A 111,200-nucleotide genomic window follows, 5' to 3' on the forward strand; every position below is an offset into this window, starting at 1 on the left:
CGGGCGCATCGGTAACTTCATCAACGCCGAGCTGTGGGGCAAGCCCACCGACGTGCCGTGGGCCATGGTGTTCCCGCCGTTCAGCGACCCGGCGCAACTGCCGCGCCATCCGTCGCAGCTGTACCAATTCGCCCTGGAAGGTGTGGCATTGTTCCTCATCCTCTACCTCTTTTCGCGTAAACCTCGCCCAACCATGGCGGTGTCCGGGATGTTCGCGCTGTTCTACGGGATCTTCCGCTTCATCGTCGAGTTCGTGCGGGTCCCGGATGCGCAGTTGGGCTACCTGGCGTGGGGCTGGCTGACCATGGGCCAGGTCCTCAGTATTCCGATGATCCTGGCGGGCCTGGGCCTGTTGTGGTGGGCGTACAACCGTCCGCAACCGCTGAAGAACGCCGCGCTTTAAATTCGAATGCCAGGACCAGGAGGTCCTGGCTTCAACGATACGGGTAATTACATGAAGCAATACCTCGAACTCCTGCACGACGTCGTGACCAATGGCCTGACCAAGGGCGATCGTACCGGCACCGGCACCCGGGCCGTGTTCGCCCGCCAGTATCGGCACAACCTGGCCGACGGCTTCCCGCTGCTGACCACCAAGAAACTGCACTTCAAAAGCATCGCCAACGAGCTGATCTGGATGTTGAGCGGCAACACCAATATCAAGTGGCTTAACGAAAACGGCGTGCGCATCTGGGATGAATGGGCCACCGAAGACGGCGACCTGGGCCCGGTGTACGGCGAGCAGTGGACCGCCTGGCCCACCAAGGACGGCGGCACGATCAACCAGATCGACTACATGGTTCACACGCTCAAGACCAACCCCAACAGCCGCCGCATCCTGTTCCATGGCTGGAACGTCGAATACCTGCCGGACGAAACCAAGAGCCCCCAGGAAAACGCGCGCAACGGCAAGCAAGCGCTGCCACCGTGTCACCTGCTGTACCAGGCGTTCGTGCACGACGGCCATCTGTCGATGCAGTTGTACATCCGCAGCTCCGATGTGTTTCTTGGCCTGCCCTACAACACCGCCGCGCTGGCGTTGCTCACCCATATGCTGGCGCAGCAGTGCGACCTGATCCCCCACGAGATCATCGTCACCACTGGCGATACCCACGCCTACAGCAACCACATGGAACAGATCCGGACCCAGCTGGCGCGCACGCCGAAAAAGCTGCCGGAACTGGTGATCAAGCGTAAGCCTGAGTCGATTTACGACTACCGGTTCGAAGACTTTGAAATCGTCGGCTATGACGCCGACCCGAGCATCAAGGCTGAAGTCGCGATCTGAAGCCTGTCTCGGTCAAAAATGTGGGAGGGGGCTTGCCCCCCCGATTACGGTGTGTCAGTACCCAATATTCTGACTGACACACTGCTATCGGGGGCAAGCCCCCTCCCACATTTGATTTGTGTTCACTCTAATGGCCGTGGCTTCTGCCCACGTGCGAGGGCTCGGCCTCGCTGGCGGCAATCGCGCCGCTGACTTCCAACTGCTGCAGGATTCCACACGGCTCCCCACCCCCGCAGCGCTGGCGCAAGTCCAGCAATTGCTCCTGCAACGCCAGCAGCCCATCGATCCGCGCTTTCACATGGTGGATGTGCTCATCAATCAACGCATTCACGCTTTCACATTGGTCCTGAGGGCTGTCGCGCAGGCTGAGCAGGCTGCGGATTTCTTCCAGTGTCATGTCCAGGCTGCGGCAGTTGCGGATAAAGATCAGCCGCTCGGTATGCGCCTGGGTGTACACGCGGTAGTTGCCGTCCGTGCGCGCGGGGGGTGGCAGCAGGCCTTCCTTCTCGTAATAACGGATGGTTTCCACCGGGCAGTCGGTCAGTTTGGCCAGTTCACCGATCTTCATCGCAGCAATCTCCAAATGGGTGCTTGACCCTATAGTGGCTACAGGGTCTTTACTTGGCAACAGGCACCTTTCCGGACGCGACACCATGAGCGATTCCCTCCACACCCCGCACAAGCACGACCACGATCACGATCACGGCGAGCACACGCTCAAGCCGGTGCATGACCACGGCGGCGCCTGCTGTTCCGGCGCTCCGGCGCCTGCGCGGGTGCAACTGAGCGACGCCCCCACCGCCGGCTCGCGCCTGAGTACCTTTCGCATCGAAGCGATGGACTGCCCTACCGAACAGACGCTGATCCAGAACAAACTGGGCAAGCTTGCCGGCGTGCAGCAGTTGGAATTCAACCTGATCAACCGCATCCTCGGCGTCACCCACGATCTGCCGAGCACTGCGCCGATCATCGACGCCATCAAATCCATCGGCATGCAGGCCGACCCGATTGAAGAAGGCACGCCTGCCGCCGCCCCGCCTGCCAAGAAACACTGGTGGCCGCTGGCTGTGTCGGGCATGGGCGCGTTGGGCGCCGAGGTCCTGCATTTCAGCGGCATTGCACCGACCTGGGTGATCGCCCTGGTGGCGCTGGTATCGATCCTCAGCGGCGGCCTCACCACCTACAAAAAGGGCTGGATTGCCCTGAAAAACCTCAACCTGAACATCAACGCACTGATGAGTATCGCCGTGACCGGTGCGGTGCTGATTGGCCAGTGGCCGGAAGCGGCGATGGTGATGTTCCTGTTTACGGTGGCCGAGTTGATCGAAGCCAAGTCCCTGGACCGTGCGCGCAATGCCATCAGCGGCTTGATGCAGATGACCCCGCAACAGGCCACCGTGCGGCAGGCTGATGGTTCCTGGATGGAACAGGACGTCAAAAGCATCGATCTTGGCGCCATTGTGCGGGTTAAGCCTGGCGAGCGCATTGGCCTCGACGGTGAGGTGAGCGCTGGTCAATCCACCATCGACCAGGCTCCGATCACCGGTGAAAGCCTGCCGATTGAAAAGACCGTGGGCGATAAAGTCTTCGCCGGTACCATCAACCAGGCCGGTTCCCTGGAGTACAAAGTGACCGCGGCGGCCAACAACTCCACCCTGGCACGAATCATCCACGCGGTGGAGCAGGCCCAGGGCGCGCGCGCACCGACCCAGCGTTTTGTCGACAGCTTCTCGAAAATCTACACCCCGGCGGTGTTCCTGTTTGCCCTGGGCGTGGCCGTCATCCCGCCGCTGTTCATGGCAGGCGTCTGGTTCGACTGGATCTACCGCGCCCTGGTGTTGCTGGTGGTCGCGTGCCCGTGCGCCCTGGTGATTTCCACCCCGGTGACCATCGTCAGCGGCCTTGCGGCGGCGGCGCGCAAAGGCATCCTGATCAAGGGCGGCGTGTACCTGGAGGGCGGTTACAAGCTCGACTACCTGGCCCTGGACAAGACCGGCACCCTCACCCACGGCAAGCCGGTGCAAACCGACTATGTGCCGCTGTTCGACAGCGTGCAGGACAGCGCGCCGGCCCTGGCCGCGAGTCTGGCAGGACGCTCCGACCACCCGGTGTCCCTGGCCATCGCCAACGCGGCGGTGGATAAAAATCTGCCGTCCCACGTTGTGGATAACTTCGAGGCATTGCCCGGCCGTGGTGTGCGCGGTGACATAAACGGCGAAACCTACCATCTGGGCAACCACCGTCTGGTGGAAGATCTCGGGCTGTGCTCGCCGGCGCTGGAGGAGAAACTCTTCGCCCTGGAAAAACAGGGCAAATCCGTGGTGTTGCTGCTCGACAAGTCCGGCCCGCTGGCATTGTTCGCGGTGGCCGACACCGTCAAGGACAGCAGCCGCGAAGCCATCCGGCAACTGCACGACCTGGGCGTCAAGACGTTGATGCTGACCGGTGATAACACCCACACCGCCCAGGCGATTGCGGCTCAGGTCGGTATCGATCAGGCCCGGGGCGACTTGTTGCCCACCGATAAACTGCAGGCGATTGAAACGCTCTACGGCCAGGGCTACCGCGTCGGCATGGTCGGCGACGGCATCAACGACGCTCCGGCCCTGGCCCGTGCCGAAATCGGCTTTGCCATGGCCGCGGCGGGCACCGACACCGCTATCGAGACCGCCGACGTGGCATTGATGGACGATGACCTGCGCAAGATTCCCGCATTCATCCGGCTCTCCAGGCAAACGTCGAGTATCCTCAAGCAGAACATCGCCCTGGCGCTGGTGATCAAGGCGATTTTCCTGGCGGTCACGTTCCTGGGCATGGCGACCATGTGGATGGCGGTGTTCGCCGACATGGGCGTCAGCCTGCTGGTGGTGTTCAATGGCCTGCGCCTGTTGCGCAAATAGACGATGAGAGGGCGGTGTGCTGAGTGCTGAGCTGAAGGCGTTTTACAAGGTCGCCCGCCTGGGCAGCATCACCCAGGCGGCGAAAAAACTCGGCCTGAGCCAGCCCACGGTCACCACCCAGATTCGCAACCTGGAAAGCCAATACGGCGTTGAACTGTTCTACCGTGGCGGTCGCCGTCTGACGGTGAGCGATGAAGGCGCGCGGCTGTTGCCGATGGTCAAGGCGCTGTTGCAACAGGAAGCGGATATCGAGTTTTTCCTGCGTAACAACGGCCAGGTTCAAGGTGCCTTGCGCATTGCTGCGACGGCGCCGTACTACATTCTCGATCTGGTCAAAGCCTTTCGCGAACGCCTGCCGCAAGTGGAAGTGTCGGTGGAAATCGGCAACTCCCAGCAGGTGCTCGAAGCGCTGGACGACTACCGCGTTGACGTTGCCGCCTCGTCGCAATTGCTGGAAGACTCCCGTCTGGTGCGCCGCGTGCTGGGCACTGATCCTCTGGTATTGGCGGTGCATCGCAACCATCCGTTGGCCAGGCTTGATCATGTGCCGTTGACTGCGCTGGCCGGGCATACGCTGCTGATGCGTGAAGCGGGGTCCACCACCCGCAGGCTGACGGAAGACATGCTCCAGGGGGCTGGCGTCAGCTACGGGCCGCTGCTGGAAATCGGCAGTCGTGAATCGATCCGCGAGGCGGTGCTGCGCAATATCGGCATCAGCATCATTGCGCGACAGGAAGTGCCGCATGATCCACAGCTGAAGGTGCTGACCCTTGAGAATGCGCCGCAGATTCCGGAGTATCTGTACTGCCTCAAGGAGCGCAAAGGTGCGCGACTGCCGGCGGCTTTCCTTGGCCTGGCTCAGGAAATGTCGCCATTTCAGGTGTTGTGACTGGCTTGAGGGCCAATCGGGGGCAAGCCCCCTCCCACAGTTGACCGAGTTCCAACATGAGAATGTGGTCAAAATGTGGGAGGGGGCTTGCCCCCGATAGCGATAGATCAGGCACAACCCAAATCCACCAATACCCCTATCACGCCCTTTTGCCCTTCTGCCACATCAGCGAAGTATTCCGCCCCTAGCATGGCCTTCATCCGATCGATGAGGCGCCACCATGCACACAGCCCTGACCCACCCCGGCGCACCGATGAAGGTGCGCGGCATCCAGAAACGCTTCGGCGCCTTTACCGCGCTGGACAACGTGTCGCTGGATGTCGCCGCCGGCGAGCTGGTGTGCCTGCTGGGCCCGTCCGGCTGCGGCAAGACCACCATGCTGCGCTGCATCGCCGGCCTTGAGCGCCAGGACGGCGGCGAAATTTACCTGGGTGACCGCGATGTTTCCCGGCTGCCGCCCCAGGCGCGGGACTACGGCATCTTGTTCCAGTCCTACGCGCTGTTTCCCAATCTGACCGTAGAAGCGAACATCGGCTACGGCCTTACCGGCAGTGGTCGCGATGAGGTGCGCAAGCGTGTCGGGCAGATGCTTGAACTGGTCGGCCTGCTCGGCAGCGAAAAGAAATACCCCGGCCAATTGTCCGGCGGGCAACAGCAGCGAGTAGCCCTGGCGCGTGCCCTGGCACCGGCACCTTCGTTATTGCTGCTGGATGAACCGATGTCCGCCCTCGATGCCCAGGTTCGCGAGCATCTGTGCACCGAACTGCGCCAACTGCAACGACGCCTGGGCATCACCACGCTGATGGTCACCCACAATCAGGACGAAGCCATGCTGATGGCTGACCGTATCGCCGTGATGAACAACGGCAAGGTCGAGCAATACGCGACGCCTCAGGACATCTACGACCGCCCGGCCACGCCGTTCGTGGCGGAGTTTGTCGGCCAGGGCAATTGGTTGCCGTTCAGCCGCAACAGCGCCAGCCACGCCCAGGTCGGTGGGCTGAATATGCGTCTGGCCGACGACGCCGGCATGGCCACATCCGGGCGCCTGTTCTGCCGACCGGAAGCCATCAGCGTGAATCCGCCGGTGCATGAAGAAAACCTGTTTGCGGCCAAGGTCCGCGAGATCACTTTTCTGGGCAACCGCTGCCGCATGAGCTTCGAACTGGCGCAGCTACCGGGCCACGCATTGCTGGCCGAACTTGCGCCACACGACATGCCGCGCCTGGGCAGCCAGGATATCTGGGTGGCGTTGCCGCCGCGCAGCCTGCAGGTGTTTGCCTGAGATGGCTGCGGTCATGAGCGTGCCGCTGCCGCGTCAGATGGCCCGCGCCGAGTGGGGCGACCGCCTCTTCGTGGTCGGCGGCAAATGGCTCTGGCTGGGCCTGTTGGTGGTGGCGGTGCTGCTGCCGCTGCTGGCGATCTTCTGGCGTGGCTTGAGCAGTGAAGCCGGGCAGGGCGGTGGCCTGATCGCCGCACGGGCATTGCTGACCAGCGCCAATTTCCACTGGTTGCTGGGCAATAGCCTGAAAGTCTCCTTGAGCGTAGCGGCCATCGTCGTACCGCTGGCCTATCTGTTTGCCTACGCGCTGCAGCGCACCTTGATTCCCGGCAAAGTCATCTGGCGCGGCGTGTCGCTGCTGCCATTGATGGCGCCCTCGATGTTACCGGGCATCGCGTTGGTGTATCTGTTCGGCAACCAGGGGCTGTTGCGCGGGTTGCTCTCGGACAATATCTACGGCTTCTGGGGCATTGTTCTGGGCGAAGTGATTTACACCTTCCCACACGCCCTGATGATTCTGCTGTCCGCCTTGTCGCTGGCGGATGCGCGCTTGTTCGACGCCGCCTCCAGCATGGGCGCCAGCCCCGCCCGGGCGTTTCGCAGCATCACCTGGCCGGCCACGCGCCAGGCGGTGTTCGCGGCGTTCTGCCTGGTGTTCACCCTGACCATCACCGACTTCGGCGTGCCGGTGGTGGTAGGTGGGGACTACCAGGTGCTGGCGCTGGAAGCCTACAAGGCCGTGGTCGGTCAGCAACAATTCGGGCGTGGCGCGTTGATCGGCATGGTGCTGCTGTTGCCGGCGCTGTTCAGCTTTGGCGTGGATGCGTGGTTGCGCCGCCGTCACGGTGATGCCATGAGCGGCCGTGCCCAGGTCTTTCAACCGCTGCCGTCGCGTCCAAGGGATGGCTGCTACCTGGCAATCGTGCTGCTGATCTGCGCGGCGCTGCTGCTGGTGTTCGGCATGGCGGTGTATTCCTCGCTGGTCAAATTCTGGCCCTATAACCTGTCGCTGTCGCTCAACCACTATCAGTTCGAAGACACCGCCGGCGGTGGTTGGCTGGCCTATCGCAACAGCCTGACCATGGCGCTGTGCACGGCGCTGATCGGCAGTGTGCTGATCTTCACCGGCGCCTATTTGATGGAAAAGACCAAGGGCCAAACGGGCCTGAATCTGGCCCTGCGCCTGCTCAGCTTTGTGCCGATGGCCGTGCCGGGCCTGGTGCTCGGCCTGGGCTACGTGTTCTTTTTCAACCTCGGCGGCAACCCGCTGCATGTGTTCTACGGCAGCATGGCGCTGCTGGTGGTGTGCACCATTGCTCACTACCTGACCACTGCACAAATGACCGCCACCACCGCACTGCGCCAGCTGGACGCCGAGTTCGAAGCCGCCGCGTTGTCCCTCAAGGCGCCGCTCTACCGCCATTACCTGAAAGTGACGGTGCCGATCTGCCTGCCCGCGTTGCTGGATATTCTGCGTTACCTGTTCGTGTCGGCAATGACTACCGTCTCCGCTGCGATCTTTCTCTACAGCCCCGACACCCTCCTCGCCGCCGTCGCCGTATTGAACATGGACGACGCCGGCAATGTGGGCGGCGCGGCGGCCATGTCGACCCTGATTCTGTTCACCTCTGGCGGTGTCTCGCTGCTGCTGGCGTGGGCTTCACGTGGCGCCTTGCGCCGCTCCCAGGCCTGGCGCCAGACCGCGCCCGGGCAATGATCCTTCAAAGGAGGTATTCCATGTTCAAACCCCTGGCGCTGGTCGCTGCCGTACTCACTGCATTGAGCCTGAATGCCTTTGCCAAGACTGAGCTGACCGTGTACACGGCGCTCGAAGCCGAACAGTTGAAGACCTACAAAAAGGCCTTCGAACAGGCCAACCCCGACGTCGAGATCAAGTGGGTGCGCGACTCCACCGGCATCATCACCGCCAAGCTGCTGGCCGAGAAAGACCGCCCACAGGCTGACGTGGTCTGGGGCCTGGCCGCCTCCAGCCTGGCGATACTCGACCAGCAAGGCCTGCTGGACAACTACGCGCCCAAGGATTTGGACAAGATCGGCAAAAACTACCGCGACACCGCCAACCCGCCGGCCTGGGTCGGTATGGATGTATGGGCTGCGACCATTTGCTTCAACACGGTGGAAGCCGAAAAGCAGGGCCTGAGCAAACCGGTGAGCTGGCAGGACCTGACCAAGCCTGAGTACAAGGGCAAGATCGTGATGCCCAACCCGGCCTCCTCCGGCACCGGCTTCCTGGACGTGAGCGCCTGGTTGCAGACCTTCGGTGAGAAGCAGGGCTGGCAGTACATGGACGACCTGCACCAGAACATCGGCCAGTACGTTCACTCGGGCTCCAAGCCGTGCAAGTTGGCGGCATCCGGTGAGTTCCCGATCGGGATTTCGTTTGAATACCCGGCCGTGCAGTTGAAGCGCCAGGGCGCACCGCTGGACATCATCCTGCCGAAAGAGGGCCTGGGCTGGGAGATCGAAGCGACGGCGGTGATCAAGGGCACGACCCATGCCGAGGCTGCGAAAAAACTCGCGGACTTCTCTGCAAGCCCGGCGGCGATGGCGCTGTACAAGGACAATTTCGCCGTGCTCGCCCAACCGGGGATCGCCAAGCCGCAGACCGAATTGCCGGCCGACTATGAGCAACGGTTGATCAGGAACGACTTTGTGTGGGCGTCGAAGAATCGCGACAGCATCCTGGCTGAGTGGCGCAAGCGTTATGACGGGAAGTCGGAGAAGGTGGCGGGTCAGTAATTTCTCGGTTTGGGCTGATGGCCTCATCGGGGGCAAGCCCCCTCCCACTCTTGATCTGCAAACACGGTTCAAATGTGGGAGGGGGCTTGCCCCCGATAGCGGTCTTGAAAACAGGACATCACTACATGACACACCACAGCGACCTGCTGATTGTCGGCGCCGGCATCCTCGGCCTCTCCCACGCCTACGCTGCCGCCAAACGCGGTCTCAAGGTCAAGGTCTTCGAACGCAGCGCCACACCATTGGGCGCTTCGGTGCGCAACTTCGGCCAGGCGCTGGTCACCGGCCAGCCGCCGGGGCCGATGCTCGATCTTGCGCGGCAAAGCCGCGATATCTGGGGGCATTGGGCGCAGGTGGCCGGGTTTGCGCTCAAGCGCAATGGCGCCTACCTGTTCGCCCGTACCGAAGCCGAAGCGCATCTGCTCGAAGCCTTTTGCCTCGGGCGTGCCCGCGAGCACGGCTACAACGTCGAGCTGCTGCAAGGCGCGGCCTTGAATGACCTGTACGCTGGCCAATTCCGCCATCACCGCGCCGCGCTGCATGGCAGGGACGACCAGCAACTCTATTCGCGCGAAGCGATCCCGGCGCTGATCAACTATTTGGCGCAAGCGCTGAACGTGGAGTTTCACTTTTCCACCCTGGTGCATGATGTCGAGCCGGGCCAGTTGCACAGTACGGCGGGGCGTTTTCGCGGCGAGCAGATCATTGTGTGTTCCGGTCACGACTACCAGACCCTGCTGGCCGAATCGATGGCCGCACTCAACCCGCAAGTCTGCCGCCTGCAAATGCTGCGGGCACGGCCGGCGCATGACCTGAACCTGCAACATGCCTTGCTGACCGGCCTCAGCTGCGTGCATTACGGTGCGTTTGCCGACTTGCCCGAGGCCGCCGCGGTACAGGCGCAGATCCTGCGCGAAACGCCGCACCTGCAGGCGCACGGGATTCACCTGCTGATCAGCCCCACGCCCCATGGCGACTTGATCATCGGCGATTCCCACGATTATGGCAGCGATGCATCGCCCTTCAACGCCGAGCAGGTCGATGACTGGATGCTCGAACTGGCCGAGCAGACCCTCGGCTGCAAGATCCGGGTGGTGGAGCGTTGGCAGGGCGTGTATGGCTCGCGTGGGCCGGCGCCGTTTTCGGTCTTGCAGGTGGCTGCGGGGCTCAATGTTGTGCTCATGCATACCGGCGTAGGCATGAGTGTGGGGCCGGCGCTGGCCGAGCGAAACATCGCAGCGTTGTGGGGAACGGCGTCACCATGAGGGCCAAGGCACTACGGTTTTTGGTTGCCTTCAAGAGATTGGCGCAATTCAGACGGTGGACGCGGACGCAGCGTCTGGAATCAACATTGCAGCGCTCAGTAAGGTGCTTGCTCTGATCAACGGAGCCGTACTGATGCGTTATTTAAAAGCCACCGCCCAGGATCGTGGTGGCAACGGCCTGGCTGACACCGTGATTCTGCATTTCTATGAAAGCTCCCCCAATGGCATCGATCAGTTATGCCATGAAGCGGTGGCTGTTGATATGAATGCCGATAAAGCGGTGGATTTCCAATTCGCCGGGGACATTAATTTCGACGGGCAAAGCAATGTCATTGATAGTTACCTGCTCAAGGCGTTCGCTAATACCTTTTTGCAATTGCACTGGTTCAACAGGGGGGAAAGTCGGCAGCGTACGCTGGTCATTGCCGCGATCCAGGACGATCAGGAGAGTCCGCCCAGCGGCGTTCAACTGAACTTCCTGGACCGCCGCAGCCCGGTGCGCAAAGCCACGCTGGCGTACCAGGCTGCTGGCTATGATGCCGACGGTAACGGGGTGCTGGAGTCTTTCAGCCGTACCGATATGGATAGAAACGGCGTGATCGACAGGGCTGACAAGGCATTGGTCAGCTCGATGTGCCGTAACTTCCTGGCGTTCAAATGGTACGACCAACGCGTCAGCGGGACTTGATGTGGCCATTGCGCCGCGAGACGCCAGGCCTCAAGGCGTCAGCACGGGGTCTTCAAGCAGGGCGGACAATGCTTCGACCTGCTCCTGACGTTCCGTCTGGCTCAGTTTGGCGTGGGCGTTGAGCGACGACCACTGCGGATAGGCCCGGGCCTTGTTCAGCGGTTCCGGCATTTTACCTTCGCGCCACGTCTTGTCCTGGGGGGTATCGACCTTGATGCTATGCATCGCCGCATGCCCGCGCAGGTTCAAGGCCTTGAGCAACTGGCGCTGGCGCAGGGCGAGCAGGCGCAGCACGCTGTCATCCACAGTCAGCTCGCGCTGGCCTTTGATCTTGCCCAGCAGGCGGCTGCCATAACTGCGCGCCGTTTGCAGCGCGCCGCCGGCAATTGCACCGGCCAGGGCGGCAGCGCCCAGGGTCAGGCCTCCGACCAGCAGGTCGACACCGGCACCGGCCGCTGCGCCTGCGGCAATCCCGCCCCCGACCCGCACACCGAGCTGCTTGAGGGTTTCGGGGTTGAACAAATCATCGCCCCAGCGGCCATCCAGCAGCGGCAGGTCGCTGGCGGCGGCATCCTGCGGGCGGAAGCCGAACAGCTTGAGCAGAGCCTCAACACACTTTTGCTCGCGCTGGCGCACGGCCTTGCGTAAATCGCTGATGGCTTGGGGTTCATCTTCGGTCACCACACTTCGGCGGCAGGCGGCACAGTCAATCAGCAATTCGGCGATCAAGTGCGCGGCGCTTTGCTGGCGGGCCTGGCGCTGGGCCTCCTGATCAAGGATCAGCCGTTGCAACTGCGGTCGTGCGCTTTCCAGCAGCAGGGCCAGGCTTTCATACAATCGGCGCTCGCCATCTTCCGGCGGCGCCACGCTGTCGAAACGCACCAGCGCATGCAGGCCGAGGCGGGCCAGGGCTTCGCGCCAGTCCGGTTCGCGGTGGTCGGCGCTGCTGACGAAATTGAGCACCGGCAGCAATGGTTTGCCGCAACTGGCCAGCACTTGCAGCTCGTCGCGGTACTTGGCCAGCACGGGCTCGCGGGCATCGATCACATACAGGCCCGCGTCCGAGGCCAGCAGTTGGCGCAGCACCTTGGCTTCCTGTTCGAAACGTTGGCGCGCCTCGCTGCCCTCCAGAAACCGCGCCAGGCGTGCCGGACCATCGAGGCGTTCACCGGGGCGGTCCAGACGTTCCAGGTAGTCGAGCAGGGCGATGGCATCTTCCAGGCCGGGGGTGTCGTACAGCTCAAGCAAGGCTTCGCCGTCCACCGACAAGCGTGCGCCTTCCACATGCCGCGTGGTGCTGGGGCGATGGGAGACTTCGCCAAACCCGACATCGCGGGTCAGGGTGCGCAGCAGCGAGGTCTTGCCCACATTGGTATGGCCGACCACGGCGAGCTTCAGCGGTTTAGTCATGACCTGTCTCCAGCCAGTTCAGCGGCGCGCAGTCAGCGAAGGGCAGTTCCAGTTGCTGCAGCGCGCTGTGCCAGTCGCCCAGGCGCTCGGCGTCCAGCGCCTGGCCGGGCGGCGCTTGCAGCAGCCACACGCGCGTGGCGGTGGCGCTGCGCGCCAGTTCGGCGATCAACGCCAGGCTGCCGCGGTCGGGCGAGCGGCGTGGGTCGCAGGCGATGGCCAGGCGCGCGGGTGGGAAGCGCGTGATCTGCTCCAGCAGTTTGTTGCGCGATTCGCGGCTGTCGAGGATGCCGGCGTTCTTCACATTGCCAGGCATTTTGGGTGGCCAGGTACGCTGGTCGTCCAGTTCGATGGCGACCAGCAGCGCGCCATCGCTTTGCAGCTCGCTGACGCCTCCGGTCACGTGGTGCAGGTGTTCCGGCGCCGCATCATTGACGCCCAGCCGCTCGCTGCTGGGCATCAGGCGTTCGCGCAGTTGGGCGTAGCCGGGCAGGTTGAGGTCCAGACGCAACGCCGCACGCCCGATCTTCCAGCGCCACAGGCAGAGCAGGGCGAGGATCAGCCGGGGCAGCAGGCCGTAGACCAGCAATACGCCTACCAACCAGGCGGCCCAGGCTTGGCGGGCGCTTTCGATATTCAGGGCGGAATCGCCGCTGGCGCGGATCATTTCAACTGTCGGTACAGTGAAGCCGAGCAGGGCGGGCAGGGTGCCGAGGGCCTGGGTGACGGCGATGAATGTGTCGGCACCGAGTATGGTGGTTTCCCACACAAAGCCGTAACGCCGGGTGGCGAGCAGCATCAGCAAAATCACCATCGCGCTGAGCAGCGCCAGCAACCACAGGCTATTGACCAGCATACCGACCGCCCAGCGGTTGAGCTTCTGGCGTTGCAGCAACAGCAGCAGCGCCGGCGCCAGTTGCGCGGCCTTGGCGTCGCGGGCGAGTTTTTCACTGAGCCACAGCCACAGGCGACCGAGGCTGGCACTGTGTTCGCCGGCAAACACCAGGCCCAGGGCCCAACTGAGCAGCACAATCAGGTTCAGGCCGAGCAGGCTGCCCAGGGCCCAGAACACATTCACCGGCGCCAGGCCGTTGCCCAGCGCGGCAAACGCCAGGCCGGCGCCGCTGATAACCGCGACTATCGCCAGCAGTACCAGGGCCAGGCGCGCGCCTTGCAACCAGCGAGTGAGCGCGCCCGTCAGGCCATCGCGTTCGGCCAGGTGCAGCGCGCGATGCACGATGCGCGTCGGCAAATCACCGCCGCCCGTGCGGGCCAGCCGGTTGGCTTCGAGGTCCTCCAGGGGCCCGGCGTGTTCTTCGCGCAGGCGCACGGCTTCGGTCAGCCAGAGTGTGTGCAGCGGGTTCAGTGCAGTCACGCGCCATCCTGTTGTGTTCGTGAGGTTGGAGCATAACCGCTGTGCGCCCTGTTGGGGAAAGCTGCGCGGGGCTCTGGTATGCTCGTGGCCATGAAAAAAACTCTCCCTTTAAGCCTGATCGCAGCCCTCGGTGAAAACCGCGTGATCGGCGTCGACAACAGCATGCCCTGGCATTTGCCGGGGGATTTCAAATATTTCAAGGCCACCACCCTGGGCAAGCCGATCATCATGGGGCGCAAGACCTGGGATTCCCTGGGCCGACCATTGCCGGGGCGGCTGAATATTGTGGTCAGCCGTCAGACCGACCTGGCGCTCGAAGGTGCGGAAGTTTTTCCGTCGTTGGAGGCGGCGATAGCGCGCGCTGAGGAATGGGCCAAGGCCCAGGGCGTGGACGAGCTGATGTTGATCGGCGGCGCGCAGTTGTATGCGCAGGGGCTGGCGCAGGCGGATCGTCTGTACCTGACGCGGGTGGCGTTGAGCCCGGAGGGGGATGCGTGGTTTCCGGCGTTTGATGCGAACCAATGGACGTTGGTGTCGAATCTGCAGAACCCAGCCGACGGTGATAAGCCGGCTTACAACTTCGAAGTCTGGGAAAAAGGTTAAAAGCATCGGGGGCAAGCCCCCTCCCACACTTGAATGTATTCACAAATCAAAATGTGGGAGGGGGCTTGCCCCCGATAGCGGTCTATCAGACCTGCGCTAATTCAGCATGCTCATCGGCATCGAGCAGCGCCTTATCCGTCTGCCCCATGATCTGGCTGGTAATCGCCCCTGCCGTCATCGAGCCATTCACGTTCAGCGCCGTACGGCCCATGTCGATCAGCGGCTCCACGGAAATCAGCAGCGCCACCAGTGACACCGGCAAACCCATGGCCGGCAGTACGATCAAGGCCGCGAAGGTCGCACCACCGCCCACGCCCGCCACACCCGCCGAACTCAGGGTCACAATCGCTACCAGCGTGGCGATCCACAGCGGGTCCAGCGGATTGATGCCGACGGTCGGCGCGACCATCACCGCCAACATCGCGGGATAGAGGCCTGCGCAGCCGTTCTGGCCGATGGTCGCACCAAACGACGCGGCGAAACCGGCAACGGACTGCGGGATACCCAGGCGGCGGGTCTGCGCTTCAATACTCAAGGGGATCGAGGCGGCGCTGGAGCGGCTGGTAAAGGCAAAGGTCAGTACCGGCCAGACCTTGCGCAAGAAGCGCAGCGGATTGACCCCGGCCAGCGACAGTAACAGGCCATGCACCACAAACATCAGGCCCAGGGCCAGGTACGACACTACGACAAAGCTGCCGAGCTTGATGATGTCCTGCAGGTTGGAGCTGGCGACCACCTTGGTCATCAGCGCCAGCACACCGTACGGGGTCAGCTTCATGACCAGGCGCACCAGGCGCATCACCCAGGCTTGCAGGGTGTCGATGGCGTTGAGCACCTTCTGGCCTTTTTCCACGTCATCCTTGAGCAGTTGCAGCGCGGCAACCCCCAGGAACGCGGCGAAAATCACCACGCTGATGATCGACGTCGGCTTGGCCCGGGCCAGGTCGGCGAACGGGTTGGCCGGCACGAACGACAGCAGCAATTGCGGGATATTCAGGTCGGCGACCTTGCCCGCGTAATCGTTCTGGATCACTTGCAGGCGCGCCATTTCCTGGGTGCCGGCGACCAGCCCTTCGGCGGTCAGGCCGAACAGGTTGGTCAGGCCGATACCGATCAGCGCTGCGATCGCGGTGGTGAACAGCAGGATGCCGATGGTCAGGAAGCTGATCTTGCCCAGGGACGAGGCGTTGTGCAGGCGCGCCACGGCGCTGAGGATCGAGGCGAACACCAGCGGGATCACGATCATTTGCAGCAATTGCACATAGCCATTGCCGACCAGGTCGAACCAGCCGATGGAGGCCTTGAGCACCGGGTGACCAGCCCCATAGATGGCGTGCAGCACCACGCCGAACACCACGCCAAGCACCAGGGCGAACAGGACCTTCTTGGCGAGGCTCCAGTTCGTACGGCCGGTTTGTGCCAGGCCCAGCAGCAGGGCCACGAACACCAGTAAGTTGAGAATCAGGGGAAGATTCATTGAAGCTCCGTTGAGAAGGCAGCCAATCGCGTGAGCCTGCGATTGCGAACCGGGAAGCCTAACAGCTTGAAATATATTGATTTAATACCGATATGGAATGGCCACTGTCGTTTTTGGAATAAGCGTTTGACGCTCTGACATACGACTGTGGCGGAATCAGGACGCACAGGGTCGGGCTCGACACGGGAACTGTCACAGGGATTTGTTAGCGTCGATGTCTCTCATTCAGGAAGAAACGCTTATGAAGCTCGCGCCGAAATTGCTTGCCGCCGCTCTTTGCCTCGGGCTTGCCAGCCAGGCGTTCGCCGCCACCGAGTTGAAACACTGGCCGGCGCCTGCCGCCAAACAGTTGAACGAGATGATCGCCGCCAATGCCAACAAGGGTAACTTCGCGGTGTTCGACATGGACAACACCAGCTATCGCTACGACCTTGAAGAGTCCCTGCTGCCGTACATGGAAAACAAGGGCCTGATCACCCGCGACAGCCTCGATCCGTCGCTCAAGCTGATGCCGTTCAAAGACACCGCCGACCATAAGGAAAGCCTGTTCAGTTACTACTATCGCCTCTGCGAAGTGGACGACATGGTGTGCTACCCGTGGGTGGCCCAGGTGTTTTCCGGGTTTACTCTCAAGGAACTCAAGGTCCAGGTTGACGAGTTGATGGCCTCCGGCAAACCCGTGCCCGTCAGCTATTTTGAAGGCGACACGGTGAAGACGTCCGAGGTGCCGCCACCGAAAGTCTTCACCGGCCAGGCCGAGCTGTACAACAAGCTGATGGAGAACGGCATCGAGGTGTACGTGATGACCGCCGCCTCCGAGGAGCTGGTGCGCATGGTCGCCGCCGACCCGAAGTACGGCTACAACGTCAAACCCGAGAATGTGATCGGTGTGACCACCCTGCTCAAGGACCGCACCACAGGCGAACTGACCACCGCGCGCAAACAGATTGCCGCCGGCAAGTATGACGAGAAGGCCAACCTCGGCCTGGAACTGACGCCTTACCTATGGACCCCGGCGACCTGGATGGCCGGCAAGCACGCGGCGATCCTCACCTATATCGACGAATGGAAGAAACCGGTGATTGTTGGCGGCGACACGCCGACCAGCGATGGCTACATGCTTTTCCACGACGTGGATGTGGCCAAGGGCGGCATTCACCTATGGATCAACCGCAAGGACAAATACATGACCCAACTTAACGGCATGATCGCCAAGCACGCGGCAGCGCAGGCCAAGGAAGGGTTGCCGGTAACGGCGGACAAGAACTGGGTGATCGTCAAACCGCAAGACATCCAGTAGCAGGCAGGGCGCAATACAATGTGGGAGGGGGGGGGGGGCGACGATTCGACTTGCTCCCGATGGCGGTCGACCAGTCAGTTCATCCTTGGCTGACACGCCCCTATCAAGGGCAGGCCCCCACCCACCGTTGATCGTGTTTGTCAGTGTGATTTTTCAGGCAAAAAAATTGCCGCAGCCCAGTGCGGGGCATTGATGTTAAGCGTTAAAACAGCACCTGTAACATTACTACCCAGAGCGCGACGTGTTTAATAATTTGCAGGCTTCAAGTACGTTCTGATACGCGTGATTCACGGCGTCGGCATTATAGTGGTCCGCACTTGCCAGCTGATTGAAACATAGGGGTGTGAAGTCTTTCTTATCGTCATACGAAAACACCGTATAGGCTTCGTTAAGGGAGTGGCCTCCACTGAAGGTGAGATAGGCGGCGGTCAGGGCTTTCGCATGTTCCATGGAGAATACCTGGCCGTCCTCGGCCAGTTTTTTAAATAAATGGTTCAACAGGTTCGTGCTGCCGGACATGCCGATGCCGATTGAGCGCTCGGCGTGCAGCGCGGCTCGATTGTGTGAGGTTATGCCCAGTGTGGCAGGTTGATAACGGTCGATAGGCCTGATACCCAGGGTACCCGGCAGATGGGTCTGTTGGTGGGGCGCTGATTGATGAGGTAGCAACAGCCCATATTGGTCGCTGCGAAAGTTTCTATTTTTGAGAGATTTAATCAGCTGCCGCTGGTCGTTGATGACATTCTCATAGTGCTGTGTCGCCACGTTGGTCAGGGGGTTTAAGTTGGGGGCCGCCAGCATATATTTCACCGCCAGTGACAAGGTCAGCGCAATGGCATGCGGGTCGCTGCTATGCAGCATGGCGGCAAAGTTCTGCGGCTCGGGATTCTGAAGAAACTTTTGAGATTCGCTGATCTGCTCGCGCCAGCCGGGTGGGTCAGCCCGCATCCGCCGATGGATGTCGGCGCACAGAACGTGTTGCGTGGCGGGGTGGTAACTATTGAAGTCCTTTAGCAGTGTGCGCGTCAGTATCTCATTGATAGTGTGCGATTCCGGCGAGGGATGATGAATAACGTATTCCGAAAAGGCCGTATCGAACAGGCGCCCATAGTAATTGTCATTGCGCTTGGTGATATAAAACTCCTTTTCCAAGGTAGTCGATATCGTCTCTATCTGCGCGATCAATGCCTGGTTTTTTTCCGGTTCGGATGACAGTTCGAGCTGAAGCTGCTCAATAAGAGCGTGCGTAATTTCTTTTGAACTCTCGTTACCCAGCCAGCTTGCTTTCAGGTTCTCGATGATAGGTGTTTTGACAGCGGCATCCAGTGCCGACTCTGCCACCGCCAGCGTCAATGCCAGCAGTACTTCCTTGGGTGTCCTTATCAGCTCATCGGCAGGCTGTGGTCGATGAGTCAGGGGAGAGGTGATTGCACCGGCGATGTCTGTAAAGTTTCTGCTCGACAAGTGCTTGGCGTGAACCTTGGTGATCATGCCTCGACTGTCCACCGTGAGCATCTCCCTCATCCGAAATGCAGTTTCAGGGCTGATGGTTTTGCCGAGCAAGGTGGCGGCCTTCTCGTCAGGGCATAACCGCCTGATGCCGTTTTGAGAACGCTGAAGTGGAGAGGGGGGGAGTTCTTGGGGCCACACTTCAGCTGAAGAAACGCCGTCCAGTATTTTCATTGTTCCACCTTTTAGCCAAGTCGATCGTCTCGGTTGGTGGGCGATTCGGTGAAAGCGTTCCTGATGTCAGTGCAAGAGACGAGATACGTCAGGCGACTGTATAAAAATGCCCCGCGTGTGCGGGGCATTCTGTCGTGACAACGATTGGGCGAAGGCAGATTAAAACTTACAACCCATCCAGCATTGCCTTGTTGCGCACTGCGCCTTTGTCTGCGCTGGTAGCCAGCAGCGCATAAGCCTTCAGTGCAGTGGTCACTTTACGTGGACGCTTCTCCACCGGCTTCCAGCCTTTCTTATCCTGCTCGACCCGACGCGCCGCCAGTTCTTCATCGCTGATCAACAAGTTGATCGAACGGTTCGGGATGTCGATCAACACCTTGTCGCCATCCTGCACCAGGCCAATCGCGCCACCGGCAGCGGCTTCCGGCGAAGCGTGGCCGATGGACAGGCCCGAAGTGCCGCCGGAGAAGCGGCCGTCGGTGAGCAGGGCGCAGGCCTTGCCCAGGCCTTTGGATTTGAGGTACGACGTTGGGTAGAGCATTTCCTGCATACCCGGGCCGCCTTTCGGGCCTTCGTAGCGGATGATCACGATGTCGCCTTCTTTCACTTCGTCGGCGAGGATGCCGCGTACCGAGCTGTCCTGGCTTTCGTAGATCTTGGCGCGGCCTTCGAAGACGTGGATGGACTCATCCACGCCCGCGGTCTTCACCACGCAACCGTCGAGGGCGATGTTGCCGTACAGCACGGCCAGGCCGCCTTCTTGCGAGTAGGCGTGCTCGACGCTGCGGATGCAGCCATTTTCACGGTCGTCGTCCAGGGTGTCCCAACGGGTCGACTGGCTGAACGCGGTCTGGGTCGGGATGCCTGCAGGGCCTGCCTTGAAGAAGGTGTGCACGGCTTCGTCGTCGGTCTGGGTGATGTCCCACTTGGCGATGCCTTCGGCGATGGACTTGCTGTGCACAGTCGGCAGGTCGGTGTGCAGCAGGCCGCCACGGGCCAGGGAGCCCAGGATCGAGAAGATCCCGCCGGCGCGGTGCACGTCTTCCATGTGGTACTTCTGGATGTTCGGCGCGACCTTGCACAGTTGCGGCACGTGGCGTGACAGGCGGTCGATGTCGCGCAGGTCGAAGTCGATCTCGGCTTCCTGGGCGGCGGCCAGCAAATGCAGGATGGTGTTGGTGGAACCGCCCATGGCGATGTCCAGGGTCATGGCGTTTTCGAAGGCCTTGAAGTTGGCGATGTTGCGCGGCAGCACCGACTCGTCGTTCTCGGTGTAGTAACGCTTGCACAGCTCGACGATGGTGCGGCCGGCCTGCAGGAACAGTTGCTCGCGGTCGCTGTGGGTGGCCAGTGTGGAACCGTTACCCGGCAAGGCCAGGCCCAGGGCTTCCACCAGGCAGTTCATCGAGTTGGCGGTGAACATGCCGGAGCACGAACCGCAGGTCGGGCAGGCGCTGCGCTCGTATTCCGCGACCTTCTCGTCAGACGCGCTGGAATCGGCCGCGATGACCATGGCGTCGACCAGGTCCAGGCCATGGGAGGCAAGCTTGGTCTTGCCGGCTTCCATCGGGCCGCCGGAGACGAAGATCACCGGAATGTTCAGGCGCAGGGCGGCCATCAACATGCCGGGGGTGATCTTGTCGCAGTTGGAGATGCACACAATGGCGTCGGCGCAGTGGGCGTTGACCATGTACTCCACGGAGTCGGCGATGATCTCGCGGCTCGGCAGCGAATACAGCATGCCGTCATGGCCCATGGCGATGCCGTCATCCACGGCGATGGTGTTGAATTCTTTTGCCACGCCACCGGCGCGTTCGATCTCGCGGGCGACCAGTTGGCCCAGGTCCTTGAGGTGGACGTGGCCGGGTACGAACTGGGTAAACGAGTTGGCAATCGCGATGATCGGCTTCTTGAAGTCGTCATCCTTCATCCCCGTGGCACGCCACAATGCGCGGGCGCCGGCCATGTTGCGGCCATGGGTGGATGTTTTCGAGCGGTAATCAGGCATTGGAGCACTCCGGGCGGCTAATCGGTATCAAAAGGGAGTGAGCTTCTATTGACGTCTGGAACACTCAGAAAATGGCCGTGTGTCCGGAAGTTGCCACTCGCGTCGCGGGATCGCCGCGTGCTTGGGCCTCGAGCTCATAAACCCGCCGGGGGATGACTGGCGATGAATAGGGCCGATTCTACACCGTCTTCCTGTAGGTGCGTCAGCGATTGATCCTGGCATTCGTCAGCCAGCCCCACAGGCTGAAAACGATGAAGCTGACAGCGATGGTCATCAGCAAATGGGTTCCGGTTTGCGCAAGCGCTGCGCTGCTGATGGCGGCTGTGAGGAACATGATGCTGTTACCCGCCGATGCCGCCGTGCCTGCGCTGCTTGAAAACAGCAACATTGCCGCAGAAATTGCGGCAGGGCGCACCAGCGTGACGGCCAGCGCGCTGATCAGCATCGGGATCATCAGGGTTACGGTGGTGATGGCATCCAGGCTGACGATCAGCGTTAACAGCGCACCGGCGACGAGCAGCAGCCCCAGGCCGATATTGATCTGCCGGGACAACGAGATGTGTTTTTGTAGATAGGAGGCCACCACACCGCCCAGCAGATAGGCCACGCCATACACCATCAGCACCAGCGCGTACTGATATTCGGAGAGTTTCAGCGCATCCATGAAGATCAGCGGTGTCACGCTGATCAAGGCGAAATAGCAGGCGAACACCAGCGCGGCGATCCACCAGTAGCGCAGGAAGTCGCGGTTGCGGGCGACAGCCTTGAGCGTGCCGAGGATGGACACCGGCTCACGGTGCGGGCTGGCGGACTTGGAAGTCAGGATGCAGAACGCATGGATCAGCATGCCCGCGGCCATCAGTGCAAAGCCGTAGAAGCTGCCTTGCCAGTCGAAGGTGGTTTGCAGCCAGGAGCCGATCAGCGGTGACAGCGCGACAAACGAACCGCTCAAGGTCATGTAGTAAAGGCGCACACGGGCGCGATCTTGCTCTGCGAACAAGTCTTCCACCAGCGCATGGCCCAATACGAAGAAACCACAACCCATGGCCTGCACTGTGCGAAACAGCAGGAAGGTCAGGTAGTCCGACGCCAGCGCGCAGCCAATCGCACCGAGGATCGACAGCGTGATGCAGCCGAGCAGCACTTCCTTGCGCCCCCATTTATCCGACAGCGGGCCGGCGACCAGTTGCGAGATCGAGAACACCAGCGTGAACAAGCTGATGGACAGTGCGATGTCTGCACTGGGCGTGTCGAACTGGGTGGACAGGGCGGGGAACGAGGGAAGCAGGATATTGATCGGGAAAAAGCTGATCAATGAAATGCAGGTGATCAGGATGAAACGGGAGAGAGTGGGCCCAGACATTGTTTTTGTTTTCCGGAGTAAAACCAGAAACCGATACTAGTCTGCGAAAAATGGAATTCAATCAAAACCGCTTTAGGAGCTTTCCCGTATTGATGTGCGCCATCATTGTAGGAGCGAGCTTGCTCGCAAAGAACGTCAACGATAACGCAGCGCTATCAGGTAGCCGGTGGCGCCTATTCGTTCTTCGCGAGCAAGCTCGCTCCTACAGAGGGTTCGGTGTTACTTAGCTATTGGGCAGCAACCGACACGTAATGCTCTTGATATACCGCGTCTCGACAATCGCCGGGTGCACCGGGTGGTCCGGGCCCTGGCCACCGCGTTCGAGCATCTGGATGTTGCGATCCAAATGACGGGCGCTGGTGAGCAGGATGTTTTGCAGGTCGTCTTCGGGCAGGTGCATGGAGCACGAGGCGCTGACGAGGATGCCGTCCTTGCTGAGCAGGCGCATGGCTTGCTCGTTCAGGCGGCGGTAGGCGCCTTCGCCGTTCTTCATGTCTTTCTTGCGTTTGATGAAGGCCGGTGGGTCTGCGACGATCACGTCGAAGCGTTCTTCGCTGGCTTTCAGTTCTTTCAAGGCTTCGAAGACGTCGCCTTCGATGCAGGTCATCTTCTCGGCCACGCCGTTGAGCGCGGCGTTGCGCTCCACGCCATCGAGGGCGAAGGCCGACGCGTCGACGCAGAACACTTCACTGGCGCCGAAAGCGGCGGCTTGCACGCCCCAGCCGCCGATGTAGCTGTACAGGTCGAGAACGCGCTTGCCTTTGGCATACGGCGCCAGGCGGGCGCGGTTCATGCGGTGGTCGTAGAACCAGCCGGTTTTCTGGCCCTGGATCACCGGGGCTTCGAATTTCACGCCGTTTTCTTCCAGTGCCACCCACTCCGGCACCAGGCCGAAGACGGTTTCGACATAGCGGTTGAGGCCTTCGGCGTCGCGCGCGGCAGAGTCGTTCTTGAACAGGATGCCGCTGGGCTTGAGCACTTGGGTGAGGGCCGCGATCACATCTTCTTTATGGGCTTCCATGGTCGCCGAAGCGATCTGTACCACCAGGATATCGCCGAAACGGTCGACCACCAGGCCCGGCAGCAGGTCGGAGTCGCCATAGACCAGGCGGTAGAACGGCTTGTCGAACAGGCGGTCACGCAGGGACAGCGCGACGTTCAGGCGGTGCACCAGCAGCGACTTGTCCAGCGGCAATTTGATGTCGCGCGACAGCAGGCGGGCGCAGATCAGGTTGTTCGGGCTCATGGCCACGATGCCCAGGGTCTTGCCACCGGCCGCTTCCAGGATAGCCTGGTCGCCTGCCTGAAAGCCGTGAAGTGGGGTGGCGGCCACGTCGATTTCGTTGCTGTAGACCCACAGGTGGCCGTTGCGCAAACGACGATCGGCGTTGGCTTTGAGACGCAGGCTTGGCAGGGACATGACGTCGCTCCGGAAAAAAGAGCGGGAGTATACCCTGTTGTGTCGTTACTGACCGCGCCGCCGGACATGTGGGAGGGGGCTTGCTCCCGATAGCGGTGGATCAGTCAGTTCATCTTTCACTGAGATACCGCAATCGGGGGCAAGTCCCCTCCCACATTTAGTCCGGTTTCAATCGGGCAATTGGGTGTCGGCCCGGTCTGCTTAAAGGGTAGAATCCACACCTAGCCCAGAGTGTGTACTTATGTCCCAAGAGCTTTCCGCCGAACAGATCCAGCAGGTCCTGCAAGGCATCAGCGTGCCGCCCCAGCCGCAAATCATGGTGGATTTGCAGATGGAGCAGTACATGCCCGACCCGGACCTGGAAGTGATCGCCCGGTTGATCGCCCAGGACCCGGGCCTGTCCGGCGCGTTGCTGAAGATCGTCAACTCGCCGTATTACGGCCTGAGCAACAAGATCGCCTCGATTCAGCGCGCAGTGAACCTGCTGGGCAGCCGCTCGGTCATCAACCTGATCAATGCGCTGTCGATCAAGGGCGAGATGAGCGACGACACCATCGTCACGCTCAACCGCTTCTGGGACACTGCCCAGGATGTGGCAATGACGTGCCTGAGCCTGGCCAAGCGCACCGGCTCCCAGGCGGTTGACGAAGCCTATGCCCTGGGCCTGTTCCACGACTGCGGCGTGCCGCTGATGCTCAAGCGGTTCCCCAACTACATGACGGTGCTGGAGCAGGCCTACGCCAATGCCGGCCCGGATTGCCGCGTGGTCGACACCGAGAACAACGCGTTCAACACCAACCATGCGGTGGTGGGTTACTACACCGCCAAGTCCTGGCGCCTGCCGGAGCATGTGACCGACGCCATCGCCAATCACCACAATGCCCTGGCGATTTTCAGCGATGAGTCGTCGCGTAACCCTGTGCTTAAAAACCTGCTGGCGATCCTGAAAATGGCCGAGCACATCTGTTCGTCCTGTCGCGTGCTGGGCAATCAGGCCGTTGACCATGAGTGGGATGCGATCAGCCACCTGGTGCTCGATTACGTGGGCCTGTCGGACTACGACTTCGAAAGCATGAAGTTGTCGATCCGCGAACTGGGCGCGCACTGAGCCTTTCTTCCCGAGGTACACATGCCTGAGTTACCAGAAGTCGAAACCACCCGGCGCGGGATTGCCCCGCACCTGGAGGGCCAGCGCGTCAGCCGTGTGGTGGTGCGTGAGCGTCGCCTGCGCTGGCCGATCCCCGAGGACCTCGATGTGCGCCTGTCCGGCCAGCGCATCGTGCTGGTGGAGCGGCGAGCCAAGTACCTGTTGATCAACGCCGAAGTGGGCACCTTGATCAGCCACCTGGGCATGTCGGGCAACCTGCGCCTGGTGGAAGTCGGCATGCCTGCGGCCAAGCATGAACATGTGGACATCGAGCTGGAGTCCGGCCTGGCCCTGCGCTACACCGACCCCCGGCGTTTTGGCGCAATGCTCTGGAGCCAGGACCCGCACAATCACGAGCTGCTGGTCCGCCTGGGGCCCGAGCCGTTGACCGCGCTGTTTGATGGCGAACGCTTGTTCCAGCAGTCCCGTGGACGGTCGATGGCGGTGAAGCCGTTCATCATGGATAACGCAGTGGTGGTGGGCGTGGGCAATATCTATGCGACCGAAGCGCTGTTTGCGGCGGGCATCGATCCGCGTCGCGCAGCGGGCGGTATCTCGCGGGCGCGCTACCTGAGGCTGGCGATCGAAATCAAGCGCGTACTGGCTGCGGCGATCGAGCGGGGCGGTACCACCTTGCGCGACTTTATTGGCGGCGACGGGCAGCCGGGCTATTTCCAGCAGGAACTGTTCGTGTATGGCCGGGGCGGCGAGGCGTGCAAGGTCTGCGGGACCGAATTGCGCAATGTGCTGCTGGGGCAGCGGGCGAGTGTGTTTTGCCCCAAGTGTCAGAGCTAATTACTGTGTAAGGGCTGCTATAGCCATCGTGGGCAAGCCCCTCCCACACTTTGATTTGTGAATACATTCAAAATGTGGGAGGGGCGGTGCGACGATTCGACTTGCCCCCGATAAGGCCTTTACAGGCGCTAAAGAACCTCAAGCCTTGCCGGTAATCTTGCGGTACTTCTCCAGCAACTGCTCTTCAGTCTCGGGATGCGCCTCATCCAGCGGAATGCAATCCACCGGGCACACCTGCTGGCACTGGGGTTCATCGTAGTGGCCGACACACTGGGTGCACAGGTTGGGGTCGATCACGTAGATCTCTTCACCCTGGGAAATCGCAGCGTTCGGGCACTCGGGTTCGCAGACGTCGCAATTGATGCAATCGTCGGTGATGATCAGGGACATGAGAACTCCTGCCAGGGCTGTCAGCCAAGGCATCTGAAAACGAATGCGCGCAATTGTGCCGCATTGGCGCCCGCAGTGCGAGCGGGCGCCGAGTGAGCGGTCTTACTTCTTGAAGCGCAGCGTCAGCGCGTCTGCGACGGCCGGGTGCACGAATTTGGTGATATCTCCGCCCAAAGCGGCGATTTCGCGAACCAACGTCGAGGAAATGAACGAATAACGTTCCGACGGTGTGAGGAACAGGCTTTCCACGTCCGGCGCCAGTTGTCGGTTCATGTTGGCCAGCTGGAATTCATATTCGAAATCCGACACCGCGCGCAGGCCACGCAGGAACACATTGGCGTTCTGCTCCTTGGCAAAGTGTGCCAGCAGTGTCGAAAAGCCCACCACTTCTACATTAGGCAGGTGCCGGGTGACCTCACGTGCCAGCTCCACGCGTTGTTCCAGGGGAAACAACGGGTTTTTCTTGGGGCTGGCGGCTACCGCGATGATCACATGGTCGAACAGGCGAGAGGCGCGTTCGACCAGATCGCCATGGCCTTTGGTAATCGGGTCGAAGGTACCTGGGTACAACACTCGGTTCATCGCGTCGTCCTGGCGGAGTCCGTTGGGGAATCGGATGGTATCGCAGCCATCCCGGTCGGCCAAGTCGACTTATGTAGATAAATGCCGTGAATCGAACGGTTTTTCACGCTGTTTTCAGACGTTCGGACAAGGCTGACGCCAGTTGGGCGCTCAATCCATACACCGACAACTGGGGGTTTGCCCCAATGCTGGTGGGAAACAGCGAACCGTCGTGAATCGACAGGTTACGCAGTTGGTGGTGGCGCCCGAGGCTATCGGCTACCGCGTTTTTCGGGTCTTCGCCCATGGCGCAACCGCCCATCACATGGGCGCTGCCCAGGGTGGTCCGGTGCAACTCGAGGTTCAAACCGTCAATCACGTTACGCGCCTCGGCCAAGGTGTTCACGTAGCGGGCGTCGTGATGCAGGGGCTTGACCGATTTGGCGCCCGCCGCGAACTGAATCTCGGCCATGCTGTGAAAGGCTCTGCGCAGGCCGTCCCAGGCATAGGGCGAGACCTGATAGTCGAGCACCGGCGTACCGTCACCGCGCAGTTCCACTGTGCCGCCAGGGCTGTCGGGATGAAACCCGTCGCGCAACAGCGCGAGCATGGCGTGGGTATGGGGCAATCGGCTCATGTCCAGGGCGTTCTGCGCACCGTAGCCGCCAAACAAGGTGCTTGCCAGCCCTGGATGTAAGGGCGGCGCTTCTAGCTTGTAGGACATTTTACCGGTAGTGCCGTCCTGCCACTGGAAGTGGTCGGAATAGATCGACTGCGGCGCGCCGTAGAACGGATTGATCACTTCGTCGAACAACCCGGCGGAGAAGTTCACCAGGTGCAGGAAGGTGCGCTTGCCCAGCCGCGAATGGGGGTCGGGCGCGTCGGAGCGCATCAGCAATGCCGGGCTGTTGATGCCGCCTCCCGAGAGTACGTAATGTCTGGCCTTCACGCTGATCCTGCGCCCGGTAGGCGCCACGCAGCGTTCGTCCATGGCCACGCATTCCAGGCTGCTGATTGTGTCGCCGCTATAGGTGAGACGCTCGGCGCGCGCCAGGTAGAGCAGCTCGCCGCCGTTCTCCAGAGTGGCGGGGATGGTGGTCACCAGCATCGATTGCTTGGCGTTGACCGGGCAGCCCATGCCGCAATAACCCAGGTTGAAGCAGCCGCGCACATTGCGCGGGATCACGTGCCAGCTGTAGCCGAGCTTTTCGCAGCCTTTGCGGATCACGTCGTTGTTGGCATTCGGCGGCAGGGCCCACGGCGCAATGCCCAGGCGCTGTTCCATGGTCTCGAACCACGGCGCCATCTCGGCGCTGCTATGGCCCTTCACTGCGTATTCGCTGGCCCAATGGGCGAGGGTGGCATCGGGGGTGCGGAAGCTGGAGGTCCAGTTGATCAGCGTGGTGCCGCCCACCGCCCGGCCCTGCAGGATGGTAATCGCACCGTCCTTGCTCATGCGCCCGATTCCTTCCTGGTACAGGCTGGCATAGGCTTCGTCTTCCAGCAGCTTGAAGTCGCTGCTGGTCTTGAGTGGGCCTTCTTCGATCAACAGCACCTTGTAGCCGGCGGCGCTGAGAATTTGCGCCGTGGTGCCGCCACCGGCGCCGCTGCCGATGATGGCCACGTCGGCTTCCAGGGTCAGGTCGTTGTCGAGGGCGGCGCCATTGTGGGTTTTCCAGCCACGGGCCAGGCCGTCGCGGAACAGATCGGGTACGGGCATCAGGGTCGTCTCTTTTTATTGTGAGGGATGCAGATCAGATCTTCGGCGGGCCGGGGTAGCCGCAATGGGCCCAGGACTCCGGCCGGAAGTACCAGGCCATGATCACCAGCTTGAGCAGCGAGCCCTGGCCCATGCGCAGCAGGTTCAGGTAGCTGTTTTCCCAGCGGTGCAGGAAGTTGCGGATCTGCTCGCTGCCGGCGTTTTCCCAACTGCCCCAGATGCCGGTCAACGGTCCTCGGGTAATGCCCATGCTCAACACGTCGAACAGCTGCTGGGTGAGCTTGAACATCTCCGGCGACAGGTGCTGAAGGCTGTAGTCGAGCTTTTTCAGGGTGTCTTCAATCCCCGCGCTGACGGCCTGGGCGCTGGCCGCGCCTTCCAGCAGCACCGGGATTACCGCGCGCAGGAACGGCAAGTCACTGGCGCGCAACATCGCAAAGCCGCTCGCCGGCGTGCTGCTCGAGCAACCGCTGAGGCTGGCACCCAGCCCGGCGGTGGCCAGGAAGGCGCTGGCGCACAGGCCGATTTTCAAGACGCCGCGCCGCGACAGTGCAGGTGAATCAGTCAGGCTGGGGTTCATTGTTTTTATTGTCCCGGTGGTGGCGGTTATCAGCGGATAAACAGCTTCTGGATCAGTTTCTGGATTGATTTCCCATAGGGCGGATAGATCAACTTCGCCGCGTTCAGACGCTGCTTGACCAGCACGCCCTTGGCCTTGCTGAAGGTCAGGAAACCTTCGTGACCGTGGTAATGGCCCATGCCAGAAGGGCCGATGCCACCAAACGGCAGGTCATCCTGGGCCACCTGCAGCAGGGTGTCATTCAGGCACACGCCGCCGGAGTGGGTCTCGTGGAGCACGCGGTTCTGTTCGCTCTTGTTGTAGCCGAAGTAATACAGGGCCAGTGGACGCGGGCGCTGGTTGATGTAGGCAAAGGCCTGATCAATGCCGCGATAGGGCACGATCGGCAACAGCGGACCAAAGATCTCATCCTGCATCACCGTCATCTCGTCACTCACATTCAGCAGCAGGCTGTGAGGCATGCGCCGTGCCTGGCCCTGGTCGTACAGCGCAATCAGCGTGGCACCCTTGTCGGTGGCGTCCCTGGCGTAGGCATTGAGCCTGGCCAGTTGCCGTTCGTTGATGATGGCGGTGTAGTCCGGGTTGTCGGCCAGGGTCGGATAGAATTCACGAATAGCATGGGAGTAAGCCTCGACGAAGCCTTCCACACGATCCTCCGGCACCAGCACATAGTCCGGTGCTACGCAGGTTTGCCCGGCGTTCAACGCCTTGCCAAAGGCGATACGCTCGGCAGCATCCTTGAGCGGCACATCGGCGGAGACGATGGCTGGTGATTTGCCGCCCAGTTCCAGGGTGACCGGCGTGAGGTGTTCGGCGGCCGCACGCATCACATGCCTGCCGATGCTGGTGGCCCCGGTGAACAGCAAATGATCGAAACGCAACGTGGAAAACGCCATGCCGACTTCGGCTTCACCGAGCACCACGCACACCAGATCCTCGGGGAAGATCTTGGCCAGCAATGCCTTGAGCAGTTCACCGGTGGCCGGTGTGGATTCGCTGAGCTTGAGCATGACCCGGTTGCCGGCGGCCAAGGCTCCGACCAGCGGGCCGATGGCCAGGTACAACGGGTAGTTCCACGGCACGATCACGCCGACCACACCCAGCGGCTGGTAGATGACTTTGGCCGACGCGGGCTGAAAGGCAATGCCTACAGCGCGGCGGGAAGGTTTCATCCAAGCTTTGAGGTGCTTGCTGGCGTAGTGAATACCATGCAGGCTGGGCATCAGCTCGGCAAACAGGGTTTCGTCCGCGCTGCGATGGCTGAAGTCCTGGCTGATCGCGTTGATCAGCGCCTGGCGTTCATCGCTGAGCAAATCGCGCAAGGCCTTGAGCCATTGCTGGCGTTGCGCGGCCGGCGGCATCGGGTTGGCGGCATAGGCGCGACGTTGCGCTTCGAACAGGTCCTGGAGATGATCCAGCGCCTGGGATTCTTGCAGGTAGGCAACGTTGGCAGACATGGCGCGATCCCGATTGTTATAGGTCTGCCTGGATTTTTAGAGTTATTGCTCTAAGTTGTCAAATAACATTGCAGTAACATCTGGATTTAACCTGACCGGCATAGGCCGTAAGATGCCCCATCCCGTGTTTGGAAGCTGATCCCTATGGCACCACGAGTAAAGACCAGCGAGCGCATCGTGCAAACCAGCCTGGAGCTTTTTAACCAGCAGGGCGAGCGCAGTGTCAGTACCAACCATATCGCTGCCCATATGGAAATTTCCCCGGGCAACCTGTACTACCACTTCCCCAATAAGCAGGCGATCATCGCCGTGCTGTTTCGCGAATACGAAGCGTTGGTGGACAGTTTCCTACGCCCGCCCCAGGGGCGCGCGATGGTGGTGGAAGACAAGCGTTTTTACCTGCAGGCCGTACTGGCGGGCATGTGGCGCTACCGCTTCCTGCACCGCGATCTCGAGCATTTATTGGAGAGCGACCCGGAGCTGGCCACTGGCTACCGACGGTTTTCCCAGCGCTGCCTGATTCAGGGCGGGGCGATCTACCAGGGCTTTGTCGACGCCGGCATTCTCACGATGGACCCGGTGCAAACCGAAGCCCTGACCCTTAATGCCTGGATTATCCTCACCTCCTGGGTGCGGTTTCTGTGCACCACCAATGAAAACTCCACTCATTTAAGCGCCGAAGCCATAAAGCGTGGGGTATACCAGGTGCTGGTGCTTGAGGCGGGTTTTGTCACGCCCCAGGCCAAAGCAGCGGTGGATGCGTTGTTCAAAGAGTTTTACGTGCCGTTGAACCAGGCACTGGAAGAAGTGAAGTAGGACCTTTCCCCTTTGTATGCACAGGAGTCAGTCATGCCGCTTGCCCAATTGATCAGCCCCCAACAATTGGCCGAGCGCCAGAAGTCGGCCGGGCTGGTGATCCTCGATTGCCGCTTTGCCCTGGAAGACCCGGATTACGGGCTGTGCAGCTATGCCGAAGGGCATATCGAAGGGGCGCAATATGCCGATCTCGAGCGCCACCTCAGCGGCCCGGTGATCAAGGGTGTGACCGGCCGTCACCCGCTGCCCGCGGCGGACGCATTTATCGAGCAATTGCAGGCGTGGGGTGTCAGCGCTGATACCGACCTGGTGTTGTATGACGATGGGCCAGGGGCCTACGCGGCTCGGGCATGGTGGTTGCTGGCCTGGCTCGGCAAGCGCGATGGCGTGTTTATCCTGGACGGCGGTCTCAAGGCCTGGCATGCGGCGGGCTTCCCATTGAGCCTGGATGCGCCGGTGGTCGAACCCGGCACTTTTTCCGCTACGCCGGATAATCGACTGTTCCTGGATGCCGATGAGTTGAAAAAACGCCTGGGCGAACCGGGCATGACCTTGATCGATGCCCGCGCCCAGGCGCGTTTTCGCGGCGAAGTAGAACCCATCGACCCGATTGCCGGGCATATTCCCGGCGCGCAGTGCGCGGCATTCAACGAAAACCTGGGCAGCGATGGGTGCTTTTTACCGGCTGAACAGCTCAGGCAGCGGTTTGCTGCGCAGTTGCAGGGGCGTCCGGCGCAGGCGTTGGTGGCGTACTGCGGTTCCGGGGTGACGGCGTGCCATAACCTGTTTGCGCTGAGTTTGGCGGGGTACCCGCTGGGCAAGTTGTATGCGGGGTCGTGGAGTGAGTGGATTACGGATCCTGCTCGTGACATTGCGACAGGCGACTAAAGGCCAGATCTGCAAACCCAATCAAAATGTGGGAGGGGGCTTGCCCCCGATAGCGGTGTGTCAGTCAGTACATCTGTTACTGATCCACCGCCATCGGGGGCAAGCCCCCTCCCACATTTTTTATCCGTGTTGTGCCAGTAGCCATTGGGGGATGCGGCGTTCCAGATAGTAGCCGGGGCGTTTCAGCGAACCCTCTACGAATCCCACATGTCCACCCTGGGCCAACAGCTCAAACTTCGTACAGTCTGATAGCTCACCGGCTTCGGGCAGGCTGTGGGCAAACACAAACGGATCATCAGCTGCCTGGATAATCAGGGTTGGCGTGCGTATAGCGCCCAGATAGTAGCGGCTCGACGCCTTGCGGTAATAATCCTCGGCGCTCTGGAAGCCGTGCAGCGGCGCAGTGACCCGCCCGTCGAAATCCCAGAACGTGCGCATTTTCTCCAGCGAACCCAGAGCTTCCAGGGCTTTCAATCCGTCTTGCCGACCGTCCTGCAGAAACTGGCGTTGCTTGACGCGGATATACGCCAGCATCTCGCGCATGAAGTGCTTCTGGTAGATCCGCGAAAACCCCAGCCCGATGCGATCCGCGCATTGGTCCAGGCGAAACGGCACCGATACCGCCGCCGCGCCTTGCAGCCCCGAAGCCGCACCGGTTTCGCCCAAATGCTTGAGCAACACGTTGCCGCCCAGGGAATAACCCACCGCATACAGGGGCGCCAAAGGTCGCTTGGCGCGCAGATGGGCGATCGCCGCCGCCAGGTCTTCGCTGGCACCGGAGTGATAGCTGCGAGCCAACAGGTTCGGCTCGCCCGAACAACCGCGCCAGTTCAACGCCACGCTGGCCCAGCCTTGGGCGGCGAGCACTTTTTGCAAACCGGCCACGTAAGGAGAGTTGGACGAACCGGTCAGCCCGTGCAGCACCAGCACCAGCGGCGCCTGCACGTCGTGGGGGCCGTGCCAGTCGAGGTCGAGAAAGTCGCCGTCTTCCAGCCACAGGCGTTCGCGTTGGCGCTCGATGTGGGTGGTCGGGCGCCACAGCGGCCCCCACAGTGTCTGCAAGTGGGGGTTGCCGAGGCCGAAGGCGGGTTTGAAGCGGTCCACAGAGGGAGTCATGAAATACTCGCTGCCGGACGAGCTTGCCTGCACTCCTGTAGGAGCGAGCTTGCTCGCGAAAAACGTTAACGATGACGCAGCGCTATCAGGCAGCCCGTGTCGCCTGTTCGACCTTCGCGAGCAAGCTCGCTCTTACAGGGCGCGGTGCCACAGCGCGTAATACACCCGCCCGGATTTCTGCTCCCGGTGCAGGCGCCAGCTGCCCGGCAGGCCGAGCGTCGACGGCGCGGTTTCGCTTTCAGTGTAGATCCATGCATCCGGCGCCAGCCACTGTCGTTCTTCCAGCAGCGTGCACACGGTCGGCAGCAGGTTCTGGTTGAACGGTGGGTCGAGGAACACCACGTCGTATTCGCTGGCAGCCTGGGTTTCCAGGTAGCGCAAGGCGTCGGCGGTCTGGACCTGGCCATTGGTGCAGCGCAAGGTACCCAAGTGTTCCTTGAGGCTGGACACCGCCACATTGCTCGCATCCAGCGCTTGTGCCTGGGCTGCGCCACGGGACAGCGCCTCCAGGAACAACGCGCCACTGCCAGCGAACGGGTCAAGTACCTTGGCGCCGCCGATGTACGGCGCCAGCCAGTTGAACAGGGTTTCGCGCACGCGATCCGGCGTCGGGCGCAGGCCCACGACATCGGGGAAGCTCAGCTTGCGGCTGCCCCATTCACCGCCAATGATGCGCAGTTGGCCCACACCGTTATGCACGTTGTGGACGGGTTTTTTCGGGCGAGATGAACTGGCCATTAATGCTCCGGAACCCCGAGCGGCTGCTCGGCGGGTTTATCAGTGGGGGGCGGTAGTGGCTTTTGCGCAATCGTCGGGCCGGCGGTCACGATGACCATCTTGTCGGCGCTCAAGTGTTTGTTCATTGCCGCCTTGACCTGCTCTACGGTCAGCGCCTGGGATTGTTTCATGAAATCTTCCAGATAGCTCAGCGGCAGGTTGTAGAAACCCATGGCCCCCAACTGCCCGACGATATCGGCGTTGCTGGCGGTGGACAGCGGAAAGCTGCCGGCCAGTTCGCGCTTGGCATCATCGAGTTCTTTCTGGGTGGGGCCGTTTTTGAGGTAGTCGGCCACCACGTCTTCAACCAGGCGCAGGGTGCCGCCGCTCATTTCGGCGCGGGTCTGCAGGTTGATCATGAACGGGCCACGCACCTGCATCGGCGAGAAACCGGAGTACACGCCGTAGGTCAGGCCGCGTTTTTCGCGCACTTCGCTCATCAGACGGGTGCCGAAGCCACCGCCGCCGAGAATCTGGTTGCCCAGGGACAAGGCTGCGTAATCCGGGTCTGCACGGTCGATGCCCAACTGCGCGAACAGCAGGTGGGTTTGCTTGGACGGAAACTCGATACGGCTCAGGCCGGCCTTTGGTTCCGTCGGCTGGGCAATCTTCGCCAGGGCCGGGCCCTTGGGCAGCGCGGCAGAAACCTTGGCAGTCATGGCTTCGGCTTCGGCACGGGTGAGGTCGCCGACCACCGCGATCACGGCATTGCCCGCCGCGTAGGCCTTGGCATGGAATGCCTGCATTTGTTGCACGGTAATCGCCGGAACGCTTTCAGGCGTGCCTTCGCTTGGGTGGGCATACGGGTGGTCGCCGTACAGGCGCTTGAACAGCTCGATGCTTGCCAGCTTGGCGGGGTTCTGCTTCTGGTATTCGAAGCCGGCCAGGATCTGGTTCTTGATGCGTGCCAGTGAATCGGCGGGGAACGTCGGCTTGCCGATCACATCATCGAACAGCGCCAGTGCGGCCTCGCGCTTGTCGCTGTCGCTCAAGCTGCGCAGGGACACCAGGGCCATATCGCGGTAGGCGCCATTGCCAAAATCGGCGCCCAGGCCTTCAAAGCCGCTGGCGATCTGGCTGACGTCCTTGCCCGGCACGCCTTCGTTGAGCATGGCGTTGGTCATCAAGGCCAGTCCCGGCACGTTGCCGTCCTGGCTGCTGCCGGCGGCGAACAGGATGCGCACGTCGAACATCGGCAATTCATGGGCTTCGACGAACAGCACCTTGGCGCCTTCGGCGGTGGTCCAGGTCTGTACGTCGAGCTTGCGGTTGGTCGGTGCTTTACCGTCCAGCTCAGCCAGCGATTGCAGCTTGCTGGCCGATTGAGCCTTGTCCAGCGCCGGGCTGGCAACGGACTCGCTCGGGCGCAGCAAATACACGGCACTGGCCGCGATCAGGGTAACGGCGATCAGGCCGGGCAGAATCAGGCGGCTGCTTTTGCGGTCACTCATGAGCGGTCTCCTCAGGCAAAACATGGGCGACGCTCAGACGTTCGCGGGTGAAATAAGTGCGCGCCGCCTTTTGGATATCCTCCGGGGTCACGCTTTGCAGGTCGGCAAGCTCAGTGTCCATCAGCTTCCACGACAGGCCGACGGTCTCCAGCGAACCGATGGCCGTGGCCTGGCTGGTGATGGAGTCGCGCTGGTAGACCACGCCTGCTATCACCTGGGCGCGGATGCGCTCGAGTTCTTCGGCGGTAGGCGGCTTGGCCTTGAGCTCTTCCAACAGGCGCCACAGGCCGGCTTCGGCTTGGGCGACGGTCTTTTTCTTCTGCTGGTTAGGCGTGGCGCTCAGCATGAACAGGGTATCGCCGCGGGTATAGGCGTCGTAATTGGTGGAGGCGGCGGAGACCAGTTCTTCACCGCGCTCCAACTGCTCGGAGATACGCGCGCTGTAGCCGCCGTCGAGCAGGGCCGAGATCAGGCGCAGGGCTTGGACCGAGCGCTTGTCTTCGGCCGTCGCAAGGCCGGGCACATTGAAACCGAGCATGACGCTCGGCAACTGGGTTTGCACGTGCAGGGTCAGCAGGCGCTCGCCGGGCTCGGCCAGCTCCATCGGAATCTTGGCGGGAGGGACGTCGCGCTTGGGGATCGGGCCGAAGTAGCGCTGGGCGAGGGTTTTCACCTCGTCCGGCGTGACATCGCCGACCACCACCAGGGTCGCGTTGTTCGGTACGTACCAGGCCTGGTACCAGTGGCGCAGTTCCTCGACCTTCATGCGTTCCAGGTCGGCCATCCAGCCGATGGTTGGCGTGTGATAGCCGCTGGCCGGGAAGGCCATGGCCTTGAAACGTTCAAAGGCCTTGGACATCGGGTTGTCGTCGGTGCGCAGGCGGCGCTCTTCCTTGATCACCTCGATTTCGCGGCTGAACTCATCGGCCGGCAGGCGCAGGCTGGCCATGCGGTCGGCTTCCAGCTCGAAGGCCACGCCCAGGCGGTCACGGGCCAGCACTTGATAGTACGCGGTGTAGTCGTCACTGGTGAACGCGTTTTCTTCGGCGCCCAGGTCGCGCAGGATCAGCGAGGCTTCGCCGGGGCCGACCTTGGCGCTGCCCTTGAACATCATGTGTTCCAGGGCGTGGGACAAACCGGTCTGGCCCGGGGTTTCGTAGCTCGAGCCCACCTTGTACCAGACTTGGGAAACCACCACCGGCGCACGATGATCTTCGCGCACGACGACCTTGAGGCCGTTGTCGAGGGTGAATTCGTGGGTGGGTTGTGGATCGGCAGCCAAAGCTGAAAGGGGCAGACAAACTGTGCTGAGCAGCAGGCCTGCGGCGCGGCGGGCTAGAGCATTCATTCGTTTTTTAACCTGTTGGACTGCCCGCTTGGTCTTAGCGTCGGCGGGCGAGGAGGTGCTAGGATACTGATCCGACTCAGGGACGGCCACTGTGGCTGTCCTGTTAAGGCTCTATTTAGGCCTTCAAAATGTTGCGCATGAACGAGCTGGCTAAAAAACAGTCTGTTACGCATCGAATTTTATTTACCGAAGCGCCGCTTGGCGCGTCGCTACCTTGAGATAGCCGTCTCCATGTTTGGTTCCAACGACGACAAGAAGACCCCAGCTGCGGCTGGCGAGAAAAAAGGCCTGTTCGGATGGCTGCGCAAAAAGCCGCAGGAAACCGTCGTCGAACAGCCGCAGGTTCAACCCGAACCTACCCCTGAGCCTAGAGTAGAAGCCGAGCCGGTTGCCGAAACACCGGCGCCGGTGGTGTTGCCGATTGCGGAGCCGGTGTTGCAGCCGGTGGTCGAGGCAGAACCTGCGCCTGAACCTGAACCCGAGCACAAACCGTGGCTGGAACTGCCGGTGGCCGAAGAGCCGGTGGCACTGGTTGAGGATGTGCAGGCTGAACACGTGACGCCGCCCATTCCTGTGGCGCCGCCGGTAGAGGTTGTCGTCACGGCACCCCCAGCAGTCGAAATGCCTGCTGAAGTGCCAGCTGCAGTTGCCGTGCCTGCGGTCATCGAAGAGCCCGCCGCACCCGCCGAAACCAGTAAAACCGGCTTCTTCGCCCGCCTTAAACAGGGCCTGAGCAAAACCAGCGCCAGTATCGGCGAAGGCATGGCCAGCCTGTTCCTCGGCAAAAAGACCATCGATGACGAGCTGCTGGAAGACATCGAAACCCGCCTGCTCACCGCAGACGTGGGCGTGGAAGCCACCGCCGTGATCATCCAGAGCCTGACCCAGAAGGTCGCGCGCAAGCAGTTGACCGACGCGGACGCGTTGTACAAATCCTTGCAGGCCGAGCTGGCCGCCATGCTCAAACCCGTTGAAGCGCCGCTGGTGATTACGCCGAAGAAACCTTTCGTGATCCTGGTCGTGGGCGTCAACGGCGCCGGCAAGACCACCACCATCGGCAAGCTGGCCAAAAAGCTGCAAGGCGAGGGCAAGAAAGTCATGCTCGCCGCCGGCGACACCTTCCGTGCCGCTGCCGTCGAGCAGCTGCAAGTGTGGGGTGAGCGCAACAAGATCCCGGTGATCGCCCAGCACACGGGTGCCGACTCCGCTTCGGTGATCTTCGATGCCGTGCAGGCCGCCAAGGCCCGTAACATCGATGTGTTGATTGCCGACACCGCCGGTCGCCTGCACACCAAAGACAACTTGATGGAAGAGCTGAAGAAAGTCCGCCGTGTGATCGGCAAGCTCGACGCCGATGCCCCCCATGAAGTGCTGCTGGTGCTGGACGCCGGTACCGGCCAGAACGCCATCAGCCAGGCCAAGCAATTCAACCAGACGGTGCAACTGACCGGCCTGGCCTTGACTAAGCTCGACGGCACGGCCAAGGGCGGTGTGATTTTCGCCCTGGCCAAACAGTTCGGGTTGCCGATTCGTTACATCGGCGTCGGTGAAGGCATCGACGACCTGCGCACTTTTGAAGCCGAACCCTTTGTACAGGCACTGTTTGCCGAGCGGGAGCGTTCATGATTCGATTCGAACAGGTCGGTAAACGCTACGCCAACGGGCATGTGGGCTTGCATGAGCTGAGCTTTCGAGTACGGCGGGGCGAGTTTTTGTTTGTGACCGGTCACTCCGGCGCCGGTAAGAGCACGTTGTTGCGCCTGCTGCTGGCCATGGAGCGGCCGACCACCGGCAAGCTGTTGCTGGCGGGCCAGGACCTGGCCACCATCAGCAATGCGCAGATCCCGTTCCTGCGCCGTCAGATCGGCGTGGTGTTCCAGAACCACCAGTTGCTGTTTGATCGCACAGTGTTCAACAACATCGCCTTGCCCCTGCAGATTCTAGGGCTGTCCAAGGCCGAGATCGTCAAACGGGTGGATTCGGCGCTGGAGCGCGTGGCGTTGTCGGACAAGACCGACCTCTACCCCGGCGACCTGTCCACCGGCCAGCAACAACGCGTGGGTATCGCCCGCGCCATCGTCCACCGCCCGGCCTTGCTGCTGGCGGACGAGCCCACCGGTAACCTCGACCCGCGCCTGGCGGCCGAGATAATGGGGGTGTTCGAAGACATCAATCGCCTGGGCACCAGCGTATTGATCGCCAGCCACGACCTGGCCCTGATCGCCCGCATGCGCCACCGCATGCTGACCCTGCAACGCGGTCGCCTGATCGGTGACGGGGAGGCCGGCGTATGAGTGCAACACGCAGCCCTAAAGTATCCGAACGCGTGGCGCCGAAACCGGCCGACCCGCAACCGAAAAAGAAAAAGCGCGACGATGACGACGGCCCGGACTTTGGCACCCTGTTGCGTGCCTGGATCGAAAGCCACCGCGCCAGCCTGCTCGACAGTCTGCGCCGCCTGGGCAAGCAGCCGATCGGCAGCTTTTTCACCTGCCTGGTGATGGCCGTGGCCCTGAGCCTGCCGATGGGCTTGTCGTTGCTGCTTAATAATGTCGAGCGCCTGGGCGGTTCCTGGCAGCGCGCGGCGCAGATTTCGCTGTACCTGAACCTGGATGCCAGCACTCAGCAAGGCGAAGCGCTGCGCGACGATATCAAGAACATGCCGGGCGTGGCGGAGGCCGAATACATCAGCCGCGACCAGGCACTTGAGGAGTTCCAGCAACAATCCGGCCTCGGCGAGGCGCTCAAGGAGCTGCCGCAGAACCCGTTGCCGGGCGTGGTGCTGGTGACACCGAACGAGGTGGACAAGCCGGCCCTGGAAGCCCTGCGACAGAAACTTGCAGAACTGCCCAAGGTGCAACAGGCCCAACTTGATCTAGTCTGGGTAGAGCGCCTGGCCGCGATCCTCAAGCTGGGCGACCGCTTCGTGTTCGGTTTGACGGTGTTGCTGGTGTCTGCATTACTTTTGGTGATAGGTAATACCATTCGTCTTCATATTGAAAACCGCCGCACCGAGATAGAAGTGATTAAACTGGTCGGCGGCACGGACAGCTATGTGCGTCGTCCTTTTCTGTACATGGGCGCGCTTTATGGCTTCGGTGCCGGGGTTTTGTCCTGGGGCTTGCTGGCTTTTGGCCTGGACTGGCTGAACGATGCGGTTATCGGGCTGGCCGGCTTGTACGGCAGCGATTTTGCCCTGGCTGGCGTGCCGGTAGCCGATGGCCTGAGCCTCTTGCTTGGCGCGGTGCTGTTGGGGTATATCGGTGCGTGGATTGCGGTCGCACGGCATTTACGTGAGCTGGCACCGAAATAGTTAATGTCAGGGTAATGTAGTTTCGTTTGTATTGACCTTGTCAGCAGTTTAGGGAACTTGTCCTACGGTTCCCCGGTCAATTTTCGCAGTGCTGAACTGCACGAGTTATGTGAGTCGGAGGTTTTTTCGTATGACCACTTCTTTGCAACCTGCTTATGCCTTGGTCCCGGGTGCGAACCTGGAAGCCTATGTGCACACGGTAAACAGCATTCCATTGCTGACGCCCGAGCAGGAGCGTGAACTGGCCGAGAGTCTCTACTATGAGCAGGATTTGGGGGCGGCTCGGCAGATGGTGCTCGCCCACCTGCGTTTTGTCGTACATATCGCCCGTAGCTATAGCGGCTACGGCCTGGCCCAGGCTGACCTGATCCAGGAAGGCAACGTCGGCCTGATGAAGGCTGTAAAGCGCTTCAACCCTGAGATGGGCGTGCGCCTGGTATCGTTTGCCGTGCACTGGATCAAGGCGGAAATCCACGAGTTCATCCTGCGCAACTGGCGCATCGTGAAAGTGGCGACTACCAAGGCCCAGCGCAAGCTGTTCTTCAACCTGCGCAGCCAGAAGAAACGCCTGGCGTGGCTGAACAATGAGGAAGTCCACCGTGTGGCCGAAAGCCTCGGCGTGGAGCCCCGTGAAGTGCGCGAGATGGAAAGCCGCCTGACCGGCCATGACATGGCCTTCGACCCGGCTGCCGAAGCAGACGACGACAGCGCCTTCCAATCGCCGGCCAATTATCTGGAAGACCACCGGTACGACCCGGCGCGTCAACTGGAAGATGCCGACTGGAGCGACAACTCCAATCACAACCTGCACGAAGCGCTGGAAGTGCTGGACGACCGCAGCCGTGACATTCTCTACCAGCGTTGGCTGGCGGAAGAAAAAGCCACGCTGCACGACCTGGCGCAGAAGTACAACGTGTCGGCCGAGCGGATCCGTCAGCTTGAGAAAAGCGCGATGAACAAGCTGAAACTGTCGATCGCCGCCTAAACCTGCTGGCAGCACTGAGTCAAAATGTGGGAGGGGGCTTGCCCCCGATTGCAGTGGAACAGTCACTTAGATGTCGACTGATACTCTGCTATCGGGGGCAAGCCCCCTCCCACATTTGTTTTGTGTTGTGTCAGTCGGACCAGGGGGCCTTGCGGGAGTTGCTCAGCTCAACCAGATAACCTTCGCCGCCCAGTTGACTCATCTGCTGGCGAATCCACGCCGCGCGCCGCGCCACATAGGCGGTCGGATGGCTGGCGCTCCAGACGCGCGGGTTCGGCAATACGGCCGCCAGATAGCTGGCCTGCTGCCGCGAGAGCCCCTTGGCGCTCACGCCAAAGTGATGCCGCGCCGCCGCTTCTGCGCCAAACACGCCCTCATCCCACTCCACGCTGTTGAGGTACACCTCAAGAATGCGCTGCTTGGGCCATAGCACTTCGATCAATCCGGTAAACCAGGCTTCCAGGCCTTTGCGCAGATAGCTGCGGCCGGTCCACAGGAACAGGTTCTTCGACACCTGCTGGCTCAACGTACTGGCTCCCCGGATCGAACCGCCGCGTTCGTTGTGCAGGATCGCTGCCTGGATCGCGCCAAAGTCAAAGCCCCAGTGCTGCGGGAAACGCTGGTCTTCACCGGCCATCACCGCCACTTTGAGGTCATCGGAAATCTCGTCCCACGGCACCCAGCTGCGCTGCAGGTCAATCGGCTCGCCGTCGATCCAGGATTCGACCTTGCGTTCCACCATCAACGCAGTGAACGGCGGCGGTACGACGCGAAACAGCAGCACCAGCAGCACACTGCCGATGGCGAACCATTTCAGGACGTTGAGAAAGCGTTTGAAGAGGACACGCAGCATAGAGATGGCTTGGCCGAACCCGTTGAGCGGGCCATTATACAGACCCTGCCCGATGAGTCTGACTGGAGTTCCTCATGCTGCGTAGCTTTCTGATGCTGGCTGCTTTTTTCGGTTTCACCGGTGTCGCCCTGGGCGCCTTCGCCGCCCACGGCCTGAAGAACCGCCTGAGCGCCGATTACCTGGCGATCTTCCATACCGGCGTGACCTATCAACTGGTGCACACCCTGGCTTTATTTGGGGTGGCCCTGCTGGCCGCGCATATTCCCGGGCGACTGGTCACCTGGGCGGGTGTTTCGTTTGTCGTCGGTATTTTGCTGTTCTCCGGCAGCCTGTATGTGTTGACGATGACCGGGATCAGCAAGCTGGGCATCATCACGCCGTTTGGCGGCCTGGCTTTCCTGCTCGGCTGGTTCTTCCTGGGCTTGGCGGCGTGGCGCTTGCAGCTTTGACCGCTTGACGCTTGGAGCTGACCTTCAGGTCCCAATCGCGTTAGAATGCCGGCCCCTAAAAACGATGGCGGCCCGTGGCATGCGCATTCAGTTGAACGGCGAACCCCTTGATCTGCCCGACGGTGAAACCGTTGCGGCCCTGCTGGCCCGCCTGGATTTGACCGGGCGTCGCGTCGCAGTGGAGCTCAACCTGGATATCGTCCCGCGCAGCCAGCACGAAGGCACCGCGCTCAGCGAGGGTGACCAGGTCGAAGTGGTCCACGCCATCGGCGGCGGCTAGTCGCCCCGGCTGTAACGCATTCTGCAGAACCTCACCCCATTACGAGGATTTCCCATGAGCATCGTTCGTAGCGACAAGCCCTTCGTCCTGGCCGGTCGTACCTACCCGTCCCGTCTGCTGGTCGGCACCGGCAAATACCGCGACATGGAAGAAACCCGTCTGGCCATCGAAGCCTCGGGCGCCGACATCGTTACCTTCGCCGTGCGTCGCACCAACCTTGGCCAGATCGCGGGCGAGCCGAACCTGCTCGAAGTGCTGTCGCCGCAGCGCTACACCTTTTTGCCGAACACCGCCGGCTGCTATGACGCCATCGAAGCCGTGCGCACCTGCCGCCTGGCCCGTGAGTTGCTCGACGGCCACAATCTGGTGAAGCTGGAAGTGCTGGCCGACCAGAAAACCCTGTTCCCCAACGTGATCGAAACCCTCAAGGCCGCCGAAACCCTGGTCAAGGAAGGCTTTGACGTGATGGTCTACACCAGCGATGACCCGATCATCGCGCGCCAGCTGGCAGAAATCGGCTGCATTGCGGTAATGCCGCTGGCCGGCTTGATCGGCTCCGGCCTGGGTATCTGCAATCCGTATAACCTGCAGATCATCCTTGAAGAAGCCAAAATCCCGGTGCTGGTGGACGCGGGCGTGGGCACGGCCTCCGACGCCACCATCGCCATGGAGCTGGGCTGCGACGCGGTGCTGATGAACTCGGCCATCGCCCATGCCCAGCAACCGATCATGATGGCCCAGGCCATGCAACACGCAATCGTCGCGGGCCGCCTGGCCTACCTCGCCGGTCGCATGCCGAAAAAACTCTATGCCAGCGCCTCTTCGCCGCTGGATGGTCTGATCAAGTAAGAGCTATTGATGACTGAATCAAACGAAACGCCGAACACCCTGGAAGCGGGCGACGAGTCCAAGCACCGCCGCATCAAGAGCTTTGTGATGCGCGCCGGTCGCATGACCGAAGGCCAGCAAAAGGGCCTTGAGCAAGGCACGCCTCTGTTCGTATTGCCGCTGGCCGACGCGCCGGTGGACTACGACCAGGTATTCGGCCGTTCGGCCCCGCGCTCCCTGGAAATCGGTTTCGGCATGGGGCATTCCTTGCTGGAAATGGCTGCGGCCGCGCCGGAGCAGGATTTCATCGGTGTGGAAGTGCACCGCCCAGGCGTCGGTGCGTTGCTTAACGGCGTGCTGACTCAGGGCCTGACCAATCTGCGGGTCTATGATTGCGACGCGATTGAAGTGCTCAACCGCTGCATCGCCGACAACAGCCTCGACCGGCTGATGCTGTTCTTCCCCGACCCCTGGCACAAGGCCCGTCACCACAAGCGTCGCATCGTCCAGGCTTCCTTCGCGGAACTGGTGCGCAGCAAGCTGAAAGTGGGTGGCATCCTGCACATGGCCACCGACTGGGAACCGTATGCCGACTACATGCTGGAAGTGATGAACGTCGCCCCCGGCTACCGCAACCTGGCCGAAGACGGCAAATGCGTACCGCGCCCGGCGGAGCGCCCGATCACCAAGTTCGAACGCCGTGGCGAGCGGTTGGGGCATGGGGTGTGGGATTTGAAGTTCGAGAAGCTGGCCTGAGACCTGCTTCGAATTTGAAATGCAGTAAAAATGTGGGAGGGGGCTTGCCCCCGATAGCGGTGTATCAGTCAAAGATTGGGTGACTGGTCCACTGCAATCGGGGGCAAGCCCCCTCCCACAGTTGGTTTTGTGTTGGGCTTGAGATCAGCGGCGGTCGGCGACTACGCCGATCAACACCAGCACCACCACCAACACCGGCGCCAGGCTGTAGTTATTGAACTGGCTCAGCCCTCGCACAATCCACGGTGTGGCGTAGATCAACGCCGCGCCGCTGCCGATCATGCACAGCAGGGCCATCAAGGGCACGCGCAACGCACCGGCAATGCTGCCCAGGCGAGCTTCGACCCAGCCCTTGATGTCGGCGCCGAACAGCACCAGCAGACAGCCGACCAGGGCCAGGGAGATTTCCGACAGGTTGCTACGGCTCCAGCGGGATACGGTGGCGAGCAGGTCGAGTACCAGGTCCATTTGATTTCCTTAAAAAGCGTCAGCTCAAAAACGTCTGCAACAGGTCATTGAGAAAGAGTTGCCCGCGGTCGGTCGCCGCCAGGCGTGACGGTTCGACCTGCATTAAGCCACTTTGTTCTGCCTCGCGGCGCCCTTCGTCGAGGCTCGCCAGGTCAAGCCCGGTGCGCTCGGCATAGAGCCTGGCGTCGACCCCTTCAGTGAGGCGCAGGGCGTTCATCAGGAACTCGAACGGCAGCTCTTCGTTGGTCAGCTCTTTCGCCCCGGCCTGGAAGCTTTTGGCCGGGTTGAGGTAGTCCTTAGGTGCGCGGGTTTTCCAGGTGCGTACGATGCGCCCGTCGGGGTGGCTGAGCTTGCCATGGGCGCCGGCGCCGATACCGATGAAGTCGCCAAAGCTCCAGTAATTGAGGTTATGCCGCGCCGGCCGTCCCGGTTGGGCGTAGGCCGACACTTCATATTGCTGGTAGCCGTGCTCGGCGAGCAGCGCCTGGCCGGCTTCCTGGATATCCCACAGCGTATCGTCTTCGGGCAGCGCGGGCGGCTGGTTCCAGAAGACGGTATTGGGTTCCAGGGTCAGTTGGTACCAGGACAAGTGCGTCGGTTTGAGCGCAATGGCCTGGCGCAGGTCGCCCAGGGCGTCGTCAAGGGACTGGTTGGGCAGGCCGTGCATCAAGTCCAGGTTGAAGTTATCGAACCCGGCCTGGCGCGCCATACCAGCGGCGCGCACCGCTTCGTCGCCATTGTGGATACGGCCCAGGGCTTCAAGCTTCTCTTGCTGGAAGCTCTGGATCCCGATGGACAGGCGATTGATCCCCAGCTTGCGGTACGCCACGAACTTCTCTTGTTCGAAGGTGCCTGGGTTGGCTTCCAGGGTGATTTCGATATCGCCGGCAAACGGGATGCGCGCTTGCACGCCTTTGAGCAGGCGCCCCAGCGCGTCAGCGCTGAACAGGCTGGGCGTGCCGCCGCCGAAGAAGATCGAGCTCAGCTTGCGGCCATGGACCGCGTGCAGGTCTTGATCGAGATCGGCGAGCAACGCGTCCACGTACTCTTCTTCCGGCAATACTTTGCTTGCGGTATGGGAGTTGAAGTCGCAATACGGGCATTTGCGCACACACCACGGAATGTGGATGTACAACGCCAGGGGCGGCAGCACAGGCAAGGCCGCCCGGGGTGTTTGCGCGCCACCGTGGATCAGCGGCTGCGCAGAGGTGTTCTGGGTCATTTCAAGCCCAGGCGCTGGCGCAGTAACGCCATGGCGCGGGCGCGGTGGCTGATCTGGTTCTTGTCGGCCGGGCTCAATTCGGCGCTGGAGACATTGCGCTCCGGCACCCAGAACAGTGGGTCGTAGCCAAAGCCATGCTCACCGCTGGCGGCATGCAGGATACGCCCGTGCCACAAGCCTTCGCACAGGATCGGCAGCGGGTCATCGGCGTGTCGCACCAGGGCCAGCACGCAGACAAACTGTGCGCCACGCTCGGCGTCGGGCACGTCCTTGAGGGCGTCCAGCAGCTTGGTATTATTGGCCGCGTCGCCCTTGCCATCGGCGTAGCGTGCCGAATAGATGCCCGGCGCGCCGCCGAGGAAATCCACCGCCAGGCCCGAGTCATCCGCCAGGGCCGGCAGGCCGGAGATACGTGCGGCGTTGCGCGCCTTGAGGATGGCGTTCTCGACGAACGACAAGCCGGTTTCTTCCGGTTCTACCTGGCTGAACTCGCCAATCGAACGCAGTTGCACGGATTCACCGATCATGGCCTGCAGTTCCTTGAGTTTGCCGGCGTTATGGCTGGCCAGTACGAGTTGGGTAAGCTTCATCATTCGGCCGGGAACAGTTCTTGGTTGAATTGGAAGCCGTGGGCTTTGCCACCGGTTTCAACATTGATGGTAAACGTCTTGTATTCCCGCTGGGTCACCGAATAGGGCGCGAGGTAGCTGATCCCGCCTTTCTCTTCGATTTGCTTGAAGGTCAGGATCTCGCTTTTGCCGCCCAGGTCCTTGATGGTACCGGTGACCTGGGCTGCGACCGGTGTGACGCCTTTGATCACCGTCACATTGATCAAACCCTTCTCTTTGCTGCGCACTATGCCGACGTCTTGAGCGGTCTCGGGTGGCAGAAAACTGGAGGTAAAGGTGTTGTAGTGAACCGTGATATCGCCGAAATCTTTCTTGCGGTTAGCGTCGATAGCGTCCGCAGCCACGGCGTTGGCGCCCAGGCAGGCGGTCAGTAGAAAAACAGCCAGACGATTCATGAGCGTCCCTCTTGATAATGATTAGACGGCAATCTTGTGGTCGGTCAGGCCAGGACTGCTGACCCGGTAGATACCGATTTCGCCCAACAGGTTGGGCCATAGCTTACTCGCCCAGCCGTGGCGGTGCTGTTGATCGACGGCAAGGCGGTTGATCACCTTGGCTTCACGCTCGCCACACAGGGCTTCGAAGTCTTCGAAAGTGCAAAAGTGGATGTTCGGCGTGTTGTACCAGGTGTACGGCAGGAAGTCCGACACCGGCATGCGACCCTTGGTGGCCAGGTACCAGCGGCAGCGCCAGTGACCGAAGTTGGGGAAAGTGATGATGCATTGGCGGCCGACGCGCAGCATTTCGTCAAGGATACGGTCCGGGTAGTGCACCGCTTGCAACGCCTGGGTCATCACCACGATGTCGAAGCTGTTGCTGGCAAAGTTGCCGAGGCCCTTGTCCAGGTCCTGCTCGATCACGTTGATGCCCTTGGCCACGCACTGGGCGATGTTGTCCGGGTCGTTTTCCAGGCCGTAGCCGGTGACTTGCTTGTTGTCGCGCAGCCAGCTCAGCAACTCGCCATCGCCGCAGCCCAGGTCGAGCACGCGACTGCCGGCGGGGATCCAGTCTTGGATGATTTCCAGGTCGGCTCTCATGGCGTTCTCCCAAAGCGTAAGCAATTCATATAAGCGCTATTCGGTTCATGTAATTGCTGAACGCCTGCAAGTAACGGGGGATCGGAATCAGGAAGGCGTCGTGGCCCTGCGGTGCATCGATCTCCAGATAGCAGACGTCTTTCTTCGCAGCCATCAGGGCGTCCACCAGTTCGCGCGAGCGCGCCGGCGAGAAGCGCCAGTCGGTGGTGAACGACATGACGCAGAACTTGGCCGTGGCGTGCTCGAAGGTTTTCGCCAGGTCGTCGTCATGGTTCGCGGCCGGGTCGAAGTAGTCCAGCGCCTTGGTCATCAGCAGGTAGGTATTGGCGTCGAAACGCCCGGAGAACTCCTCGCCCTGATAACGCAGGTAGCTTTCCACCTGGAACTCGACGCTGTGGAAGTCGTAGTTGAGCTTTTCGCTCTTGAGCCCACGGCCGAATTTTTCGCCCATGGAATCATCGGACAGGTAGGTGATGTGCCCGACCATCCGCGCCAGCATCAGGCCGCGCTTGGGGATCACGCCGGCTTCCTGGAACGAACCACCGTGGAACTCGGGGTCGGTGAGGATGGCCTGGCGCGCCACTTCGTTGAAGGCAATATTCTGCGCCGACAACTTGGGGGCCGAGGCGATTGCGAGGCAATGACGCACGCGATCCGGGTAGGTGATGGTCCATTGCAGGGCCTGCATGCCGCCCAGGCTGCCGCCGATCACGGCGGCCCATTGGTCGATGCCCAGCAGGTCGGCGAGGCGCGCCTGGCTGTGCACCCAGTCCTCCACGGTCAGCACCGGGAAGTCGGCGCCGAAGGGCTTGCCGGTTTCCGGGTTGAGGCTGCTGGGACCAGTGGAACCGTTGCAGCCGCCGAGGTTGTTCAGGCTGACCACGAAGAACTTAGTGGTGTCGGTGGGCTTGCCGGGGCCGATGCAGCTGTCCCACCAGCCGGGCTTGCGCTCGTCGACGCTGTGGAAGCCCGCGGCGTGATGGTGGCCGGACAAGGCGTGGCAGATCAGCACGGCGTTGCTCGCCGTGGCATTCAGTTGGCCGTAGGTTTCGTAGATCAGGTCGTAGGCTGGCAGCGAACGGCCACAGGCCAGGGCCAGCGGTTCGCTGAAGTGCGCCACTTGAGGCACGACCAGTCCAACGGAATCGGGGGGGAAGGCAGTTGGCATCGACCCTGCTCTCGTTTAAATGAGGCGTAAGTCTAAAGAGCGGGGGACCCAGCGGCAAGCAATGGCCTGCATCAGTAGACGGATACAAAATGTGGGAGGGGGCTTGCCCCCGATAGCAGTGGATCAGTCAGCTTATTTGTAACTGACCCACCGCAATCGGGGGCAAGCCCCCTCCCACATTTTTTAGCGCATTTCAGATAAGGCCGAACAGCTCTTTAGGCATGAACGCATAGAACGCCAAACGCGGAATCACCCAGCTCTGAATCAGTTGGATCGCGATGAACGCGAAGATCGGCGAAATATCCAGCCCGCCCAGGTTCGGGATCAGGCGACGGAATGGCGCCAATACGGGCTCGGTGATCTGATACACCAGCTCGGCACCCGGACTGCGGCTGCCCGGTGCGACCCAGGAAAGGATCACGCTGATGATCATCGACCAGAAGATGATCTTCAAGAACAGCGAGAAAATGCCAATCAGCGCCCATGGCAGCAGCAGCACCGTGAAGGCCTGGTAGCCGTTGAGCATCAGGATCACCACAAACAGCAGGATCTGCAACAGCAGTGCCAGTACCAGCGACGACATGTCCAGCCCGAACAGGCTCGGGATCACCCGGCGCAGCGGCTTGAGCAGGGGTTGGGTGGCCTTGACCACGAACTGGCACAGCGGGTTGTAGAAGTTCGCCCGCACCAGTTGCAGGATAAAGCGCATCAGCACGATCAGCAGGTACAGGCTGCCCAGGGTCTGGATGATGAAGACGGCAGCGTCATTGATTCCGAGCATGTTTGATTACCTTGGTAAGGGACGACTATTTGCCCAGTTGTTCGGCCATTTCGGCTGAACGATGTGCCGCGGCACCCAGTGCTTTTTCCACCAGGGCTTCAAAGCCCCCGGCCTGGAACGATTCGATGGCGGCGTGTGTGGTGCCGCCCGGGGACGTTACCCGGCGGCGCAGTTCAGCCGCATCCACGTCGCTGGACACCGCCATCTTCGCGGCGCCCAGGGCGGTCTGCTCGGCCAGTTGCTCGGCAACGTCGGCGGGCAGGCCCAGTTTCACGCCGGCGGCGGTCATGGCTTCGATCAACAGAAAAAAGTACGCCGGACCGCTGCCGGAAACGGCGGTGACCGCGTCCAGTTGCTGCTCATGCTCCAGCCACAGAGCGATGCCCACGGCGGATAACAGTTGCTGGGCTTGATCACGCTGCGCGGCGCTGACGTCGGCGGTGGCGTACAAACCGCTCACGCCCTGGCGCAACAACGACGGAGTATTCGGCATGCAGCGTACGATCGGCTGGGCGCCGAGCCAGTTGTTCATGCTGGCGCAGGTGATACCGGCAGCGATGGACACCACCAGTTGATGGGCCTGCAGGCTCGGGCGCAAGCTTTCGCACACGGCTTTCATGGCTTGGGGCTTGACCGCCAGCAGGATCACGTCGACGCCTTCGATGGCCTCGGCGTTGTCGGCAAAGGTTTCAATGCCGTGTTCGGCGCTGACACGGGCACGGGTCTCGGCGCCCGGGTCGCTGGCGCGAATCTGCGCAGCGTCCAGGCCCTTGGCCCGCAGGCCGCCGATCAGGCTGGCCGCCATGTTACCGGCGCCGATAAAGGCAATACGCATGTCTTTCATGACAGGTCCTTAGCTAAATGAACGTCAGCCATTTCACGGCTGGCCGTAGTCACGGGCACCAAACAGCGCGGTACCGATCCGCACCCAGGTGGCGCCTTGAGCGATGGCCGACTCGAGGTCGTGGCTCATGCCCATGGAAAGTGTGTCGAGCGCCAGGGCCAGGCTGCCTTGCAGCTCGCGCACCGCGGCGAACGCTGCATCTTGCGCAGCGCGATCTTCAGTCGGTTCGGGGATCGCCATCAAGCCCCGCAGCTTCAGGCGCGGCAGGGCGCTGATGGCGTTGGCCAGGGCCGGCAGGTCGGCGGGCGTACAGCCGGACTTGCTGGCTTCGCCACTGACGTTGACCTGGATGCAGATATTCAGCGCAGGCAGGTCGACAGGGCGTTGTTCGGACAGGCGTTGTGCGATTTTCAGGCGGTCCACGGAATGCACCCAGGCGAAGTTCTCGGCGATCGCGCGAGTCTTGTTCGATTGAATGGGGCCGATGAAGTGCCAACTCAAGGGCAGGTCGGATAATTGCGCCTGTTTGCCCAAGGCTTCCTGCAGGTAGTTTTCACCAAAATCATGCATCCCTGCGGCATAGGCTTCGCGTACGGCTTGCGCCGGTTTGGTCTTGCTCACCGCCAGCAGGTGGATGCCGCTTGCGTCACGCTGCACGGCGTCGGCGGCGGCGCGGATGCGCTGGCTAACCAAGCCGATGTTGTCTGCTATCGTCGACATTCAAGTTGCGCCCGTGGATATGGAGTCCGCGGCATTCTACTGGAAATGGAAAGCCCTATGGATATCACTGAATTACTGACTGCCAGTGTGCGCCGTGGCGCTTCCGACCTGCATCTGTCGGCCGGCCTTGCGCCGATGTTGCGCATCGATGGCGAGGTCTGGCCGCTGGATTGCCCGGTGCTGGCCGGGTCGCAGGTAGCGGATTTATTGAGCCCTTTGCTCAACCAGTACCAACAAAAGGATTTCGAAACATCTCTTGAAACAGACTTTGCCTTCGAGCTGCCCGGCGTGGCGCGCTTTCGCGTGAATGTGTTCCAGCAGGAGCGGGGAGTGGGGGCGGTGTTTCGCACTATTCCCAGCGACATCCAGAGCCTGGAAAGCCTTGGCCTGGGCGAGGTATTCCAGCGTATCGCGCAGCTGCCGCGCGGCCTGGTGCTGGTGACCGGGCCCACCGGCTCAGGCAAGTCCACCACCTTGGCGGCGATGATCGATTATCTGAATCGGCATCGACGCCAGCACATTCTCACGCTGGAAGACCCCATCGAGTTTATCCACAGGCCGAAAATGGCGCTGATCAACCAGCGCCAGGTGCATCGCGATACCCACAGCTTCTCGGTGGCGCTGCGCTCGGCATTGCGCGAAGACCCGGACGTGATCCTGGTGGGCGAACTCCGTGACCTGGAAACCATCCGCCTGGCGCTGACGGCCGCTGAGACGGGGCATCTGGTGTTTGGCACCTTGCACACCACCTCGGCGGCAAAGACGGTAGACCGGCTGGTGGACGTGTTCCCGGCCGGCGAAAAGGCCATGGTCCGCTCGATGCTGTCGGAGTCGTTGCAGGCGGTGGTCTCTCAGTTGCTGGTCAGGAAGATCGGCGGCGGACGTGTCGCGGCTCACGAAATCATGCTGAGCACGCCGGCTATTCGTAATCTGATCCGCGAAGACAAAGTGGCGCAGATGGTCTCGGCGATCCAGACCGGCGGGGCGTTGGGGATGCAAATGCTGGATATGCGCTTGAAGGCGCTGGTGAACGAGGGGGTAATCAGCCCAGAGGAGGCGCGGGAGAAGGCGAGGGTGCCGGCAGATATATAGCTCGCAAGACCAACACAAAACAAATGTGGGAGGGGGCTTGCCCCCGATAGCGGTGTATCAGCCAATGAATCTGTTGACTGATACTCTGCCATCGGGGGCAAGCCCCCTCCCACATTTACTGCATTTGAGCCTGGAATCAGCGCTGCACGATCCGCAGGGTGTTGTTCTGCTCTTTGGGCAGCACCCGCTTGGCGATCACATAGTTCTTGTCCCAGAACGGCTTTTTCAGTGTATCGATGCTCACCGACTTGCCGCGACGCGGCGCGTGGATAAAGCGGTCGTTACCCAGATAGATGGCAACGTGGTTGACCTGGCGGCTCTTGAGCTTGAAGAACAGCAAATCGCCCGGCTTCAGGTCTTTGCGATCGACTTTCAAGCCGTGGCCGGCCGCCATGGCGTTGGACGTACGCGGTAAATCCACCGCCTTGACGTCGTTGAATGCATATTTTACCAGGCCGCTGCAGTCGAACCCTTTACTTGGGCTGCTGCCGCCCCAACGATAAGGAGTACCGAGCACGTTCACGGCGCGGCTGAGGACATTGCTGCTCTGCTTGGTGTTCACGCCCAGCTGGGTGGAAAGCACTTTGCCGTGGGCCTTGCTCAGTTGAGTCGGGCGGCTGACGGTGGGCTTTGCCGATTTGGCGGTGCTGGGCGTGCTATGAACTTTGGGAGTAAAACCGTTAACGTTTGGAAGACGTTGCTCACGATTGGTGGCGTGGGCGGCCAGTGGCATTAATAGGCAAATGGTTAGCCATGTCTTGATAAATGGTCGCATTAGGCGTGGCTCATATGGGTTTGCGCGCAACTTTATAACAGCTTTTTGTGCTGTTCTCAGGCCGTTTGTCGACTGAACCTTGGGGTCAAATTCGGAAAAAACGCGACGATTAGCCGCAATTGTCCTACACAAGTCAGGTGGCATAAGGGTTTGAGGGCAGAACGATACCATTTACCGTGCGTCGGGCGCCCGTAAAAAAGTCACAAAAAAAATGAACAAATTTATCTATTGAGTGAAAAGAGGTCCTTCATGAACACCTATCAACAGGTTGCTTCGCAGCAAGACACCCACAGCAAGGTGATCGGTTACCTGCTATGGATTTTCGGCTTCACCGGAGCGCATCGCTTCTATTACGGCAAGCCGGTCACCGGGACGATCTGGTTTTTCACCTTCGGCCTGCTGGGTATTGGCTGGCTGATCGACCTGTTCCTGATCCCGGCGATGGACCGTGAAGCCGACCTGCGTTTTACCGCCGGGCCCATCGAATACAACGTGGCCTGGATTCTGTTGGCGTTCCTGGGTGTGTTCGGCGTGCACCGGATGTACCAGGGCAAATGGATCACCGGCCTGATCTACCTGTTGACCGGCGGCTTGTTCCTGATTGGGGTGCTGTACGACTTCTGGACGTTGAACAGTCAGGTTTCGATCCGCAATGCCGAGCGCAATGGCGGACGCTGATCTCTCGGCCACATAGAGAACCACATGTGGGAAGGGGCTTGCCCCCTCCCACATTTACTGTGTCCACTTGAGGGCTGTCTCAAGCCTGGTAGCTGATCCGCCCATCCACCAGTGTGTAGCGCACCGTGGCCGGCAGGCTGTGGCCGATGAACGGGCAGTTTTCGCCTTTGGACAGCCAGTGTTCCCCGGCCACCGTGGAACTCGCCGGGTCAAACAGCACCAGGTCCGCCGCCGAACCCACCGTCAACTTACCCGCCGGCAGGCGTAAGGCCTCGGCCGGGCCCGCGCTCAGACGGGCCAACAGCGTAGGCAGGTCCAGCAGGCCATCCTCCACCAAGGTCATTGCCAACGGCAGCAGCAACTCGACACTGCTGATGCCTGGCTCGGTGGCACCAAACGGCGCCAGCTTGGCATCGCGCTCGTGGGGCTGGTGATGGCTGGAGATCGCCGAGACCACGCCTGACTTCACCGCCGCACGCAAACCCTCACGATCGGCCAGGGTACGCAGCGGCGGTTGCACGTGGTAGAGGCTGGAGAAGTCGATCAGCGCCTCATCGGTCAGGATCAACTGGTACAGCGCCACGTCCGCCGTCACCGGCAAGCCACGGGCCTGGGCCTGGGCGATCAGGGCGACGCCGCGGGCGCTGGTCAACTGGCTGAAATGCGCGCGTACGCCGCTTTGTTCCACCAGCAACAGGTCACGGGCCAGGGCCACGGTTTCTGCGGTTTCCGGGATGCCCGGCAAGCCGAGGAAGCTGGCCACCGCGCCTTCATGGGCCAGGCCGCCTTCAGCCAGGTCGCGGTCCTGGGAATGAAAGATCACCGTCAGGTCGAACGTGGCCGCGTATTCCAGGGCCCGGCACAGGGTGCGCGTGCTGCGAAAGCTCTCCAGGCCGTTGCTGAACGCCACGCAACCGGCGTCGCGCAAGGCGATCAGTTCAGCCAGTTGCTCGCCCTCCAGGCCTTTGCTCAGCGCGCCCACAGGGAACACTTTGCAGTTGCCCGCTTCACGGGCGCGGTCGAGGATCAGCTCGGTGACCGCCGAGGTGTCCAGGACCGGCTTGGTGTTGGGCGGGCAGCACAGGCTGGTTACGCCACCGGCGGCGGCGGCGCGGGTTTCGCTGGTGATGTTGCCTTTGCGGCTGTAGCCCGGCTCGCGCAGGGCGACGTTGAGGTCCACCAGCCCAGGCGCTGCGATCAGGCCTTTGGCGTCGATGCTTTCGACTGCGCTGAAGCCTGCGGGCGCGGCACCGATGGCGATAATCTTGCCGGCGTCCAGGTGAAGGTCGGTAACGTGATCCAGGCCGCTGGCCGGATCGATGACTCGGGCGCCGAGAATGCTGAGCTTCACTGGGCGTTCTCCTGCTCGAATTGACGTTGCGCGGTTTGCCCGCTCATGGCCATGGACAGCACGGCCATGCGGATGGCGATGCCGTAGGTTACCTGGTTGAGAATCACCGACTGCGGGCCGTCGGCCACCGCCGATTCGATTTCCACCCCTCGGTTGATCGGGCCCGGGTGCATCACGATCGCATCCGGCTTGGCGCCGGCCAGCCGCGCGGTGGTCAGGCCGAACAGGCGGTAGAACTCGCCCTCGCTGGGCAGCAGGCCACCCGCCATGCGTTCGCGTTGCAGGCGCAGCATGATCACCACGTCCACATCCTTGAGGCCTTCGGCCATGTTGGTATAGACCTTCACGCCGTACTGCTCGATGCCGATGGGCAGCAGCGTTTTCGGGGCGATCACACGAATGTCCGGGCAGCCCAGGGTTTTCAGGGCCAGCATGTTCGAGCGCGCGACCCGCGAGTGCAGGATGTCACCGACAATGGCCACCGAGAGGTTTTCAAAGCCGCCCTTGTGCCGACGGATGGTGAGCATGTCGAGCATGCCCTGGGTCGGGTGGGCGTGGCGGCCGTCGCCGCCATTAATGATCGCCACATTCGGGCACACGTGTTCGGCGATGAAATGCGCGGCGCCGGAGTCTCCGTGGCGGACCACGAACATGTCGGCGGCCATGGCCTCCAGGTTGCGCAGGGTGTCGAGCAGGGTTTCGCCCTTGCTGGCCGACGAGGTGGACACGTTCAGCGTGATCACGTCGGCCGACAGTCGCTGCGCCGCCAGTTCAAAGGTGGTGCGGGTGCGCGTGGAGTTCTCGAAGAACACGTTGCAGATGGTCTTGCCGCGCAGCAGCGGGACCTTCTTCACCGCCCGGCCACCGACTTCGAGGAACGAGTCGGCGGTGTCGAGGATTTCGGTGAGCAGTTCGCGGGGCAAACCATCGAGGGACAGGAAGTGTTGCAACTGGCCCTGAGCATTGAGCTGCAGCGGGCGCTTGGCATCTAGAGGCGTCATCGCGGGGACTCTTTACAAGGCGGTTTAAAGGGCAAGGTCTTGCAGTTCGAGTTCGAGCGGCGTGGGACCGGACAATTTTACCCGCTGGTGGGCTTGCAAAGACAGCGTCGCGCCAACCACATCCGGGCTGATCGGCAATTCGCCAGCCTCCAGGTCCAGCAGGCACACCAGCGTGATACTGGCCGGGCGGCCGTAGTCGAACAGCTCATTCATGGCTGCGCGTATGGTGCGGCCGCTCATCAGCACGTCGTCGATCAGCACCAGGTGCTGGCCTTCGACCTCGAACGGCAGGGCCGAGGGTTGCACTTGCGGGTGCAGGCCGTTCTGGCTGAAATCGTCACGGTAGAAGGACACATCCAGCGTACCCAGGGGCGAATCGCTGCCCAGCGCTTCCAACAAGGCCTGGGCCACCCACACACCGCCGGTGCGGATGCCAATGAAGCGCGGTTCGCTGATGGCACGATGCTCCAGGTGCGCGTTGAGGTGTAACGCCATCTGGCTGATCAGTTCGGCGGGATTGGGCAGGCTCATGGTGGCTCCTTATTAAGTGTGTAGGAGCGAGCTTGCTCGCGAAAAACTCATGGGCACCGCGTTCATCCAGCCTTCACGCGGTATCGTTAACGTTCTTCGCGGGCAAGCCCGCTCCCACAGGATCGCGGCGGGTCAGGATTCAAATAAAGCGGTGTTTTCATCCAGCCAGCCCTGCAACAACAGGGCGGCGGCGATGGCGTCCACGGGGTTGTCGCGGTAACTGCCTTTCTGTCCGCCACGGTCGCGTCGCTCGCCCTTGGCTTCAAAGGTGGTCAGGCGTTCATCGTGGGTATAGAAGGGCAGGTTGTAGCGGCCGTTGAGGCGGCGGGCGAACTTTTCGGCGCGCAGGCACATGTCGCTGGGGGTGCCATCCATGTTCAAGGGCAGGCCGACCACGACTGCATCGGGCTTCCATTCCTTGATCAGGGCTTCGACCTGGTTCCAGTCCGGCACGCCGTTCTGGGCCTTCAATGTGCACAGCTCGCGGGCCTGGCCGGTGATGACCTGGCCGACCGCAACGCCGATCTGCTTGGTGCCGTAGTCAAATCCCAGGATCAGACGCAAAGCCATCAGGCGTGCCCCGCCTGGCTGGTCAACAGGCTGAGGTTGACCCGCAGCTTGGCGGCGGCGGCTTCCAGGCGCAGTTCGCTGGCGGTGTTGAACAGGATGTCGGCGTCGAAGGGGCAGGTCAGCCAGGCATTGCTGGCCAGTTCGGCCTCCAGTTGCCCGGCTTCCCAACCGGCGTATCCCAGGGTGATCACACTTTGTTCAGGGCCGACGCCGTCGGCAATCGCGAACAACACGTCCTGGGATGTGGACAGGGATACGCCCTCAAGGTCCACCGTGGCCTGGAATTTCGGCCCGGTGGGGTGCAACACGAAACCGCGATCGGTCTGCACCGGCCCGCCGATGTAGATCGGTACGCCCTGGCAACTGGCGGGAGGATCGATTTCCGGGCGCAGTTGCTCAAGGATATCGGCCAGGTTCAGCTCCTGCGGGCGGTTCACCACCAACCCCATGGCACCATTGGCCGTGTGCTCGACGATGTAGGTCAAGGTCTGCGCAAAGTTCGGGTCGGCCATATGGGGCATGGCGATCAGGAAGTGGTGCTTGAGGTAGGTCGGGCTGACATTTTTCATGTCCGCTAGTGTGGCGTCGGAGGGGCGAACTGACAAGCTGAGCGTGACCCTAATAGAGCGCCGTCTGCTTTTCTGTAGGAGCGAGGCGGGCGGCTAGCCCTTGCTCGCGAAGGTCGTTAACGATGACGCAGTGCTATCAGGTAGTCCGCGCCGCCTATGCGTTTTTCGCGAGCAAGCTCGCTCCTACAGTGAAGGAAAGTGCCGGAGTCAGTTGCTGGACAGCCGATCGCCCCTGGCGAATTTCCAGGTACGGATGATTTCCAGGCGGTCCACGTCGTTCAGGTCGCCGGTAAAGGGCGCAAAGGGCGCGGCCAGGCGCACGATGCGCTGGGCGGCCTGGTCCAGCAAGGGCTGGCCGGATGACTCCAGCACCTGCACTTCATAGAGCGAACCGTCACGGTTGATCGACACCAACAGGCGCAAATTGCCATAGATCTGCTGGCGGCGCGCCTCTTCCGGATAGTTGAGGTTGCCGATGCGCTCGACCTTCTTGCGCCATTCATCCTTATACCAGGCGCCTTTGTCGCGCATGGTCGAGGCGGCGTTCAAGCGGTAGATGCGTGGGCGCTTGGCGTAGAGCTGCTGTTCGTGGGCCAATTCGGCTTCCAGGCTGGAAATTTCGTCGGACAGCGTCGAGCTGTCGAATGTCGGCGCAGGCTTGACGGGCTCGGGTTTGGGCTCGGTTTTGGTTTTTTCGCGCTGGGTAGGAGCTTTTTGCGGCTTGGGCGCAACGGTGGTCACGGCAGCCTTGGGCGTAGCCTGTTTGACTTCCGGTCTGGGGGCCGGCGGCGGGGTGACTTTGTTGACCTTGTTGTCCTGGAACGGTGCCACTTCGGTGGTCTTGGGCACGGCTTTCTTGTCGAGGGTGCCGCTGCCTTGCTGGTTTTCCTGGGCGAGAAAGTCAGCCTTCTCGGGCTTTTTATCGCTCTTGAAGGTGGCAAGCGTGATTTCCAGGGTCTTGGTGATCTGTTTGGGTTCGACCATCGTGAAACCCACGCCCAGAATCAGTGCGAGGTGAACCAGCGCCGCCAGAAACAGGGTAAATCCGAGCCGATCAGCCGGGCGCACGCCGCTGTGGGAGAGTTCGGGGGGCAGTTCGGACGGCAGAGGCATAAAACCAACATCACCTGTATCGGGGTTCGGCATGATAGCGCAATGTTGGTTTTTAGCTTCAAGCGACAAGTTACAAGCTGCAAGCTTAAACGCGGTTTGCCTTAAGCTTGCGGCCGGCTTGCAGCTACAAGCTTAAACGCGGTCTGCTTCAAACTTGCGGCTTGTCGCTTGCAACTTGCAGCTTTTCGGCAATCACAGCCATCAACATTTCCCCGATATTGGTGCCAAATGCGTTATCAATCTCGCGAATACAGGTCGGGCTGGTGACATTGATTTCGGTGAGGTTCTCGCCGATTACGTCAAGTCCTACGAACAGCAAACCTTTTTCGCGAAGGGTCGGGCCCACTTGGGCGGCGATCCAACGATCCTTGTCCGACAGCGGTCGCGCTTCACCACGGCCACCGGCCGCCAGGTTGCCACGGGTCTCGCCGGCCGCCGGGATGCGTGCCAGGCAGTAATCCACCGGCTCGCCGTCGATCATCAGGATGCGCTTGTCGCCGTCCTTGATCGCCGGCAGGTAGGCCTGGCCCATGATCTGCTGGGTGCCCAGCGCGGTCAGGGTTTCCAGGATCACCGACAGGTTCGGGTCGCCTGCGCGGTGACGGAAGATCGAGGTGCCGCCCATGCCGTCCAGCGGCTTGAGGATCACATCGCCATGCCTGGCGGCGAACTCGCGCAGTACATCGGCGCGGCGGCTGACCACCGTCGGCGGCGTGCATTGTGGAAACAGCGTGGCGAACAGTTTTTCATTGCAGTCGCGCAGGCTTTGCGGCTTGTTGACGATCAATACGCCGGCGCGCTCGGCCTGCTCCAGCAGGTAGGTGGAATACACGAATTCCATGTCGAACGGCGGGTCCTTGCGCATCAGGATCACGTCCAGATCGCTCAGGGGGCTGTCGATTTCATCCTGAAGTTCGAACCACTTCTCGGGGTTGGCGAATACCTGCAACGGACGCATCCGCGCACGGGCCTCGCCATCGCCCTGGTAAAGGTCGCGCTGTTCCATATAGAACAGGCTCCAGCCGCGGGCCTGGGCGGCCAGGAGCATGGCCAGCGAGCTGTCCTTTTTATAGGAAATGCTGGCAATAGGGTCCATGACAATGCCGACGCGAACGCTCATGGGTTATTTCCTCTGGCAAATTGGGGCGCATAAAAGTGGCGTCAGAGTGGCGCTGCGGCTGTTGCGGGTCAAGGAAAAACCACTAGGCGAGTGCCTCGATAGATTGCGCCCGGAGACTGTGCTAAAAAGACTGCCACGGCGCAGCAGCCCTTGAATTCCAAGGCCTGCGGGGCTCATCCTGTGACACATCAGGCAGTACACACCGAAAACCGATTCGCTGTGGCGATGGTAGAGCAACTATGGAACAGCATTCCAACGCCTTGAGAGTGATGGTGATCGACGATTCGAAAACGATCCGCCGCACCGCCGAGACGCTGTTGAAGAACACGGGGTGCGAGGTCATCACGGCCATCGACGGTTTCGATGCCCTGGCGCGAATTGTGGATCATCACCCGCACATTATCTTTGTCGACATCATGATGCCGCGCCTGGATGGCTACCAGACCTGTGCCCTGGTGAAGAACAACCCGGCATTCAAGTCGATCCCGGTGATTATGCTGTCCTCCAGGGACGGCCTGTTCGACAAGGCCAAGGGGCGTACCGTGGGGGTCGATCAGTTTTTGACCAAGCCTTTCAGCAAGGAAGAACTGCTGGGTGCGATCAAGGCCTATGTGCCTGCCTTCGCCGCAGTAGAACAAGCACACTGACGCCGCCCCCGAGGGCCGGCGCCGACCAATGTAGTGGGGAAAACCATGGCACGTGTTCTGATCGTCGACGATTCGCCGACCGAAATGTACAAACTGACCGGCATGCTGGAAAAGCATGGCCACCAGGTATTGAAGGCCGAAAATGGCGCGGACGGCGTGGCCCTGGCCCGCCAGGAAAAGCCCGACGCGGTACTGATGGATATCGTGATGCCGGGGCTCAATGGCTTCCAGGCCACGCGCCAGTTGTCCAAGGAGCCGGAAACCAACGGTATCCCGATCATCATCATCACCACCAAGGACCAGGAAACCGACAAGATCTGGGGCGCACGCCAGGGTGCCAAGGATTACCTGACCAAGCCGGTGGACGAAGAAACCCTGATCGCCACGCTGAACAAGGTGCTGGCCGGTTGACGGCACGCCATCATGACCGAGTCGCAAACCGCCTTTGAGCTGCTGCTGGACATCGACCGCCGCTGCCGCCTGCTGGCCGCCGACCTGCCGTCCCAGGAAACCCGCCTGCAACGCTGGAGCGGGATCGGCTTTCGCCTGGGGCAGCACTGGTATGTGGCGCCCATGGGCGAAGTCGCCGAGGTGTTGCATGAGCCGCGCTGCACCCTGATGCCTGGGGTAAAGCCCTGGGTCAAGGGCGTGGCCAATCTGCGCGGGCGCTTGTTGCCGGTCATGGACCTGGGCGGGTTTCTCGGCCAGGAACTGTCCAAGGCGCGCAAGCAGCGGCGGGTGCTGGTGGTTGAATACAACGATCTGTTTGTCGGGTTGCTGGTGGACGAGGTGGTGGGCATGCAACATTTTGCACTCGACGCGTGGATGGCGAATACCGCCTCCGGCGCGCCGTTTATCCAGGGCCAGTTCGATGGCGATCCGCAGTGGCAGGTCTTCAGCCCCTTCGCCCTGGCCCAGGCTCCGGGCTTCATGGATGTGGCCGCATGAGCACCGTGACCACGCCCAAGCCCCAGGCTGCCTCGCGCAGCCGCTCGCAGATCATCGTGCTGTTTATTGCGCTGATCGTGTTCATCATGCTGTTGTTCGCCAACTTCGCGTACCTCAACACCCAGTCCACCTACGACAAACAGTACATCGGCCACGCGGGCGAACTGCGGGTGCTGTCCCAGCGCATCGCCAAGAACGCCACCGAAGCCGCCGCCGGCAAGGCGGCCGCGTTCAAGCTGCTGGGCGAGGCGCGCAACGACTTCGCCCAGCGCTGGGGCTACCTGAAAAAAGGCGACCCGCAAACCGGCCTGCCGGCCGCGCCCAGTGCCGTACGCGCTGAGATGCGCGCGGTGCAGACCGACTGGGAAGCCCTGCTGAAAAACACTGATGCCATTTTGGCCAGCGAACAGACCGTACTGTCGTTGCACCAGGTGGCCGCCACCCTCGCCGAAACCGTGCCGCAGTTGCAGGTAGAGTCGGAGAAAGTCGTCGACATCCTGCTCCAGCGCGGCGCCCCCGCGAGCCAGGTGGCGCTGGCCCAGCGTCAGTCACTGCTGGCCGAGCGCATCCTGGGGGCGGTCAATACCGTGCTCGCCGGCGACGAAACCGCCGTGCAGGCCGCCGATGCCTTTGGTCGCGACGCCAATCGTTTTGGCGTGGTGCTCAATGGCATGCTCAACGGCAACCCTGGCCTGCGCATCACCCAGGTCGAAGACCCTGACGCCCGCGCGCGGTTAGCGGAGATCGCCGAACTGTTCGAATTCGTCTCGGGTTCCGTGGATGAAATCCTCGAAACCTCGCCGCAGTTGTTTCAGGTACGCGCGTCGGCGAGCAACATTTTCAACCTGTCGCAAACCCTGCTCGATGAAGCCTCGCACCTGGCCACCGGTTTCGAGAACCTGGCCGGCGGGCGCAGCCTGGATACCCTCGGCGGCTATGTGCTGGGGCTGCTGGCGCTGGCCTCGATCATCCTGATCGGCCTGGTGATGGTGCGCGAGACCAACCGCCAGCTGCGCGAAACCGCCGAAAAGAACGAGCGCAATCAGAACGCGATCATGCGCCTGCTGGACGAAATCGAAGACCTGGCCGACGGCGACCTGACCGTCACGGCCTCGGTCACCGAAGATTTCACCGGCACCATTGCCGACTCGATCAACTATTCGGTGGACCAGCTGCGCGACCTGGTGGCCACCATCAACCTCACCGCCGGGCAAGTCGCCGGCGCGGTGCAGGACACCCAGGCCACCGCCATGCACCTGGCCCAGGCCTCGGAGCATCAGGCCCAGCAGATCGCCGAAGCCTCCACCGCAATCAACCAGATGGCCCAGTCCATCGATCAGGTGTCGGCCAACGCCGCCGAGTCCTCGGCGGTGGCCGAGCGTTCGGTGGAGATTGCCAACAAGGGCAATGAGGTGGTGCACAACACCATCCACGGCATGGACAACATCCGCGAACAGATCCAGGACACCGCCAAGCGCATCAAGCGCCTGGGTGAATCGTCCCAGGAGATTGGCGACATCGTCAGCCTGATCGACGACATCGCCGACCAGACCAACATCCTCGCCCTGAACGCGGCTATCCAGGCGAGCATGGCCGGGGATGCCGGGCGCGGTTTTGCGGTGGTGGCCGATGAAGTGCAACGGCTGGCCGAGCGCTCCTCGGCCGCCACCCGGCAGATCGAAACCCTGGTGAGGGCGATCCAGGCCGATACCAACGAAGCCGTCATCTCCATGGAGCAGACCACTACCGAAGTGGTGCGCGGTGCGCGGCTGGCCCAGGACGCCGGGGTGGCGCTGGAAGAGATCGAAGGCGTGTCGAAAACCCTGGCGGCGCTGATCCAGAGCATTTCCAATGCGGCGCAGCAGCAGACCTCATCGGCGGGGCAGATTTCGTTGACGATGAATGTGATTCAGCAGATCACCACGCAGACGTCGTCGGGTTCCACGGCGACTGCCGAAAGCATTGGTAACCTGGCAAAAATGGCCAGTCAGTTGCGCCGGTCGGTGTCGGGTTTTACCCTGCCGGCAGCCAGGCAGACCGATGACTGAAATGCGCTCCAAATGTGGGAGGGGGCTTGCCCCCGATTGCAGTCCAACAGTCAAAAGCTGGTCGCCTGACACACCGCCATCGGGGGCAAGCCCCCTCCACATTGGTTCTCCATTGTTGTGAGAGACCAGCAACCCATGAATTCCAAGCGGAGCAGTTATGGTTGATCGGCACGACTACGTGGCCCTCGAATGGGTCAAGGGCGACATTGCCGAAACCCTGAAACAGGCCCGTTCGGCGCTGGACGCTTACGTTGAAACCGGCGACGCCCTTGATGCGTGCCTGGCCGGTATCCATCAGGTACATGGCGCGCTGCAGATGGTCGAGTTCTACGGCGCGGCCCTGCTGGCTGAAGAGATCGAAGCCCTGGCCCTCGCGCTGCAGGCCGGGCACGTCGGCCAGCGCGACGAAAGCATCCGCCTGCTGCAACAGGCCCTCGGCCAATTGCCGCTGTACCTGGACCGCGTGCACAGCGCCCGGCGCGACCTGCCGCTGGTGGTGTTGCCGCTGCTCAACGACCTGCGCAGCGCCCGCGGTGAAAGCCTGCTGTCGGAGACCAGCCTGTTCAGCCCACAATTGTTGACCATCGCGGCGCTGCCCGATGAGGCACTGACTCAACGCACACCGCCGGACCTTCACCCGCAACTGCGCCAATGGCACGCATTGCTGCAACAAGCCCTGGCCGGCTTGCTGCGCGAGGACCACGGCCCGAGCAACCTGGAAGACATGGCGCGGGTCTTCGCGCGCCTGGAGGCGCTGTGCCAGGGCGCGCCGCTGTTGCCGCTGTGGCAGGTCACCTCGGCGCTGGTCGAAGGCATGCTGACGGGCGTGATCGCCAACAGCCCGGCACTGCGCAGCCTGCTCAAGGCCAGCGGTAAGCAACTCAAGCGCCTGCTGGCGCAGGGCATCGGCGGGATCAACCAGCCGGCGCCGGATGAATTGCTCAAGAGCCTGCTGTTCTACGTCGCCAAAGTCACTCGGCCGACGCCGCGCATGCAAAGTCTCAAGGAACGCTACGGTCTGGATGAGGCCTTGCCCGACAGTGCCGTGGTCGATGCCGAACGCGCGCGCCTGGCCGAGCCGGACCGCAATGCCATGGGCTCGGTACTCGGCGCATTGTGCGAAGAGCTGGTACGGGTCAAGGAGCGCCTCGATCTGTTCGTGCGCAGCGACCGCCAGCACACCCAGGACCTTGACCCGCTGCTGGCGCCGCTGCGCCAGATCGCCGACACCCTGGCGGTGCTCGGTTTCGGCCAGCCGCGCAAAGTCATCATCGACCAGCTCGCCGTGGTATTGAGCCTGGTCCAGGGGCAGCGCGAACCCAGTGACGCCGTATTGATGGACGTCGCCGGGGCGTTGCTCTACGTCGAGGCCACGCTGGCCGGAATGGTCGGTACCGTCGAACCGCAAAGCCGTGAAGACAGCCGTCTGCCGACCACTGACCTGACCCAGATCCACCAATTGGTGATCCGCGAATCCTGCCAGTGCCTGCGCCAGGCCAAGGAGTTGGTGATCGACTGCATCGAGGCCGACTGGGACCGCCAGCGCCTCGAATCCCTGCCTGAGCTGTTGAGCCAGGTGCGCGGCGCCCTGGCGATGATTCCACTGCCGCGCGCGGCGAGCCTGATGCGCGGGTGTACCGATTACGTCGATGAGCAGTTGATGGTCAACGACACCGCGCCCGGTGAGGCGCAGTTGGCGCGCTTTGCCGACGTGATCAGCAGCCTTGAATACTACCTGGAACGCATGCTCCAGGACCCCGACGCAGCAGGGGAAAAAGTCCTGGAACTGGCTACTCAGGCCCTGAGCGAGCTGGGCTATCTGCCGCTGGAAAAACCCTGGCGCCAGGCCTTGGCTGCACCCGAGGGGGCCTTGTCCGGCGACACCGCGCCAAGCCAATCCCGGTTCGATGCGCTGGCCAGCCCCACTTCGCGTCTCAACCCGCCAGCCCTGCAACGTCCGGGCAGTCTGCTGCCGCCTCCCCTCGATGAAGCGCCGATTGACGACGAGTTGCGCGAAGTCTTCCTCGAAGAGACCGATGAAGTCCTTCAGGTGCTGCACCGTTATTTGCCCGACTGCGCGGACAAAACCGCCCAGGGCGAAATGCGCCGTGCCTTCCACACCTTGAAAGGCAGTGGTCGCATGGTCCGCGCCCTGGTCGTGGCCGAACTGGCCTGGGCCGTGGAAAACCTGCTCAACCGCGTGCTGGAGCGTAGCGTGGCGATCGGCCCCGAGGTGCAGCAGGTGCTGGATGAGGCGGTGGCGCTGCTGCCGGCGCTGATCGCCGACTTCGCCACCGGTCAACAGCGTCAGCGCGATGAGGTCGACGCCCTCGCTGCCCGCGCCCACGCGTTGGCCAGCGGCGCCCAGGAAGCGGCTGTCGAGCCTCACGACCCGATGCTGCTGGAGATTTTCCGCAACGAAGCCCAGAGCCATCTGGACAGCCTCAACCAGTTCCTGCAACAGGCCGCCGAACACGTGCCGCTGCAAGTCAGTGATGAACTGCAACGCGCCCTGCACACCCTCAAGGGCAGCGCCTACATGGCCGGCGTGTTGCCGATGGCTGAACTGGCACGTCCGCTGGACCATCTGACCCGCGAATACAAGGCGCATCGTCTGCCGCTGGACCTGGATGAAGTCGAGCTGTTACTGGAAGCCGAAGGCGTGTTCCAGCGCGGGCTACGCGAACTGGACAGCAATCCCCTGGCGCCGATCAAGGGCGCGGCGGACTTGATCAAGCGCACCCAAAGCCTGTTGGACCAACAGCTCGAAGCACTGCTCAACGCCCCCAGCACCGGCCTGCACATCAAGCGCGATCCGCACCTGATCACCAACTTCCTGGCCCGGGGCATGGACATCCTGCTTGACGCCGAAAGCCTGCTACGTCGCTGGCAGCAACACCCCGGCGAGCGCCAGGAACTCACCGCGCTGCTCGACGAACTGACCACCCTGGGCGAGGGCGCGCACCTCGCCGACCTGCACCCTATCGATCAATTGTGCGAAGCCTTGCTCGACCTTTATGGCGCGGTAGAAGAGAGCAGCCTGGCGGTCAGCGAGCGGTTTTTCCATGAGGCCGAGCAGGCCCATGAAGCGTTGATCACCATGCTCGACCAACTGGCAGCCGGGCAGGAAATCAGCCCGGCGCCGGCCCGGGTCCAGGCCCTGCGCGAATTGCTCGATGACGCCCTCGATCCGTCCGCCACCGGCCTGATCAAAAGTCACGGCAGCCGCGCCCCGAGCATCGCCGAGCTGGGCGCCGCGACCGAGCAACTGAGCCGGCACACGGCGATGGACGATGAGATCGTCGACATCTTCCTTGAAGAGGCCGTGGATATCCTCGACAGCGCGGGGCAATCCCTCAAGCGCTGGTTGCTGGAGCCCGATGGCATGGCGCCGTTGTCCTCGTTGCAGCGCGATTTGCACACCCTCAAGGGCGGCGCGCGCATGGCCGAAATCGACGCGGTGGGCGATCTGGCCCAGGAGCTGGAATGCGTCTATGAGGGCCTGGTGGACCGTCGCTACAGTTACTCCACCGAGCTGTCCCAGGCACTGATGGCCAGTCATGAACGCCTGGCCTTGCAACTTGACGAGCTGCACCGGCAGCAACCCTTGAGCGACAGTGTCGAACTGGTCGCCAGGTTGCGCGAACTGCGCCAGAGCAGCGTTTCGGCGGCCCCGGTTGCTGCGCCGCAACCCTGGGGCGCCGACCCCGAGCTGCTGGATATTTTCCTCGAGGAAGCCGCCGATATTCTCGACAGTTCAGGCAGTGCATTGCTGCGCTGGCAGGCCGAGCCCGGCAATCGCCAGGAAGTCGAAACCCTGTTGCGTGACCTGCACACCCTCAAGGGTGGCGCACGCATGGTCGAGATCGGCCCGATTGGCGACCTGGCCCACGAGCTGGAGTTTCTCTACGAGGGGCTGTCCGCCGGGCTGCTGGCGCCGTCGTCCGAACTGTTCGCGCTGTTGCAGGGTTGCCACGACCGGCTGGCGCAGATGATCGATGCAGTGGCGGACGGCTTGCCGGTAGGCTCGGTGGACAAGCTGATCGAGCGCATCAAGAGCCTGGTGCACCCAAGCGAAGAGTCGGTGGTGCCGGTGGCGTTGCCGGCGGCTAAGGCGGAAGCGGTGGTCGATCCGGCTGCCGACATGGTGAAGATCTCCGCCGAACTGCTCGACGATCTGGTCAACCTGGCCGGCGAAACCTCGATCTTCCGTGGCCGTATCGAGCAGCAGGTCAACGATGCGCGCACCGCGCTCACGGAAGTGGAAACCACCATCGAGCGCATGCGCGACCAACTGCGCCGCCTCGACAGCGAAACCCAGAGCGGTCTTTTCAGTCGCCAGCAGGCCGAGGCCGAGCGCCTGGGCTACGAGGAATTCGACCCGCTGGAAATGGATCGCCATTCGCAATTGCAGCAATTGTCCCGCGCGCTGTCCGAATCCGCCTCCGATTTGCTCGACCTCAAGGAAACCCTCGAGCGCCGCAACCAGGACGCCCACGACCTGTTGCAGCAACAGGCGCGCATCAACACCCAATTGCAGGAAGGCCTGATGCGCACGCGCATGGTGCCGTTCGAGCGCATGCTGCCGCGCCTCAAGCGCATCGTGCGCCAGGTGGCCGATGAGCTGGGCAAGGACGTGGATTTTGTGGTCGGCAATGCCGAGGGCGAGATGGATCGCAACGTGCTGGAGCGTATGGCGGCGCCGTTGGAACACATGCTGCGCAACGCCGTCGACCATGGCCTTGAGTCCCGCGAGGTGCGCCTGCAAGCGGGCAAGCCGCAGAGGGGGCGCATCAGCCTGGACCTGACCCACGAAGGCGGCGATATCGTCTTCGACATGCGCGACGACGGCGCTGGTGTGCCCCTTGAAGCCGTACGCCGCAAGGCGATCAAGCGCGGCCTGCTCGACCCCAATCAAGAGATCAGCGACCGCGACGTGCTGCAGTTCATCCTGCAACCGGGATTTTCCACTGCGGAAAAGATCACCCAGATTTCCGGACGCGGCGTGGGCATGGACGTGGTGCATGAGGAAGTGCGCCAACTCGGTGGCTCGATGGTGATCGACTCGATCCCGGGCGTGGGGGTGCATTTCAGGATTCGCCTGCCGTTTACCGTGTCGGTCAATCGCGCCCTGATGGTGCAATGCGCGGACGATCAATATGCGATTGCGCTTAATACCATCGAAGGCCTGGTACGTGTGCTGCCCCATGAATTGGCGGGGCATTACCAGCAGGATCCACCGCGTTATGAATATGCCGGCCAACGCTACGAACTGTTTTACCTGGGCGACCTGTTGCACACCGTCAGTCGCCCCAAGCTGCTCGGCCAGTACCAGCCGGTGCCGGTGTTGCTGATGCAGTGCAACGAGCGGCATGTGGCGGTGCATGTGGATGCCATGGCGGGGACGCGCGAGATCGTGGTCAAGGGCCTGGGGCCGCAATTTGCCGGGGTGCAGGGCTTGTCCGGCGCGACGATCCTGGGCGATGGGCGCGTGGTGCTGATCATCGACCTGTTGGCGCACATCCGCGCGCGGCCACCGGCGTTGCCGGCGCAGTCGGTGGACACGCCACTGACCCTCAACGACCCGCTGAAAAAGCGTCCGCTGCTGGTGCTGGTGGTGGACGATTCGGTCACCGTGCGCAAAGTCACCAGCCGCCTGCTGGAGCGCAACGGCATGAACGTGCTGACCGCCAAGGACGGCATCGACGCCCTCGCCCTACTCGAAGAGCACACCCCGGACCTGATGCTGCTCGACATCGAAATGCCGCGCATGGACGGGTTTGAAGTGGCGATCCAGGTGCGCAACGACGCGCGCCTGATGCGCCTGCCGATCATCATGATCACCTCGCGCACCGGCCAGAAACACCGCGACCGCGCCATGGCCATCGGCGTCAACGACTACCTCGGCAAGCCGTACCAGGAGTCGGTCTTGCTCGAGAGCATTGCTTACTGGAGCAAGTCCCATGCTTGACCACCGCGCGAGCCAACTCACCGGGCTGTTGCTGCCGTTGGCTGACCGTCATCTGATCCTGCCGAATGTCGCGGTGGCCGAACTGATCGACTTCCAACGCGGCGAACCGGCCAGTGATGCACCGCCGTGGTACCTGCGCCAAGTCACCTGGCGGGATCGGCACATACCCTTGATCAGCTTCGAAGCCGTGTGCGGCGAAGCCAGCGCGACCGGCGAACGCTCCAGGATCGTGGTGTTGAACGCCTTGGGCGGGCGGTCGACGCTTAAGTTCATCGCACTGGTAATCCAGGGAATACCGCGCTCGTACAAACTCGACAGCGAATTGAGCTACGTGGACGTCCCGCTGTGCCCGCTGGAACTGGCGGCGGTGCAAGTGGGAGAACATGTGGCAAAGGTGCCGGACCTGATGGGGCTTGAAGCGCTGCTGGCCGAATCCGGCTTGGCCTGAGCCTGAGCCCTATGAAGATCCACTGTGGGAGGGGGCTTGCCCCCGATGACAGAGTGTCAGTTGATAAATCTCTGGCTGACCCACTGCCATCGGGGGCAAGCCCCCTCCCACATTAAAGTACCGGTGTTTGACAGACTGCGGGTGGCCTTCGGATTTTTCCTGCAAGATTTTGGGCCGTGCATGAACTTCTCAGGCGCTACTGAGCAAATGTGGGAGGGGGCTTGCCCCCGATAGCGGTGTATCAGCCGGAAATGTGTTAGCTGACCCACTGCTATCGGGGGTAAGCCCCTCCCACTTTCTCCATTCTCAATCAATCCGCGCAAACCGCTCAATCACCGGCTGCTCCCGATGCTCGGCCTGACATAAGTCGTAGGCACTTTGCATCGACAACCATAAATGGGCGGTATGTCGGAATAGGATGGAGTTGCTGTAGGCGAGTTCTGATTTGGATTAGGCGGGTGTTCAGGCCGGAGTGGAGTGGTTAGTTTCTCCGTTCCTCACTGCCAGCAAGGATCCGCAAATGGCTGTACTGTTAATGCCGCCGGATTTTGAATCATGGTGCGGCGGTGAGCCTTTTGGTGACCCTCGGGACCAATATTATTGGATAAGAAGAGGTATTGAATATGCCATTTCGCAAGGCCACTGAGCGCCTCATGCCTGTTCTGCGTAATTGTCTGCTTGTGGTCTGCCTGATTTATATCGGCGGCAGTTGGATCCTGTCGCCTGGCACACCGGATCTGGATGAAGTGGTGTTGAAGCATTCCCTGGGCAACGGTATGTCGATCTATGGTGCGCGAGATAGCCAAGGTGGCGCGACGGTGGGGTTTTCCTACAGGTATTACGTGCATAAGGATTTGGGAAGTGATCAGGAAATACTCAGCGCATTAGTGTCTGCACCTCCTTTTCTCAAAACAAAAGAGCCGGATGTCCAAGTCAATAATGACGGGGGGGCCCTGCAGCTGGTTATTCAGGGAAGAATCTATGAGTACCACAGTTATGCACTGGAAGGCCTAGGGAAGGTCAAGGTGATGATGGTGTTGTGATGAGCTGGCTCTCGGACTTTTCCTGCAAGATTTTGGGCCGTGCATGAACTTGTGATGAGAGGCCCGCGCGCCTGGCCTTCGATCTGGACACCTCCCAGCGCGCCATCATGCTTGGGATTCAACAAATGGCAGAGTTGGGGCAATTATTGGTCGATAGGGCATTAGAGCAAGTCAGCCCGTCCCCAGCTTTTTGAAACGGTCCCAATCAGGGACTGATCGTTCCCTTTCTGGGACCGCTATCTAGCAGGCGCTACAGATCAAATGTGGGAGGGGGCTTGCCCCCGATAGCGGTGTATCAGCCACCTATTTATCAGCTGACCCCCCGCCATCGGGGGCAAGCCCCCTTCCACATTTTGGTCTTCGTTACTCCAGGCGTAACGGTTTGCTGCCCAGCTTGATTGATGGCCCCAAGAATCACTCCTAAGGTAAAGCCCCACGACAGCAACCCCCCCGTGGAGCAACCATGACAACAACCATCACCCCCGACTCGCGCTGGACGCGGCGGCGCGACGAGAAGCAGCGGCGGCTCGGGCTGGTCAAACAGTTTGCAGACGGGACGGTGCTGCCCGGCGACAAGATCGTCGAGGCCCTTGAAGCGCTGATCCTCCCCGGCGACCGCGTAGTGCTGGAAGGCAACAACCAGAAGCAGGCCGACTTCCTCTCGCGTTCCCTGGCCAAGGCCGACCCCGCAAAGCTCCACGATTTGCACATGATCATGCCCAGTGTCGGGCGTTCCGAGCACCTGGACCTGTTTGAAAAAGGCATCGCGCGCAAGCTGGATTTTTCCTTCGCCGGCACCCAATCCCTGCGCATCAGCCAGTTGCTGGAAGACGGCCTACTGGAAATCGGCGCGATCCATACCTACATCGAACTCTATGCGCGCCTGGTGGTGGACCTGATTCCCAACGTGGTGCTTTCGGCCGGCTTCATGGCCGACCGCGCCGGCAACATTTACACCGGCGCCAGCACCGAAGACACCCCCGCGCTGATCGAACCTGCTGCCTTCAGCGATGGCATCGTGATTGTGCAGGTCAACGAGTTGGTGGACGACGTCACCGACTTGCCGCGCGTGGACATCCCCGCCAGCTGGGTGGATTTCGTGGTGGTGGCCGACAAGCCGTTCTACATCGAGCCGCTGTTCACCCGTGACCCACGTCATATCAAGCCGGTACACGTGCTGATGGCGATGATGGCGATCCGTGGCATCTATGAAAAACACAATGTGCAGTCGCTCAACCACGGCATCGGCTTCAACACCGCCGCCATTGAACTGATCCTGCCCACTTACGGCGAATCCCTGGGCCTGAAGGGCAAGATCTGCCGCAACTGGACCCTCAACCCGCACCCCACGCTGATCCCGGCGATTGAAAGCGGTTGGGTGCAAAGCGTGCATTGCTTCGGCACTGAACTGGGCATGGAAAACTACATCGCCGCACGCCCGGATGTGTTCTTCACCGGCCGCGACGGTTCCATGCGCTCCAACCGCATGTTCTGCCAACTCGCCGGCCAGTACGCAGTGGACCTGTTTATCGGCGCCACCCTGCAGGTCGACGGCGACGGCCATTCCAGCACCGTGACCCGTGGCCGCCTCGCCGGCTTTGGCGGCGCGCCGAACATGGGCCACGACCCACGCGGTCGCCGCCACGGCACACCAGCCTGGCTGGACATGCGCCACGACGACGCGCCGGAAGCCTTGCTTGAGCGCGGCAAAAAACTCGTCGTGCAAATGGTCGAGACCTTCCAGGAAGGCGGCAAACCCACCTTCGTCGACAGCCTCGACGCGGTGGAAGTGGCGCGTAAAAGCGGCATGCCCCTGGCGCCGATCATGATCTACGGCGACGACGTCACCCACCTGCTCACCGAAGAAGGCATCGCCTACCTGTACAAGGCGCGTTCCCTGGCAGAACGCCAGGCAATGATCGCTGCCGTCGCCGGGGTCACTGCCATCGGTATGCGCCACAACCCCAAGGACACCGCCCGCATGCGCCGCGAAGGCTTGATTGCGCTGCCCGAAGACCTTGGCATTCGTCGCACCGACGCCACCCGCGAGCTGTTGGCCGCCAAGAGCGTGGCCGACCTGGTGGACTGGTCCGGCGGCCTGTACAACCCACCCGCCAAATTCAGGAGTTGGTAGATGCGCGCCCTCAAACTGCATGAAGTGAGCCTGGCCGATCGCCTGGCGGATATGGCGGTCGATGCGCTGATCGATGAAGCGGATTTGTCGCCCAAACCTGCCCTGGTAGACCGGCGAGGCAACGGCGCTCACACCGATTTGCACCTGGGCTTGATGCACGCCTCGGCGCTGTCGCTGTGGCCGATGTTCAAGGAAATGGCCGAGGCCGCGCTTGAAATCGGCGAAATCGGCCTGCCTCTGCGCGAAGCCCTCGGCCGTATTGGCCGCGAAGGCGAGCAAACGATGCTCATTACCACCAATGGCGTAAATACTCATCGCGGCGCGATCTGGGCACTCGGTCTGCTCACCGCCGCAGCGGCCCTGGACCCTGGCGCCGTTACGCTGAACGCGGCCAGATTAGCCTTGCTCAACGACCGACATGCGCCACAAACCCTGAGCCACGGCGTCCTGGTCGCTCAACGTTACGGCGCTCGCGGTGCCCGTGAAGAAGCGCAATTGGGCTTCCCCGCGGTGACGCAACGTGGCCTGCCGCAATTGCACAAGAGCCGCCGGCAAAACGCCGGAGAACAGAACGCGCGCCTGGACGCCTTGCTCGCGATCATGACCGAACTGGCCGACACCTGCGTGCTCTACCGCGCCGGCTACGAAGGCCTGACCACCCTGCAACAGGGCGCCCAGGCCGTGCTCGACGCCGGCGGCAGTGCGACCCTGGCCGGCCGCCGCCAACTGCACGCGCTGGACCAACAACTGCTGGCCCTGAATGCCTCCCCCGGCGGTGCCGCCGACCTGTTGGCCGCCTGCCTGTTTATCGACCGCCTCGACGGAGCGTTGTGATGCAAACCCTATCCTTTGAATTCCCCGCCGGGCAGCCGCCAAAAGGCCGTGCGCTGGTGGGGTGCGTCGGCTCCGGCGACCTTGAAGTGCTGCTGGAACCGGGCACCGCCGGCACGCTGACCATCCAGGTACAAACCTCGGTCAATGGTGCCGAGCAACGTTGGCAGCACCTGTTCGAACGCATCTTCCAGGAACAGACGCCACCGGCCTTGAACATTGATATCCACGATTTCGGCGCCACGCCCGGCGTGGTGCGTTTGCGCCTGGAGCAAGGCTTCGAGGAGATCGGCCATGACTGATTGGCTCAACAAACACAGCTTCGTTGAACTCGGTGCTCGGCAGCGCGCCAAGGCGTTGCTGGATGCCGGCACCTTTCGCGAGCTGATCGACCCATTTCAACGTGTCATGTCGCCGTGGCTCAGCCGCCAGGGCGTCGTGCCCCAGGCGGATGACGGGGTGGTCATCGCCAAAGGCAGCGTTGCCGGTCTGCCGGTGGTGATTGCCGCTATCGAAGGTAACTTCCAGGGCGGCAGCCTCGGTGAAGTAGGCGGCGCGAAGATCGCCGGAGCGCTGGAACTGGCCGCTGAAGATAACCGCAACGGCATCCCGACCCGCGCCGTGCTGCTGCTGGAAACCGGTGGCGTACGCTTGCAGGAGGCCAACCTCGGCCTGGCCGCCATTGCCGATATTCACGCGGCGATTGTCGATCTGCGCCAGTACCAGCCGGTGATCGGCGTGGTGGCGGGGAGTGTGGGGTGCTTCGGCGGCATGTCCATTGCCGCAGGGTTGTGCAGCTATCTGGTGGTCACCCGTGAAGCGCGCCTGGGCTTGAACGGCCCGCAGGTGATCGAACAGGAAGCCGGGTTGGACGAATACGACTCCCGCGACCGTCCGTTTATCTGGAGCCTTACGGGTGGCGAACAGCGCTTCAACAGTGGTTTGGCCGACCGTTATGTGGCGGACGATGTGGTGCAGATCCAGCAGACCGTCAGCGCGCTGTTGCAGCAAGGCGCGCCCGAACAACAACGTAGCCGCCGCGCTGATTTTTATCTGGCGCGCCTGGCCGAGCTGGACGCTACGCCGCAGATCGACCCGGCGACGGTGCGCGCGCTGTATCAGGGAGAACGCTCATGAGAGGTTTGCAGTGGTTTAACGCGCTGAGCACCGGTGCGACGCCGGTACAAGGGCTGCCCGACTCGCTCCAGGTCGCCGATGGCCAGTTGAACGGCCATAGCGTGCGCTTTCTCGCCGTGGTCACCGACCCGAACAACCGCTTTGCGCGCGCACGCAATGGCGAAGTCGGCTTGCTGGAAGGTTGGGGGCTCGCCAAGGCCGTCGATGACGCTATCGCCAGGGGCGACAAACGCCCGCTGATCGCTATCGTCGACGTGCCCAGCCAAGCCTATGGCCGCCGTGAAGAAGCCCTCGGCATCCATCAAGCCCTGGCCGCCGCCGCCGACAGCTACGCCCGCGCCCGTCTGGCCGGGCACCCGGTGATTGCGCTGCTGGTGGGCAAGGCCATGTCCGGCGCGTTCCTCGCCCACGGTTACCAGGCCAATCGCCTGATTGCCCTGCGCGACCCCGGCGTGATGGTGCATGCCATGGGCAAGGCCTCGGCGGCGCGGGTCACCCTGCGCAGCGTCGAAGAGCTTGAAGCCCTGGCCGCCAGCGTGCCGCCGATGGCGTATGACATCGACAGTTATGCCAGCCTTGGGTTGCTGTGGGAGACGTTGACGGTCAGCCAGATTGAACAGCCAACGGCGGACGATGTGGCACGGGTCAGCGATTGCCTGGTGAATGCGATCAAGGATATCGATAGCGCCGATCTGAGCGGGCGCCTGGGGGCGTCCAATCGTGCGGCGTCCAGCCACGTGCGCCAGTTGCTGCGGGAGCAATGGTGAACGCCCACGACCTGCTCTGGGGCATGACCCCGGCGCATCTGCGCGCCGATGCGCCCGGCTGGGTGGTGGATGCGCTCAGCGCCGGCCACCCGGTGGTGGTGCGCCGCGCCATCGTCGAGCCGGGCCATGTGGCGGTCGGTGTGCGGGGGCGTTTGCGCGAGCAGCGCTTTGCCGCGCAGATGCCCATTGCTGCGGTACAACGGCGTGTGGCCCCCGAAGCTTTGCGGGACGCGACCTCGCCACGGGATTTGCCGGCGCTGCGGGCACTCGATCAACTGCGGCCGTTGTTGGCGCATAACGACTGGGGCGTCAGCGGCAGCGCCGGCTTCGAATTGGCCAGCGGCATCGAAGCGTTGCATGCCGCGAGCGATCTGGATTTGATCCTGCGCACCCCCGAGCCGCTTGAGCGTCAGCAGGCGCACGCGCTATTGGCGATGCTCGATAGCGCACCGTGCACCGTCGACCTGCAACTGCAAACCCCCGTCGGCGCTGTCGCCTTGCGTGAATGGGCGGGCGCTTCACGCCGGGTGCTGCTGAAAACGGCCAACGGGGCGCACCTTGTCGTCGATCCCTGGCAGGCGGTGGCATGAGCAGCCTGTTGGTATTTCCGGGGCAGGGCGCCCAGCGAGTCGGCATGCTCCAGTCGCTGCCCGTCGAGGTCCTTGACGAGGCCAGCGCTGCCCTGGGTGAAGACGTGCGCCGGCTCGATTCGGCACAGGCCCTTGAGTCTACGCGCGCCGTTCAGCTCTGCCTGTTGATCGCTGGCGTGGCGCATGCGCGTCTGTTGCAGCACACACCGGACTACGTCGCGGGCCTGTCCGTCGGCGCCTATCCCGCCGCTGTCATCGCCGGCGCATTGGACTTTGCCGATGCAATCAAACTTGTCAGTCTGCGCGGCGAACTGATGCAAAGCGCTTATCCACAAGGCTACGGAATGACCGCAATCATCGGCCCGCAGTTAGCCACCGTCGAAACATTGCTCGCCGAAATCCACAGCCCGCAGACCCCGGTGTACCTGGCCAATATCAATGCCGATAACCAGACGGTCATTGCCGGCAGCGACGCGGCGATGAAGCGTGTCGCCGAACGCATCAAGGGCAACGGCATCGCCAAGCGCCTGGCCGTCAGCGTACCGTCCCACTGCGCCTTGCTGGACGCACCGGCCAAGGTCCTCGCCCAGGCCTTTGTCCCGCTCAAGGCGCCGCGCGTCACCTACCTGAGCAGCACAAGCGCGCGGCCCATTCACAACCCCCTGCACCTGCGCGATGACCTGGCTTTCAACATGTGCCGCGTCGTCGACTGGCGCGGCACCGTGCAAAGCGCCTACGAGCGCGGCGTGCGCCTGCAGATCGAACTGCCACCGGGCGCGGTGCTCACCGGCCTGTCACGCCGCGTCTTCGAACAAGGCACGGTGATCGCCTGCGAAGGGGCGCGCCTGGATACCTTGCAGGCGCTGCTGCAAGAGGAGGAGCGCCGCCACCGATAAAGCACGACCCAAGGCTTTCGAAGCACAACAACAACAATTTCGATCGAGCACTTTGAGGACAACAACAATGATTATTTACGGTGTGGCATTGCTGGCGATCTGCACGCTCGCGGGCGTGATCATGGGCGATATGCTCGGCGTGTTGCTGGGCGTCAAATCCAATGTGGGCGGCGTGGGCATCGCGATGATCCTGCTGATCTGCGCGCGGTTGTGGATGCAAAAGCACGGCGGCATGACCAAGGATTGCGAGATGGGCGTGGGTTTCTGGGGCGCCATGTACATCCCCGTGGTCGTGGCGATGGCCGCGCAACAGAACGTGGTCACCGCATTGCACGGCGGCCCGGTTGCGGTGCTGGCGGCCATCGGTTCGGTGGTGCTGTGTGGTTGCACCATTGCCCTGATCAGCCGCACGCACAAAGGTGAGCCTTTGCCGCCCGAAGAGCCGCTGATCCTCGCTGCAGGAGGTCGCTGATATGTGGGACCTCATCGAAAAAGGTTTGGAACACAACGGCCTGGTCACCGCGTTCGCCTTTGTGGGCGTGGTGATGTGGATTTCGGTGGTGCTGTCCAAGCGCCTGACGTTCGGGCGCATCCATGGCTCGGCGATTGCCATCGTCATCGGTCTGGTGCTGGCCTGGGTCGGCGGCACGCTCACGGGCGGGCAGAAGGGCCTGGCGGACCTGGCACTGTTCTCCGGTATCGGCCTGATGGGCGGCGCGATGTTGCGGGATTTCGCCATCGTCGCCACGGCGTTTGAAGTGCAGGCCACCGAGGCGCGCAAAGCCGGCATGATCGGCGTGATTGCCCTGCTGCTGGGTACGATCCTGCCGTTCATCGTCGGTGCGAGCATGGCCTGGGCCTTCGGCTATCGCGATGCGATCAGCATGACCACCATCGGGGCGGGCGCGGTGACTTACATCGTCGGCCCGGTGACCGGTGCGGCGATTGGCGCGACCTCGGATGTGATGGCGCTGTCGATTGCCACCGGGTTGATCAAGGCGATTCTGGTGATGGTCGGCACGCCGGTGGCGGCGCGCTGGATGGGTTTGGACAACCCGCGCTCGGCGATGGTGTTCGGGGGCCTGGCCGGCACCGTGAGCGGAGTAACGGCGGGGCTGGCGGCGACGGATCGGCGGTTGGTGCCGTATGGCGCGCTGACGGCGACGTTTCATACCGGGTTGGGCTGCCTGCTTGGGCCTTCGTTGCTGTACTTCATCGTGCGGGGATTGGTCGGGTAGTTTTGGAGGCGGCGGTGTTTGGTCGGGCGCCATCGCGGGCAAGCCCCCTCCCACATGTTGACCGCATTCTCATGTTGGAACGCGGTCAAGCGTGGGAGGGGGCTTGCCCCCGATAGCGGTCTCAGGCCTGGCGATTGGCATACATCCGACACTCCGCCAACAGCGCCAGCAAATTCGGATCGCGCTCCTTGGCCTTCAGGAACACCACGCCGATATGCTGCTGCAACCGATACCTGGGTTGCAGCGGTATCAGCTTCACGCGGTTTTCGTACACCGCCGCGATCCTGCCCGGCAACAGCGCATAACCCACCCCCGAGCTGACCATGCTCAGTAGCGTGAAGATGTCGTTGACCTGCATCGCCACCTTCGGCTCGAACCCCGCCTGCTTGAATACCCGGTTGCCGTCCTGGTGGGTGGCGAAGCCCTGGGTGAGGGTGATGAAGGTGGCATCGCGCACGTCGGCCAGGTCGATTTGCCGCTCACGGTCGAACGGGGAATCGGCCGGGGTAGCGAGGAAGATGTCGTCGCAAAACAGTGCGATCTGCTCACAGTCCGGGTCGTTGGCGTGCTCGTCGAGGGAGATGAGGATCGCGTCCACTTCCATGTTCTTGAGCTTGTAGAGCAGGTCGAAATTGGAGCCCAGGATCAGGTCGATATTCAGTTCGCTGCGGCGGATTTTCAGGCCCATGATCAGTTGCGGGACGGTCTTGACCGTCAGCGAATACAGCGAGCCCAGCTTGAAACGTTCGGCGGAGAAACCGGCGGCTTCGCGGGTCAGGCGCACGCTGTCGACCACGTCGGCCACCAGCTTCTGCGCGCGCTCTTCAAGTACATAGGCGCTTTCCAGCGGCGTCAGGTTGCGGCCCTCGTGTTTGAACAGCGGGCAGCGCAGGGCATTTTCCAGCGAATGAATGGCACGGTGCACGCTGACGTTGCTGGTCTGCAACTCGGCGGCAGCGCGGGCCAGGTTGCCGGTGCGCATGAACGCCAGGAAGATTTCCAGCTTTTTGAGGGTGAATTCTTCGTCGATCAACATGGCCGTGGCTCTGGTTCGCATGCCCTCGATTGTGCCCGCAAAACGGCGCGGCGTCGTCGGAACGTCATAACGCGCTTGCACTCTGATGCGCAAGGCAGGACGCTTGTCCGCATGTGCTTGGGGTTACAGGAGGTCGGTGACAGATGTACCACGGAGAACGATTCAACGCCTGGAGCCATTTGCTCGGTGCCGTTGCGGCGTGCATTGGCGCCGTGTGGATGCTGGTGGTGGCGAGCCTGGATGGGAGCCCCTGGAAGATCGTCAGCGTGGCGATTTACGGCTTTACGCTGATCGTGCTGTACAGCGCCTCGACGGTGTATCACAGCGTGCGGGGGCGGCGAAAAGAGATCATGCAGAAGGTCGATCACTTTTCGATCTACCTGTTGATCGCCGGCAGCTATACCCCGTTTTGCCTGGTGACGCTGCACGGGCCGTGGGGCTGGACGCTGTTCGGGATTGTGTGGGGGCTGGCGGTGATCGGCATTTTGCAGGAGATCAAGCCGCGTTCCGAGGCGCGCATTCTGTCGATCGTGATTTATGCGGTGATGGGCTGGATCGTGCTGGTGGCGGTCAAGCCGCTGCTCGCCGCGTTGGGCACGGCGGGGTTTATCTGGCTGGCGTCGGGCGGGGTGCTGTACACCGTGGGCATTATCTTTTTTGCCCTGGAGGACCGCCTGCGCCATTCCCATGGGATCTGGCACTTGTTTGTGATCGGCGGCAGCCTGCTGCATTTTGTGGCGATCATGCATTACGTGCTTTGAGTGTGGGAGGGGGCTTGCTCCCGATGGCGGGAAGTCAGTCGATGCAGGTGCTGGCTGATCTATCGCTATCGGGGGCAAGCCCCCTCCCACACTGGATCTGCGGTGTTGTTAAAGACGTGCCAATAGCTCACAGGCACGACTGCTGAAAATCTCCAGCAGCTTGGCCAGCATATGCGGTGGTGGCTCGTTGGCGCGGGTCAGGGCGTAGAGGGTGATGGGCAGCGGTGGGGTGAGCGTGCGGATCTGGGTGGTGGCGGTTGAGGCACCCAGCGCGGTGAACGGATCGATCACGGTCAGACCGGCGCCGGACTCGACCATCGCACGTGCCAGGGAATAGGTTTGCACCGAGATCGTCACCCGTGGCGGCGGGTCGATATTTTCCAGGTAGCTGCCCAGCTTCGCTGCCAGCGGGTCGGCGCTGGACAGGCCGATCAACGGCGCCCCGGCCAGCTCGGCCAACGGCAGGGGCTGATAGCGTTCGGCTTCCGGCCAATAACCCTCGGACGCCAACGCCACCAGCACGCCGTTGGCCAGCACTTGGGTCGTGAGCCCCGGATGGCCGGAGAAGTTGAGCGTCAGCGCGAGGTCGATCTCGCGCATCAACAGCTTCTGCACCAGTTCGCGGCTATGGTCGCTGGACAGCTCGCAGGCCATGTCCGGGTAATCGCGCTTCCATTCCAGGATTGACGGCGGCAGCAGCGACAGCGCCAACGCCGGGATCGCACCGATACGGATGCTCTGCCCAGGTTCGCGGCGCAGGCTGGTAGCCAGGCGCCGCACGCCTTGCAGGCTTGCGGTGACTTTCTCGACTTCGCTTTCCAGCGCCAGGGCTTCCGGCGTGGGCTGCAATTTGCCGCGTACCCGCAGGAACAGTGCAAAGCCCAACTGCAGTTCGGCGTGCTGCAACACCTTGGTCACCGCCGGTTGCGAGACATGCAGCAATTGCGCGGCGGCGCTGATGGAGCCCGTCTGGCGGATGGCCTGGAAGATTTCGATATGACGCAAGCGCATGGCGAGTCCATAACCTTTGTTTATAGGTGACCCATCTTTATTCATTGTCGGTGAGCTGTCACCTGCCTCTACGCTTGAGCTTTCTTGAATCAACGGCGGGAGGCGGGAATGGCCGCGCAGGTTTGCATCATCGGGGGTGGAGTGATCGGTTTGGCGAGCGCGTATGCACTGGTGCGTGCTGGCCATGCAGTGACGGTGATCGATGCGCGCGACAGACTGGGCAGCGAAACCAGCTTCGCCAATGGCGGGCAGTTGTCCTATCGCTATGTCGCACCGCTGGCGGATGCAGGCGTGCCGCTGCAGGCGATTGGCTGGTTGCTGCGCCGTGACTCGCCATTGAAACTGCGCCCACGGCTCGACCCCCAGCAATGGCGCTGGATGGGAGCCTTTATGGCCGCCTGCCGGGGTTCGGTGAATAGGCGCAACGCCGCGCACTTATTACGCCTCGCATCCTTGAGCCAGGCCACATTGCAGCATTGGCGCATCGATGATCGCCTGGAAGGTTTCGATTGGCGACGTAACGGTAAGCTGGTGACGTTCCGTAATGCCAATACCTTCGAGCAGGCGCGCAGCAAGGTCACGGACATGTTGCAGCAGCAGGTGTTGTCCGTGCGAGATTGTGCGCGCCTGGAGCCGGCGTTGGCGGCGGGTGATTTTGTCGGCGGTATCTACACACCGAACGAGGAAGTCGCCGATTGCCATGCTTTCTGCCAACGCCTGGCAGCGCGGCTGGAGGCTTCGGGGCGCTGTACGTTCAGGCTCGGGCGCAAGGTCACCGGGATCCGCCATGCCGACGGTGTGGTGCAGGCCATCGAGTTGGGCAGCGAAGTGATGCCGGTGGAGCAACTGGTGCTGGCGGCCGGGCATCGCAGCACCGAATTGGGCTTGCCGGGGCTGGCGCTGCCGCTGTATCCGCTCAAGGGCTATAGCCTGAGCGTGCCGATTGGCGCGCAACACCGGGCGCCGAACCTGAGCATTACCGACTATGATCGCAAGATCGTCTACGCACGTATCGGCGAGCAATTGCGGGTCGCGGCGATGGTGGATATCGTTGGTTTCGATACGGGGCTTGAACCCAAACGTCTGGCCCTGATGAAACGTCAGGCCCTGGAGACATTTCCTCTGGCCGGTGACTACACCCACGCAGTCGAATGGGCTGGCATGCGCCCTGCCACGCCGACGGGGGTGCCGCTGATCGGTGCAAGTCGCTATCGCAACCTGTGGCTGAACCTCGGCCACGGCGCCCTTGGCTTTACGTTGGCCTGCGGCAGCGGCCAACTGCTGGCCGAACTGATCGATCAGCGCACGCCTTCCATTGACATGCAGGGCCTGGCCCCCTGCGCTGCTTGAGTCTCTACCCCGCGAACCAACGGAGAATAACAATGAAAAAGATCCTGTTGACCGGCTGCACCCTGGGGGTTTTGTTGGGCGCACAGGCGTATGCGATTCCGCCCAAGGGTTTGAACCTGGAATTCCCGATGACCAGCGAGTTGAAGGCGATTATCGCCAAGCCGGTCAGCGACCCGGTGGAGTAAGAAGTGCTAACCCAATCCAACTGTGGGAGGGGGCTTGCTCCCGATAGCAGTCGGTCAGCTACCTATAAGTTGACTGATTCACCGCCATCGGGAGCAAGCCCCCTCCCACATTTTTGATTGGGTTTACACGGCAGGGTCAGAAGTCGCCCCACAACTGTTGGGCCACGGACAGCGCCACCACCGGCGCGGTTTCGGTGCGCAACACCCGTGGGCCGAGGCGGGCGGCATGGAAGCCGGCGCCTTGGGCGGTGTCGACTTCGCCGTCGGTCAGCCCACCCTCAGGCCCTATCAGGAAGGCCAGGCTCGACGGTTTGGCATGACTGACCATCGGCTCGGCCACCGGGTGCAGGACCAGCTTGAGGTCGGCCTCGGTCTGTTTCAGCCAGTCGGCCAGCAACAGCGGCGGGTGAATCACCGGCACTGTCGAACGCCCGCATTGCTCGCACGCGCTGATCGCCACCTGGCGCCAGTGCAGCAGGCGTTTGTCGGCGCGTTCGTCCTTGAGGCGCACTTCGCAGCGCTCGCTGAAAATCGGCGTGATCGCGTTGACGCCCAGCTCGGTGGCTTTCTGGATCGCCCAATCCATGCGCTCGCCACGGGACAGGCCCTGACCGAGGTGGATATGCAGTGGCGACTCGGCCTGGCCGTTGAAGCTTTGCGTCAGTTGCACGGTGACGCGCTTTTTACCGACTTCCAGCAGGCTGCCGAGAAACTCCTGGCCGGAACCGTCGAACAGTTGCACGGCGTCGCCTTCGACCATGCGCAACACACGGCTGATGTAATGCGCCTGGGCTTGCGGCAACTCATGGTCGCCGAGGCTCAGCGGGGTGTCGGTGAAGAAGCGGGACAGTCTCATTTCTGTTCTCTGAAGAGGTGTAGGTAGGAGCGAGCTTGCTCGCGAAAAACGTACATCCGACGCAGCGATGCGCTTGGAATGCCTTCGCGAGCAAGCCCGCTCCTACAAAGGTTTAGGCAATCAACCCGGATCGCGGAAGCCTGGGTGAAAATCTTTCGGCACCGCCACACTGACTTTGCTGTTAGTGGCGATATCAATCCCTTCGCTGGCCACTTCGGCGAGGAAGTCAATCTGCTCCGGGGTAATCACATACGGCGGCAGGAAGTACACCACGCTGCCCAGCGGTCGCAACAACGCGCCACGTTCCAGGGCATGCTCGAACACCTTCAGGCCACGGCGTTCCTGCCAGGGGTAAGCGGTCTTGGTGGCTTTGTCCTGCACCATCTCGATGGCAAGCACCATGCCGGTCTGGCGCACTTCCGACACGTGCGGGTGGTCCACCAGGTGAGCCGTGGCGCTGGCCATGCGCTGGGCCAGGGCCTTGTTGTTTTCGATGACGTTGTCTTCTTCGAAGATATCCAGGGTCGCCAGTGCCGCCGCGCACGCCAGCGGGTTGCCGGTGTAGCTGTGGGAATGCAGGAACGCGCGCAGGGTCGGGTAGTCGTCGTAGAAGGCGTCGTACACGTCATCGGTGGTGACCACGGCGGCCAGCGGCAGGTAGCCGCCGGTCAGGGCCTTGGACAGGCACAGGAAGTCCGGGCGGATGCCGGCCTGTTCGCAGGCGAACATGCTGCCGGTGCGGCCAAAGCCCACAGCGATTTCGTCGTGGATCAGGTGCACGCCGTAACGGTCGCAGGCTTCGCGCAGCAGCTTGAGGTACACCGGATGATACATGCGCATGCCACCGGCGCCCTGGATCAGCGGTTCGACGATCACGGCGGCGACGCTGTCGTGGTGCTCGGCCAGGGTCTGTTCCATCGCCAGGAACAGCGTGCGCGAGTGTTCTTCCCAGCTCATGCCCTCGGGGCGCAGGTAGCAGTCGGGGCTCGGCACCTTGAGGGTGTCGAGCAACAGCGCCTTATAGGTTTCGGTAAACAGCGGCACGTCACCCACCGACATCGCCGCGATTGTTTCGCCGTGGTAGCTGTTGGTCAGGGTGACGAAGCGCTTTTTGTTCGGCAGGCCACGGTTGAGCCAGTAGTGGAAGCTCATCTTCAGCGCGACTTCGATGCACGACGAGCCATTGTCGGCGTAAAAGCAGCGGGTCAGGCCTGCGGGCGTCATTGCCACCAGGCGCTCGGACAGCTCGATCACCGGCTGATGGCTGAAACCGGCGAGGATCACGTGCTCCAGTTGGTCGACCTGGTCCTTGATGCGCTGGTTGATGCGCGGGTTGGCGTGGCCGAACACGTTGACCCACCAGGAACTGACGGCATCGAGGTAGCGCTTGCCTTCGAAATCTTCCAGCCATACGCCTTCACCGCGCTTGATCGGCACAAGGGGCAGTTGCTGGTGGTCTTTCATCTGGGTGCAGGGATGCCACAGCACCGCGAGGTCGCGTTGCATCCACTGGTTATTCAAGCCCATCGGTGATCTCCTCGAAGCGGTCCTGCGGCCTGCGCAGGTGAAACAATCGCGCAAGCCTATGCAATGGTGACGTGGGTCACAAGCCATTGTGGGGAAATTCGCGGTAAATACAGGACGGTCTGTCACGTTTCCTGGGAATAGTCTTAATCCCTTGTTAATTTATTATGCATAGCCTCCAGATCGTATTTCTCGATATTTCAAAGCGAAATTTTCCGCTTTAATTCGATAGGTAAAACGCTAGTCTTGGGCACAGTTCTTACGGGATTAAGTACATGCAGCTACGCAACTCACCGGCCCGCTATGGTTGGGTCAGCATGGTTTTGCACTGGGGCGTGGCCCTGGTGGTGTTTGGATTGTTCGCCCTGGGCCTGTGGATGGTCGGCCTCGATTACTACAGCGCCTGGCGCAAAGATGCGCCGGACCTGCACAAGAGCATTGGCATTACGCTGTTCGCGATCATGCTGGTACGCATTGTCTGGCGCCTGGTCAGCCCGCCGCCCCCGCCGTTGACCAGCTACAGTCGCTTGACCCGTATCGGCGCCGCGTTTGGACACGCGTTCCTGTATCTCGGATTGTTTGCCGTGATGATTGCCGGTTACCTGATTTCCACCGCAGACGGTGTCGGTATCCCGGTGTTTGGCCTGTTTGAAATTCCTGCCGTGGTTTCCGGTCTACCGGACCAGGCAGATACCGCCGGCTGGGTGCATTTCTACCTGGCCTGGGTGTTAGTGGTGTTCGCCGGCTTGCACGGCGTGGCGGCACTGAAACACCATTTTATCGATCGTGATGTGACCCTGACGCGAATGCTGGGGCGCAAAGCCTGATGTTCAACCTCGACTCACAAGGAATAGAAAGCATGTTGAAGAAGACACTCGCCGCTCTGGCAATCGGTACCGCGCTGCTGTCCGCCGGGCAGGCAATGGCTGCTGACTACAAGATCGACAAGGAAGGCCAGCACGCCTTCATCGATTGGAAAATCAGCCACCTGGGCTACAGCTACATCCACGGTACCTTCAAGGACTGGGATGGTACTTTCAGCTGGGACGCAGCCAAGCCTGAAGCCAGCAAAATCGCCGTCGACGTGAAAACCGCCAGCCTGTGGTCCAACCACGCTGAACGTGACAAGCACATCGCCAGCAAAGACTTCATCGACGTGGCCAAGTTTGCCGACGCCAAGTTCGTGTCCACCGCCGTTAAACCCACCGGCGAAAAGACAGCTGACGTGACCGGCGACCTGACCTTCCACGGCGTGACCAAACCTGTGACCTTCAAGGCCACCTTCAACGGTGAAGGCAAGGATCCATGGGGCGGCGAACGTGCCGGCTTCAACGCCAAGACTACGATCGACCTGAACGACTTCGGCGTGAAAGGCCCAGGCCCGACTTCGCAGACTGTCGACCTGGACATCACGCTGGAAGGCGTGAAGCAGAAGTAATTTCTGCCTGACAATGCGTTCAGTGTGGGAGGGGGCTTGCCCCCGATAGCGGTGTGTCAGTATCAACAGGCTGACTGGCATGTCGCTATCGGGAGCAAGCCCCCTCCCACATTCGGTTTGTTGAGCTCATAAAAAAATGCCCCGTCTCGAAAGAGGCGGGGCATTTTTTATGGCGCTTTGAAACTCAGCGGTTGCGAGTCAGCAGCGCTGGTTTTTCACCACGAGGACGGCCAGGCAGTTGATCCAACTGCTCGGGTGTCGGGAAGCGATCCGCTTTCGACTCCTTGTGGATAATCTTCGGCGCCGGGCCACCGCGCGGGTTTTGCACCGCTGGCTCGGACGAACGTGGCTGCTCGTCACGGGCCGGGCGGCGGTTGTTGCTGCGCGAGTCCTCGCGACGGGCCTGGCCGTCACGCGGGGCACCGTTGCGTGGGCCGCTGCGCTTGGCTGGCGGCGTACCGGTGGTGCCGCCGCTGCTGTTGCGCGGGCCATTCTGACGGGCGCCTTGTGGCTGACCACCACGTGGAGCGGCTGCGCCTGCGCCTTGTGCCGGGGCGCCTGGGCGACGGCCGCGGCCCTGTGCAGGCTTGGCCTGTGGCACGTAGTCGACGCGGTTACCGAAGTTATCCACATCGTCATCAAGGAATTCGTCCGGAGCACGATCGGCTGCAGCGCGTGGCGGCTGGCTCGGCTGGCGCTGTTCGCGGGCCGGGGTGCCTTCGCGCGGCTTCTGCTCGCGGGCCGGGCGTTCGCCACGGCTGCTGGTCGCGGTTTTTTCCTTGCCCTTGTCCTTGCCCTTGTCGCGACGGCCACCGCCACCACCGCCGCCGTTCGGGCCATCGCCCTTCGGACCGCGTGGGTTGCGGGGGTTGCGTACGTCCGGACGCTCGCGCGCTTCTGGCTTTTCGGCCTCCACAGCGCTGGCATCGAAGCCCATCAGGTCGCCGTCGGCGATTTTCTGCTTGGTCATGCGCTCGATGCTTTTGAGCAGTTTTTCTTCGTCCGGCGCGACCAGGGAAATGGCCTCGCCCGAACGCCCGGCACGGCCTGTGCGGCCGATACGGTGCACGTAGTCTTCATCGACGTTTGGCAGCTCGAAGTTGACCACGTGCGGCAGTTGGTCGATATCCAGGCCGCGGGCGGCGATATCGGTGGCGACCAGGATGCGTACGGAACCGGCCTTGAAGTCAGCCAGGGCCTTGGTACGCGCGTTCTGGCTCTTGTTACCGTGGATGGCGACGGCGGTGAGGCCGTGCTTGTCCAGGTACTCGGCCAGGCGGTTGGCGCCGTGCTTGGTGCGGGTGAACACCAGCACCTGTTCCCAGGCACCGTGGGTGATCAGGTGCGCCAGCAGCGAGCGCTTGTGGCTGGCCGCCAGGCGGAAGACGCGTTGTTCGATACGCTCGACCGTGGTGTTCGGCGGCGTGACTTCGATGCGTTCCGGGTTGTGCAGCAACTTGCCGGCCAGGGCGGTGATGTCCTGGGAGAACGTTGCCGAGAACAGCAGGTTCTGACGTTTGGCCGGCAGGCGGGCGAGCACTTTTTTCACGTCATGGACAAAGCCCATGTCGAGCATGCGGTCGGCTTCGTCCAGCACGAGGATTTCCACGTGGGACAGATCGACGCTGCCTTGGCCGCACAGGTCGAGCAAACGGCCCGGGCATGCCACCAGCACGTCGACACCACGGGACATGGCCTGAACCTGAGGGTTCATGCCGACGCCGCCGAAGATGCAGGCGCTGACGAACTTCAAGTCGCGGGCATACAGCTTGAAGCTGTCGTGCACTTGGGCGGCGAGTTCGCGGGTGGGGGTCAGGACCAGTACACGCGGTTGACGCGGGCCGTGACGCTGGGATTTGTCCGGGTGACCGTTGGGGAACAACCGCTCCAGAATCGGGAGGGCGAAACCACCGGTTTTACCGGTACCTGTCTGCGCCGCAACCATCAGGTCGCGACCTTGCAACACGGCGGGAATGGCCCGCTGTTGCACCGGAGTAGGCTCGGTATAGCCCGCCGCCTCGATGGCGCGGACTAAAGCCTCGGAGAGACCGAGGGAAGCAAAGGACATGAGTAATCCTGTTTTAGTTAGGGCTTGGCCCAAAGGGATAATCTTGCCGGGCGTGAATGGCGCTTAGGGGAGCGTAATCCCGTCCGGTCCTGCTGCGTCTGGCGGGCACTCCACCGGCTCGCGCGGGCTGCAAAGCTGCGCTGTAGCGGGGTTGGGTGCCTTTTTCAAGACCCGAGCGGCCGGGCGTAAGCCTGGCGGAAAGGCCGGAGTATAACAGAGCAATCACTGCGCGCTGCTTTCCTGCTGCTCAACGGTGTATTCGGACGCGCTGATCGGCACCGTTTGCGCAAGGATACCGCCGTATTTGGCGCTCAAGGCGGCATAGGCCGGCTCTTGCTTGAAACGCCTGAGTTCAGCGGCGAAGCGCTGGACCAGCAGGTCCATGCCCGCGCCACGGCGAACGGCGAGAAACTGTTGCTGGCGGCTGACCACCACGGGCGCCTGGCTGACCTTGTCTTCCAGACCCAACTCCTTGATCACATGCTGGCCCACGCGACGGTCAGTGACCACCATGTCGATGCGCCCCAGCATGAGCTTGCCGAAGTTGGCTTCATGACTGGGAGCGGGTTCACGGGCGAAGGCATCGGACGCACTGAATGTTTCGCCATACAGATAGCCGGGCGAGACGCCCACGGTCAGGCCGCGCAGGTCGTCGAGGGTTTCGGCGGGGTGGGGGCGTTCGTTGGCGTAGAACAGGACGAACTCGACTGCCGACAGGGGTTCGCTGGGGTAAAGCAGCGAAGCGTCGCGCTCGTGGCTGTGGAAAATGTCCAGTGCGCCGTCGGCGTGGCCTTGGTCGAGCATGGCCAGGCAACGTTTCCACGGCAGGAACTGCCATTGCACATCCACACCGAGACGCTGGAACACGATCACCGTGGTTTCATAGTCCAGGCCGCGCATGGTGCCGTTGTCGTCGTAGACGTAGGGCGCCCATGGCTCGGTGACAATGCGCAATTTCTCGCCATGAGCGGCCAGGCTCAGGCAAGTGACAAGCGCAGCGATCAACAACTTGAAAATGACGGGCATACCCGGAGGTTACGACGCTCCCGGCATAAAGAGAAGCTCTGGCGCGCGCTTTGGCGGGCCGCCTTATTTTGCTGGCGCGTCCATCAAGTGGGCGTGGATTGCGGCACGCCGCTCGCCGAGAATCAGGCGCACCACCGGATTGGCGAACCAGTGTTCGAGCTGGTGCGCATCAAGCGGACGCTTCTGGCGCTCTTCCTGGTTTTGTCGCGCCTTGTCCCACCAAACCGGGCCACAGGCCTGGTCGAACTCGTTTTCGTGTTCGTAGCAACCGTAGAGGATTTCGCGGATGAACTGCTGCTGGTGCCTGGGCAGCAGCAGGGTAATCAGCTTGTACAGCATGCGCTGCAAGCGCGGCGGGCGCGGCAGGTGGGCGGAGACCTGGCGCGTGTCGGCCAGTGCCAGCGCGCTGGTGGGCGCTGCGGCGTGCTTGGTGATCCAGGCCTTGACCTTGGCCCGGAACAGCTGCTTGCGGCTCCAGTAATGGTGGATCAGGTCCGGGCATTCGCGCACGTTGACCGTGCGATAGGCCGCGATGGACAGGCAGAACTCTTCCAGGGTGTAGGCGCCCTGGGCATGGGGGAACAGTTCATCCATCAACTCGATGGAGCGGTCGAGGATGTGCGCGTCCTGCTGGGTCAGGCCCATCACGCCGGAGTTGAGGGTCATCATGTCGTCGTCGGCCACGCCCATGTCGAGCAGGCGCTGGTAAAGCGCGGTGTAGAGAATGCTTTCGTGGTTGTCGCCGTACTTGGTGTAGAAGGCGTTGCACAGCAGCGTGCCCGGCTGTACGCGCTCGAACAAGGCCAGGGGAGAACGGTGAAAAAACGTGTCGGTGTCGATCAGCAACGCCACCTCGGACTCTTCCAGTACCTGGCGCAGTACCACGTGCTTGGTGCGGAAATGATAACCGTGGGGCTCGCTCCAGCGTTTGCGAGTGGCCTCGTCCAGCGGGCGCACACGTACCGGCAGCAGACGATAGGGTTCGGGGTTGTCGCTGAATACCTGAATGTCCATGGCCGCATCGGGGGCGTCTTGCAGGAAGGCCAACGCGCTGGCAATGCTGAATACCGCTTCCTGATGGTAGGTCTCGGCGCCGAAGACCAGGTAAACCAGCTGCGGACGGGAAGTGGAGGGCACTGTATTCATGGACTGCGGGATTCCGTGGGTCACGTAAAACGACAAAGGCCCTCGTTTGAGGGCCTTGGCACAACCGGACAAGCCTTAGCGTGGCAGCTTGAGGTTGTTCCAGACGGCAAGGCTGGGTTCTGCCTGGTTCAGGGTATAGAAGTGCAACCCTGGCGCGCCACCCTGCAACAATTGCTCACACATCTCGGTGATGACCTGCTCACCGAATGCCTGGATGCTTTTGACGTCGTCGCCATAGGCTTCCAGCTGCTTGCGCACCCAACGTGGGATCTCGGCACCGCAGGCGTCGGAGAAGCGCGCCAGCTTGCTGTAGTTGGTGATCGGCATGATGCCCGGCACGATCGGGATGTTCACCCCCATGGCCTGTACACGCTCGACAAAATAAAAGTAGCTGTCGGCGTTGAAGAAGTACTGGGTGATCGCACTATTGGCGCCGGCGTCGGCCTTGCGTACGAAGTTTTTGAGATCGTCTTCGAAATTGCGCGCCTGGGGGTGCATCTCCGGGTAGGCCGCCACTTCGATATGGAAGTGATCGCCGCTTTCTTCGCGGATGAAGCTCACCAGGTCGTTGGCGTAGCGCAGCTCACCGCTGGCCATGCCCATACCGGACGGCAGGTCGCCACGCAGGGCGACGATGCGCTTGATGCCGGCGGCCTTGTATTGGGTCAGCAGGCCGCGCAGGTCGGCTTTGCTGTCGCCCACGCACGACAAGTGCGGAGCGGCGGGAATTTTGACTTCACTTTCCAGCTGCAGCACGGTGTTGATCGTGCGGTCACGGGTCGAACCGCCGGCGCCGTAAGTGCAGGAGAAAAAGTCGGGGTTGTAGCTGGCCAGCACCTTGGCGGTGGCCATCAATTTTTCATGCCCAGCATCGGTCTTGGTCGGGAAGAACTCGAAGCTGTAGCGACGGTCTTGGGACATGGTAATACCCTTTGAAACTCAGAATTGCGGAGTGTGTACACCGTCGATGTGGGAGGGGGCTTGCCCCCGATGCGGTCGGTCAGTCAGTAAATATATCGACTGACCCACCGCATCGGGGGCAAGCCCCCTCCCACATTTGAAGCCAGCTCCCCGCAGGGGGAGCAGGCTTATCAGTAGCGGTAAGCGTGCGGCTTGAACGGACCTTCAACGGTCACGCCGATGTAGTCGGCCTGGGTCTTGGTCAGTTGGGTCACAACGCCGCCGAAACCGCGAACCATTTCCAGGGCCACTTCTTCGTCGAGTTTCTTCGGCAGTACTTCCACGGTCAGGCGCTCGGCTTTCTGGGCAGGCGACAGGTCGGCGTACTTCTGCTGGAACAGGAAGATCTGCGCCAGTACCTGGTTGGCGAACGAGCCGTCCATGATGCGGCTTGGGTGACCGGTGGCGTTGCCCAGGTTAACCAGGCGGCCTTCGGCCAGCAGGATCAGGTAGTCATCGTTCTGCGGGTCGAACTTGGCAGCACCGGTACGGTGAACCTTGTGGACCTGCGGCTTCACTTCTTCCCATGCCCAGTGCTTGCGCATGAAAGCGGTGTCGATCTCGTTGTCGAAGTGACCGATGTTGCACACCACGGCACGTTTTTTCAGGGCCTTGAGCATGTTCGCATCGCAAACATTCACGTTACCGGTGGTGGTGACGATCAGGTCGATCTTGCCCAGCAGGGCCTTGTCGATGCTCGCTTCGGTGCCGTCGTTGACGCCGTCGATGAACGGCGACACCACTTCGAAACCGTCCATGCAGGCTTGCATGGCGCAGATGGGGTCGACTTCTGAAACTTTAACGATCATGCCTTCCTGACGCAGGGACTGGGACGAACCCTTGCCCACGTCGCCGTAGCCGATCACCAGGGCTTGCTTGCCCGACAGCAGGTGGTCGGTGCCGCGCTTGATCGCATCGTTGAGGCTGTGACGGCAGCCGTACTTGTTGTCGTTCTTGCTCTTGGTCACCGAATCGTTGACGTTGATGGCCGGGATCTTCAGCTCGCCCTTGGCCAGCATGTCCAGCAGGCGGTGCACGCCGGTGGTGGTTTCTTCGGTCACACCGTGGACGCGGTCGAGGATCTGCGGGTATTTCTTGTGCAGCAGCTCGGTCAGGTCGCCGCCGTCGTCGAGGATCATGTTGGCATCCCAAGGCGCGCCATCCTTGAGGATGGTTTGCTCCAGGCACCACTCGTACTCTTCTTCGGTTTCGCCTTTCCAGGCGAATACCGGGATACCGGCGGCGGCGATAGCGGCAGCGGCCTGGTCCTGAGTCGAGAAAATGTTGCAGGACGACCAACGCACTTCGGCCCCCAGGGCAACCAGGGTTTCGATCAGCACGGCGGTCTGGATGGTCATGTGGATGCAGCCGAGAATCTTCGCGCCCTTGAGCGGCTGCTCGGCGGCGTACTTGCGACGCAGGCCCATCAGGGCTGGCATTTCGGATTCGGCGATAAAGGTTTCGCGACGGCCCCAGGCGGCGAGGGACATGTCGGCGACTTTGTAGTCGGTGAAATCTGCAGGCGTGTTGACAGCGCTCATGAAGAGCCTCCATTCGTAGTGTGCGAATGGGCGCCGTTGTGCGTTTAGTATCCAGCTGCAAAACCAGGCCGGACAACGCCCCATCCGAGCCTGACAGGCCAAGCCTGCTGCAGCGCCCCTCGGACAGGTGGCGGGAGAACGGTGGTGGCCGTTCCAAATCGGGGGCGATTATAGCTTTCTTTGAGCCGCAAGTGACAAGCTGCAAGCGGCAAGTTTAAAGCGAATCGGCTTTTACTTGCAGCTTGTAGCTTGAAACTTGAAGCTAGGGGGGAAATATATCTTTAAAACACCTCAGAGTGCGCCTCCTATGAACTTCCACACCCGCAAATGGGTAAAACCCGAAGACCTCAACCCCAACGGCACCCTGTTCGGCGGCAGCCTGCTGCGCTGGATCGACGAAGAAGCCGCCATCTACGCTATCGTCCAACTGGGCAACCAGCGCGTGGTGACCAAGTACATTTCCGAAATCAACTTTGTCAGCGCCTCGCGCCAGGGCGACATCATCGAGCTGGGCATCACCGCCACCGAGTTCGGTCGCACCTCCATCACCCTGACCTGTGAAGTGCGCAACAAGATCACCCGCAAGAGCATCCTGACCGTAGAGAAAATGGTCTTCGTCAACCTCGGTGAAGATGGCCTGCCTGCGCCTCATGGTCGTACCGAAATCAAGTACGTGAAGGATCAGTTCAAGGACGACAGTCTTTCCGAGTGACAACGTAGCGGTGTGATTTGCTTTACCAAATCATTCCGTACGGATCGTCGCGAGAGGCTTTCATCACTCAGGCTCACACCCAACGGAGAGCCTGTGTATGAAAGTGTTCAGTCCAAGTGCCCAGATTCAGCACTTATTGGATAAAGAGGATCAGTCTGCGGCCAAGTCCAGCGCCAAGACGCCTCTGTTGGAAGGGGTGGGCGAACGCAACGTGACGCTTCTGCGCGATGACCTGGGGCGGGTCGAAGTGATTTTGTCGGCTGCGCCTGTCACAAGCCTGGTGCTCAGCGGCGGAGGGGCCAAGGGCATCGCTTTTTCGGGGGTGGTGCAGGCCCTTGAGCAAGCGGGAAAGCTGCAGGGTATCCAACTGGCTTGCGGCTCATCCGCCGGCGCGATTTCGGCGGCGTTGATCGCCAGTGGTATGGGGGCGGCAGCCTTCGATAAGTTGTCCGATAGCATTGATCTGCCGAGCCTGCTCAATAGCAAGGATGCCGTGACGGCGTGGATGCAGGACGCCAGTGCCACACTTGGCAAACTCATCGGCCGGTTACCCGGCCCCGTCGGTAATGTGTCTCAGCTGTTGGTGACATTGTTGCCGCGCCTGCAAACTGAAGCCTGTCCTCTCGAGGAATTGATTCGAAATGAGTCGCGCCGGTCGCTGCTTGCGCATATCGCGCAAAGCCCTCGGGAAACCCGGCCTGCTGAAGTGATGAAGATTGCCGACAAGTTGAGTGCCGGCGGCGCACCGACGTTTGGTGACCTTGAGGTGTTGAACCGTCATATCCCCGCGATCAAGCAACTGAGCATCACCGGTACCGGTATGTTTGCTGGGCGCCCGCAGTTGGTGGTGTTCAATGCCAGCTTGACGCCGCAGATGGACATCGCTCGGGCGGCGCATATTTCCGGTTCCTTGCCGGTGGTGTTCAAAAGCCCCGTGGAACAAGGTCATGGCTTCCAGGCCGCAGGTGAAATCACCGCGTTCAAGGACGGTGGCTTATTGCTCAATACCCCGGCGCCGGGTGTGGTGCAGAAGGTATTTGCTGACAGTCCCTTGAACAAGCCTGAAGCGTTGATCGTCAAGTTTGAGTCCAGCGTCAGCGAGACACCGGCGCGAAGTGGCAGCTTTCTCAGCAGCGTGGCTGACCGCGTCATCGGCGTCGAACATTCGGCTGCTGAAGCCTTCCAGGAGAAAAAGCTCGAAGCGTTTGCCGATCAAATCGTTACTTTGCCCCTGAAGACTGAAAAAGGTGATTTTCGCGGCCTGCTCGGCGGTACCGTCAACTTCACGATGCAGGATGAGCAAAAACAACATCTGCAGGCCAAGGCGTGTCAAGCGGTAGAGACGCATTTGGAACGCCGCTCTACAGCGCTTGGGCATCATGCGTTTCAATCACTGCATGACGCCGTGTTGGCCATGGATGATCAACTGCTCGCCAGCGTACAGTCGGCGCTGCAAAAAGACCCGGCCGCGGCGGATGTGCTGACGTTCAGAAGCAATGCGCAGCAGGCGTTGCAAGTGCTGGATGAGGCGATCACCGAAGCGAATCAGACCCACGATACGCTACTGTTTACGCCGCAAATTTTATCAGCGCTGCGCAACCTGGATGCCCTTGTACGACGGCCTGAGCAAGTCGACTGGTTGGGAGGGCGTCTCAATGTCGCCGATCAGCGTAACTTTCAGCAGTTGCTGCAAATGGCGGCCAGGCAGATCGCTGGCGGTGCGCCGCCGGTGTCCAAAGTCATCGTCGGCGCTGTCGCTCAGATGGGCGCGCGCGATATCGCGATGAAAGCAGACAACTTCACGCGGGAGGTGATCTACCCTTCATTGTTTCGGCCTGGCCAACCCGGCGCCAATGTCGAACTGCTCCAGCGTACGGCTCAAGACTTGGCGTGGGCTACCACGCCCACCGAGTTCAATCGTGTGCTCGGCACCCTCGGCGACAGTTACAAAGCACGTAATAAACCCTGGGATAAAGCGTCCGGTTCCACCACGGTGGAAATGGCCCGGGCCTGGAGAATTCCGGTTAAGTTGCCTGGGCACTGAACAGCCACGGTGGCCGCGTGTCGTAGCTACACGCCCCCCTTGGACTCCGGATAATCATGGCCACCGACGAAGCAGGCAAAACCCCCAACCTGTCGCAGGAAGAGCAGCAGGACGTAGACAAAAACCAGCCGCCCCGCGCGGCGGTGCTGCATGAAATCATTCGTACTCAAGGCGACCAGGAGCTGGAGCGCAGCGTCGCGGCGTTGTGGTGGTCTGCCCTGGCTGCCGGGTTGACCATGGGTCTGTCGCTGATGGCCATGGGATTGCTCAACTCACGCCTGCCGGACGGCGAAGCGTTCAAGGTCATCGCCAGCTTTGGCTATTGCGCGGGTTTTCTGGCGGTGATCCTCGCGCGCCAGCAGCTGTTTACCGAAAATACCCTCACCGCCGTGTTGCCGGTGATGAGCAAACCGACCCTGGCCAATGCCGGGCGCCTGTTGCGACTGTGGACGGTGGTGCTGGTGGGCAACCTGTGTGGCACCCTGCTGGTGGCCTATGTAATGCTGCACCTGCCGATATTCGACACCAAGACCGACATGGCCTTCCTCGAAATCGGGCGCAAGATCATGGAAAACGACACCGGCCAGATGTTCGCCAAAGGCATCGTCTCTGGCTGGATGATCGCCACCATGGTGTGGATGATCCCGTCGATGGAAAGCGCCAAGATGTGGATCATCATCCTGATCACCTACCTGATGGCGTTGGGCGATTTCACTCACATCGTGGTGGGCTCGGCGGAAGTGTCGTACCTGGTGTTTGCCGGCGAACTGTCGTGGCATGACTTCTGGCTGGTATTCGCCGGCCCGACCCTGGCCGGCAATATCATCGGTGGCAGCTTTATCTTTGCGTTGATCAGCCATGCGCAGATTCGCAGTGAAGGCCAGGCGCCCAGTTCGGGTAAACAGGCGCCCGGTAAACTCCCCAAGGAGCATTCCGATTCGGCACAGGATAAATGATCAATGCGTGTTTCACGCCTGCAAGGGTGGAGTGGCGGGCTTTGCCGGCGCGTCACTGCGCGGCGCTTCGAGCTGGCCCTCCCAGCGCGCGATGACCAGCGGTGCCAGTGCATTGCCCAACACATTGAGCGCCGTGACCGGCATGTCCATCAGCCGGTAGACGCCCGCGATGATCGCCACGCCTTCCACCGGCAACCCCGCTGTCGTCAGGGTTGCCGTCAGGATGATGAACATGAAGCCCGGCACGCCCGCCGCCCCTTTTGACGTCAGTACCATGATCAGCACCAGCATCGCCTGGTCCGCAAGACTGAGGTCGATGCCGTAGGCCTGGGCAATGAACAATGTGCCAAGTGCAGCGAACAGAGATGCGCCATCGAGGTTGAAGGAGTACCCCAGTGGGATGACCATGCTGGTGATCGAGCGGGGGGCGCCGTAACGTTCCATTTTCTCGATCAGCTGCGGCATCACCGTGGCCGACGCGGCGCTGCTGTACGCCAGCAACAATTCGCTGCGGATTTCGCGTATCAAGTGAAAAAGGCCCACTCCGGCGACGCGCGCGACCACTCCTAGAACACAGATTGCAAACAATGCCACGGCGACATAGGTGATGCCGATCAGCTTGGCCAGGGGCAGTAAAGCGCTGAGCCCGAAACTGGCCACTGTCACAGCGATCAAGCCAAAGATGCCAATGGGTGAGTAATGCATGACCAGATGAGTGACTTTGAACATGGTGTCCGAGACTGCCTGCATCACAGCCACCAGAGGGGCTTTCTGCGGGGCCGGCAGCAGTGATAACGCGCAACCGAACAGGATGGCAAAGAACAACACCGATAGCAGCTTGCCTTGCGACATCGCTGACACGATGTTGTCCGGCACGATGTTGGCCAGGGTCCGGCCCAGGTTTTGCGTCTCGCTGGCGCTGGCCAGGCCTGATACCGGAGCTTGCAGGGTACTGCTGAAGTCGGCGCCGACGCCGGGCTGCAATACATTGCCGACGATCAGGCCGAACACGATGGCGATACTGGTAATGGTGAAGAAGTACGTGAAGGTCTTCAGGCCGACGCGACCCAGGGCGCGAGTACTGCCCGCCCCGGCGATGCCGACAACCATGCAGGCGAACACCAGCGGCACCACGATCATCTTCATCAGCCGAATGAACAAGTCCCCGGCGGGTTGCAGCAGGTTGTCGATAAACCAGGTCTTGTGCTCCGGGAACTGATTGAGAAGGACGCCGACGATCACGCCGGCGGCGAGACCTATCATGATGCGGGTTACCAGGCTGGAGGATGTATTTGTACGCATGCTGTATCCCTTTATTTATTGTTTTGGGGGCGGGAATTTCAGGGGTGGAACAGGTTGTTGAAGTCCTTGAATCCCTTGATTTCGATGGGGTTGCCGCTGGGGTCTAGAAAGAACATCGTGCGTTGCTCGCCGGCTTCGCCCACAAACCGGACCACCGGGGGGATTTCGAAGGCAGTGCCCAGCTGGGTCAGGCGTTCGGCCAGCGCCAGCCATTCATCCAGCGGCAACACGACGCCGATATGCGGCATCAACACGCTGTGCTCTCCGACCTGGCCGGTACGGGTCGTGCTGAAGGGCGTGCCCAGGTGCAGAGAGAGCTGATTGCCGAAGAAGTCGAAATCAATCCAGGTGTCGGCGCTGCGGCCCTCATGGCAACCCAACACATCTCGATAAAAAATCCGCGCTTGGTCCAGGTCACGAACATGATATGCAGCGTGAAAGGGTCTGTTCATGGGGGCTTCCCGAGTCAATGAGCATCCAGGGTAATCAGGCCGCACGACGGGGTAAAACAGCTTCGCGTTGCGCTGAGCGAAAGGAAAAATTATGGACGTGCGCTTTCTTAAAAGCCTGATTTCGGTGGTTGAGACCGGTTCGATTGCAGCAGCTGCACGCCGGGAGAATCGCACTGCTGCGGCCATCAGCCAACGCATCCAGGCCCTTGAACGAGCGTTAGGGTGCACGTTGTTACAGCGCACGGCGCACGCGGCGCGCCCCTCGGACCAATGTCTGGCGCTGATGCCTAGAATCCGTTTGATCGTTGAGCAGGTGCAGGCGCTGCAGAGCGATCTGGCGCACGATGCGTTAGCGGGGGACATGAAGATTGGCGCGATATCAACGGCACTGACTGGCGTGCTGCCACGCCTGATTGAGCGGTTGGCGGTGTCGGCCCCCGCGCTGAAGCTGACGATCACTCCCGGCGATTCCAAAAGCCTTTATGAAAAAGTGCTGACCGGCGAGCTGGACGCGGCGATTCTGGTGAGGCCACCTTTTCAGCCGCCAAAATCCTTGACGCTGGTGGTGCTCAAGGTTGAGCCGCTCATTCTTATCACCTCGGCCAGTCTTTGCGCGCAGCCGGTGGAGACGCTGATGCGCGAGCAGCCGTTCATTCGCTATGACGCTCGGGCCTGGGGCGGGCAGATTGCCCAGCGTTATCTTGATGAGCGGGCTTTTGAACCGAAAGTGGTATGCGAGTTGGATGCGCTGGAAACCATTGTGATGCTGGTTGCACAGGGAATGGGGGTTTCGCTGGTGCCTCAATGGGCCGGCATGGCACTGGATGGGTTGCGTGTGCTGCCGGTCGCTGGAGGGCGGTGCTACTCGCGTGACCTTGTGGTGTTGCATGATTCGACGCCGCACCGCCCATCGGCGATGCGGCATTTGCTTGGGCTACTGCTCGGCAGCTAGAAGCGCAGTGGCCTGGACGCCGCCTTAAGCCGGGTCGGCAACCTTGCGCACCACCCGGCCGATGCTCAACCCCTGGAGCAGAATTGACGACAACACCACGATATACGTGATGCTCAGCAGCAGGTCGCGTTCCGGGCCCAGCGGCAATGCCAGGGCCAGCGCTACCGAGACGCCACCGCGCAACCCGCCCCAGGTGAGGATGCGGATAGTGCCGCGCGGGACCGTGCGCCAGCGTCGCAGCAGGAGGATCGCGGGGGCCACGGTCAGCAGGCGTGACAGCAGGATGGCCACTGCCAACAAGCTGGCCGCCAATACGTGCAGCCAGTTGAAGGGTAACAGCAGCAGTTCCATGCCGATCAGTGCGAACAGCAAGGCGTTGAGCATGTCGTCGAGCAATTCCCAGAAGCCGTCCAGATAGCGCCGAGTCATGTCGTTCATCGCCAGCTTGCGCCCCAGGTTGCCGATGATCAGGCCGGCCACCACCATCGCAATCGGTGCCGAGACGTGCAATTCGGTAGCCATCGCCGAGCCGCCAATCACCAGCGCCAGGGTCAGCATGACTTCGATCTGGTGCTGCTCGATGCTTTTGATCATCAGGTACACGAGGTAACCGATCAGCCCGCCGAATACCACGCCGCCAATCGCCTCATGGGCGAACAGCATTGCGGTGGCGCCCAGGGTCGGTGTTTCACCCAACTGTGCGATGCCCAGCAGCACGGTAAACACCACCACCGCTGTGCCGTCGTTGAACAGCGACTCGCCCACGATGGTGGTTTTCAGCGGTTTTGAGGCATTGGCGGTACGCAGCACTCCCAGCACCGCAATCGGGTCGGTGGGCGAGATCAGCGCACCGAACAGCAGGCAATACAGGAAGCTCACGTGCCAGCCGAACAGGGCAAAAATGTAGTACGCCAGGCTGCCGATCACCACGGTGGCGATCAAGACGCCAAAGGTCGCCAACAGGCCGATGGGCCAGCGATAGCTGCGCAGGTCGTTCAAGTTGACGTGCAACGCGCCGGCAAACAGCAGGAACGAGAGCATCCAGTTCATCAGCAAATCGCCGAAGTCGATTTGGCCGATCAGTTGCTGGATGCGCTCTTCCAGGCCGGGGTAGCCGATAAAACTGAGGCCTTGCAGGATCAGCGAAAACAGCAGCGCAGTGACCATCACGCCGATGGTCGGCGGCAGGCCGATAAAACGGAAGTTCACATAGGTGAGCAGGGTGGTGAGGCAGATAAAGGCGGCAACAAGTTCAAGCATCCGGGGTCCTTGGGGCGGGGAAATAGAGGTGCACAGCGTGCGTCGCGATGTCGTTTAGTATAAACAGGTGCGATTACCTGAAAGAACCTTTCGGTCGGCCACGGCTCTTAGCTTGTGGGTGGGGCTGATCGGCACGTGGGTGATGAAGCTCTGACTGCCTTGATAAATCTAAAAAGGGAATGACTGATGACAGTGGCTTTCTGGTGTGTGTTGATTGCGATCTTTCTGCCGTACCTGTGTACGGGTGTGGCCAAGTTCAGTGGAGGCAAGTTCGGGCCGCGCCATAATCACGACCCGCGCGCGTTTCTGGACACGGTCGAAGGCGTTGCCAAGCGTGCCCACAATGCGCAACTCAACAGCTTTGAAGTCACCCCGGCCTTTGCGGCGGCGGTGATCATCGCCCACCTGGCCGGCACGGCCGAGCTGGTGACGATCAATGTGCTGGCAGTGTTGTTCATCACCAGCCGCCTGCTGTACATCATTTGCTACCTGGCGGACTGGGCGATGTTGCGTTCGCTGGTGTGGGTGGTGGGGATGGCGCTGATTGCGAGTTTCTTCTTCGTCTCGATCTGAAGCCTGACGCAGAACCCTGGTGGCAGGGGGCTTGCCCCAATGCCAGTCAGTTAAGCGCAGATCCCCTGTGGCAGGGGGCTTGCCCCAATGCCAGTCAGTTAAGCGCAGATACCTTGTGGGAGGGGGCTTGCCCCCAATGCAGTCAGTTAAGCGCAGATACCCTGTGGGAGGGGGCTTGCCCCCGATGGCGGCCTCTGGGCCGACCAGGATGCTGGATTGGAACGAGTACATATCCGTTTCTGCGTAACGGCTGCTATGGGTTCCGCTTTTACAGCGGGTCACTTTTGGAAAAGAGCCCCAAAAGTAACCAAAAGGGCTCTTGCCCCACCACTCGGCACCTCGCTCAGGCTCGGTGTGCCCGAACGCAGGCTTGAATCCGTGGGCCGCCGCAATGGGCCATCCATGACCCAGTGCGGCTAACCCGGCGTCCTGCCGGGTTACCCACGGATTCAAGCCTGCGTTCGGCCAGCGTGGTTTAACGGGGCGCCTGAGATCAAGATCAAAAGCCAGATCAAGATCAAGGGCGACTCGCTTCGCATCGTGGTTGCCGGCTCGCTGCGCATCGTGGTTACGGTTGGGCGCTGCAGCGTTGTGTAGATAACTATGGCTGTCAGGTGCCAGCGGGTGCATCCGGCACGTGCGGCAGCGGCGTACCCTTGGGCCACAGCATCCAGATCTGTCCCTGTTGCTTCATGTTCCCCGCCAACTCGCCTGCTGCGTCGCCCGTGCCCCAGAACAGGTCTGCCCGCACTTCTCCGGTGATTGCGCCGCCGGTGTCCTGGGCTGCGACGGGCCTTGCGATCGGCGAGCCGTCGGGTTTGGTGGTGGACAACCACAACAAACTCCCCAGCGGAATCACCTTGCGGTCCACCGCCACGCTGTATCCCGCCGTTAATGGCACATTCAGCGAGCCGCGCGGCCCTTCATTGCTGTCGGGGCGGGCGCTGAAGAACACATAGCTGGGGTTGCTCGCCAGCAGCTGCGGGATGCGCTGCGGGTGTGCCTTGGCCCAGGCGCTGATCGCGCCCATGCTCACGTCTTCTTTTTTCAGCTCGCCTTGCTCGATCAGCCAGCGACCGATAGGGCGATAGGGATAACCGTTCTGGTCGCCATAACCCACACGCAGTTGACGCCCATCGGCCAGTTGAATACGCCCGGAGCCCTGAATCTGCAGGAACTGCAGGTCCATCGGGTCGGTCAGCCAGGCTATCGGCTTGGCGCTCGAGCCCTGGTCGTTGATGGTGCCGGCGTCGTCATACGGCTTGAGCACGCGGCCCTCCAGGCGACCGCGCAGGCGTTTGCCCTTGAGTTCCGGGTAGATTGATTCCAGGTTGACGATAATCAGGTCGTCCGGCACGCCATACACCGGCACATGCGCGGTGGCGGTTTCGGTGAGGCTGCCGGGGTAGACCGGCTCGTAGTAGCCGGTGATCAGGCCGTTCGGTGTGTTGTCGGCTGAACGCAGGCCAAATACATCGAGGCGCTCCTTGAGGAACCCGCGAACCGCCACTGCATTTCCCGGTACAGCGGCTGCGGCTGCACAGGTCGCACCCCAGACCGGGTCGGCCTTGAGGCGCTGGCAGGCACTGCGCCAGGATTCGAAGCCTGCCAGCAAATCGCTGTCGGAAACGGACGGCAGCGCCTCCCACGGAGCGCTCACATAAGTGGCGACGGCATGGGGTTTGGCGGCTTCTTCTTTGGCGGGTTCTTTGCCCGCGTCCTTGCCCACGTCGCAGCCGGCCAGCAGCGCGATCATCGGCAGAGCCCACGCCAGGCGGCTCCAGGGTTTCCAATTGACATTCATGCACGTAATTCCTGAAGCGATTGCCCGGGCTTTATCGCGTTGGGCAACCCTTATTATTAATAGGGCTATTGGTCTTTACGGACGAGGCGGGGATACTGACCGCCGTTTTCCGTGACCCTGAGCCTCCATGACTTTTAAACATATGACGGTTGTAGTGCTGGCCTGCCTGGCTTTGTCCGCCTGCGGCGGTGTTGACCCCAACTCGCCCCTGGGCCAGCGCAAGGCGATCTTCAAGCAGATGCTCAAGACCAGTGAAGACCTGGGCGGCATGTTGCGCGGGCGTATCCCTTTCGACGGCGGCCGGTTCGCCGACGGCGCGGTCAAGCTGGACGCGTTGGCCCATGAACCCTGGCAGCACTTCCCAAGCGTACGTGAAGAGGACCACACCAGTGCCAGGGACGAGGTGTGGCAAAAGCAGGCGCAATTCCAGCAACTGGCCCGCGACCTTGAGGCGGCCACCGGTGAATTGGTGATCGCAAGCCAGGTCCAGCCCTATAAGGCCGGCAGCCTTCAACCTGCGGTGCAGAAAGTCGAAGATGCCTGCAGCGCTTGCCATAAGCAGTTCCGGGACCATTGACCGGTTTTACTGGTCGAGTTCTTCCACCGCATCCTGCAACTCCTTGCGCGATTCGGCGAGCTTGTCCTTGCGCTTGTTGATCTTGTCCGCATCGCCTTTTTTCATGGCCTTGTCGAGGTCGGCCTGACGGCGGCTGACTTCGTGCTTGGCATCGAGCACCTTGTTTTCGCGCTCTTTCTTGAGCGATGCGTCAGTGCAGTTGGCGGTGACCTCGCTCAGGGCTTTTTCCAGGCCGGCCTGTTGGGCGCTGTTGCCATGTGCCTTGGCCTGTTCGATCTGGGTACTGATGGCTTGGCGCTTGGCAGCGCAGCCTGTCAGTTGGGGGGCTTCGTCGGCGGCCAACAGCGGCGTGGTCATGAAGCTTGCGGCTGTCAGTAACGCGAGAGGGGCAAGAAATTTCATATAAGGGCTCCAAGGTAGCAATCAGAGGGACGGGCCGGTTTCAAAAACCGTCTATGCCGGCTCCATGTAATATTTCAGCCAATGCCTGTACCTGCGGGTCGCGGAAAAAGGCGCTCAGTTGCGCTGCGCGTCCCGGGCCGATGCCATCAGAGGCCAGCCAGGCTTGGGTGTCTTTGGCGACCAGCGTATGCCAGTCGCCCTCCAGGTTGTTGCGCGCCGCGGGCGGCACCCCCAATGCTTTGAGCCATTGTGCAAAAGGCCGTTTGCGGGCGCTGTGAATACTGTCGAGCACCCGTTCACGGGTGCGTTCGCCGAAGCCATCAATGTTAGCAAGCTCTGCCGCATCCAGGGTTAACCAATCGAGAAAGCCTGCGATTAGACCCGCCTGGATCAATACGTTCCAGGTTTCACGGCCCATATGGGGCAAGGCCAGGCCCTGGTTGCCGCTCAGCCAGGTGAGGCGCGAGAGCAGTTGCTCCTCGCAGCCAGGGTCCAGTTGCCAACAGCTCAAGGCATGGAAGTCGCGAGCATCGGGTACTGGCACTTGCGCTCGGGTCTTGTTGCGCAGGACCACCTCATCGAGCCGGGGAATGACCTGGCCGGCCAGGCTGATGGACACCTGGTCGCCGGGACGGATATCCAGGCTCTGCCAGTTTTTCAGCGAGCCTGCGCTGACCCGCTTGACTTGCCGATCATCCAGCCACACGGGGTCCAGTTCGAGAATCGGTGTGATACGCCCGGTACGCCCGATCCTGAACTGTACCTTGCGCACCAGCGCCAACGCCTTGGTCACCGGGTACTTCCAGGCCACGGCCCAGTAGGGTGCGCTGGCTTTCCAGCGTTTGGCGGGAGCGTGCGCCGCCTGGTGCAACACCACGCCATCGCTGGCGAACGGCAGTGGATAGTTGTACCAATGCATACGCCAACGGGTGGCATCGCTGATGCTGGCGATGGACTGGCTGTACCGCTGGCCGTCGGTAAACCCCCACCGCGCCAGCGTGGCCAGACGCTCGGTGAAGCTGGCCGGCCCCTCGGGCCAGGCCCACACGAACAGCCCGATCCCGCCTGCCTCGGTGTCGCTCAATTGCCGTCGGTTCATCAAGCCAGCCACTTTACTGCGCGCGTTGAGCCCGCCGTGTGCAGACTGTACGTGGCCGTCGAGGCGCCAGTAGAGCTCGCCTTGCAGTACGGCATCGACGGGCTCCGGCAGTTGCTGGACGATACCCGGGATTCTGCGCGCGGACGCTGACCAGTCGTGACCGAGCAGGCCGTCGCCGCGGCTGATGAGTTGGTGCAATTGGCCTTTGCGATACACCAGGGTCACGGCGACTCCGTCGACCTTGGGTTGAATCCATACGTCCTGTCGGGTGCTGAGCCAGTCACCCACCTCGGACGCGTCCAGCAGCTTCTCCAGGCCGGTATGCGCGACCGGGTGGCGGACTGTGCCACGAGCGCTTGCCAGCGGATTGTCAGCCTTGGGTGTGGGTTGCAGTGCACATTTGCGCCAATGGGCCAGGCGACGCCGGGCCTGGTCGTAGAGTTCATCGCTGATGGGGGATTGGCCCTGTCGGTGGTAGACGTCATCCCACTGGTTGACCTGCCTGGCCAACGTGTCGATTTGTGATCGGGCATCATCGGGGCAGTCTTCGGCCCAGGCCCAGCACGGTAGAAAGCTGATCAGAAAAACCATCAACAAGCGCATCGTGAGCATCCTTGCTCGGAAAGGGTGTTCAGCCTAAGTGATCCGCACGGCCACAAAAAAGCCCCGACCGAGCGGGGCTTTTTACCGGGTGTTTCTGCTTGCCTGAACAGGCTGCACAACGCGTCCGGCACGTCGTTGTTGTCAGTCTCGGCGCCCTGCTTTTACTGGCCCGCGTCGACTTCGGCCTCGGTTTCAACGATTTTGTTGCAACCTTTGAAAAACCCAAAGCCCCGCCGGGCGAACCCGGCGGGGCTTTGGCAGCCGCGAGCGATTACAGACCGGCAGCGGTCCGCAGGTCGTTGGCGCGGTCGGTTTTTTCCCAGGTAAAGGTAGTGAAGGTGTCGTCGCCGACAGTCTTCTGCGCAGGGGTACGACCAAAGTGGCCGTAGGCTGCGGTTTCCTTGTACATCGGGTGCAGCAGGTCGAGCATGGTGGTGATCGCGTAAGGGCGCAGGTCGAAAATCTCACGCACCAACTTGACGATCTTGTCATCGCTGATCTTGCCGGTACCGAAGGTATTCAGCGAGATCGAAGTAGGCTGGGCTACGCCAATCGCGTAGGACACCTGGATCTCGCAACGCTCGGCGAGGCCTGCGGCGACGATGTTCTTGGCCACGTAGCGACCGGCGTAAGCGGCGGAACGGTCAACCTTGGAAGGGTCTTTGCCCGAAAACGCACCGCCGCCGTGGCGGGCCATGCCGCCGTAGCTGTCGACGATGATCTTGCGACCGGTCAGGCCGCAGTCGCCCACCGGGCCACCGATGATGAACTGGCCGGTCGGGTTGATATGAAACTGGGTGTCCTTGGTCAGCAGTTCGGCCGGCAGCACGTGCTTGACGATCAGCTCCATCACGCCTTCGCGCAGGTCCTTGTAGGACACGTCCGGGTTGTGCTGGGTGGACAGTACGACGGCGTCGATACCGACCACCTTGCCGCCGTCGTAGCGGCAGGTTACCTGGGATTTGGCATCCGGGCGCAGCCACGGCAGCAGCCCGGATTTGCGCGCTTCGGCCTGGCGCTGGACCAGTTGGTGGGAGAAGGTGATCGGCGCGGGCATCAGCACGTCGGTTTCGTTGCTGGCGTAGCCGAACATCAGGCCCTGATCGCCCGCGCCCTGATCTTCAGGCTTGGCGCGGTCGACGCCCTGGTTGATGTCGGGGGACTGCTTGCCGATGATGTTCATCACGCCGCAGGTCGCGCCGTCGAAGCCGACATCGGAGCTGGTGTAGCCGATGTCGGTGATCACGTCACGCACGATCTGTTCCAGGTCGACCCAGGCCGTGGTGGTGACTTCGCCGGCGATGATCGCCACGCCCGTTTTCACCAGAGTCTCGCACGCCACACGGGCGAACTTGTCTTCAGCAATGATGGCGTCCAGCACCGCGTCAGAAATCTGGTCGGCGATTTTGTCCGGATGCCCTTCAGACACGGACTCGGAGGTGAAAAGGGAGTATTCGCTCATCTCGATGTTTTCCTGATATTTACCGATGGTGAGTGTCGCCAGCCGGTCGCTGAAAATGGCGGACCTGAATCTGGAAACCATTACGTAAACCTACATAGAGGCTTTCCCCGGGAACGAGTCCCGCAGCGGTGGCCCAACGGGCCAGATCGTCCTGTTCAAAACCCAGCCAGAGATCACCGCAGGCCTCCTTGGCCCAATTCTGGTTGTGGCTGCATAAATCCGTCACCAGCAGGCTGCCGCCGGGGTGCAATAACCCTGCCATTTGCTTGAGCGCGTCGGCCGGGGCGGCGAAATGGTGCAAGACCATGTTCAGCACCACGCAATCGGCCTGCAGGTTGGTGTCACTCAGGGCGTCGGCCAGTTGCAGACTGACATTGGCCAACGCTTCGCGCTCACACAACTGGCGGGCCAGTTCGAGCATCGCCGGGCTGTTGTCCAGTGCCGTCACCTGCCCGAAGCGTCGTGCCAGATCCGGCAGAAAACCGCCGTCGCCAGGGCCCACTTCCAATGCCGTGGCCTTATCGCTGAAGCTCAGCTTGTCCAACAGCGCCAGCACGCTTTCGCGGTACTGGGGCAAACCGGCGATCAGGTCCTGCTGGGCGCGAAACTTGTCGGCGACCCGGGAGAAAAAGTCCTGGCTGGCGGCAGCGCGTTGCCCGTGCACCTGGCCGATCCGTGCTTGCACATCGTCGGGCAGGCCCAGGTTGTCGACTTCTTCGAGCAGCGCCGCGTGCAACTTGCCGCCGAGCAACTCGGTGTGGGGCAGGGCGCGGCGGTAAAAAATCGCATTGCCTTCGCGGCGGGTTGCCACCAGGTCGGCCTGGGCCAGTACCTTCAGATGATGGCTCATGCCGGACTGGCCGATAGCGAAGATCTGCGCCAGTTCCAGTACGCCGAACGAATCATTGGCCAGTGCGCGCAACACGTTCAAGCGCAACGGATCACCCGCAGCCTTGCAAAGGGCTGCCAGTTCATCGCCGTCGGCGGGAAGCAGGGAGGGCACGGGTAGGTTCATAAGGCCAGCAGTCTAGTGATGGGTGGTAATCGCCGCAAGGTCAATATCAAAAAGTTTTGATATTGATCGATAAGTGGCAGTTATAAGCACCCGCTATTGCCTTTAGACGAACCCACACCGGAATTCTGCAGGGGATCGGCGCGCAAACCGCAGGAAAAACCTGCTCAAGTGACTATCTGTCATTGCCCGCAGGCGGTGGCTGAGGGAAAATGCCGGTCCTTTTTTCCGTTTCTTTTCAGCAAACCCCAGGAGATCAGCGATGCCCAGCCGTCGTGAGCGTGCCAACGCCATTCGTGCCCTCAGCATGGATGCCGTGCAAAAAGCCAACAGCGGCCATCCCGGTGCCCCGATGGGCATGGCGGATATCGCCGAGGTACTTTGGCGTGACTACCTGAAACACAACCCGAGCAACCCATCGTTCGCCGACCGTGACCGCTTCGTGCTGTCCAACGGCCACGGCTCGATGCTGATTTATTCGCTGCTGCACCTGACCGGCTACGACGTCACCATCGATGACCTCAAGAGCTTCCGCCAGCTGCACAGCCGCACCCCCGGCCACCCTGAATTCGGCTACACCCCAGGCGTCGAGACCACCACCGGTCCCCTGGGCCAAGGCCTGGCCAACGCCGTGGGCTTCGCGCTGGCGGAAAAAGTCCTGGGCGCGCAGTTCAACCGTCCCGGCCACGACATCGTCGACCACCACACCTACGTGTTCCTGGGTGATGGCTGCATGATGGAAGGCATTTCCCACGAAGTCGCTTCCCTGGCCGGTACCCTGGGCCTGGGCAAGCTGATCGCGTTCTACGATGACAACGGCATCTCCATCGACGGCGAAGTCGAAGGCTGGTTCACCGATGACACCCCTAAGCGTTTCGAAGCCTACAACTGGCAGGTGATCCGCAACGTCGACGGCCACGATCCGGAAGAAATCAAGATCGCCATCGACACCGCCCGCAAGAGCGCTCAGCCGACCCTGATCTGCTGCAAGACCACCATCGGTTTCGGTTCGCCGAACAAGCAGGGCAAAGAAGACTGCCACGGCGCCCCGCTGGGTGACGCGGAAATCGCCCTGACCCGTGAAGCGCTGAAGTGGAACCACGGCCCGTTCGAAATCCCGGCCGACATCTATGCCGAGTGGGACGCCAAGGAAAAAGGCCTGGCCGCCGAAGCCGAGTGGGACCAGCGTTTTGCGGCCTACTCCGCCGAATTCCCGGCGCTGGCCAACGAACTGGTACGCCGCTTGGACGGTGACCTGCCTGCCGACTTCTCGGAAAAAGCCTCGGCCTACATCGCCGAAGTCGCGGCCAAGGGCGAGACCATCGCCAGCCGTAAAGCCAGCCAGAACACCCTGAACGCCTTTGGCCCGCTGCTGCCTGAGTTCCTCGGCGGTTCCGCCGACCTGGCCGGTTCCAACCTGACCCTGTGGAAAGGCTGCAAAGGTGTTTCGGCTGAAGACGCCAGCGGCAACTACATGTACTACGGCGTACGCGAGTTCGGCATGAGCGCCATCATGAACGGCGTGTCCCTGCACGGTGGCCTGGTGCCTTACGGCGCGACCTTCCTGATGTTCATGGAATACGCCCGCAACGCCGTACGCATGGCCGCGCTGATGAAGAAGCGCGTCATCCACGTGTACACCCACGACTCCATCGGCCTCGGCGAAGACGGTCCGACGCACCAGCCGGTCGAGCAACTGACCAGCCTGCGCACCACGCCGAACCTGGATTGCTGGCGCCCCGCCGACGCGGTGGAATCCGCCGTCGCCTGGAAGCACGCCATCGAGCGCAAGGATGGCCCTTCGGCGCTGATCTTCTCGCGTCAGAACCTGCAGCACCAGGTGCGTACCGACGCGCAGATCGCCGACATCAGCCGTGGCGGCTACGTGCTCAAGGACTGCATCGGCGAGCCGGAGCTGATCCTGATCTCCACCGGTTCCGAAGTGGGCCTGACCGTCCAGGCGTACGACAAGCTGACCGCGCAAGGCCGCAACGTGCGCGTTGTGTCCATGCCGTGCACCAGCGTGTTCGAAGCCCAGGACGCCGGCTACAAGCAATCGGTATTGCCGTTGCAGGTCAGCGCGCGTATCGCCATCGAAGCGGCTCACGCCGACTACTGGTACAAGTACGTGGGCCTGGAAGGTCGCGTGATCGGCATGACCACCTACGGTGAGTCGGCGCCGGCACCAGCGTTGTTCGAAGAGTTCGGTTTCACCCTGGAAAACATCCTGGGCCAGGCTGAAGAACTGCTGGAAGACTAAGTCAGTCTGCGTTGTCTGCCCTGGCGCCATCGCGGGCAAGCCCACTCCCACCTTTGGATTGCGGTCCAATGTGGGAGGGGGCTTGCCCGCGATGGCGTCAGAACATTCAACACCGAACTAACCTTGATCGAGAACCCCATGCCCCAACTGCGTCCCTACAAAGTTGCACTCAACGGCTACGGCCGCATTGGTCGTTGCGTCTTGCGTGCGCTGTTCGAGCGAGGGGCGGCGGCCGGGTTTGAA

General features: G+C 61.8%; 104 protein-coding genes, 3 pseudogenes and 1 riboswitch (2 of these 108 running past the window's edge). Of the genes and pseudogenes, 54 read left to right on the plus strand and 53 right to left on the minus strand.

Annotated elements, in window-relative coordinates; all coding sequences use genetic code 11:
* Nucleotides 1-403: the end of a prolipoprotein diacylglyceryl transferase gene (gene lgt, locus PspCFBP13528_RS02135; protein WP_057723439.1), read on the plus strand. The gene continues 410 nt to the left of window position 1, outside the view; 403 of the gene's 813 nt are visible here — the last part of the coding sequence; its start codon lies beyond the left edge, outside the window; it ends in the stop codon at nucleotides 401-403.
* A gap of 51 nt (nucleotides 404-454) precedes the next feature.
* Entirely contained in the window at nucleotides 455-1,288 is an 834-nt protein-coding gene (locus PspCFBP13528_RS02140; RefSeq protein ID WP_065949621.1) for a thymidylate synthase, read from the plus strand.
* A 127-nt stretch (nucleotides 1,289-1,415) separates the two neighbouring features.
* On the opposite strand, the gene cadR is transcribed toward PspCFBP13528_RS02140, so the two are convergent.
* Nucleotides 1,416-1,856, minus strand: a complete 441-nt coding sequence (gene cadR / locus PspCFBP13528_RS02145) for a Cd(II)/Pb(II)-responsive transcriptional regulator (RefSeq protein ID WP_065949620.1) — start codon at nucleotides 1,854-1,856, stop codon at nucleotides 1,416-1,418.
* An 85-nt stretch (nucleotides 1,857-1,941) separates the two neighbouring features.
* Here cadR and PspCFBP13528_RS02150 point away from each other — a divergent pair, with 85 nt between their 5' ends.
* From PspCFBP13528_RS02150 to PspCFBP13528_RS02180, 7 genes are all read left to right on the plus strand, one after another.
* Entirely contained in the window at nucleotides 1,942-4,188 is a 2,247-nt protein-coding gene (locus PspCFBP13528_RS02150) for a heavy metal translocating P-type ATPase (protein WP_137199553.1), read from the plus strand.
* Nucleotides 4,189-4,204: 16 nt separating this feature from the next.
* Nucleotides 4,205-5,077, plus strand: coding sequence for a LysR family transcriptional regulator (locus PspCFBP13528_RS02155; protein ID WP_137199554.1), 873 nt, complete (start codon nucleotides 4,205-4,207; stop codon nucleotides 5,075-5,077).
* Nucleotides 5,078-5,297: 220 nt separating this feature from the next.
* On the plus strand, nucleotides 5,298-6,362 hold the full coding sequence (locus PspCFBP13528_RS02160; RefSeq protein WP_137199555.1) for a putative 2-aminoethylphosphonate ABC transporter ATP-binding protein: 1,065 nt from the start codon (nucleotides 5,298-5,300) through the stop codon (nucleotides 6,360-6,362).
* Nucleotide 6,363: 1 nt separating this feature from the next.
* Nucleotides 6,364-8,076, plus strand: coding sequence for a putative 2-aminoethylphosphonate ABC transporter permease subunit (locus PspCFBP13528_RS02165; protein WP_065949616.1), 1,713 nt, complete (start codon nucleotides 6,364-6,366; stop codon nucleotides 8,074-8,076).
* Nucleotides 8,077-8,096: 20 nt separating this feature from the next.
* The gene (locus PspCFBP13528_RS02170) at nucleotides 8,097-9,119 is read left to right on the plus strand and encodes a putative 2-aminoethylphosphonate ABC transporter substrate-binding protein (protein ID WP_065949615.1); all 1,023 of its coding nucleotides are present in this window, start codon (nucleotides 8,097-8,099) and stop codon (nucleotides 9,117-9,119) included.
* A 125-nt stretch (nucleotides 9,120-9,244) separates the two neighbouring features.
* On the plus strand, nucleotides 9,245-10,384 hold the full coding sequence (locus PspCFBP13528_RS02175; protein WP_137199556.1) for a TIGR03364 family FAD-dependent oxidoreductase: 1,140 nt from the start codon (nucleotides 9,245-9,247) through the stop codon (nucleotides 10,382-10,384).
* 55 nt (nucleotides 10,385-10,439) lie between these two features.
* On the plus strand, nucleotides 10,440-11,072 hold the full coding sequence (locus PspCFBP13528_RS02180; protein ID WP_232790552.1) for a hypothetical protein: 633 nt from the start codon (nucleotides 10,440-10,442) through the stop codon (nucleotides 11,070-11,072).
* A 30-nt stretch (nucleotides 11,073-11,102) separates the two neighbouring features.
* Here PspCFBP13528_RS02180 and PspCFBP13528_RS02185 read toward each other — a convergent pair whose 3' ends face one another.
* Together PspCFBP13528_RS02185 and PspCFBP13528_RS02190 are read right to left on the minus strand one after the other, a co-directional pair.
* Nucleotides 11,103-12,482, minus strand: a complete 1,380-nt coding sequence (locus PspCFBP13528_RS02185; protein ID WP_137199557.1) for a DUF3482 domain-containing protein — start codon at nucleotides 12,480-12,482, stop codon at nucleotides 11,103-11,105.
* Nucleotides 12,475-13,854 (minus strand): DUF2868 domain-containing protein, encoded by a 1,380-nt coding sequence (locus PspCFBP13528_RS02190; protein WP_137199558.1) that lies wholly within the window; start codon nucleotides 13,852-13,854, stop codon nucleotides 12,475-12,477. Before PspCFBP13528_RS02190 ends, PspCFBP13528_RS02185 begins: the two co-directional genes overlap by 8 nt.
* Before the next feature lie 90 nt (nucleotides 13,855-13,944).
* Here PspCFBP13528_RS02190 and PspCFBP13528_RS02195 point away from each other — a divergent pair, with 90 nt between their 5' ends.
* Nucleotides 13,945-14,457 carry a dihydrofolate reductase gene (locus tag PspCFBP13528_RS02195; protein ID WP_065949636.1) on the plus strand — a complete coding sequence of 171 codons (513 nt, stop codon included), beginning with the start codon at nucleotides 13,945-13,947 and terminating at the stop codon, nucleotides 14,455-14,457.
* An 85-nt stretch (nucleotides 14,458-14,542) separates the two neighbouring features.
* Here the strand turns inward: PspCFBP13528_RS02195 and PspCFBP13528_RS02200 are convergent, their stop codons facing one another.
* Nucleotides 14,543-15,934 (minus strand): L-cystine transporter, encoded by a 1,392-nt coding sequence (locus PspCFBP13528_RS02200; RefSeq protein ID WP_137199559.1) that lies wholly within the window; start codon nucleotides 15,932-15,934, stop codon nucleotides 14,543-14,545.
* A 241-nt stretch (nucleotides 15,935-16,175) separates the two neighbouring features.
* Here PspCFBP13528_RS02200 and PspCFBP13528_RS02205 point away from each other — a divergent pair, with 241 nt between their 5' ends.
* Complete coding sequence (locus PspCFBP13528_RS02205) at nucleotides 16,176-17,234, plus strand: phosphorylcholine phosphatase (RefSeq protein ID WP_101220179.1); 1,059 nt, start codon at nucleotides 16,176-16,178, stop codon at nucleotides 17,232-17,234.
* 225 nt (nucleotides 17,235-17,459) lie between these two features.
* Here the strand turns inward: PspCFBP13528_RS02205 and PspCFBP13528_RS02210 are convergent, their stop codons facing one another.
* The 4 genes from PspCFBP13528_RS02210 to PspCFBP13528_RS02225 form a co-directional block, all read right to left on the minus strand.
* A complete protein-coding gene (locus PspCFBP13528_RS02210; RefSeq protein WP_137199560.1) occupies nucleotides 17,460-18,917 on the minus strand; it encodes a hypothetical protein in 1,458 nt (485 codons plus the stop codon).
* A 166-nt stretch (nucleotides 18,918-19,083) separates the two neighbouring features.
* A complete protein-coding gene (ilvD, locus tag PspCFBP13528_RS02215; RefSeq protein WP_010167756.1) occupies nucleotides 19,084-20,925 on the minus strand; it encodes a dihydroxy-acid dehydratase in 1,842 nt (613 codons plus the stop codon).
* Between the two features lie 202 nt (nucleotides 20,926-21,127).
* Nucleotides 21,128-22,288: an MFS transporter gene (locus tag PspCFBP13528_RS02220; RefSeq protein ID WP_137199561.1), complete on the minus strand. Its 1,161-nt coding sequence runs from the start codon at nucleotides 22,286-22,288 to the stop codon at nucleotides 21,128-21,130.
* A gap of 223 nt (nucleotides 22,289-22,511) precedes the next feature.
* Entirely contained in the window at nucleotides 22,512-23,708 is a 1,197-nt protein-coding gene (locus PspCFBP13528_RS02225; RefSeq protein ID WP_015886370.1) for a class I SAM-dependent rRNA methyltransferase, read from the minus strand.
* A gap of 295 nt (nucleotides 23,709-24,003) precedes the next feature.
* Between PspCFBP13528_RS02225 and PspCFBP13528_RS02230 the strand changes: the two genes are divergently transcribed.
* Nucleotides 24,004-24,816, plus strand: coding sequence for an HDOD domain-containing protein (locus PspCFBP13528_RS02230; protein WP_175413240.1), 813 nt, complete (start codon nucleotides 24,004-24,006; stop codon nucleotides 24,814-24,816).
* 21 nt (nucleotides 24,817-24,837) lie between these two features.
* Complete coding sequence (mutM, locus tag PspCFBP13528_RS02235; RefSeq protein WP_065949605.1) at nucleotides 24,838-25,650, plus strand: bifunctional DNA-formamidopyrimidine glycosylase/DNA-(apurinic or apyrimidinic site) lyase; 813 nt, start codon at nucleotides 24,838-24,840, stop codon at nucleotides 25,648-25,650.
* A gap of 138 nt (nucleotides 25,651-25,788) precedes the next feature.
* Here the strand turns inward: mutM and PspCFBP13528_RS02240 are convergent, their stop codons facing one another.
* From PspCFBP13528_RS02240 to PspCFBP13528_RS02260, 5 genes and pseudogenes are all read right to left on the minus strand, one after another.
* Nucleotides 25,789-26,040, minus strand: a complete 252-nt coding sequence (locus tag PspCFBP13528_RS02240) for a YfhL family 4Fe-4S dicluster ferredoxin (protein ID WP_065949604.1) — start codon at nucleotides 26,038-26,040, stop codon at nucleotides 25,789-25,791.
* 102 nt (nucleotides 26,041-26,142) lie between these two features.
* Complete coding sequence (gene coaD / locus PspCFBP13528_RS02245; protein ID WP_003234650.1) at nucleotides 26,143-26,622, minus strand: pantetheine-phosphate adenylyltransferase; 480 nt, start codon at nucleotides 26,620-26,622, stop codon at nucleotides 26,143-26,145.
* A gap of 103 nt (nucleotides 26,623-26,725) precedes the next feature.
* Complete coding sequence (locus PspCFBP13528_RS02250; protein WP_137199562.1) at nucleotides 26,726-28,321, minus strand: GMC family oxidoreductase; 1,596 nt, start codon at nucleotides 28,319-28,321, stop codon at nucleotides 26,726-26,728.
* Nucleotides 28,322-28,355: 34 nt separating this feature from the next.
* Entirely contained in the window at nucleotides 28,356-28,901 is a 546-nt protein-coding gene (locus PspCFBP13528_RS02255; protein WP_101220184.1) for a twin-arginine translocation pathway signal protein, read from the minus strand.
* A gap of 29 nt (nucleotides 28,902-28,930) precedes the next feature.
* A pseudogene (locus PspCFBP13528_RS02260) lies at nucleotides 28,931-30,370 on the minus strand (coniferyl aldehyde dehydrogenase); the annotation flags it as partial.
* Nucleotides 30,371-30,502: 132 nt separating this feature from the next.
* On the opposite strand from PspCFBP13528_RS02260, the gene PspCFBP13528_RS02265 reads away from it, so the two are divergent.
* Both PspCFBP13528_RS02265 and PspCFBP13528_RS02270 read left to right on the plus strand, forming a co-directional pair.
* Entirely contained in the window at nucleotides 30,503-31,174 is a 672-nt protein-coding gene (locus tag PspCFBP13528_RS02265) for a TetR/AcrR family transcriptional regulator (protein WP_065949600.1), read from the plus strand.
* Between the two features lie 33 nt (nucleotides 31,175-31,207).
* Entirely contained in the window at nucleotides 31,208-32,062 is an 855-nt protein-coding gene (locus PspCFBP13528_RS02270; protein ID WP_137199564.1) for a sulfurtransferase, read from the plus strand.
* Nucleotides 32,063-32,182: 120 nt separating this feature from the next.
* On the opposite strand, the gene PspCFBP13528_RS02275 is transcribed toward PspCFBP13528_RS02270, so the two are convergent.
* From PspCFBP13528_RS02275 to PspCFBP13528_RS02290, 4 genes are all read right to left on the minus strand, one after another.
* Nucleotides 32,183-33,178 carry a hydrolase gene (locus PspCFBP13528_RS02275; protein ID WP_137199565.1) on the minus strand — a complete coding sequence of 332 codons (996 nt, stop codon included), beginning with the start codon at nucleotides 33,176-33,178 and terminating at the stop codon, nucleotides 32,183-32,185.
* A 132-nt stretch (nucleotides 33,179-33,310) separates the two neighbouring features.
* Complete coding sequence (gene rsmD / locus PspCFBP13528_RS02280; protein WP_065949597.1) at nucleotides 33,311-33,916, minus strand: 16S rRNA (guanine(966)-N(2))-methyltransferase RsmD; 606 nt, start codon at nucleotides 33,914-33,916, stop codon at nucleotides 33,311-33,313.
* Nucleotides 33,916-35,406, minus strand: a complete 1,491-nt coding sequence (locus PspCFBP13528_RS02285; RefSeq protein ID WP_137199566.1) for a pitrilysin family protein — start codon at nucleotides 35,404-35,406, stop codon at nucleotides 33,916-33,918. Before PspCFBP13528_RS02285 ends, rsmD begins: the two co-directional genes overlap by 1 nt.
* Entirely contained in the window at nucleotides 35,399-36,754 is a 1,356-nt protein-coding gene (locus PspCFBP13528_RS02290) for a pitrilysin family protein (protein ID WP_101220189.1), read from the minus strand. Before PspCFBP13528_RS02290 ends, PspCFBP13528_RS02285 begins: the two co-directional genes overlap by 8 nt.
* A gap of 231 nt (nucleotides 36,755-36,985) precedes the next feature.
* Between PspCFBP13528_RS02290 and ftsY the strand changes: the two genes are divergently transcribed.
* From ftsY to rpoH, 4 genes are all read left to right on the plus strand, one after another.
* A complete protein-coding gene (gene ftsY / locus PspCFBP13528_RS02295) occupies nucleotides 36,986-38,380 on the plus strand; it encodes a signal recognition particle-docking protein FtsY (protein WP_137199567.1) in 1,395 nt (464 codons plus the stop codon).
* Nucleotides 38,377-39,048, plus strand: coding sequence for a cell division ATP-binding protein FtsE (gene ftsE / locus PspCFBP13528_RS02300; protein WP_003213784.1), 672 nt, complete (start codon nucleotides 38,377-38,379; stop codon nucleotides 39,046-39,048). The genes ftsY and ftsE overlap by 4 nt, the downstream gene beginning before the upstream one ends.
* Complete coding sequence (ftsX, locus tag PspCFBP13528_RS02305; RefSeq protein WP_065949593.1) at nucleotides 39,045-40,067, plus strand: permease-like cell division protein FtsX; 1,023 nt, start codon at nucleotides 39,045-39,047, stop codon at nucleotides 40,065-40,067. The genes ftsE and ftsX overlap by 4 nt, the downstream gene beginning before the upstream one ends.
* Nucleotides 40,068-40,197: 130 nt before the next feature.
* A complete protein-coding gene (rpoH, locus tag PspCFBP13528_RS02310; protein ID WP_003176698.1) occupies nucleotides 40,198-41,052 on the plus strand; it encodes an RNA polymerase sigma factor RpoH in 855 nt (284 codons plus the stop codon).
* Nucleotides 41,053-41,182: 130 nt separating this feature from the next.
* Here rpoH and mtgA read toward each other — a convergent pair whose 3' ends face one another.
* Nucleotides 41,183-41,905: a monofunctional biosynthetic peptidoglycan transglycosylase gene (gene mtgA, locus PspCFBP13528_RS02315; RefSeq protein ID WP_137199568.1), complete on the minus strand. Its 723-nt coding sequence runs from the start codon at nucleotides 41,903-41,905 to the stop codon at nucleotides 41,183-41,185.
* A gap of 74 nt (nucleotides 41,906-41,979) precedes the next feature.
* Here mtgA and PspCFBP13528_RS02320 point away from each other — a divergent pair, with 74 nt between their 5' ends.
* The 4 genes from PspCFBP13528_RS02320 (at nucleotide 41,980) to trmB (ending at nucleotide 44,218) form a co-directional block, all read left to right on the plus strand.
* Nucleotides 41,980-42,354 (plus strand): DUF423 domain-containing protein, encoded by a 375-nt coding sequence (locus tag PspCFBP13528_RS02320; RefSeq protein ID WP_065949591.1) that lies wholly within the window; start codon nucleotides 41,980-41,982, stop codon nucleotides 42,352-42,354.
* Nucleotides 42,355-42,433: 79 nt separating this feature from the next.
* Nucleotides 42,434-42,634, plus strand: coding sequence for a sulfur carrier protein ThiS (gene thiS, locus PspCFBP13528_RS02325; protein WP_162515414.1), 201 nt, complete (start codon nucleotides 42,434-42,436; stop codon nucleotides 42,632-42,634).
* Nucleotides 42,635-42,688: 54 nt separating this feature from the next.
* A complete protein-coding gene (locus PspCFBP13528_RS02330; protein WP_065949589.1) occupies nucleotides 42,689-43,483 on the plus strand; it encodes a thiazole synthase in 795 nt (264 codons plus the stop codon).
* A 9-nt stretch (nucleotides 43,484-43,492) separates the two neighbouring features.
* Nucleotides 43,493-44,218: a tRNA (guanosine(46)-N7)-methyltransferase TrmB gene (gene trmB, locus PspCFBP13528_RS02335; protein ID WP_065949588.1), complete on the plus strand. Its 726-nt coding sequence runs from the start codon at nucleotides 43,493-43,495 to the stop codon at nucleotides 44,216-44,218.
* Between the two features lie 144 nt (nucleotides 44,219-44,362).
* Here the strand turns inward: trmB and PspCFBP13528_RS02340 are convergent, their stop codons facing one another.
* The 9 genes from PspCFBP13528_RS02340 to PspCFBP13528_RS02380 all read right to left on the minus strand — a co-directional run bounded on the left by PspCFBP13528_RS02340 (nucleotide 44,363) and on the right by PspCFBP13528_RS02380 (nucleotide 51,087).
* Nucleotides 44,363-44,686: a DUF3392 domain-containing protein gene (locus PspCFBP13528_RS02340; RefSeq protein ID WP_003176691.1), complete on the minus strand. Its 324-nt coding sequence runs from the start codon at nucleotides 44,684-44,686 to the stop codon at nucleotides 44,363-44,365.
* Nucleotides 44,687-44,705: 19 nt separating this feature from the next.
* Nucleotides 44,706-45,908 (minus strand): radical SAM family heme chaperone HemW, encoded by a 1,203-nt coding sequence (hemW, locus tag PspCFBP13528_RS02345; RefSeq protein ID WP_101220192.1) that lies wholly within the window; start codon nucleotides 45,906-45,908, stop codon nucleotides 44,706-44,708.
* Nucleotides 45,905-46,501, minus strand: coding sequence for an RdgB/HAM1 family non-canonical purine NTP pyrophosphatase (gene rdgB / locus PspCFBP13528_RS02350; protein ID WP_137199569.1), 597 nt, complete (start codon nucleotides 46,499-46,501; stop codon nucleotides 45,905-45,907). The genes hemW and rdgB overlap by 4 nt, the downstream gene beginning before the upstream one ends.
* Nucleotides 46,498-46,932 carry a DUF4426 domain-containing protein gene (locus PspCFBP13528_RS02355; protein ID WP_065949585.1) on the minus strand — a complete coding sequence of 145 codons (435 nt, stop codon included), beginning with the start codon at nucleotides 46,930-46,932 and terminating at the stop codon, nucleotides 46,498-46,500. Before PspCFBP13528_RS02355 ends, rdgB begins: the two co-directional genes overlap by 4 nt.
* A 21-nt stretch (nucleotides 46,933-46,953) precedes the next feature.
* Complete coding sequence (metW, locus tag PspCFBP13528_RS02360; RefSeq protein WP_016972957.1) at nucleotides 46,954-47,574, minus strand: methionine biosynthesis protein MetW; 621 nt, start codon at nucleotides 47,572-47,574, stop codon at nucleotides 46,954-46,956.
* A 25-nt stretch (nucleotides 47,575-47,599) separates the two neighbouring features.
* Nucleotides 47,600-48,742 (minus strand): homoserine O-acetyltransferase, encoded by a 1,143-nt coding sequence (locus PspCFBP13528_RS02365; protein WP_137199570.1) that lies wholly within the window; start codon nucleotides 48,740-48,742, stop codon nucleotides 47,600-47,602.
* A gap of 193 nt (nucleotides 48,743-48,935) precedes the next feature.
* Nucleotides 48,936-49,523, minus strand: coding sequence for a YggT family protein (locus tag PspCFBP13528_RS02370; RefSeq protein WP_057723513.1), 588 nt, complete (start codon nucleotides 49,521-49,523; stop codon nucleotides 48,936-48,938).
* Nucleotides 49,524-49,548: 25 nt separating this feature from the next.
* Entirely contained in the window at nucleotides 49,549-50,367 is an 819-nt protein-coding gene (proC, locus tag PspCFBP13528_RS02375; protein ID WP_137199571.1) for a pyrroline-5-carboxylate reductase, read from the minus strand.
* A 33-nt stretch (nucleotides 50,368-50,400) separates the two neighbouring features.
* Nucleotides 50,401-51,087, minus strand: coding sequence for a YggS family pyridoxal phosphate-dependent enzyme (locus PspCFBP13528_RS02380; protein WP_065949582.1), 687 nt, complete (start codon nucleotides 51,085-51,087; stop codon nucleotides 50,401-50,403).
* A 57-nt stretch (nucleotides 51,088-51,144) separates the two neighbouring features.
* Between PspCFBP13528_RS02380 and PspCFBP13528_RS02385 the strand changes: the two genes are divergently transcribed.
* The gene (locus PspCFBP13528_RS02385; RefSeq protein WP_137199572.1) at nucleotides 51,145-52,179 is read left to right on the plus strand and encodes a type IV pilus twitching motility protein PilT; all 1,035 of its coding nucleotides are present in this window, start codon (nucleotides 51,145-51,147) and stop codon (nucleotides 52,177-52,179) included.
* A 136-nt stretch (nucleotides 52,180-52,315) separates the two neighbouring features.
* On the opposite strand, the gene PspCFBP13528_RS02390 is transcribed toward PspCFBP13528_RS02385, so the two are convergent.
* Nucleotides 52,316-52,954, minus strand: coding sequence for a C40 family peptidase (locus tag PspCFBP13528_RS02390; RefSeq protein ID WP_065949580.1), 639 nt, complete (start codon nucleotides 52,952-52,954; stop codon nucleotides 52,316-52,318).
* 249 nt (nucleotides 52,955-53,203) lie between these two features.
* Between PspCFBP13528_RS02390 and PspCFBP13528_RS02395 the strand changes: the two genes are divergently transcribed.
* Entirely contained in the window at nucleotides 53,204-53,632 is a 429-nt protein-coding gene (locus tag PspCFBP13528_RS02395; RefSeq protein WP_065885354.1) for a TM2 domain-containing protein, read from the plus strand.
* Nucleotides 53,633-53,711: 79 nt separating this feature from the next.
* Here PspCFBP13528_RS02395 and PspCFBP13528_RS02400 read toward each other — a convergent pair whose 3' ends face one another.
* From PspCFBP13528_RS02400 to gshB, 7 genes are all read right to left on the minus strand, one after another.
* Nucleotides 53,712-54,983, minus strand: a complete 1,272-nt coding sequence (locus PspCFBP13528_RS02400; RefSeq protein ID WP_065949579.1) for a dihydroorotase — start codon at nucleotides 54,981-54,983, stop codon at nucleotides 53,712-53,714.
* A complete protein-coding gene (locus PspCFBP13528_RS02405) occupies nucleotides 54,980-55,984 on the minus strand; it encodes an aspartate carbamoyltransferase catalytic subunit (protein WP_101220198.1) in 1,005 nt (334 codons plus the stop codon). Before PspCFBP13528_RS02405 ends, PspCFBP13528_RS02400 begins: the two co-directional genes overlap by 4 nt.
* Before the next feature lie 24 nt (nucleotides 55,985-56,008).
* Nucleotides 56,009-56,515 carry a bifunctional pyr operon transcriptional regulator/uracil phosphoribosyltransferase PyrR gene (gene pyrR / locus PspCFBP13528_RS02410; RefSeq protein ID WP_065949577.1) on the minus strand — a complete coding sequence of 169 codons (507 nt, stop codon included), beginning with the start codon at nucleotides 56,513-56,515 and terminating at the stop codon, nucleotides 56,009-56,011.
* Nucleotides 56,516-56,647: 132 nt separating this feature from the next.
* The gene (gene ruvX / locus PspCFBP13528_RS02415) at nucleotides 56,648-57,085 is read right to left on the minus strand and encodes a Holliday junction resolvase RuvX (RefSeq protein WP_003195067.1); all 438 of its coding nucleotides are present in this window, start codon (nucleotides 57,083-57,085) and stop codon (nucleotides 56,648-56,650) included.
* A complete protein-coding gene (locus tag PspCFBP13528_RS02420; RefSeq protein ID WP_065891570.1) occupies nucleotides 57,085-57,654 on the minus strand; it encodes a YqgE/AlgH family protein in 570 nt (189 codons plus the stop codon). Before PspCFBP13528_RS02420 ends, ruvX begins: the two co-directional genes overlap by 1 nt.
* A 207-nt stretch (nucleotides 57,655-57,861) precedes the next feature.
* Nucleotides 57,862-58,767: an energy transducer TonB gene (locus PspCFBP13528_RS02425; protein ID WP_101220199.1), complete on the minus strand. Its 906-nt coding sequence runs from the start codon at nucleotides 58,765-58,767 to the stop codon at nucleotides 57,862-57,864.
* Between the two features lie 148 nt (nucleotides 58,768-58,915).
* On the minus strand, nucleotides 58,916-59,887 hold the full coding sequence (gene gshB / locus PspCFBP13528_RS02430) for a glutathione synthase (protein ID WP_065949575.1): 972 nt from the start codon (nucleotides 59,885-59,887) through the stop codon (nucleotides 58,916-58,918).
* A 239-nt stretch (nucleotides 59,888-60,126) separates the two neighbouring features.
* Between gshB and pilG the strand changes: the two genes are divergently transcribed.
* The 6 genes from pilG to PspCFBP13528_RS02460 all read left to right on the plus strand — a co-directional run bounded on the left by pilG (nucleotide 60,127) and on the right by PspCFBP13528_RS02460 (nucleotide 69,949).
* Nucleotides 60,127-60,534: a twitching motility response regulator PilG gene (gene pilG, locus PspCFBP13528_RS02435; protein WP_065949574.1), complete on the plus strand. Its 408-nt coding sequence runs from the start codon at nucleotides 60,127-60,129 to the stop codon at nucleotides 60,532-60,534.
* Between the two features lie 45 nt (nucleotides 60,535-60,579).
* Nucleotides 60,580-60,945 carry a twitching motility response regulator PilH gene (gene pilH, locus PspCFBP13528_RS02440; protein WP_014720320.1) on the plus strand — a complete coding sequence of 122 codons (366 nt, stop codon included), beginning with the start codon at nucleotides 60,580-60,582 and terminating at the stop codon, nucleotides 60,943-60,945.
* 12 nt (nucleotides 60,946-60,957) lie between these two features.
* Nucleotides 60,958-61,482, plus strand: a complete 525-nt coding sequence (locus tag PspCFBP13528_RS02445; RefSeq protein ID WP_065949573.1) for a chemotaxis protein CheW — start codon at nucleotides 60,958-60,960, stop codon at nucleotides 61,480-61,482.
* The gene (locus tag PspCFBP13528_RS02450; RefSeq protein ID WP_137199573.1) at nucleotides 61,479-63,530 is read left to right on the plus strand and encodes a methyl-accepting chemotaxis protein; all 2,052 of its coding nucleotides are present in this window, start codon (nucleotides 61,479-61,481) and stop codon (nucleotides 63,528-63,530) included. The genes PspCFBP13528_RS02445 and PspCFBP13528_RS02450 overlap by 4 nt, the downstream gene beginning before the upstream one ends.
* A gap of 157 nt (nucleotides 63,531-63,687) precedes the next feature.
* A complete protein-coding gene (locus PspCFBP13528_RS02455) occupies nucleotides 63,688-69,501 on the plus strand; it encodes an Hpt domain-containing protein (protein WP_137199574.1) in 5,814 nt (1,937 codons plus the stop codon).
* Nucleotides 69,494-69,949 (plus strand): chemotaxis protein CheW, encoded by a 456-nt coding sequence (locus PspCFBP13528_RS02460; RefSeq protein WP_137199575.1) that lies wholly within the window; start codon nucleotides 69,494-69,496, stop codon nucleotides 69,947-69,949. The genes PspCFBP13528_RS02455 and PspCFBP13528_RS02460 overlap by 8 nt, the downstream gene beginning before the upstream one ends.
* 306 nt (nucleotides 69,950-70,255) lie before the next feature.
* Here PspCFBP13528_RS02460 and PspCFBP13528_RS27740 read toward each other — a convergent pair.
* A pseudogene (locus PspCFBP13528_RS27740) lies at nucleotides 70,256-70,351 on the minus strand (addiction module antidote protein, HigA family); the annotation flags it as partial.
* Nucleotides 70,352-70,572: 221 nt separating this feature from the next.
* Here PspCFBP13528_RS27740 and PspCFBP13528_RS02480 point away from each other — a divergent pair.
* From PspCFBP13528_RS02480 to madM, 10 genes are all read left to right on the plus strand, one after another.
* Nucleotides 70,573-70,992 carry a hypothetical protein gene (locus PspCFBP13528_RS02480; protein WP_137199577.1) on the plus strand — a complete coding sequence of 140 codons (420 nt, stop codon included), beginning with the start codon at nucleotides 70,573-70,575 and terminating at the stop codon, nucleotides 70,990-70,992.
* 463 nt (nucleotides 70,993-71,455) lie between these two features.
* Nucleotides 71,456-73,126, plus strand: coding sequence for a malonate decarboxylase subunit alpha (gene mdcA / locus PspCFBP13528_RS02485; RefSeq protein WP_137199578.1), 1,671 nt, complete (start codon nucleotides 71,456-71,458; stop codon nucleotides 73,124-73,126).
* Nucleotides 73,127-73,960: a triphosphoribosyl-dephospho-CoA synthase gene (locus PspCFBP13528_RS02490; RefSeq protein ID WP_137199579.1), complete on the plus strand. Its 834-nt coding sequence runs from the start codon at nucleotides 73,127-73,129 to the stop codon at nucleotides 73,958-73,960.
* Nucleotides 73,960-74,259, plus strand: a complete 300-nt coding sequence (locus PspCFBP13528_RS02495) for a malonate decarboxylase subunit delta (RefSeq protein ID WP_065949567.1) — start codon at nucleotides 73,960-73,962, stop codon at nucleotides 74,257-74,259. Before PspCFBP13528_RS02490 ends, PspCFBP13528_RS02495 begins: the two co-directional genes overlap by 1 nt.
* Entirely contained in the window at nucleotides 74,252-75,094 is an 843-nt protein-coding gene (locus tag PspCFBP13528_RS02500) for a biotin-independent malonate decarboxylase subunit beta (protein WP_101221327.1), read from the plus strand. The genes PspCFBP13528_RS02495 and PspCFBP13528_RS02500 overlap by 8 nt, the downstream gene beginning before the upstream one ends.
* Nucleotides 75,091-75,861 (plus strand): biotin-independent malonate decarboxylase subunit gamma, encoded by a 771-nt coding sequence (mdcE, locus tag PspCFBP13528_RS02505; RefSeq protein WP_137199580.1) that lies wholly within the window; start codon nucleotides 75,091-75,093, stop codon nucleotides 75,859-75,861. Before PspCFBP13528_RS02500 ends, mdcE begins: the two co-directional genes overlap by 4 nt.
* Complete coding sequence (locus PspCFBP13528_RS02510) at nucleotides 75,855-76,451, plus strand: malonate decarboxylase holo-ACP synthase (RefSeq protein ID WP_065949564.1); 597 nt, start codon at nucleotides 75,855-75,857, stop codon at nucleotides 76,449-76,451. Before mdcE ends, PspCFBP13528_RS02510 begins: the two co-directional genes overlap by 7 nt.
* Complete coding sequence (mdcH, locus tag PspCFBP13528_RS02515; protein ID WP_101221329.1) at nucleotides 76,448-77,347, plus strand: malonate decarboxylase subunit epsilon; 900 nt, start codon at nucleotides 76,448-76,450, stop codon at nucleotides 77,345-77,347. The genes PspCFBP13528_RS02510 and mdcH overlap by 4 nt, the downstream gene beginning before the upstream one ends.
* A 67-nt stretch (nucleotides 77,348-77,414) precedes the next feature.
* Nucleotides 77,415-77,819 (plus strand): malonate transporter subunit MadL, encoded by a 405-nt coding sequence (gene madL, locus PspCFBP13528_RS02520; protein ID WP_101221330.1) that lies wholly within the window; start codon nucleotides 77,415-77,417, stop codon nucleotides 77,817-77,819.
* Between the two features lies 1 nt (nucleotide 77,820).
* On the plus strand, nucleotides 77,821-78,585 hold the full coding sequence (madM, locus tag PspCFBP13528_RS02525; RefSeq protein ID WP_065949561.1) for a malonate transporter subunit MadM: 765 nt from the start codon (nucleotides 77,821-77,823) through the stop codon (nucleotides 78,583-78,585).
* Between the two features lie 121 nt (nucleotides 78,586-78,706).
* Here madM and PspCFBP13528_RS02530 read toward each other — a convergent pair whose 3' ends face one another.
* Nucleotides 78,707-79,621 carry a LysR substrate-binding domain-containing protein gene (locus PspCFBP13528_RS02530; protein ID WP_065949560.1) on the minus strand — a complete coding sequence of 305 codons (915 nt, stop codon included), beginning with the start codon at nucleotides 79,619-79,621 and terminating at the stop codon, nucleotides 78,707-78,709.
* A gap of 143 nt (nucleotides 79,622-79,764) precedes the next feature.
* Between PspCFBP13528_RS02530 and PspCFBP13528_RS02535 the strand changes: the two genes are divergently transcribed.
* The gene (locus PspCFBP13528_RS02535) at nucleotides 79,765-80,382 is read left to right on the plus strand and encodes a hemolysin III family protein (RefSeq protein ID WP_065885378.1); all 618 of its coding nucleotides are present in this window, start codon (nucleotides 79,765-79,767) and stop codon (nucleotides 80,380-80,382) included.
* A 108-nt stretch (nucleotides 80,383-80,490) separates the two neighbouring features.
* On the opposite strand, the gene PspCFBP13528_RS02540 is transcribed toward PspCFBP13528_RS02535, so the two are convergent.
* Nucleotides 80,491-81,393 (minus strand): LysR family transcriptional regulator, encoded by a 903-nt coding sequence (locus tag PspCFBP13528_RS02540; RefSeq protein ID WP_137199581.1) that lies wholly within the window; start codon nucleotides 81,391-81,393, stop codon nucleotides 80,491-80,493.
* Between the two features lie 108 nt (nucleotides 81,394-81,501).
* Between PspCFBP13528_RS02540 and PspCFBP13528_RS02545 the strand changes: the two genes are divergently transcribed.
* The gene (locus PspCFBP13528_RS02545; RefSeq protein ID WP_137199582.1) at nucleotides 81,502-82,743 is read left to right on the plus strand and encodes a D-amino acid dehydrogenase; all 1,242 of its coding nucleotides are present in this window, start codon (nucleotides 81,502-81,504) and stop codon (nucleotides 82,741-82,743) included.
* A gap of 95 nt (nucleotides 82,744-82,838) precedes the next feature.
* A pseudogene (locus PspCFBP13528_RS27745) lies at nucleotides 82,839-82,928 on the plus strand (hypothetical protein); the annotation flags it as partial.
* A 136-nt stretch (nucleotides 82,929-83,064) separates the two neighbouring features.
* Here PspCFBP13528_RS27745 and PspCFBP13528_RS02550 read toward each other — a convergent pair.
* On the minus strand, nucleotides 83,065-83,784 hold the full coding sequence (locus PspCFBP13528_RS02550) for a 16S rRNA (uracil(1498)-N(3))-methyltransferase (RefSeq protein ID WP_137199583.1): 720 nt from the start codon (nucleotides 83,782-83,784) through the stop codon (nucleotides 83,065-83,067).
* Between the two features lie 120 nt (nucleotides 83,785-83,904).
* Nucleotides 83,905-85,311, minus strand: a complete 1,407-nt coding sequence (locus tag PspCFBP13528_RS02555) for an adenosylmethionine--8-amino-7-oxononanoate transaminase (RefSeq protein WP_065949556.1) — start codon at nucleotides 85,309-85,311, stop codon at nucleotides 83,905-83,907.
* A 272-nt stretch (nucleotides 85,312-85,583) separates the two neighbouring features.
* Here PspCFBP13528_RS02555 and PspCFBP13528_RS02560 point away from each other — a divergent pair, with 272 nt between their 5' ends.
* Complete coding sequence (locus tag PspCFBP13528_RS02560; protein WP_065949555.1) at nucleotides 85,584-86,135, plus strand: cytochrome b; 552 nt, start codon at nucleotides 85,584-85,586, stop codon at nucleotides 86,133-86,135.
* Nucleotides 86,136-86,167: 32 nt separating this feature from the next.
* Nucleotides 86,168-86,746, plus strand: coding sequence for a YceI family protein (locus tag PspCFBP13528_RS02565; protein ID WP_101221336.1), 579 nt, complete (start codon nucleotides 86,168-86,170; stop codon nucleotides 86,744-86,746).
* Nucleotides 86,747-86,930: 184 nt separating this feature from the next.
* Here the strand turns inward: PspCFBP13528_RS02565 and PspCFBP13528_RS02570 are convergent, their stop codons facing one another.
* From PspCFBP13528_RS02570 to ahcY, 5 genes are all read right to left on the minus strand, one after another.
* Nucleotides 86,931-88,814 carry a DEAD/DEAH box helicase gene (locus PspCFBP13528_RS02570; RefSeq protein ID WP_065949553.1) on the minus strand — a complete coding sequence of 628 codons (1,884 nt, stop codon included), beginning with the start codon at nucleotides 88,812-88,814 and terminating at the stop codon, nucleotides 86,931-86,933.
* Between the two features lie 222 nt (nucleotides 88,815-89,036).
* Entirely contained in the window at nucleotides 89,037-89,840 is an 804-nt protein-coding gene (locus PspCFBP13528_RS02575; RefSeq protein WP_065949552.1) for a transporter substrate-binding domain-containing protein, read from the minus strand.
* Nucleotides 89,841-89,903: 63 nt separating this feature from the next.
* Complete coding sequence (locus PspCFBP13528_RS02580) at nucleotides 89,904-90,986, minus strand: hypothetical protein (RefSeq protein WP_101221337.1); 1,083 nt, start codon at nucleotides 90,984-90,986, stop codon at nucleotides 89,904-89,906.
* 75 nt (nucleotides 90,987-91,061) lie between these two features.
* Nucleotides 91,062-91,907: a methylenetetrahydrofolate reductase [NAD(P)H] gene (gene metF, locus PspCFBP13528_RS02585; RefSeq protein ID WP_065949550.1), complete on the minus strand. Its 846-nt coding sequence runs from the start codon at nucleotides 91,905-91,907 to the stop codon at nucleotides 91,062-91,064.
* A gap of 170 nt (nucleotides 91,908-92,077) precedes the next feature.
* Nucleotides 92,078-93,487, minus strand: a complete 1,410-nt coding sequence (gene ahcY, locus PspCFBP13528_RS02590; RefSeq protein WP_065949549.1) for an adenosylhomocysteinase — start codon at nucleotides 93,485-93,487, stop codon at nucleotides 92,078-92,080.
* Between the two features lie 21 nt (nucleotides 93,488-93,508).
* A riboswitch (S-adenosyl-L-homocysteine riboswitch) is annotated at nucleotides 93,509-93,614 on the minus strand.
* A gap of 180 nt (nucleotides 93,615-93,794) precedes the next feature.
* Here ahcY and PspCFBP13528_RS02595 point away from each other — a divergent pair.
* From PspCFBP13528_RS02595 to PspCFBP13528_RS02605, 3 genes are all read left to right on the plus strand, one after another.
* Nucleotides 93,795-94,199 carry a hotdog domain-containing protein gene (locus PspCFBP13528_RS02595; protein ID WP_065949548.1) on the plus strand — a complete coding sequence of 135 codons (405 nt, stop codon included), beginning with the start codon at nucleotides 93,795-93,797 and terminating at the stop codon, nucleotides 94,197-94,199.
* Between the two features lie 97 nt (nucleotides 94,200-94,296).
* Complete coding sequence (locus PspCFBP13528_RS02600) at nucleotides 94,297-96,243, plus strand: patatin-like phospholipase family protein (RefSeq protein WP_137199584.1); 1,947 nt, start codon at nucleotides 94,297-94,299, stop codon at nucleotides 96,241-96,243.
* A gap of 56 nt (nucleotides 96,244-96,299) precedes the next feature.
* Nucleotides 96,300-97,199, plus strand: coding sequence for a formate/nitrite transporter family protein (locus PspCFBP13528_RS02605; RefSeq protein WP_065949546.1), 900 nt, complete (start codon nucleotides 96,300-96,302; stop codon nucleotides 97,197-97,199).
* Nucleotides 97,200-97,211: 12 nt separating this feature from the next.
* Here the strand turns inward: PspCFBP13528_RS02605 and PspCFBP13528_RS02610 are convergent, their stop codons facing one another.
* Together PspCFBP13528_RS02610 and PspCFBP13528_RS02615 are read right to left on the minus strand one after the other, a co-directional pair.
* The gene (locus PspCFBP13528_RS02610; protein WP_269801698.1) at nucleotides 97,212-98,501 is read right to left on the minus strand and encodes a cation:dicarboxylase symporter family transporter; all 1,290 of its coding nucleotides are present in this window, start codon (nucleotides 98,499-98,501) and stop codon (nucleotides 97,212-97,214) included.
* Between the two features lie 38 nt (nucleotides 98,502-98,539).
* Nucleotides 98,540-98,953 carry a VOC family protein gene (locus tag PspCFBP13528_RS02615; protein WP_065949544.1) on the minus strand — a complete coding sequence of 138 codons (414 nt, stop codon included), beginning with the start codon at nucleotides 98,951-98,953 and terminating at the stop codon, nucleotides 98,540-98,542.
* Between the two features lie 91 nt (nucleotides 98,954-99,044).
* Between PspCFBP13528_RS02615 and PspCFBP13528_RS02620 the strand changes: the two genes are divergently transcribed.
* Nucleotides 99,045-99,905, plus strand: coding sequence for a LysR family transcriptional regulator (locus PspCFBP13528_RS02620; protein ID WP_137199585.1), 861 nt, complete (start codon nucleotides 99,045-99,047; stop codon nucleotides 99,903-99,905).
* 24 nt (nucleotides 99,906-99,929) lie between these two features.
* On the opposite strand, the gene PspCFBP13528_RS02625 is transcribed toward PspCFBP13528_RS02620, so the two are convergent.
* Nucleotides 99,930-101,165, minus strand: a complete 1,236-nt coding sequence (locus tag PspCFBP13528_RS02625; RefSeq protein WP_065949542.1) for a sodium:proton antiporter — start codon at nucleotides 101,163-101,165, stop codon at nucleotides 99,930-99,932.
* Between the two features lie 186 nt (nucleotides 101,166-101,351).
* On the opposite strand from PspCFBP13528_RS02625, the gene PspCFBP13528_RS02630 reads away from it, so the two are divergent.
* Entirely contained in the window at nucleotides 101,352-101,738 is a 387-nt protein-coding gene (locus PspCFBP13528_RS02630; RefSeq protein WP_057723556.1) for an MAPEG family protein, read from the plus strand.
* Between the two features lie 610 nt (nucleotides 101,739-102,348).
* Here PspCFBP13528_RS02630 and PspCFBP13528_RS02640 read toward each other — a convergent pair.
* On the minus strand, nucleotides 102,349-103,542 hold the full coding sequence (locus PspCFBP13528_RS02640) for an MltA domain-containing protein (RefSeq protein WP_137199586.1): 1,194 nt from the start codon (nucleotides 103,540-103,542) through the stop codon (nucleotides 102,349-102,351).
* A 127-nt stretch (nucleotides 103,543-103,669) separates the two neighbouring features.
* Here PspCFBP13528_RS02640 and PspCFBP13528_RS02645 point away from each other — a divergent pair, with 127 nt between their 5' ends.
* Nucleotides 103,670-104,119, plus strand: coding sequence for a cytochrome c (locus PspCFBP13528_RS02645; RefSeq protein WP_137199587.1), 450 nt, complete (start codon nucleotides 103,670-103,672; stop codon nucleotides 104,117-104,119).
* A 6-nt stretch (nucleotides 104,120-104,125) separates the two neighbouring features.
* On the opposite strand, the gene PspCFBP13528_RS02650 is transcribed toward PspCFBP13528_RS02645, so the two are convergent.
* The 4 genes from PspCFBP13528_RS02650 to PspCFBP13528_RS02665 all read right to left on the minus strand — a co-directional run bounded on the left by PspCFBP13528_RS02650 (nucleotide 104,126) and on the right by PspCFBP13528_RS02665 (nucleotide 108,700).
* A complete protein-coding gene (locus PspCFBP13528_RS02650; RefSeq protein ID WP_065949459.1) occupies nucleotides 104,126-104,521 on the minus strand; it encodes a DUF1090 domain-containing protein in 396 nt (131 codons plus the stop codon).
* 40 nt (nucleotides 104,522-104,561) lie between these two features.
* Nucleotides 104,562-106,223, minus strand: a complete 1,662-nt coding sequence (gene ligB, locus PspCFBP13528_RS02655) for an NAD-dependent DNA ligase LigB (RefSeq protein ID WP_137199588.1) — start codon at nucleotides 106,221-106,223, stop codon at nucleotides 104,562-104,564.
* A gap of 271 nt (nucleotides 106,224-106,494) precedes the next feature.
* A complete protein-coding gene (metK, locus tag PspCFBP13528_RS02660; RefSeq protein ID WP_065892428.1) occupies nucleotides 106,495-107,685 on the minus strand; it encodes a methionine adenosyltransferase in 1,191 nt (396 codons plus the stop codon).
* Between the two features lie 19 nt (nucleotides 107,686-107,704).
* The gene (locus PspCFBP13528_RS02665; protein ID WP_137199589.1) at nucleotides 107,705-108,700 is read right to left on the minus strand and encodes a metalloregulator ArsR/SmtB family transcription factor; all 996 of its coding nucleotides are present in this window, start codon (nucleotides 108,698-108,700) and stop codon (nucleotides 107,705-107,707) included.
* Between the two features lie 259 nt (nucleotides 108,701-108,959).
* Between PspCFBP13528_RS02665 and tkt the strand changes: the two genes are divergently transcribed.
* Both tkt and epd read left to right on the plus strand, forming a co-directional pair.
* Nucleotides 108,960-110,957 carry a transketolase gene (gene tkt, locus PspCFBP13528_RS02670; protein WP_137199590.1) on the plus strand — a complete coding sequence of 666 codons (1,998 nt, stop codon included), beginning with the start codon at nucleotides 108,960-108,962 and terminating at the stop codon, nucleotides 110,955-110,957.
* 138 nt (nucleotides 110,958-111,095) lie between these two features.
* On the plus strand, nucleotides 111,096-111,200 hold the start of the coding sequence (epd, locus tag PspCFBP13528_RS02675) for an erythrose-4-phosphate dehydrogenase (protein ID WP_065949463.1). The gene runs 951 nt beyond the window's last position; only the first 105 of its 1,056 coding nucleotides appear in the window; it begins with the start codon at nucleotides 111,096-111,098; its stop codon lies beyond the right edge, outside the window.

The organism is Pseudomonas sp. CFBP13528 (assembly GCF_005233615.1).
GTDB lineage: Bacteria > Pseudomonadota > Gammaproteobacteria > Pseudomonadales > Pseudomonadaceae > Aquipseudomonas > Aquipseudomonas fluorescens_AM.

Bases quoted from the DNA above. Each gene is read 5' to 3' on its own strand.
- PspCFBP13528_RS02140 (WP_065949621.1), top strand. From the start codon at position 455: ATGAAGCAATACCTCGAACTCCTGCACGACGTCGTGACCAATGGCCTG.
- cadR (WP_065949620.1), bottom strand. From the start codon at position 1,856: ATGAAGATCGGTGAACTGGCCAAACTGACCGACTGCCCGGTGGAAACC.
- PspCFBP13528_RS02150 (WP_137199553.1), top strand. From the start codon at position 1,942: ATGAGCGATTCCCTCCACACCCCGCACAAGCACGACCACGATCACGAT.
- PspCFBP13528_RS02160 (WP_137199555.1), top strand. From the start codon at position 5,298: ATGCACACAGCCCTGACCCACCCCGGCGCACCGATGAAGGTGCGCGGC.
- PspCFBP13528_RS02165 (WP_065949616.1), top strand. From the start codon at position 6,364: ATGGCTGCGGTCATGAGCGTGCCGCTGCCGCGTCAGATGGCCCGCGCC.
- PspCFBP13528_RS02170 (WP_065949615.1), top strand. From the start codon at position 8,097: ATGTTCAAACCCCTGGCGCTGGTCGCTGCCGTACTCACTGCATTGAGC.
- PspCFBP13528_RS02175 (WP_137199556.1), top strand. From the start codon at position 9,245: ATGACACACCACAGCGACCTGCTGATTGTCGGCGCCGGCATCCTCGGC.
- PspCFBP13528_RS02185 (WP_137199557.1), bottom strand. From the start codon at position 12,482: ATGACTAAACCGCTGAAGCTCGCCGTGGTCGGCCATACCAATGTGGGC.
- PspCFBP13528_RS02195 (WP_065949636.1), top strand. From the start codon at position 13,945: ATGAAAAAAACTCTCCCTTTAAGCCTGATCGCAGCCCTCGGTGAAAAC.
- PspCFBP13528_RS02200 (WP_137199559.1), bottom strand. From the start codon at position 15,934: ATGAATCTTCCCCTGATTCTCAACTTACTGGTGTTCGTGGCCCTGCTG.
- PspCFBP13528_RS02205 (WP_101220179.1), top strand. From the start codon at position 16,176: ATGAAGCTCGCGCCGAAATTGCTTGCCGCCGCTCTTTGCCTCGGGCTT.
- PspCFBP13528_RS02210 (WP_137199560.1), bottom strand. From the start codon at position 18,917: ATGAAAATACTGGACGGCGTTTCTTCAGCTGAAGTGTGGCCCCAAGAA.
- ilvD (WP_010167756.1), bottom strand. From the start codon at position 20,925: ATGCCTGATTACCGCTCGAAAACATCCACCCATGGCCGCAACATGGCC.
- PspCFBP13528_RS02220 (WP_137199561.1), bottom strand. From the start codon at position 22,288: ATGTCTGGGCCCACTCTCTCCCGTTTCATCCTGATCACCTGCATTTCA.
- PspCFBP13528_RS02225 (WP_015886370.1), bottom strand. From the start codon at position 23,708: ATGTCCCTGCCAAGCCTGCGTCTCAAAGCCAACGCCGATCGTCGTTTG.
- mutM (WP_065949605.1), top strand. From the start codon at position 24,838: ATGCCTGAGTTACCAGAAGTCGAAACCACCCGGCGCGGGATTGCCCCG.
- PspCFBP13528_RS02240 (WP_065949604.1), bottom strand. From the start codon at position 26,040: ATGTCCCTGATCATCACCGACGATTGCATCAATTGCGACGTCTGCGAA.
- coaD (WP_003234650.1), bottom strand. From the start codon at position 26,622: ATGAACCGAGTGTTGTACCCAGGTACCTTCGACCCGATTACCAAAGGC.
- PspCFBP13528_RS02250 (WP_137199562.1), bottom strand. From the start codon at position 28,321: ATGCCCGTACCCGATCTGTTCCGCGACGGCCTGGCCCGTGGCTGGAAA.
- PspCFBP13528_RS02255 (WP_101220184.1), bottom strand. From the start codon at position 28,901: ATGAACCCCAGCCTGACTGATTCACCTGCACTGTCGCGGCGCGGCGTC.
- PspCFBP13528_RS02265 (WP_065949600.1), top strand. From the start codon at position 30,503: ATGGCACCACGAGTAAAGACCAGCGAGCGCATCGTGCAAACCAGCCTG.
- PspCFBP13528_RS02270 (WP_137199564.1), top strand. From the start codon at position 31,208: ATGCCGCTTGCCCAATTGATCAGCCCCCAACAATTGGCCGAGCGCCAG.
- PspCFBP13528_RS02275 (WP_137199565.1), bottom strand. From the start codon at position 33,178: ATGACTCCCTCTGTGGACCGCTTCAAACCCGCCTTCGGCCTCGGCAAC.
- rsmD (WP_065949597.1), bottom strand. From the start codon at position 33,916: ATGGCCAGTTCATCTCGCCCGAAAAAACCCGTCCACAACGTGCATAAC.
- PspCFBP13528_RS02285 (WP_137199566.1), bottom strand. From the start codon at position 35,406: ATGAGTGACCGCAAAAGCAGCCGCCTGATTCTGCCCGGCCTGATCGCC.
- PspCFBP13528_RS02290 (WP_101220189.1), bottom strand. From the start codon at position 36,754: ATGAATGCTCTAGCCCGCCGCGCCGCAGGCCTGCTGCTCAGCACAGTT.
- ftsY (WP_137199567.1), top strand. From the start codon at position 36,986: ATGTTTGGTTCCAACGACGACAAGAAGACCCCAGCTGCGGCTGGCGAG.
- ftsE (WP_003213784.1), top strand. From the start codon at position 38,377: ATGATTCGATTCGAACAGGTCGGTAAACGCTACGCCAACGGGCATGTG.
- ftsX (WP_065949593.1), top strand. From the start codon at position 39,045: ATGAGTGCAACACGCAGCCCTAAAGTATCCGAACGCGTGGCGCCGAAA.
- rpoH (WP_003176698.1), top strand. From the start codon at position 40,198: ATGACCACTTCTTTGCAACCTGCTTATGCCTTGGTCCCGGGTGCGAAC.
- mtgA (WP_137199568.1), bottom strand. From the start codon at position 41,905: ATGCTGCGTGTCCTCTTCAAACGCTTTCTCAACGTCCTGAAATGGTTC.
- PspCFBP13528_RS02320 (WP_065949591.1), top strand. From the start codon at position 41,980: ATGCTGCGTAGCTTTCTGATGCTGGCTGCTTTTTTCGGTTTCACCGGT.
- thiS (WP_162515414.1), top strand. From the start codon at position 42,434: ATGCGCATTCAGTTGAACGGCGAACCCCTTGATCTGCCCGACGGTGAA.
- PspCFBP13528_RS02330 (WP_065949589.1), top strand. From the start codon at position 42,689: ATGAGCATCGTTCGTAGCGACAAGCCCTTCGTCCTGGCCGGTCGTACC.
- trmB (WP_065949588.1), top strand. From the start codon at position 43,493: ATGACTGAATCAAACGAAACGCCGAACACCCTGGAAGCGGGCGACGAG.
- PspCFBP13528_RS02340 (WP_003176691.1), bottom strand. From the start codon at position 44,686: ATGGACCTGGTACTCGACCTGCTCGCCACCGTATCCCGCTGGAGCCGT.
- hemW (WP_101220192.1), bottom strand. From the start codon at position 45,908: ATGACCCAGAACACCTCTGCGCAGCCGCTGATCCACGGTGGCGCGCAA.
- rdgB (WP_137199569.1), bottom strand. From the start codon at position 46,501: ATGATGAAGCTTACCCAACTCGTACTGGCCAGCCATAACGCCGGCAAA.
- PspCFBP13528_RS02355 (WP_065949585.1), bottom strand. From the start codon at position 46,932: ATGAATCGTCTGGCTGTTTTTCTACTGACCGCCTGCCTGGGCGCCAAC.
- metW (WP_016972957.1), bottom strand. From the start codon at position 47,574: ATGAGAGCCGACCTGGAAATCATCCAAGACTGGATCCCCGCCGGCAGT.
- PspCFBP13528_RS02365 (WP_137199570.1), bottom strand. From the start codon at position 48,742: ATGCCAACTGCCTTCCCCCCCGATTCCGTTGGACTGGTCGTGCCTCAA.
- PspCFBP13528_RS02370 (WP_057723513.1), bottom strand. From the start codon at position 49,523: ATGCTCGGAATCAATGACGCTGCCGTCTTCATCATCCAGACCCTGGGC.
- proC (WP_137199571.1), bottom strand. From the start codon at position 50,367: ATGAAAGACATGCGTATTGCCTTTATCGGCGCCGGTAACATGGCGGCC.
- PspCFBP13528_RS02380 (WP_065949582.1), bottom strand. From the start codon at position 51,087: ATGTCGACGATAGCAGACAACATCGGCTTGGTTAGCCAGCGCATCCGC.
- PspCFBP13528_RS02385 (WP_137199572.1), top strand. From the start codon at position 51,145: ATGGATATCACTGAATTACTGACTGCCAGTGTGCGCCGTGGCGCTTCC.
- PspCFBP13528_RS02390 (WP_065949580.1), bottom strand. From the start codon at position 52,954: ATGCGACCATTTATCAAGACATGGCTAACCATTTGCCTATTAATGCCA.
- PspCFBP13528_RS02395 (WP_065885354.1), top strand. From the start codon at position 53,204: ATGAACACCTATCAACAGGTTGCTTCGCAGCAAGACACCCACAGCAAG.
- PspCFBP13528_RS02405 (WP_101220198.1), bottom strand. From the start codon at position 55,984: ATGACGCCTCTAGATGCCAAGCGCCCGCTGCAGCTCAATGCTCAGGGC.
- pyrR (WP_065949577.1), bottom strand. From the start codon at position 56,515: ATGAGCCTGCCCAATCCCGCCGAACTGATCAGCCAGATGGCGTTACAC.
- ruvX (WP_003195067.1), bottom strand. From the start codon at position 57,085: ATGGCTTTGCGTCTGATCCTGGGATTTGACTACGGCACCAAGCAGATC.
- PspCFBP13528_RS02420 (WP_065891570.1), bottom strand. From the start codon at position 57,654: ATGAAAAATGTCAGCCCGACCTACCTCAAGCACCACTTCCTGATCGCC.
- PspCFBP13528_RS02425 (WP_101220199.1), bottom strand. From the start codon at position 58,767: ATGCCTCTGCCGTCCGAACTGCCCCCCGAACTCTCCCACAGCGGCGTG.
- gshB (WP_065949575.1), bottom strand. From the start codon at position 59,887: ATGAGCGTTCGCGTCGGCATTGTCATGGACCCTATTGCCAGCATTTCC.
- pilG (WP_065949574.1), top strand. From the start codon at position 60,127: ATGGAACAGCATTCCAACGCCTTGAGAGTGATGGTGATCGACGATTCG.
- pilH (WP_014720320.1), top strand. From the start codon at position 60,580: ATGGCACGTGTTCTGATCGTCGACGATTCGCCGACCGAAATGTACAAA.
- PspCFBP13528_RS02445 (WP_065949573.1), top strand. From the start codon at position 60,958: ATGACCGAGTCGCAAACCGCCTTTGAGCTGCTGCTGGACATCGACCGC.
- PspCFBP13528_RS02450 (WP_137199573.1), top strand. From the start codon at position 61,479: ATGAGCACCGTGACCACGCCCAAGCCCCAGGCTGCCTCGCGCAGCCGC.
- PspCFBP13528_RS02455 (WP_137199574.1), top strand. From the start codon at position 63,688: ATGGTTGATCGGCACGACTACGTGGCCCTCGAATGGGTCAAGGGCGAC.
- PspCFBP13528_RS02460 (WP_137199575.1), top strand. From the start codon at position 69,494: ATGCTTGACCACCGCGCGAGCCAACTCACCGGGCTGTTGCTGCCGTTG.
- PspCFBP13528_RS02480 (WP_137199577.1), top strand. From the start codon at position 70,573: ATGCCATTTCGCAAGGCCACTGAGCGCCTCATGCCTGTTCTGCGTAAT.
- mdcA (WP_137199578.1), top strand. From the start codon at position 71,456: ATGACAACAACCATCACCCCCGACTCGCGCTGGACGCGGCGGCGCGAC.
- PspCFBP13528_RS02490 (WP_137199579.1), top strand. From the start codon at position 73,127: ATGCGCGCCCTCAAACTGCATGAAGTGAGCCTGGCCGATCGCCTGGCG.
- PspCFBP13528_RS02495 (WP_065949567.1), top strand. From the start codon at position 73,960: ATGCAAACCCTATCCTTTGAATTCCCCGCCGGGCAGCCGCCAAAAGGC.
- PspCFBP13528_RS02500 (WP_101221327.1), top strand. From the start codon at position 74,252: ATGACTGATTGGCTCAACAAACACAGCTTCGTTGAACTCGGTGCTCGG.
- mdcE (WP_137199580.1), top strand. From the start codon at position 75,091: ATGAGAGGTTTGCAGTGGTTTAACGCGCTGAGCACCGGTGCGACGCCG.
- PspCFBP13528_RS02510 (WP_065949564.1), top strand. From the start codon at position 75,855: ATGGTGAACGCCCACGACCTGCTCTGGGGCATGACCCCGGCGCATCTG.
- mdcH (WP_101221329.1), top strand. From the start codon at position 76,448: ATGAGCAGCCTGTTGGTATTTCCGGGGCAGGGCGCCCAGCGAGTCGGC.
- madL (WP_101221330.1), top strand. From the start codon at position 77,415: ATGATTATTTACGGTGTGGCATTGCTGGCGATCTGCACGCTCGCGGGC.
- madM (WP_065949561.1), top strand. From the start codon at position 77,821: ATGTGGGACCTCATCGAAAAAGGTTTGGAACACAACGGCCTGGTCACC.
- PspCFBP13528_RS02530 (WP_065949560.1), bottom strand. From the start codon at position 79,621: ATGTTGATCGACGAAGAATTCACCCTCAAAAAGCTGGAAATCTTCCTG.
- PspCFBP13528_RS02535 (WP_065885378.1), top strand. From the start codon at position 79,765: ATGTACCACGGAGAACGATTCAACGCCTGGAGCCATTTGCTCGGTGCC.
- PspCFBP13528_RS02540 (WP_137199581.1), bottom strand. From the start codon at position 81,393: ATGCGCTTGCGTCATATCGAAATCTTCCAGGCCATCCGCCAGACGGGC.
- PspCFBP13528_RS02545 (WP_137199582.1), top strand. From the start codon at position 81,502: ATGGCCGCGCAGGTTTGCATCATCGGGGGTGGAGTGATCGGTTTGGCG.
- PspCFBP13528_RS02550 (WP_137199583.1), bottom strand. From the start codon at position 83,784: ATGAGACTGTCCCGCTTCTTCACCGACACCCCGCTGAGCCTCGGCGAC.
- PspCFBP13528_RS02555 (WP_065949556.1), bottom strand. From the start codon at position 85,311: ATGGGCTTGAATAACCAGTGGATGCAACGCGACCTCGCGGTGCTGTGG.
- PspCFBP13528_RS02560 (WP_065949555.1), top strand. From the start codon at position 85,584: ATGCAGCTACGCAACTCACCGGCCCGCTATGGTTGGGTCAGCATGGTT.
- PspCFBP13528_RS02565 (WP_101221336.1), top strand. From the start codon at position 86,168: ATGTTGAAGAAGACACTCGCCGCTCTGGCAATCGGTACCGCGCTGCTG.
- PspCFBP13528_RS02570 (WP_065949553.1), bottom strand. From the start codon at position 88,814: ATGTCCTTTGCTTCCCTCGGTCTCTCCGAGGCTTTAGTCCGCGCCATC.
- PspCFBP13528_RS02575 (WP_065949552.1), bottom strand. From the start codon at position 89,840: ATGCCCGTCATTTTCAAGTTGTTGATCGCTGCGCTTGTCACTTGCCTG.
- PspCFBP13528_RS02580 (WP_101221337.1), bottom strand. From the start codon at position 90,986: ATGAATACAGTGCCCTCCACTTCCCGTCCGCAGCTGGTTTACCTGGTC.
- metF (WP_065949550.1), bottom strand. From the start codon at position 91,907: ATGTCCCAAGACCGTCGCTACAGCTTCGAGTTCTTCCCGACCAAGACC.
- ahcY (WP_065949549.1), bottom strand. From the start codon at position 93,487: ATGAGCGCTGTCAACACGCCTGCAGATTTCACCGACTACAAAGTCGCC.
- PspCFBP13528_RS02595 (WP_065949548.1), top strand. From the start codon at position 93,795: ATGAACTTCCACACCCGCAAATGGGTAAAACCCGAAGACCTCAACCCC.
- PspCFBP13528_RS02600 (WP_137199584.1), top strand. From the start codon at position 94,297: ATGAAAGTGTTCAGTCCAAGTGCCCAGATTCAGCACTTATTGGATAAA.
- PspCFBP13528_RS02605 (WP_065949546.1), top strand. From the start codon at position 96,300: ATGGCCACCGACGAAGCAGGCAAAACCCCCAACCTGTCGCAGGAAGAG.
- PspCFBP13528_RS02610 (WP_269801698.1), bottom strand. From the start codon at position 98,501: ATGCGTACAAATACATCCTCCAGCCTGGTAACCCGCATCATGATAGGT.
- PspCFBP13528_RS02615 (WP_065949544.1), bottom strand. From the start codon at position 98,953: ATGAACAGACCCTTTCACGCTGCATATCATGTTCGTGACCTGGACCAA.
- PspCFBP13528_RS02620 (WP_137199585.1), top strand. From the start codon at position 99,045: ATGGACGTGCGCTTTCTTAAAAGCCTGATTTCGGTGGTTGAGACCGGT.
- PspCFBP13528_RS02625 (WP_065949542.1), bottom strand. From the start codon at position 101,165: ATGCTTGAACTTGTTGCCGCCTTTATCTGCCTCACCACCCTGCTCACC.
- PspCFBP13528_RS02630 (WP_057723556.1), top strand. From the start codon at position 101,352: ATGACAGTGGCTTTCTGGTGTGTGTTGATTGCGATCTTTCTGCCGTAC.
- PspCFBP13528_RS02640 (WP_137199586.1), bottom strand. From the start codon at position 103,542: ATGAATGTCAATTGGAAACCCTGGAGCCGCCTGGCGTGGGCTCTGCCG.
- PspCFBP13528_RS02645 (WP_137199587.1), top strand. From the start codon at position 103,670: ATGACTTTTAAACATATGACGGTTGTAGTGCTGGCCTGCCTGGCTTTG.
- PspCFBP13528_RS02650 (WP_065949459.1), bottom strand. From the start codon at position 104,521: ATGAAATTTCTTGCCCCTCTCGCGTTACTGACAGCCGCAAGCTTCATG.
- ligB (WP_137199588.1), bottom strand. From the start codon at position 106,223: ATGCGCTTGTTGATGGTTTTTCTGATCAGCTTTCTACCGTGCTGGGCC.
- metK (WP_065892428.1), bottom strand. From the start codon at position 107,685: ATGAGCGAATACTCCCTTTTCACCTCCGAGTCCGTGTCTGAAGGGCAT.
- PspCFBP13528_RS02665 (WP_137199589.1), bottom strand. From the start codon at position 108,700: ATGAACCTACCCGTGCCCTCCCTGCTTCCCGCCGACGGCGATGAACTG.
- tkt (WP_137199590.1), top strand. From the start codon at position 108,960: ATGCCCAGCCGTCGTGAGCGTGCCAACGCCATTCGTGCCCTCAGCATG.